Annotated in this window: 94 protein-coding genes, 2 tRNA genes and 4 pseudogenes (2 of these 100 cut by a window edge); 74 read left to right on the top strand and 26 right to left on the bottom strand. The window is 66.4% G+C overall.

All coding sequences use genetic code 11. The annotated features are described in order from the left end of the window. The 3 genes in view from B133_RS0102900 to B133_RS0102910 are tightly spaced (at most 29 nt apart) and all read left to right on the top strand, a layout consistent with a single transcriptional unit that may run on beyond the window. Window positions 1–1,348 carry the 3' portion of a sugar ABC transporter ATP-binding protein gene (locus B133_RS0102900; RefSeq protein WP_018599214.1) on the top strand. The gene continues 197 nt to the left of window position 1, outside the view, so the window shows 1,348 of its 1,545 coding nt (coding positions 198–1,545); its start codon lies off the left edge, out of view; it ends in the stop codon at window positions 1,346–1,348. Window positions 1,349–1,377: 29 nt separating this feature from the next. Further along, window positions 1,378–2,403, top strand: coding sequence for an ABC transporter permease (locus B133_RS0102905; RefSeq protein ID WP_018599215.1), 1,026 nt, complete (start codon window positions 1,378–1,380; stop codon window positions 2,401–2,403). A gap of 16 nt (window positions 2,404–2,419) precedes the next feature. Next, window positions 2,420–3,460: a sugar ABC transporter substrate-binding protein gene (locus tag B133_RS0102910; protein WP_018599216.1), complete on the top strand. Its 1,041-nt coding sequence runs from the start codon at window positions 2,420–2,422 to the stop codon at window positions 3,458–3,460. Between the two features lie 10 nt (window positions 3,461–3,470). Here the strand turns inward: B133_RS0102910 and B133_RS0102915 are convergent, their stop codons facing one another. Next, entirely contained in the window at window positions 3,471–3,752 is a 282-nt protein-coding gene (locus B133_RS0102915) for a hypothetical protein (protein WP_018599217.1), read from the bottom strand. On the opposite strand from B133_RS0102915, the gene B133_RS0102920 reads away from it, so the two are divergent. Further along, window positions 3,751–4,545, top strand: a complete 795-nt coding sequence (locus B133_RS0102920; RefSeq protein ID WP_018599218.1) for an Fpg/Nei family DNA glycosylase — start codon at window positions 3,751–3,753, stop codon at window positions 4,543–4,545. The two genes, B133_RS0102915 and B133_RS0102920, sit on opposite strands and share 2 nt — an antisense overlap. A gap of 37 nt (window positions 4,546–4,582) precedes the next feature. Then, window positions 4,583–6,274: a sodium:proton antiporter gene (locus B133_RS0102925; RefSeq protein WP_018599219.1), complete on the top strand. Its 1,692-nt coding sequence runs from the start codon at window positions 4,583–4,585 to the stop codon at window positions 6,272–6,274. A gap of 4 nt (window positions 6,275–6,278) precedes the next feature. Here the strand turns inward: B133_RS0102925 and B133_RS0102930 are convergent, their stop codons facing one another. Together B133_RS0102930 and B133_RS0102935 are read right to left on the bottom strand one after the other, a co-directional pair. Further along, window positions 6,279–7,127: a DUF1542 domain-containing protein gene (locus B133_RS0102930; RefSeq protein ID WP_018599220.1), complete on the bottom strand. Its 849-nt coding sequence runs from the start codon at window positions 7,125–7,127 to the stop codon at window positions 6,279–6,281. A gap of 51 nt (window positions 7,128–7,178) precedes the next feature. Continuing rightward, window positions 7,179–8,363 carry a serine hydrolase domain-containing protein gene (locus tag B133_RS0102935; protein ID WP_018599221.1) on the bottom strand — a complete coding sequence of 395 codons (1,185 nt, stop codon included), beginning with the start codon at window positions 8,361–8,363 and terminating at the stop codon, window positions 7,179–7,181. A 146-nt stretch (window positions 8,364–8,509) separates the two neighbouring features. Here B133_RS0102935 and B133_RS0102940 point away from each other — a divergent pair, with 146 nt between their 5' ends. Beyond that, window positions 8,510–12,352, top strand: coding sequence for a hypothetical protein (locus B133_RS0102940; RefSeq protein WP_018599222.1), 3,843 nt, complete (start codon window positions 8,510–8,512; stop codon window positions 12,350–12,352). Further along, a complete protein-coding gene (locus B133_RS0102945) occupies window positions 12,349–15,423 on the top strand; it encodes a pentapeptide repeat-containing protein (protein ID WP_081618166.1) in 3,075 nt (1,024 codons plus the stop codon). Before B133_RS0102940 ends, B133_RS0102945 begins: the two co-directional genes overlap by 4 nt. 133 nt (window positions 15,424–15,556) lie before the next feature. On the opposite strand, the gene B133_RS0102950 is transcribed toward B133_RS0102945, so the two are convergent. After that, window positions 15,557–15,630: transfer RNA gene (locus B133_RS0102950), tRNA-Gly, on the bottom strand. 119 nt (window positions 15,631–15,749) lie between these two features. Between B133_RS0102950 and B133_RS0102955 the strand changes: the two genes are divergently transcribed. The 5 genes from B133_RS0102955 (at window position 15,750) to clpX (ending at window position 20,117) form a co-directional block, all read left to right on the top strand. Continuing rightward, window positions 15,750–15,823, top strand: a tRNA-Pro gene (locus B133_RS0102955). Window positions 15,824–15,864: 41 nt separating this feature from the next. Continuing rightward, window positions 15,865–17,256 (top strand): trigger factor, encoded by a 1,392-nt coding sequence (gene tig, locus B133_RS0102960; protein ID WP_018599224.1) that lies wholly within the window; start codon window positions 15,865–15,867, stop codon window positions 17,254–17,256. Between the two features lie 106 nt (window positions 17,257–17,362). Beyond that, entirely contained in the window at window positions 17,363–17,965 is a 603-nt protein-coding gene (locus B133_RS0102965) for an ATP-dependent Clp protease proteolytic subunit (protein WP_018599225.1), read from the top strand. Then, the gene (gene clpP2, locus B133_RS0102970; protein WP_018599226.1) at window positions 17,962–18,609 is read left to right on the top strand and encodes an ATP-dependent CLP protease proteolytic subunit ClpP2; all 648 of its coding nucleotides are present in this window, start codon (window positions 17,962–17,964) and stop codon (window positions 18,607–18,609) included. Before B133_RS0102965 ends, clpP2 begins: the two co-directional genes overlap by 4 nt. 227 nt (window positions 18,610–18,836) lie before the next feature. Continuing rightward, complete coding sequence (gene clpX, locus B133_RS0102975) at window positions 18,837–20,117, top strand: ATP-dependent Clp protease ATP-binding subunit ClpX (RefSeq protein ID WP_018599227.1); 1,281 nt, start codon at window positions 18,837–18,839, stop codon at window positions 20,115–20,117. Between the two features lie 139 nt (window positions 20,118–20,256). On the opposite strand, the gene fdhD is transcribed toward clpX, so the two are convergent. Then, entirely contained in the window at window positions 20,257–21,081 is an 825-nt protein-coding gene (gene fdhD, locus B133_RS0102980; protein ID WP_018599228.1) for a formate dehydrogenase accessory sulfurtransferase FdhD, read from the bottom strand. A gap of 154 nt (window positions 21,082–21,235) precedes the next feature. Between fdhD and B133_RS0102985 the strand changes: the two genes are divergently transcribed. The 6 genes and pseudogenes from B133_RS0102985 to B133_RS0103010 all read left to right on the top strand — a co-directional run bounded on the left by B133_RS0102985 (window position 21,236) and on the right by B133_RS0103010 (window position 28,151). Next, window positions 21,236–22,078 carry a PfkB family carbohydrate kinase gene (locus tag B133_RS0102985; RefSeq protein ID WP_198290973.1) on the top strand — a complete coding sequence of 281 codons (843 nt, stop codon included), beginning with the start codon at window positions 21,236–21,238 and terminating at the stop codon, window positions 22,076–22,078. A gap of 308 nt (window positions 22,079–22,386) precedes the next feature. Beyond that, window positions 22,387–24,321: a 2-oxoacid:acceptor oxidoreductase subunit alpha gene (locus tag B133_RS0102990; RefSeq protein ID WP_018599230.1), complete on the top strand. Its 1,935-nt coding sequence runs from the start codon at window positions 22,387–22,389 to the stop codon at window positions 24,319–24,321. Next, the gene (locus B133_RS0102995) at window positions 24,318–25,436 is read left to right on the top strand and encodes a 2-oxoacid:ferredoxin oxidoreductase subunit beta (protein WP_018599231.1); all 1,119 of its coding nucleotides are present in this window, start codon (window positions 24,318–24,320) and stop codon (window positions 25,434–25,436) included. The genes B133_RS0102990 and B133_RS0102995 overlap by 4 nt, the downstream gene beginning before the upstream one ends. A 133-nt stretch (window positions 25,437–25,569) precedes the next feature. After that, the gene (mobA, locus tag B133_RS0103000; RefSeq protein ID WP_026255905.1) at window positions 25,570–26,142 is read left to right on the top strand and encodes a molybdenum cofactor guanylyltransferase; all 573 of its coding nucleotides are present in this window, start codon (window positions 25,570–25,572) and stop codon (window positions 26,140–26,142) included. Between the two features lie 1,053 nt (window positions 26,143–27,195). Continuing rightward, window positions 27,196–27,429, top strand: a pseudogene (locus B133_RS0103005) (transglycosylase family protein); the annotation flags it as partial. A 227-nt stretch (window positions 27,430–27,656) separates the two neighbouring features. Continuing rightward, the gene (locus tag B133_RS0103010) at window positions 27,657–28,151 is read left to right on the top strand and encodes a transglycosylase family protein (RefSeq protein ID WP_018599234.1); all 495 of its coding nucleotides are present in this window, start codon (window positions 27,657–27,659) and stop codon (window positions 28,149–28,151) included. A gap of 4 nt (window positions 28,152–28,155) precedes the next feature. Here the strand turns inward: B133_RS0103010 and B133_RS0103015 are convergent, their stop codons facing one another. Then, a complete protein-coding gene (locus B133_RS0103015) occupies window positions 28,156–29,304 on the bottom strand; it encodes an FAD-dependent monooxygenase (protein WP_018599235.1) in 1,149 nt (382 codons plus the stop codon). Between the two features lie 116 nt (window positions 29,305–29,420). On the opposite strand from B133_RS0103015, the gene B133_RS0103020 reads away from it, so the two are divergent. The 12 genes from B133_RS0103020 to proB all read left to right on the top strand — a co-directional run bounded on the left by B133_RS0103020 (window position 29,421) and on the right by proB (window position 44,969). Further along, a complete protein-coding gene (locus tag B133_RS0103020; protein WP_018599236.1) occupies window positions 29,421–31,397 on the top strand; it encodes a prolyl oligopeptidase family serine peptidase in 1,977 nt (658 codons plus the stop codon). A 320-nt stretch (window positions 31,398–31,717) separates the two neighbouring features. Continuing rightward, window positions 31,718–32,332 carry a DUF937 domain-containing protein gene (locus B133_RS0103025; RefSeq protein ID WP_018599237.1) on the top strand — a complete coding sequence of 205 codons (615 nt, stop codon included), beginning with the start codon at window positions 31,718–31,720 and terminating at the stop codon, window positions 32,330–32,332. Window positions 32,333–32,430: 98 nt separating this feature from the next. Beyond that, window positions 32,431–35,082 carry a valine--tRNA ligase gene (locus B133_RS0103030; protein ID WP_018599238.1) on the top strand — a complete coding sequence of 884 codons (2,652 nt, stop codon included), beginning with the start codon at window positions 32,431–32,433 and terminating at the stop codon, window positions 35,080–35,082. Beyond that, window positions 35,079–36,512, top strand: a complete 1,434-nt coding sequence (locus B133_RS0103035; RefSeq protein WP_018599239.1) for a folylpolyglutamate synthase/dihydrofolate synthase family protein — start codon at window positions 35,079–35,081, stop codon at window positions 36,510–36,512. The genes B133_RS0103030 and B133_RS0103035 overlap by 4 nt, the downstream gene beginning before the upstream one ends. 38 nt (window positions 36,513–36,550) lie before the next feature. Continuing rightward, window positions 36,551–36,895 carry a DUF4233 domain-containing protein gene (locus B133_RS22295; RefSeq protein ID WP_198291032.1) on the top strand — a complete coding sequence of 115 codons (345 nt, stop codon included), beginning with the start codon at window positions 36,551–36,553 and terminating at the stop codon, window positions 36,893–36,895. A 55-nt stretch (window positions 36,896–36,950) separates the two neighbouring features. Then, window positions 36,951–37,694 carry a carbonic anhydrase gene (locus tag B133_RS0103045; protein ID WP_018599241.1) on the top strand — a complete coding sequence of 248 codons (744 nt, stop codon included), beginning with the start codon at window positions 36,951–36,953 and terminating at the stop codon, window positions 37,692–37,694. A gap of 24 nt (window positions 37,695–37,718) precedes the next feature. Further along, window positions 37,719–38,141, top strand: a complete 423-nt coding sequence (gene ndk, locus B133_RS0103050; protein WP_018599242.1) for a nucleoside-diphosphate kinase — start codon at window positions 37,719–37,721, stop codon at window positions 38,139–38,141. A gap of 290 nt (window positions 38,142–38,431) precedes the next feature. Further along, entirely contained in the window at window positions 38,432–41,518 is a 3,087-nt protein-coding gene (locus B133_RS0103055) for an Rne/Rng family ribonuclease (RefSeq protein ID WP_018599243.1), read from the top strand. Between the two features lie 162 nt (window positions 41,519–41,680). Beyond that, on the top strand, window positions 41,681–41,992 hold the full coding sequence (rplU, locus tag B133_RS0103060; RefSeq protein ID WP_003879728.1) for a 50S ribosomal protein L21: 312 nt from the start codon (window positions 41,681–41,683) through the stop codon (window positions 41,990–41,992). Between the two features lie 14 nt (window positions 41,993–42,006). Continuing rightward, window positions 42,007–42,273 (top strand): 50S ribosomal protein L27, encoded by a 267-nt coding sequence (gene rpmA, locus B133_RS0103065; RefSeq protein WP_018599244.1) that lies wholly within the window; start codon window positions 42,007–42,009, stop codon window positions 42,271–42,273. Between the two features lie 90 nt (window positions 42,274–42,363). After that, on the top strand, window positions 42,364–43,839 hold the full coding sequence (gene obgE / locus B133_RS0103070) for a GTPase ObgE (protein ID WP_018599245.1): 1,476 nt from the start codon (window positions 42,364–42,366) through the stop codon (window positions 43,837–43,839). After that, window positions 43,836–44,969: a glutamate 5-kinase gene (gene proB, locus B133_RS0103075; RefSeq protein WP_018599246.1), complete on the top strand. Its 1,134-nt coding sequence runs from the start codon at window positions 43,836–43,838 to the stop codon at window positions 44,967–44,969. Before obgE ends, proB begins: the two co-directional genes overlap by 4 nt. A 28-nt stretch (window positions 44,970–44,997) precedes the next feature. Here proB and B133_RS0103080 read toward each other — a convergent pair whose 3' ends face one another. Further along, on the bottom strand, window positions 44,998–45,513 hold the full coding sequence (locus B133_RS0103080; protein ID WP_026255907.1) for a nitroreductase family protein: 516 nt from the start codon (window positions 45,511–45,513) through the stop codon (window positions 44,998–45,000). 117 nt (window positions 45,514–45,630) lie between these two features. Then, a complete protein-coding gene (locus B133_RS0103085) occupies window positions 45,631–46,473 on the bottom strand; it encodes an NAD-dependent protein deacetylase (RefSeq protein WP_026255908.1) in 843 nt (280 codons plus the stop codon). Between the two features lie 101 nt (window positions 46,474–46,574). Here B133_RS0103085 and B133_RS0103090 point away from each other — a divergent pair, with 101 nt between their 5' ends. Then, complete coding sequence (locus B133_RS0103090) at window positions 46,575–48,626, top strand: NAD(+) synthase (RefSeq protein WP_018599249.1); 2,052 nt, start codon at window positions 46,575–46,577, stop codon at window positions 48,624–48,626. 7 nt (window positions 48,627–48,633) lie between these two features. On the opposite strand, the gene B133_RS0103095 is transcribed toward B133_RS0103090, so the two are convergent. Beyond that, window positions 48,634–49,494 carry a PfkB family carbohydrate kinase gene (locus B133_RS0103095; protein WP_026255909.1) on the bottom strand — a complete coding sequence of 287 codons (861 nt, stop codon included), beginning with the start codon at window positions 49,492–49,494 and terminating at the stop codon, window positions 48,634–48,636. Between the two features lie 72 nt (window positions 49,495–49,566). Between B133_RS0103095 and B133_RS0103100 the strand changes: the two genes are divergently transcribed. From B133_RS0103100 to holA, 12 genes are all read left to right on the top strand, one after another. Beyond that, window positions 49,567–50,826, top strand: a complete 1,260-nt coding sequence (locus B133_RS0103100; RefSeq protein ID WP_018599251.1) for a glutamate-5-semialdehyde dehydrogenase — start codon at window positions 49,567–49,569, stop codon at window positions 50,824–50,826. A 20-nt stretch (window positions 50,827–50,846) separates the two neighbouring features. Then, window positions 50,847–51,731, top strand: a complete 885-nt coding sequence (locus B133_RS0103105; protein ID WP_018599252.1) for a MoxR family ATPase — start codon at window positions 50,847–50,849, stop codon at window positions 51,729–51,731. Beyond that, on the top strand, window positions 51,731–53,176 hold the full coding sequence (locus B133_RS0103110; RefSeq protein ID WP_018599253.1) for a VWA domain-containing protein: 1,446 nt from the start codon (window positions 51,731–51,733) through the stop codon (window positions 53,174–53,176). The genes B133_RS0103105 and B133_RS0103110 overlap by 1 nt, the downstream gene beginning before the upstream one ends. Window positions 53,177–53,258: 82 nt before the next feature. Beyond that, window positions 53,259–53,891, top strand: a complete 633-nt coding sequence (gene nadD / locus B133_RS0103115) for a nicotinate-nucleotide adenylyltransferase (protein ID WP_369751480.1) — start codon at window positions 53,259–53,261, stop codon at window positions 53,889–53,891. Further along, entirely contained in the window at window positions 53,888–54,265 is a 378-nt protein-coding gene (gene rsfS / locus B133_RS0103120; protein WP_018599255.1) for a ribosome silencing factor, read from the top strand. The genes nadD and rsfS overlap by 4 nt, the downstream gene beginning before the upstream one ends. Window positions 54,266–54,272: 7 nt before the next feature. Continuing rightward, window positions 54,273–54,941, top strand: coding sequence for a glucosyl-3-phosphoglycerate phosphatase (gene gpgP, locus B133_RS0103125; RefSeq protein ID WP_018599256.1), 669 nt, complete (start codon window positions 54,273–54,275; stop codon window positions 54,939–54,941). Next, on the top strand, window positions 54,931–55,692 hold the full coding sequence (gene octT / locus B133_RS0103130) for a diglucosylglycerate octanoyltransferase (protein WP_018599257.1): 762 nt from the start codon (window positions 54,931–54,933) through the stop codon (window positions 55,690–55,692). The genes gpgP and octT overlap by 11 nt, the downstream gene beginning before the upstream one ends. A gap of 2 nt (window positions 55,693–55,694) precedes the next feature. Further along, window positions 55,695–56,534 carry a DegV family protein gene (locus B133_RS0103135; protein ID WP_018599258.1) on the top strand — a complete coding sequence of 280 codons (840 nt, stop codon included), beginning with the start codon at window positions 55,695–55,697 and terminating at the stop codon, window positions 56,532–56,534. 107 nt (window positions 56,535–56,641) lie between these two features. Then, window positions 56,642–57,496, top strand: coding sequence for an SPFH domain-containing protein (locus B133_RS0103140; protein WP_018599259.1), 855 nt, complete (start codon window positions 56,642–56,644; stop codon window positions 57,494–57,496). 93 nt (window positions 57,497–57,589) lie between these two features. Then, window positions 57,590–58,396 carry a ComEA family DNA-binding protein gene (locus B133_RS0103145; protein WP_018599260.1) on the top strand — a complete coding sequence of 269 codons (807 nt, stop codon included), beginning with the start codon at window positions 57,590–57,592 and terminating at the stop codon, window positions 58,394–58,396. Continuing rightward, on the top strand, window positions 58,396–59,910 hold the full coding sequence (locus B133_RS0103150; RefSeq protein WP_018599261.1) for a ComEC/Rec2 family competence protein: 1,515 nt from the start codon (window positions 58,396–58,398) through the stop codon (window positions 59,908–59,910). The genes B133_RS0103145 and B133_RS0103150 overlap by 1 nt, the downstream gene beginning before the upstream one ends. A gap of 39 nt (window positions 59,911–59,949) precedes the next feature. Beyond that, window positions 59,950–60,912 carry a DNA polymerase III subunit delta gene (holA, locus tag B133_RS0103155; protein WP_026255911.1) on the top strand — a complete coding sequence of 321 codons (963 nt, stop codon included), beginning with the start codon at window positions 59,950–59,952 and terminating at the stop codon, window positions 60,910–60,912. Window positions 60,913–60,931: 19 nt separating this feature from the next. On the opposite strand, the gene rpsT is transcribed toward holA, so the two are convergent. After that, window positions 60,932–61,192: a 30S ribosomal protein S20 gene (gene rpsT, locus B133_RS0103160; RefSeq protein WP_018599263.1), complete on the bottom strand. Its 261-nt coding sequence runs from the start codon at window positions 61,190–61,192 to the stop codon at window positions 60,932–60,934. A gap of 183 nt (window positions 61,193–61,375) precedes the next feature. After that, window positions 61,376–61,894 (bottom strand): MarR family winged helix-turn-helix transcriptional regulator, encoded by a 519-nt coding sequence (locus B133_RS0103165; RefSeq protein WP_018599264.1) that lies wholly within the window; start codon window positions 61,892–61,894, stop codon window positions 61,376–61,378. A 144-nt stretch (window positions 61,895–62,038) separates the two neighbouring features. Here B133_RS0103165 and B133_RS22300 point away from each other — a divergent pair, with 144 nt between their 5' ends. Further along, a complete protein-coding gene (locus tag B133_RS22300; RefSeq protein WP_018599265.1) occupies window positions 62,039–62,476 on the top strand; it encodes a hypothetical protein in 438 nt (145 codons plus the stop codon). On the opposite strand, the gene B133_RS0103175 is transcribed toward B133_RS22300, so the two are convergent. Next, window positions 62,443–63,300, bottom strand: a complete 858-nt coding sequence (locus B133_RS0103175; RefSeq protein WP_018599266.1) for a ribonuclease Z — start codon at window positions 63,298–63,300, stop codon at window positions 62,443–62,445. The genes B133_RS22300 and B133_RS0103175 overlap by 34 nt on opposite strands. 101 nt (window positions 63,301–63,401) lie before the next feature. On the opposite strand from B133_RS0103175, the gene B133_RS0103180 reads away from it, so the two are divergent. Next, entirely contained in the window at window positions 63,402–63,833 is a 432-nt protein-coding gene (locus tag B133_RS0103180; RefSeq protein WP_018599267.1) for a CBS domain-containing protein, read from the top strand. 697 nt (window positions 63,834–64,530) lie between these two features. Here the strand turns inward: B133_RS0103180 and B133_RS0103190 are convergent. Further along, complete coding sequence (locus tag B133_RS0103190; protein WP_018599269.1) at window positions 64,531–64,983, bottom strand: STAS domain-containing protein; 453 nt, start codon at window positions 64,981–64,983, stop codon at window positions 64,531–64,533. Between the two features lie 226 nt (window positions 64,984–65,209). Here B133_RS0103190 and B133_RS0103195 point away from each other — a divergent pair, with 226 nt between their 5' ends. After that, entirely contained in the window at window positions 65,210–65,818 is a 609-nt protein-coding gene (locus B133_RS0103195) for a GNAT family N-acetyltransferase (RefSeq protein ID WP_026255912.1), read from the top strand. 8 nt (window positions 65,819–65,826) lie between these two features. Here the strand turns inward: B133_RS0103195 and B133_RS0103200 are convergent, their stop codons facing one another. Next, complete coding sequence (locus B133_RS0103200) at window positions 65,827–66,441, bottom strand: type II toxin-antitoxin system PemK/MazF family toxin (protein ID WP_018599271.1); 615 nt, start codon at window positions 66,439–66,441, stop codon at window positions 65,827–65,829. 39 nt (window positions 66,442–66,480) lie between these two features. On the opposite strand from B133_RS0103200, the gene lepA reads away from it, so the two are divergent. Together lepA and B133_RS0103210 are read left to right on the top strand one after the other, a co-directional pair. Continuing rightward, the gene (gene lepA, locus B133_RS0103205) at window positions 66,481–68,433 is read left to right on the top strand and encodes a translation elongation factor 4 (protein WP_198290974.1); all 1,953 of its coding nucleotides are present in this window, start codon (window positions 66,481–66,483) and stop codon (window positions 68,431–68,433) included. A gap of 63 nt (window positions 68,434–68,496) precedes the next feature. After that, a complete protein-coding gene (locus B133_RS0103210) occupies window positions 68,497–69,264 on the top strand; it encodes a sensor domain-containing protein (protein ID WP_026255913.1) in 768 nt (255 codons plus the stop codon). Between the two features lie 136 nt (window positions 69,265–69,400). Here B133_RS0103210 and B133_RS0103215 read toward each other — a convergent pair whose 3' ends face one another. Beyond that, window positions 69,401–70,318, bottom strand: coding sequence for a zinc-binding dehydrogenase (locus tag B133_RS0103215; protein ID WP_018599274.1), 918 nt, complete (start codon window positions 70,316–70,318; stop codon window positions 69,401–69,403). Window positions 70,319–70,384: 66 nt separating this feature from the next. On the opposite strand from B133_RS0103215, the gene B133_RS0103220 reads away from it, so the two are divergent. Beyond that, on the top strand, window positions 70,385–70,930 hold the full coding sequence (locus tag B133_RS0103220; protein WP_026255914.1) for a class I SAM-dependent methyltransferase: 546 nt from the start codon (window positions 70,385–70,387) through the stop codon (window positions 70,928–70,930). Window positions 70,931–71,039: 109 nt separating this feature from the next. Here B133_RS0103220 and B133_RS0103225 read toward each other — a convergent pair whose 3' ends face one another. Together B133_RS0103225 and B133_RS0103230 are read right to left on the bottom strand one after the other, a co-directional pair. Beyond that, window positions 71,040–72,857, bottom strand: a complete 1,818-nt coding sequence (locus B133_RS0103225; protein ID WP_018599276.1) for a family 2A encapsulin nanocompartment cargo protein cysteine desulfurase — start codon at window positions 72,855–72,857, stop codon at window positions 71,040–71,042. Then, window positions 72,844–73,767, bottom strand: coding sequence for a family 2A encapsulin nanocompartment shell protein (locus tag B133_RS0103230; RefSeq protein ID WP_018599277.1), 924 nt, complete (start codon window positions 73,765–73,767; stop codon window positions 72,844–72,846). The genes B133_RS0103225 and B133_RS0103230 overlap by 14 nt, the downstream gene beginning before the upstream one ends. A gap of 309 nt (window positions 73,768–74,076) precedes the next feature. Here B133_RS0103230 and B133_RS0103235 point away from each other — a divergent pair, with 309 nt between their 5' ends. After that, a complete protein-coding gene (locus B133_RS0103235) occupies window positions 74,077–75,324 on the top strand; it encodes a thioester domain-containing protein (protein WP_232423245.1) in 1,248 nt (415 codons plus the stop codon). Window positions 75,325–75,340: 16 nt separating this feature from the next. Here the strand turns inward: B133_RS0103235 and B133_RS0103240 are convergent, their stop codons facing one another. Beyond that, entirely contained in the window at window positions 75,341–76,282 is a 942-nt protein-coding gene (locus tag B133_RS0103240) for a LysR family transcriptional regulator (RefSeq protein ID WP_018599279.1), read from the bottom strand. A 72-nt stretch (window positions 76,283–76,354) separates the two neighbouring features. Here B133_RS0103240 and B133_RS0103245 point away from each other — a divergent pair, with 72 nt between their 5' ends. Further along, the gene (locus B133_RS0103245) at window positions 76,355–77,389 is read left to right on the top strand and encodes a YeiH family protein (protein WP_018599280.1); all 1,035 of its coding nucleotides are present in this window, start codon (window positions 76,355–76,357) and stop codon (window positions 77,387–77,389) included. A 44-nt stretch (window positions 77,390–77,433) separates the two neighbouring features. On the opposite strand, the gene B133_RS0103250 is transcribed toward B133_RS0103245, so the two are convergent. Beyond that, window positions 77,434–79,449 (bottom strand): glycoside hydrolase family 15 protein, encoded by a 2,016-nt coding sequence (locus B133_RS0103250; RefSeq protein WP_026255916.1) that lies wholly within the window; start codon window positions 79,447–79,449, stop codon window positions 77,434–77,436. A gap of 105 nt (window positions 79,450–79,554) precedes the next feature. Between B133_RS0103250 and B133_RS0103255 the strand changes: the two genes are divergently transcribed. The 6 genes from B133_RS0103255 to B133_RS0103280 all read left to right on the top strand — a co-directional run bounded on the left by B133_RS0103255 (window position 79,555) and on the right by B133_RS0103280 (window position 83,897). Beyond that, window positions 79,555–79,761: a hypothetical protein gene (locus B133_RS0103255; RefSeq protein ID WP_018599282.1), complete on the top strand. Its 207-nt coding sequence runs from the start codon at window positions 79,555–79,557 to the stop codon at window positions 79,759–79,761. Between the two features lie 133 nt (window positions 79,762–79,894). Then, on the top strand, window positions 79,895–79,987 hold the full coding sequence (locus B133_RS25240; RefSeq protein WP_369751436.1) for an Ms4533A family Cys-rich leader peptide: 93 nt from the start codon (window positions 79,895–79,897) through the stop codon (window positions 79,985–79,987). Between the two features lie 117 nt (window positions 79,988–80,104). After that, the gene (locus B133_RS0103265) at window positions 80,105–81,145 is read left to right on the top strand and encodes a sulfate ABC transporter substrate-binding protein (protein ID WP_018599284.1); all 1,041 of its coding nucleotides are present in this window, start codon (window positions 80,105–80,107) and stop codon (window positions 81,143–81,145) included. Continuing rightward, window positions 81,142–82,008: a sulfate ABC transporter permease subunit CysT gene (gene cysT / locus B133_RS0103270; protein ID WP_018599285.1), complete on the top strand. Its 867-nt coding sequence runs from the start codon at window positions 81,142–81,144 to the stop codon at window positions 82,006–82,008. The genes B133_RS0103265 and cysT overlap by 4 nt, the downstream gene beginning before the upstream one ends. Then, window positions 82,005–82,826 carry a sulfate ABC transporter permease subunit CysW gene (cysW, locus tag B133_RS0103275; protein ID WP_018599286.1) on the top strand — a complete coding sequence of 274 codons (822 nt, stop codon included), beginning with the start codon at window positions 82,005–82,007 and terminating at the stop codon, window positions 82,824–82,826. The genes cysT and cysW overlap by 4 nt, the downstream gene beginning before the upstream one ends. A 21-nt stretch (window positions 82,827–82,847) precedes the next feature. After that, window positions 82,848–83,897 (top strand): sulfate/molybdate ABC transporter ATP-binding protein, encoded by a 1,050-nt coding sequence (locus B133_RS0103280; RefSeq protein WP_018599287.1) that lies wholly within the window; start codon window positions 82,848–82,850, stop codon window positions 83,895–83,897. A gap of 6 nt (window positions 83,898–83,903) precedes the next feature. On the opposite strand, the gene B133_RS0103285 is transcribed toward B133_RS0103280, so the two are convergent. The 5 genes from B133_RS0103285 to B133_RS25245 all read right to left on the bottom strand — a co-directional run bounded on the left by B133_RS0103285 (window position 83,904) and on the right by B133_RS25245 (window position 87,765). Then, window positions 83,904–84,173 carry a metal-sensitive transcriptional regulator gene (locus tag B133_RS0103285; RefSeq protein WP_018599288.1) on the bottom strand — a complete coding sequence of 90 codons (270 nt, stop codon included), beginning with the start codon at window positions 84,171–84,173 and terminating at the stop codon, window positions 83,904–83,906. Window positions 84,174–84,270: 97 nt separating this feature from the next. Beyond that, window positions 84,271–85,005: a sirohydrochlorin chelatase gene (locus B133_RS0103290; RefSeq protein ID WP_018599289.1), complete on the bottom strand. Its 735-nt coding sequence runs from the start codon at window positions 85,003–85,005 to the stop codon at window positions 84,271–84,273. Beyond that, a complete protein-coding gene (locus B133_RS0103295) occupies window positions 84,984–85,691 on the bottom strand; it encodes a phosphoadenylyl-sulfate reductase (RefSeq protein WP_018599290.1) in 708 nt (235 codons plus the stop codon). Before B133_RS0103295 ends, B133_RS0103290 begins: the two co-directional genes overlap by 22 nt. Next, entirely contained in the window at window positions 85,688–87,367 is a 1,680-nt protein-coding gene (locus B133_RS0103300; protein ID WP_018599291.1) for a nitrite/sulfite reductase, read from the bottom strand. Before B133_RS0103300 ends, B133_RS0103295 begins: the two co-directional genes overlap by 4 nt. Before the next feature lie 122 nt (window positions 87,368–87,489). Beyond that, window positions 87,490–87,765 carry an Ms4527A family Cys-rich leader peptide gene (locus B133_RS25245; RefSeq protein WP_369751437.1) on the bottom strand — a complete coding sequence of 92 codons (276 nt, stop codon included), beginning with the start codon at window positions 87,763–87,765 and terminating at the stop codon, window positions 87,490–87,492. Between B133_RS25245 and hemW the strand changes: the two genes are divergently transcribed. Together hemW and B133_RS0103310 are read left to right on the top strand one after the other, a co-directional pair. Further along, window positions 87,688–88,860: a radical SAM family heme chaperone HemW gene (gene hemW / locus B133_RS0103305; RefSeq protein ID WP_018599292.1), complete on the top strand. Its 1,173-nt coding sequence runs from the start codon at window positions 87,688–87,690 to the stop codon at window positions 88,858–88,860. The genes B133_RS25245 and hemW overlap by 78 nt on opposite strands. 142 nt (window positions 88,861–89,002) lie before the next feature. Continuing rightward, window positions 89,003–90,298 carry a salicylate synthase gene (locus tag B133_RS0103310; protein ID WP_369751481.1) on the top strand — a complete coding sequence of 432 codons (1,296 nt, stop codon included), beginning with the start codon at window positions 89,003–89,005 and terminating at the stop codon, window positions 90,296–90,298. Window positions 90,299–90,423: 125 nt separating this feature from the next. Here B133_RS0103310 and B133_RS0103315 read toward each other — a convergent pair whose 3' ends face one another. After that, window positions 90,424–92,103: a (2,3-dihydroxybenzoyl)adenylate synthase gene (locus B133_RS0103315; protein ID WP_018599294.1), complete on the bottom strand. Its 1,680-nt coding sequence runs from the start codon at window positions 92,101–92,103 to the stop codon at window positions 90,424–90,426. A 103-nt stretch (window positions 92,104–92,206) separates the two neighbouring features. On the opposite strand from B133_RS0103315, the gene B133_RS0103320 reads away from it, so the two are divergent. From B133_RS0103320 to B133_RS0103345, 5 genes are all read left to right on the top strand, one after another. Beyond that, window positions 92,207–95,716, top strand: coding sequence for a non-ribosomal peptide synthetase (locus tag B133_RS0103320; protein ID WP_018599295.1), 3,510 nt, complete (start codon window positions 92,207–92,209; stop codon window positions 95,714–95,716). A 130-nt stretch (window positions 95,717–95,846) separates the two neighbouring features. Continuing rightward, window positions 95,847–101,267, top strand: a complete 5,421-nt coding sequence (locus B133_RS0103330; RefSeq protein WP_018599297.1) for a non-ribosomal peptide synthetase — start codon at window positions 95,847–95,849, stop codon at window positions 101,265–101,267. Continuing rightward, the gene (locus tag B133_RS0103335; protein ID WP_018599298.1) at window positions 101,264–105,652 is read left to right on the top strand and encodes a non-ribosomal peptide synthetase; all 4,389 of its coding nucleotides are present in this window, start codon (window positions 101,264–101,266) and stop codon (window positions 105,650–105,652) included. Before B133_RS0103330 ends, B133_RS0103335 begins: the two co-directional genes overlap by 4 nt. Beyond that, window positions 105,649–106,965 carry an NADPH-dependent L-lysine N(6)-monooxygenase MbtG gene (gene mbtG, locus B133_RS0103340; RefSeq protein ID WP_018599299.1) on the top strand — a complete coding sequence of 439 codons (1,317 nt, stop codon included), beginning with the start codon at window positions 105,649–105,651 and terminating at the stop codon, window positions 106,963–106,965. The genes B133_RS0103335 and mbtG overlap by 4 nt, the downstream gene beginning before the upstream one ends. Continuing rightward, window positions 106,943–107,155 (top strand): MbtH family protein, encoded by a 213-nt coding sequence (locus B133_RS0103345; protein ID WP_018599300.1) that lies wholly within the window; start codon window positions 106,943–106,945, stop codon window positions 107,153–107,155. Before mbtG ends, B133_RS0103345 begins: the two co-directional genes overlap by 23 nt. A gap of 13 nt (window positions 107,156–107,168) precedes the next feature. Here B133_RS0103345 and B133_RS0103350 read toward each other — a convergent pair whose 3' ends face one another. Next, window positions 107,169–107,477, bottom strand: a complete 309-nt coding sequence (locus B133_RS0103350) for a type II toxin-antitoxin system VapB family antitoxin (RefSeq protein ID WP_018599301.1) — start codon at window positions 107,475–107,477, stop codon at window positions 107,169–107,171. A 171-nt stretch (window positions 107,478–107,648) separates the two neighbouring features. On the opposite strand from B133_RS0103350, the gene hrcA reads away from it, so the two are divergent. From hrcA to B133_RS0103390, 10 genes and pseudogenes are all read left to right on the top strand, one after another. Then, window positions 107,649–108,680 (top strand): heat-inducible transcriptional repressor HrcA, encoded by a 1,032-nt coding sequence (gene hrcA / locus B133_RS0103355; protein WP_026255919.1) that lies wholly within the window; start codon window positions 107,649–107,651, stop codon window positions 108,678–108,680. 20 nt (window positions 108,681–108,700) lie between these two features. After that, window positions 108,701–109,849 (top strand): molecular chaperone DnaJ, encoded by a 1,149-nt coding sequence (gene dnaJ, locus B133_RS0103360; protein ID WP_018599303.1) that lies wholly within the window; start codon window positions 108,701–108,703, stop codon window positions 109,847–109,849. Between the two features lie 16 nt (window positions 109,850–109,865). Further along, entirely contained in the window at window positions 109,866–110,612 is a 747-nt protein-coding gene (locus B133_RS0103365) for a 16S rRNA (uracil(1498)-N(3))-methyltransferase (protein WP_018599304.1), read from the top strand. A gap of 135 nt (window positions 110,613–110,747) precedes the next feature. Then, a complete protein-coding gene (locus B133_RS24020) occupies window positions 110,748–110,915 on the top strand; it encodes a hypothetical protein (protein ID WP_018599305.1) in 168 nt (55 codons plus the stop codon). 159 nt (window positions 110,916–111,074) lie between these two features. After that, window positions 111,075–111,785, top strand: a pseudogene (locus tag B133_RS24785) (PhoH family protein); the annotation flags it as partial. Window positions 111,786–112,352: 567 nt separating this feature from the next. Then, a pseudogene (locus B133_RS24790) lies at window positions 112,353–112,604 on the top strand (LAGLIDADG family homing endonuclease); the annotation flags it as partial. A gap of 258 nt (window positions 112,605–112,862) precedes the next feature. Continuing rightward, window positions 112,863–113,198: pseudogene (locus tag B133_RS24795) on the top strand (PhoH family protein); the annotation flags it as partial. Further along, a complete protein-coding gene (gene ybeY / locus B133_RS0103380; RefSeq protein WP_018599307.1) occupies window positions 113,195–113,746 on the top strand; it encodes an rRNA maturation RNase YbeY in 552 nt (183 codons plus the stop codon). The pseudogene B133_RS24795 and the gene ybeY, both read left to right, overlap by 4 nt. After that, a complete protein-coding gene (locus B133_RS0103385) occupies window positions 113,743–115,041 on the top strand; it encodes a hemolysin family protein (protein ID WP_018599308.1) in 1,299 nt (432 codons plus the stop codon). The genes ybeY and B133_RS0103385 overlap by 4 nt, the downstream gene beginning before the upstream one ends. Further along, window positions 115,034–115,343: the 5' portion of a hypothetical protein gene (locus B133_RS0103390; protein ID WP_018599309.1), read on the top strand. It continues 8 nt past the right edge of the window; the window shows 310 of its 318 coding nt (coding positions 1–310); the start codon lies at window positions 115,034–115,036; its stop codon lies beyond the right edge, outside the window. The genes B133_RS0103385 and B133_RS0103390 overlap by 8 nt, the downstream gene beginning before the upstream one ends.

Here is a 115,343-nt window from a genome sequence, read left to right on the forward strand (position 1 = left end):
CGAGACTCCGACTGACGGGGAAATCACGGTCACCGGATACCCGCATCCGGTGCGCAACGCGGCCGAGGCCGAGCAGGCGGGGGTGCTCATGATGCACCAGGAACCGTTGATCATCGACGACTTCACCGTCGGCGAGAACGTCTGGCTGTATAAGCTGCGGGCCGGCAAGGACATCCGGCCGTGGGCGACCAAAGTAGACACCAACGACGAGCGCACCCGCGATGTGCTCCGCAGCGTCGGTCTCGGGCACTTGAGCACCCATGAATCGGCGAAAGACCTGGGACCCGGTCAGCGGCAGATGCTTTCGCTGTCGCGCGCCGAGGTGACCACACACAAGATCATGATCCTCGACGAGACCACCGCGTCGACCAGCGAGGAACACTTCAACAACATCCTCGAGTTGGTGGACCGGGAGAAGAAGGCGGGTACCTCGATCATCTTTGTGTCGCACCGGCTCAACGAGGTGTTTGCGATGTGCGATCGGATCGCGGTGCTGCGCAACGGAAAACTCGTCAAAGTTCTCGATGCCGCGGATACCAATCCGGACGAGATCACCACGCTGATGATCGGTCAAGCCCTCAAAGCCCTGGCTCGTCCCGTGCCAGTCACCGTCACGTCTGCGACGCAGCCGGTGCTGTCGGTGCGTGACCTGCACGGCGGTACGGCACACGGTGTGTCATTCGACGTCAATCCGGGTGAAATCGTTGGGCTCTACGGCCTGGTCGGCAGCGGGCGGTCGTCAGTGGCGCGCACCATCACCGGTCAGCGCAAAGTCGGCAGCGGCACTATCAAACTGCACGGCCAGCCCGTCTCTCTGCCTAGCCCCGGCGCGGCGGTTGCCAAGCGCGTCGCGTATCTGACCGAGGACAGGCGGTTGGAAGGATTCGTCAAGGACTTCGACAACGGCACCAACATGAGCCTGGTGGCACTTCCGAAAATGGCGAAGTTCGGGATCATCCGGTCGGCCGTGGAGCGCAAGCGGGTCCGTGAGCTGATCGATGAGTATCAGGTCAAGGGCGGGACGAAGACGTACACCCGAACCCTCAGCGGTGGCAACCAGCAGAAGGTGTGCGTCGCCAAATGGCTGGAAACAGCACCGGATTTTGTGGTCCTCGACGAACCGACCAAAGGTATCGACGTCGGCGCGCGAGCCAACATCTACGAAATCATCCACCGCCTCGCCGCCGGTGGGAAAGGCATCTTGGTGGTGTCCAGCGAAGCCGAGGAACTGCTGTCGCTGTGCCACCGCATTCTCGTGATGCGCAACGGAGTCATCGCCGGCGAATTCGATCCCGAGCAATCGGACACCGACGACCTCATCCGCACTGCCCTGTCCCACGCCGACTGAACCTCACCCTGCCTCAAAGGAGCGTCACCATGACCGAAACATCGACTCAACCAGCCGTACACCACTACGAAGAGAATTTTTCTCGCGGCCAGGCCTTCCTGGGCTGGCTCAAATCCCAGTACGCGCTGTACATCCTGATCGCACTGCTGGTCATCGCGACAATCACGCGGGGGTCGGTGTTCTGGGGTCCGACCAACCTGACCAACCTGCTGCTGCAGATGTCGATCATCGGGGTCGTCGTGCTGGCCCAGCTCATCGTCGTGCTGACCGGCGGCATCGATATCAGCGTCGGCTCAGCCCTGGGTCTGGCCGCGGTGATCGCCGCCGGACTATTCGGTGGCCCGTCCATTCTGCTCGGACTGCTGGTCGCACTCGGGGTCGGTGCGATAGTGGGTTCGGTTAACGGCTGGCTGGTCGCATTCCGCGGGCTGGAGCCGTTTATCGTCACTTTGGGCATGCTCGCACTGGCCCGCGGGCTGGTCTACGCCTACGGCAACGGCATCCCCATCGCCCCGGGTGCCGCGGCGACCTACGCCGACCTGGGACAGGCCACGATTCTGGGGATCCCGGTGCTCGCCATCATCTGGCTCGTCGCGGTCGCCGGCATCGCCTTTCTGCTCAACCGCACCGTGTGGGGGCGCCGGGTGTATGCGGTCGGCTCCAACAAAGAGGCCGCCCGCAGCTCCGGCATTCCGGTCAAGGCGACACTGTGGTCGGTGTACATCCTGGCCGGCCTGCTGGTCGGTCTTGGTGGCTGGATGTTCCTGTGCCGCTTCGCCAGTGGCACATCGACCGCTGGGAATCTGATGGAGCTGGAGGCGATCGCTGCCGTTGTGATCGGTGGTGCCCGCCTAGGCGGCGGCTACGGCAAGGTGTTCGGCGCCGTCGTCGGTACCATCATCTTTGCCGTCATCGCCAATCTACTTTCTCTGCTCAATGTTTCGACGTTCTTGCAGGACGCCTTCCGCGGTGCGCTGATCCTCATCGCGGTCACGCTGGCAACGGTGCAGTTCACGCGCCGCCGCAAGGCCAATTCCACCCCGTCGGCCAAGTGATCACGGGAAGCCGAACATGATGCGAAATATCAACCACCGCAGAGCATTCTGCGTGTTCGCCGCGACCACCGCAGTATTGACCTTGAGTGCGTGCGGGCAGATCTACCCGTCGAGGGAGCCTGCACAGGGGCCCGCCGGAGGCGTTCACAAGAATGCCGGTGATGTGGTGATCGGTTTCGCCCAGCAGCAATTGCAAGCCCCGTACTTCTCGGCGATGCAGGTGCAAGCCCAGGACATCGCCAAACAAGACGGCGTCAAGCTGTTGTTCCAGGCGGCCAACAAGGATCCCGTGATCCAGATGAGTCAGATGCAGGCCATGATGGCCCAAGGCGCCGACGTCCTGATCGTCAACGCCACCAGCCCCAAGGGTCAGGTCGAGATGATGACCCAGATCGCCTCGAAGATTCCCGTCATCTACATCGACACGAGCGTGCCGAAAACCGGGACCACCAGCGTGCAGTCGGACAACTACACCATAGGCAAGGAGTCCGGCAAGCTCACCGCCAAGCGGTTTCTGTCGATGGGCAAGCAACACATCAACATGGTTATCCTGACCGGCCCCGCCACCGACGAGGTGGTCGGCCCGAACCGTCGGCAAGGCTTCCTGGACGGTCTGAGCGCCGGCGGTGTGGAATACACGATCAAGAGCGAGCAGAACGGGGAGTACCAGCAAGACAAGGGGCAGGTCGCAGCGGAGAACATGCTCGCCGGCAACCCCGATACCGACCTGGTCCTCGGCCTCAACGACTCCATGGCACTGGGCGCCTACAACGCCGTCCGGGACAAGCCGCAGTACAAGAACGTCTACATCGCCGCGTCCGCCGATGGTCAACGGGAGGCCCTGGAACTCATTAAGGACGGCGGCTGCGCGGGTCGATACATTTCCACCGGGCTGAACTCGCCCGACCTGGCTACCAAGAAAGCGATGCAGATCGCCGTGGACATCGCGACGGGAGTCAAGAAACCGGCCGACTACCCACCGGAATCGTTCACCCTCGCAGTAGGGATCAACTGCGACAACATCGACAAGTTCTACAACCCCGACAGCATCTTCTGAGCGGCAATGCTCAGCTAATGCGGGCGCCGAGGACGTCTTGGGTCAGGTCAAAGATCCTGGTGACCAACAGTTTTCGGGCACCACGATGTTCGGCCTCCACGGAGTCACCGGCGCCACCGACAGCCCGTGGCCGATTCGGTGCTGCGCCTGCGCGCCGCTCGGGAATGCCCGACTCGTTAGGGTTACCGGCATGCGCGTCAACCTCGGTCCTGACCACGCCGGATGCGAATTCAAGCAACCCCTCATCGACCACCTGCTGAAGAACGGTCCCGAGCGTTCCCGCCTGAGCCATGCCTGAAGGGCACACCCTGCACCGGCTGGCCCGGCTGCATCAGCGCCGCTTCGGCCGGGCGCCCGTCCTCGTGTCCAGCCCACAGGGCCGGTTCGCCGATGGTGCTGCCGACGTCAGCGGACGGGTGCTACGCCGATCCGAGGCGTGGGGCAAGCACCTGTTCCACCATTACGACGGTGGTCGCGTCGTCCATATCCATCTGGGGTTGTACGGAACGTTCACCGAAACACCGGTGCCGTTGCCGCCGCCGGTCGGCCAGGTGCGGATGCGCATGATCGGTGCGGAATACGGCACCGACCTGCGCGGCCCGACGGTGTGTGAGGTGATCGGCGAACCCGAGACCGCTGACGTCGTCGCGAAGCTCGGCCCGGACCCGCTGCGCGCAGATGCCGATCCGGAACTCGCCTGGAAGCGGATCGCCAGGTCGCGCCGGCCAATTGGTGCGTTGTTGATGGATCAGTCGGTAATCGCCGGAGTAGGCAACGTGTACCGAAGTGAGCTGCTGTTCCGTCATCGCATCGACCCGTACCGGCTCGGCATTCACCTCGGGCAAGACGAATTCGCCGACATGTGGACCGACTTGGTGGCGCTGATGAAGGTTGGTGTGCGTCGCGGCAAGATCGTCGTGGTCCGGCCCGAGGACGACCACGGCGCCCCGGCATACGGACCCGGCCGGCCCCGCACCTACGTCTACCGGCGGGCGGGAGACGCATGCCGCGTGTGCGGAACGGCAGTACGCACCGCTGAATTGGAGGGCCGCAACCTCTTCTGGTGTCCCTTCTGTCAGAAGTAGCGCCGCGCCAACGCGTCCGCCACGGGACAATCGGCGGGTGGAATTGATCCTCGTCGTCGTCGGAGCCATTGTCGTCACAGCTATCGCCCACCGGCGCGGACTGGAACCCGCCCTGATCATCGTGGTCGTCGGCATCGCGGTGTCCTTCTTGCCGGATTTCGAGCCCCCTGAACTCGATTCACACATCCTGCTGACCGTGGTGCTTCCGCCGCTGCTGTACTCGGCGGCGCTCGGATTCTCGTTTCCGACATTCCTGCGCAACATTCGGCCGATCCTGGGTCTCGGAGTCGGTTTGGTGGTGGTGACAGCGTTCACCGTGGCTGCGGTGTCATCGTGGTTGGTGCTGGTGCCGCTGAGCTTCGGGCTGGCCCTGATCCTCGGGGCGATCGTGGCGCCCCCCGACGCGGTCACCGCGGTGGCGGTGGGCCGCAAGCTGGGTCTGCCGAAGCGGGTCATGGCGATCCTGACCGGCGAGAGCCTGATCAACGATGCCGCGGCATTGACGCTGTTCACCATCGCGGTGGCCCAGGTCGCGGGCACCCGCACCTTCATCGAGGACCCGTTCCTGCTGTTCGCTTTCAGCGCCGTGGTGGGCCCGCTGGTGGGCGCAGTGCTGGGCTACGTCACGTTGTGGATCCGCCGACGGCTGGCCAACCCGGGTCTGGAGACGGTCCAGGGCCTGGTGGTGCCGTTCGCGGCGTACATCGCGGCCGAGGAACTGCACGCCTCCGGTGTGCTCGCGGTCGTGGTGGCCGGATTCGTGGTCGGCCACGGTTCGCTCGGTGCCGGCTATCAGACCCGGCTGCAGGAACGCTATGTGTGGAATTCGGTGGACGTGCTGCTGGAGGCGTTCGTCTTCGCCTACATCGGTCTGCACCTGCGGTTCGTGCTGGTCCACCTCAACGAGGCGCACGAATCGCTCATGGAGGTGGTGGTCGCGTCGGCGATCGTGCTGCTGATCGTCCTGGTGATCCGGCCGCTGTCGGTGTTCGTCATGTTTGGCCGCAACAAGCTGTTCCGGCATGTCGAGAACCGACTGAGCGTGCCGGTTCCCGAACATAGCGGGCGCCGCGCACCGGGTGCGGGGTCGCGGCGCAGCCTGATGGGCAAATGGCGCTCGCGTGTCGACCGCAGGCCGCTGTCCTGGCGGGAGAGCGTCGTGGTGTCCTGGACCGGTATGCGCGGAGTGGTCACCTTGGCCGCGGCCGCGGCGATCCCCGCGACGACGGCCACCGGCGAACCGTTTCCGGAGCGGGCCACCATTCAGGCCATCGCGTTCGTCGTCAGTGTCGGCACGCTGTTGATCCAGGGTTGGTCGCTGCCTCTGCTGATTCGGCGGCTGCATCTGTCGCGGTTCAGCGACGACCTCGAGGTCGACCGGGAAGAGGAACTCAAAGCCGAGCTGGTGGTACACGCCGTCGCCGACGACGTGCTCGCGGACTTCCGCGAGAACCCTCCTGTGCGTATGGATCACCGCGTGCTGGATGAGATCGGCAATACCATCGCGCGCCATTCCCAGGACGCCGACGAGATGCCCGATCCGGAAGCCCACACCGAACAGGCCGAAGTGTTCGCCGCGCTCTACCGCAAACTGCTCGCAGCGCAGCGGAGCGCGCTGATCGCCGAGCGGGACGCCGGACGCATCGAGGACGAGGCGGTGCGGGCCATGCTGGAGCGGCTCGACCTGCAGGAGGCCGGGGTTTCAGCGCGGCTGGACAGCCGGTTCTGACAGCTCAGAAGTCGCCGCCGCCGAAATCGAATCCGCCGCTGTCCCAGCCGCCACCGTCGAACCCGCCGCTGTCCCAGCCGCCGGCGTCGGTGCCGCCCCAGCCGCCGGTGTCGGAGCCGCCGTCATACCCACCGCCGTCATACCCACCGGAGTCATACCCGCCGGTGTCCTGGCCCGCGGCGAATCCGTCGGAGTAGCCGTCCCCGTAGCCGTTCTCAAAGCCCTGCGCGCCGTAGTTCACCCCGTGCATGCCGCCGAACAACGAGTCGAACAGTAGGACCGACCCCACGCCCCAAGCGCCGGCCACCAGCGCGGTCTTCCACCACGGCTCGGAATACCACCCGGCAGGCACGGGCCGGCCGGCCACGCGGCCACCCGGGTAGTAGTTCGGGGTGCGCTGCGAAGGTGTGGGGGAGGCCTCCAGCCGGCGGCCCTCGAAGTTGATCGTGCGGTCCTCGGTGACTGCGCCCGCCGACCGCTGACCGGCCAGGGTCTCCAGTTCGGGGCCCGGATCGATGCCCATCGCCGTTCGTGCGGCGCGCACGTAGTAGAGGCCCTCGATCGCGCTCTCCTTGGCAAGCGCGGCCTGCTTGGCCGTGGTTGCCTGGTCGATCTGCGAGGACGCGGCGGTGTAGCGCTCTGACGCGTCGGCGAGCGCCTGCTTCGACGCGTCGTCGGTACCGGTCAGGTTCAGCACCTGACCGCCGAGGCGCTCAATGAGGCGACGCGCGTCGGCCTTGGCGTCGGCGAGGGATTCCTCGGTGCGCCGTCCTGCCGCTTTCGACGAGCTGAAGACGGTGAACGCTATCGCGGCGATGACCAGGACGATAAGTACCAGCAGGACGCTGTTCATGGCGTCCAGGGTACCGACAGGAAACGACGAATACGGGTGAGCGGAGGTCCGTCAGATTACGCCGAGAGCGGAGTACACCTCGTTGGACAGCGCCACCGTGCGGGGATCGGCGTTGCACTTGGTCGCGTCGAAGTGGTTCATCACGTACGCGTAGCCGATGCGGTGTTCGAGGTCGACGAACGCGTATGAGCCGCCGGATCCGCCGTGGCCGAATATCTGCCGATTGGGGCCGGCGACACCGCGCTGGTTGAGCATGTAACCCAGCCCCCAGCCGTGATCGGCGACGCGCGGCCCGAGCACCACATCGGTGTCGTAGCCACCCTGCGATACCCGGCACCGTTCCAGGTGTTCGCCACTGATCAGCTTCTCCTGGGCCAGCGCGTTGTAAAACGTCGCCATTCCGAGCGCGGACACGTGCGCGTTGGTGCTGGGGAATTCCGCTGACCGCCAGGCATCGAGGGCGTGAACGCCCAGCTCGTCGTCCGGCACGAAGTCCATCGACACCGCGAACGCGGCCCACGGATGGTCGTTCAGGTGCCGCGGTGGCCTGCCCACCCTGTTCTGGGCCAGCACACTGCGCACGGTCGGTTTGTTGAGCATGTCCGCGCAGCGGTGGTGCTCGGCGGCGGGCAGCCCGATGTGCACGTCGATGCCCAGAGGCTCGGCGATCTCGCTGCGCAGGTACTGGCCCAAGGTCCGGCCCGTCACTCGTCGGATCACCTCACCGAGGATGAAGCCGAAACTCACGGTGTGATAGCCCTGCGCGGTGCCGGGTTCCCACCACGGCTCGGCTGCGGCCAGCCGTGCGCAGACGCCGTCCCAGTCGGTCACGTCGCGCCAGTCCATGGGTTCGCGCGGGCCGATCACCCCGGACCGGTGCCCGAGCACCATGGCGATGGTGATGTCCTGTTTGCCGGCCTGGGCGAACTCCGGCCAGTACCGGGAGACCGGCGCGTAGAGGTCGATCTCACTGCGATCGGCCAGTAGATGCACGCAGGTGCTCAACAGTCCCTTGGATCCGGAGAAGACGCTGGCCAAGGTGTTCTCGCGCCACGGCCGAGTGCCTGCTGCGTCGGCCGACCCACCCCACAGGTTGACCACCAGCTCACCCTCGACCCAGACCGCGACCGCAGCGCCGACCTCGCCACGCTCGGCGAAGTTGCGTTCGAACGCGTCGTGCACCCGGGTGAATTGCGGCAGGCACGTGCCGGCTGTCGGGACAGCTGTGGTGATCATGCGGGCTCCTGCGTGTAGGACCGGAGCCGTTGGCCGGTAAGTCGGGGACGCCCACCAATGTACGGGCCGTAGCTGTTACCACCACAGGGACCGAAATCGATTGGAAGCTATTCGAGACCGGGCTGTGATCAGGCTCTCAGGTTCAGGTGGCCTTCACGATTGTCGTCCTCGGCGTCAATTCCCTGTGGCACAGTGTCCTATCGGCGTCGACGTCGCCGAATCCAGTGGCTTGGCCGATCGAGGGGATCGCGATGGCGCGCGAGATGGAAACGGTCACACTGCACTTCGACCTCAAGCACCTGGGGCACCTCGGACCTGATCAGGATTTCACCCTCAAGATGCCGGGCGCTCGAAGAGCGCTGATGCGTCACACCGCCCAGACCCGTAGCCGCCATGCCGAGTCGAATTCCGCTTTGGCACAACTGAACCACGACCAACAGAACCGCTTCACGCACTACGCCGAATCGGTGTCCTTGCCGGCGGATGCCGTGAGCTTCTGCTGGATCGGGTATCCATCTCGCCGCCCGGGTGCGGTGTCGGACGAAAGTGCCGTGATCTTTCAGCATGTTCCCCGCAGCGCGGCCCGTCGCGCGATCCGCACCTTGCGCCGCAACGGCGAGCTATTCCCGGGCCGGCTGCGCCCGTTCGGGATTGACGTGACTGGGGACGAAGGTGGCGTCGAGTCGCTGCACCTGGACGCGTCGCTGCTCGTCACGCCGGCGGAGACTGCGACCACCATGGTGATGCAGCATCCCGCCATCGGCACGCTGATCCCAGAAGATCACTGGTCCATCGCCGAAAAGCTTGTCCCCGAACAACCCTCGTTCACGGCGCTGTACACATACCTGTCTCTCCACCCGCCCGAGGGTGACGATGCGTGGTACGAGAACACCTATGTGACCGATGACGATGGCAAGCCCGTGGAGCCGACAGCCCAGCTCACCGACTCGGACGCGCCGCCCGCACCTTGGCCCACCACGGTGGTCGACGGTCGAAAAATTCCGGTCATTCCCCAACACCGACTCGTCAAGGATCTCGATGACGTGCTCAGGCCGGTGATCCAAGAGGTGGTCCGGGCGGTGGCGCAGACATCGAGCTTCAAGGGGCAGCAGTGGACCACCCAGCACGGCGTCACAAGCCAGGTGCGGACGAATACGTCTGTGCCTCAGGGGGAAATATCCACCGCGGCGGTGCCGGCGCAGACCCATTGGACCCTGGTCAACAAGACTTCCATGTACGGCCTAGACCTTTATCAGGATTCGATCGAATTCGACGAGTCGACCCAGACGCTGAGGTTCGACGTCAAGAACTGGCCCAACCGCGGGCTGGGCGTCTACGTCCAGTTTGTCGACGTCGAGGGCAAGCCGATGAACAACCCCGAAAGCTGGAAGGACCGGTTGTCGGACTGGCCATGGGGCCTGAGTGAGCAGCTTCAGCCCAATCCCAGCAAGAAGTACCTATGCCACATCGGTGCGGGCAACACGGTGTTCGGCATTCCGGTCTGGACGGACAGGGAATCGATCTCCTTTGTCGTTCCCCACGGGGCAGCCGGCGCGAACATCCTCGTCGGCGGCCTCGGCAGCGGGGACGCGGACATGGACGTCGACAAGGTCGGTCTGATCTATACCTGTGTGGCCAGCTACGGCATACCCGCTTTTCTCGCCGCACTCTCGATCGGCGTGAAAAGCACCAAGTGGTACCGGACCGTCCTCGAGGACAACGATGTCCTCAAGGGCTTGATCGCCGAGGGGATGATCCTGGTCAAGCTCGGAACCGTCGGTCCCCAGCAGACTCTGGTGTGGGCCTCCGACAAGGTCGCCGGCATCATCTTCTCGAAGTCGCTCGAGAAACTGGCCAAGGCGATCACCGGCTATGTGACCGTGTCGCAGATCGTCGACAACGCCCCCTTCGTCGGCTGGGCGCTGCGCATCGCCTCCGTCGCAGGCAGCATCGCCGACATGGCGGCCACGAGTGTGGCGGTCAGTCTCTCGCCGGCCACCTACAAGCTAGAGGCGAAACGTTCGATGACACTCGGTATCTCGGTGTCCCCGGACCCCGGACATCGCATCTGGCCGAACGGAGCCGACCATTTCGTCATCGACGTCTGCTACCCGGGCGGCACCACCCTGACCAAGACCGGACCAATGCCCGCCAGAGGAGACATGCCGATCAGGGTTACCTACTCGTCAGACACCGGCGACGCCGTTCCCGCCGCGCGAGGTCAAAAGTTTCGGATCGTCGCCGCCATCTACACGGCTTCGAACTGGTTGTGCGGCAAGTGGGTCAGCGGTGAGATCGACGCGGTACCCAACGACGGCTCCTCCCGGACCGAGACGGGTGCCATCACCGAGCAGTTGGTGCCGCTGGACGCGAACACCCGATACACGCATACGAAGAAACTCGACTTCGACGCGACAACCAAGGCCTACCTCTGGAGAGCGACCCCAAACGCACCGTCTCAGACCACCGCCAGCCTGGTTCAGCCGGGGCAGGATCTGGTTCAGCTGATCGGGGTGACGATGAACGACCCGGCGCACCGGCTCGGCTATTGCTACCAGGCCAAGAACCAGAACCTGCCGATGGACTATGACGCCGCGAGCCGCGCGAACCCGATGTTCGTCTTCCGGAGCATTTCCACACTGGTGAACCCGGCCGAAGGCATGCTGTCGCCCGCGCGGGGATTCTCACTGCAACCCCAGATCGCCTACGACCACCTCGGCAGTGAGACAGCTGACGGCTCCCTGATCGCGGGAGTCCAGAATTTCTATCTCGACACCCGCACTTACGGTTCTACCGGTCTGACCCATCTGCGTCGGGTCGATCTGGCGGGCAACGGCGACAGCACCTTTCGTTACGACTCCACCCAGAGCTGGGGGACATTCGGATTTCTGGACCTTAAGGCGATGGTCGTGCATCCGAACGGATACGTCGTTGCCGTGAGCTATGACGACCACAAGCTTGCGATCCTCAAACTGCCGAGCGCCGGGATGTCCGACGCGGATGCCCCGCAGGCCTTATCTCACTGCGGCAACGGTGTACGTGAGGGGCTGCTGAACGGTCCGGTGGGCCTGACCATCACCCTGGACGGCCGCATCCTGGTGCTGGAGCGCACCAGTGCTCGTATCCAGGCGTTCGACACCCAGGCCAACCCGGTGCGATGCTTTTCCGGGCCGCTCGAATTCAGCTTCGCCGACGGGGGCCTCGCAGCCGAATTGGACAGGGGCACAGCGACACCTGCTCTGCTGCAGGCACTTCAGCTCAACGTCCCCGCGGGCAAGACCTCGGCGAACGCCGGCCAGCCGCGTTATCTGTGTGCGCCGGTCCTGAGCCTGTCGGCAAGTGATGCGCCGGTTCTCGATGCGGGCCGGGTCACGCCGGACCTGGTCAAGCACTTCGACGATCACGGTCTGACCTTGAGCGGCGACGCCACCATTCTGCGCACCGCGCCGGGTAACTGGCTCGTGCTCGACACCGACGAGGGCCTCAGCTATGACGTGCGACTGGGCGGTGAGGGTGCCGGCGAAATCGACGTGTACCGCTGCTTCGCCCCGACGGTGGAGATCAGGTCACCGGGTGCCGAATGGCTGCTGCAGGACAAGACGCACACACTGAGTTTCGCGGTCACCGCGCGGGATGGTCGCTTGCGATTCCGGAACCTGACGGCGTGCCTGCCGCTCAAGAAGGAGTCGACGGCCAAGGTCACCTGTCTCGATATCGCAGTGGAGGCCAAGGGTTTCATCTACGTGCTGTCCTACGCGAACGACGGGGCCCGTCCCACCGACTACCGACTCGACATCTACAAACCCGACGGCACACCGCTGAGCGCGAACGCCCATCAGGGCCAGGTCAACGCTGCCCGGCTGGAGGTCGACCGGTGGCGGACCCTCTTCGCACTCAACTATGAGCAAATGCAGGGCCGCAACGGACGGGCCGAACCCACGGTGAGCCAATGGAATACGTTGCCGCAGAGTGAGGAGCACACCGCATGACGCCGGAAGCCGGACCCTTCAGCGGGCCGCCACCGTATGACCTCCGTGGCTGCGACTTGAGCCGAATGAATCTGGGCAGCAAGGACCTGACCAATGCCAAGCTGCAAAACGCGAAGCTGCTCGGGACGGTCTTCAACGGTGTGCTGAGCCTTGCGGGGGCAGACCTCTCCGGTGCGGTCATGGGCAACGGCACGGACTTCACGGGCTGCGACCTGTCCAAGGCGAACTTCGGATCCAACCCGCGCCTCGGCGGCAGCCCTTACGCCCTGACCAAATTCGTCGGCGCGACGGTCCCTCAACCTGTGTTGGGATTGAACTGGGCCTACCTGGATCTCACCGACGCTATCGTCGTGGACCTGCCGAACAAACTCAATGACCTGAAGGTCACCTATTCGAATCTGGCTGGATTCAATTTCGCCGGTCGCATGCTTTCGAACGCCCGCTTCGAGGGGGTGGCCCTGCCGGGTGCGAACTTCGCCAAGGCGACTCTGACCGGCGCGCGGTTCGATCCGGCACTGAGCATGCGGTGCGACCTCACCGGTGCCAACTTCACCGGCATCACCATGGCGTCCGGGAGCCTCGCCGACTGCATTCTGAGCCGCGCCGACTTCACCCGTGCCGACTTCTCCGAAGCCACCGCGGGAAAGCCGTCGTTCGCCCACAGTGCCATCGACGGAGCCCGTTTCGACGGAACCAATCTGGTGGGATGTGACCTGACCGACGCCACCCGATCGACGAGCGCAACCAATCTGACGTCGTTTCGCGGAGCGAAGTTGAAGCTGATGTCCATCGGAACGGCATGGTCGTATCTGGACCTCACGGACGCCACCTTGGTCGGGCTGGCCGATGCCATCAAAGAGGGCGCGTCGCTGTCGCTGCGGGCTCAGTACAGCGTGCTGTCGGGTCTCGACCTGTCCAATGCCAAATTGAGCAAGTCCGACTTGACGGGAACGACGCTCGCAGGCACGAAATTCACCGGCGCCATGCTGGACGGCGCCCAGATGTGCGGCGCGCACAGCACCTACGAAGCCTTTCGGGTCTCCGGGCGCAGTGAATACGACGAGTTCTTGTCGGCCCTGCAGCAGCGTACGGTCCCGACGGTAACGAAAGTCTTTGCCGTCCGTGGCTATACCGTTGCGCCTTCGGGGACGACGATCCGCGCTGACGGCGATCGCGGGTGGACCGTCACCGACCCGTCGACCAAGCATAGCTATGGGATCAGCGCTGTCACTGTCGACGGTGCCAACAGTCTGGTCGTCACGGACCCCAATCGGGTCGCCCGGTTCGACAACGCAACGCTCACCGACGCGAAGCTGGGCCCCGACAAAGGGGCCCGAACCGTATTGCGCGGTGCCATGTTCACGAATGCGGCACTGGGAGGTGCAGATCTGAGCAACGCAGATCTCGGCCCCGTCGATCCGCATGATCTGTCCACCGGTACCAACTTCGTGGGCGCGAAGATGAACGGAGTGGGCTTGAGCCAGGCGGCGCTGGCCGGAGCCAATCTCGCCCAAGCGTTCCTACACGGCGCCAACCTCGCCGGCGCCAATCTCAAGGGCGCTGACCTCAGCGGCGCGCAGCTCGGCTCGCTGGCTCCGCAATTCACCGTGCCGGAAACCTCGGACCACTACCAAAGTCTGCTCGCGGCATTGGATCGCGCCGACGGTGCCGAGGTGGTCAAAGTTTTCGAAGCATTCCGCCATCCGCTCGACGGCGCGATCGCCGCGGAGATCAAAGCGCATGTGCCACAAAGGTCATGGCGGCTGTCCCACCGCGCTTCAAAGTCCTCCTACACCGTGCTGCACTGGACTTCATCGCGTGGCTACAAGTCCTTGATCGTCTCGGTTGACACCAAAGCCGCCACCTTGACCGGGGCGTACATGCCGAACGCCCGATTGACCGACGCCAATCTGAACGGCGTGGCGGCCAGTGGATTACAGCTGTACGGGGATGTCCACCTGGAGGGAGCGATCCTGGATGAATCCATCCTCTCGAACGCCAATCTGGCCGGCAGCCACCTGGGGGTGAAGGCCCTACACCGGGTAAACCTGAGTTATGCCAACCTGATCAACTCGAAGTTCAGAGGGGTGGATCTCACGCACGGCGTGGTGCTGTCCTACGCCAGCCTGCAGGGCACCGATTTCACCGACTGCCACCTGGATGGTGTGAACCTCGAATATGCCGCCGTGTCGGTGAAGCTATCTGGAACGACCTCAGGTACATACCTTTTCGAGATCGCGGACGCTGGTGTGGTCAAGGAAATCGTGGGGGAGCTGACAGCAGTTGCCGACCCGATGTTCCCGGTGGAGCTTGCGCCTGGCCCCGACCGGACGCCGGTCGAACAGCTGGTTGATTACCTGAAGCAGGGCAACATCATGGACGCCGGCCCGATCCTCGTGAAGCGTGGCCTGACCCTTCCGGCGGGCGCGAAGATTCAAGCGACCACCGAGACCAACGCCTGGCAGGTCATCGATTCCAAAGGTGCGGGTTTCAACGTGTGGTTGGGGTACACCAGGGCAGGCGTCAAGGCCGTGTTCGCCCGGCCGGGTACGCCGAGACTCCGGGACATTTTCAAGACCCACAGCGGCAACGCCGGGACGTTGCGCTGGCAGTCGACCATCTCAGCTCGTTTCGGGGCCAACCATTGGGAGATCGACAACGACAGCGCCAACCCAGAGAACTTCCAGTTGGGTTACGTCAAGATCCTGGCGATTCGCGCCGACGACGGCCTGGTGTTCTACGGGACGATGCTGCGCATCGAACGCCTGGCCGACGACAACACCAGGCAGATCGTTCCCGTCACGCTGGTACCCACCGTGCTGGGCCCGACGGATGCCGCCGGTGAACAACAGTGCGGGCCGAACGGCGCGGGCAGCTATTTCGGGCCTGCCACCGTATGCCCCAACACGGTCACGCTGTCGGTGAACCAGAGCAGCAAGACCCCGGTGCGGTGGGAGGAGATGCTGCGCGCGCCCGAATCACCCGCGCCGCCCACCTGCGTCCCGAGCCCGAATCAATACTGTCCGCAGGTGAGCGCTTCGGCCTATGCCAGCGATATGCCCGATGCGTAGCTCGTCTTGTGTTACTCATGGGAAAGGCGGCGTGTCGCGGCTCGGTGGCCCCGTCCAGCGGCACGAAACCGCTGGTAGCAGGTACAGGAAAGGCCGTCGAATAAGGTTTCGACGGCCTTTGCGCTGCTAAGTGTGGAGCGGGCGACGGGAATCGAACCCGCGTAGCTAGTTTGGAAGACTAGGGCTCTACCATTGAGCTACGCCCGCTTGTGTACAGCACAGCAGACTGTACCGGTGCGCCCCTAACCAAATCCAATTGAAGGCTTCGTGTGGTGAGCCCGTAGTATCTCGCGTGGTCGGTTCGCGGCTTTTGCCTGCCGAACAGACGGGGTGTAGCGCAGCTTGGTAGCGCATCCGCTTTGGGAGCGGAAGGCCGCAGGTTCAAATCCTGTCACCCCGACTCACCCGCCAGTACGACAGAACTATCTAGGAGCAAGAAGAGTGAAGAGCACGGTCGAGCAGCTGAGCCCCACCCGGGTGCGCATCAATGTGGAGGTGCCCTTCACCGAGCTGGAGCCGGACTTCGACCGGGCGTTCAAAGAGCTGGCCAAGCAGGTCCGCCTGCCCGGCTTCCGTCCCGGCAAGGCCCCGCGCAAGCTGCTGGAGGCCCGCATCGGTCGCGGTGCCGTGCTGGAACAGGTTGTCAACGACGTGTTGCCGGGCCGCTACAGCGAGGCCGTGACGGCGTCTGACGTCAAGCCGCTGGGCCAGCCCGAGATCGAGGTCACCAAGCTGGAGGACGGTCAGGAGCTGGTGTTCACCGCCGAGGTGGATGTCCGCCCGGAGATCACGCTGCCCGACCTGGAGGCGCTGAAGATCACCGTTGACCCGATCGAGGTCACCGACGAAGAGGTCGACGCCGAGCTGCAGTCGCTGCGGGCGCGGTTCGGCACCCTGACCGGTGTTGATCGCGCTGCGCAGGAGGGCGACTTCGTCTCCATCGACCTGTCGGCCACCGTCGACGGCGAGGACGTGCCGGAGGCCAAGACCGAGGGGATGTCGCACGAGGTCGGCTCCGGCCAACTGATCGACGGTCTCGACGACGCCCTCACTGGCCTCAAGGCGGGCGAGTCGAAGGTGTTCACCACCACGCTGGTTGCCGGTGAGCACGCCGGCAAGGACGCCGAGGTGACCGTAACCGTGAAGTCGGTCAAAGAACGCGAGCTTCCCGAGCCCGACGACGAATTCGCTCAGCTGGCAAGCGAATTCGACACTTTCGAAGAACTCAAGAGCAGTCTCGTCGATCAGGTGAAGCGCGCCAAGGGCATGCAGCAGGCCGAGGAGATCCGCGACAGGGCGCTCGAGGAACTGCTGGAGCAGACCGAGGTGCCCCTGCCGGAGAAGATTGTGCAGGCCCATATCGACGACACCCTGCACGGCGCGATCCATGGCCTCGAACACGACGAGGACCGCTTCGCCGAGCAGTTGACCGAGCAGGGCAGCAGCCGTGAGGAATTCGACGCCCACAACCGCACCAACGCGGAGAAGGCTGTCAAGATCCAGCTGCTGATCGATGCGCTGGCCGACAAGCTCGGCATCCAGGTGAGCCAGGACGACCTCACCGAGCGTTTGGTGCTGACGTCGCGTCAGTACGGCATCGAGCCGCAGCAACTGGTCCAGATCCTGCAGCAGAACAACCAGCTGCCGGCGATGTTCGCCGATGTGCGTCGCGGGCTGACCATCGCCGCTGTGGTGCATGCCGCCACTGTCACCGACACCGACGGCACTGTTGTCGACACCACGGAGTACTTCGGACCGTCCGGTGGCGAGCAGGCCGAGGGCATCGAGGACAACGGTGACGAGGCCGAAAAGGACGCCGACAGCGCCGAGTGACGCTGTGAGCGAACGCGCCCCTGTCAGGGACTGCGTGGCCGCGCGGTTTGGTTAATGTCGTCAGTACCAAGACGTAAGAGAAAGCAGGTATCCAGTCGTGACTGACATGCGTTCGAACGGGAGCGGGTTCAGCCTCGTCGACTCCGTCTATGAGCGCTTGCTCGCCGAGCGGATCATCTTCCTGGGCTCCCAAGTTGACGACGACATTGCCAACAAGCTGTGTGCGCAGATTCTGCTGCTGTCGGCGGAGGATCCGACCAAGGACATCCATCTGTACATCAACTCGCCCGGCGGCTCGATCAGCGCCGGCATGGCGATCTACGACACCATGGTGCTGGCGCCGTGCGACATCGCGACCTACGCCATGGGCATGGCCGCGTCGATGGGTGAATTTCTGCTTGCCGCCGGCACCAAGGGCAAGCGTTACGCGTTGCCGCACGCCCGGATCCTGATGCACCAGCCGCTCGGCGGTGTCACGGGCAGCGCGGCCGACATCGCGATCCAGGCTGAGCAGTTCGCGGTCATCAAGAAGGAGATGTTCCGGCTCAACGCCGAGTTCACCGGGCAGACGATCGAGCGCATCGAGGCCGACTCCGACCGCGACCGCTGGTTCACCGCGCCGGAGGCCCTCGAGTACGGCTTTGTCGACCACATCATCACCAGCGCCAACGTCAACGGCACCGGACCGGGAGCAGGACTAGACAAATGATCGACCACACTGATCCCCGCCTTCAGCCGCAGGCCCGCTACATCCTGCCGTCATTCATCGAGCACTCCAGCTTCGGCGTCAAGGAGTCCAACCCCTACAACAAGCTGTTCGAGGAGCGCATCATCTTCCTCGGCGTGCAGGTCGACGACGCGTCGGCCAACGACATCATGGCGCAGCTGCTGGTCCTGGAGTCGCTGGATCCCGACCGCGACATCACCATGTACATCAACTCGCCGGGTGGTTCGTTCACATCACTGATGGCCATCTACGACACCATGCAGTACGTGCGGGCCGACATTCAGACCGTGTGCCTGGGTCAGGCCGCGTCGGCCGCCGCGGTGCTGCTCGCCGCCGGTACTCCCGGTAAGCGCCTCGCCCTGCCGAACGCCCGCGTGCTCATCCACCAGCCCTCGCTCGGTGGCGTCATCCAGGGCCAGTTCTCCGACCTGGAGATCCAGGCCGCCGAGATCGAGCGCATGCGTACGTTGATGGAGACCACGCTGGCGCGGCACACCGGCAAGGATCCCGAGATCATCCGCAAGGACACCGATCGCGACAAGATTCTCACCGCGGAGCAGGCCAAGGACTACGGCATCATCGACACGGTGCTGGAGTACCGGAAGTTGTCGGCGCAGAAGTCGTAACCCGACCGACGTCTCCGGCAGCGACACGCCCACGAAACAGTCAGCGCGCTGACGGGTGGTAGGCCGCCGGAGACGATATGTTCTCCTGCACAGGTAAATATCACCGACGCGATTCGGCTTTATCGGTCGCACCGCGGAGGAGCGAACGGGTAGCGTCGGGTTAACGCCCGGGGAAACCCTCGGAATGGCGAAACGACTGACCGTCAACAGGAAGTAGGACCCCCCGAATGGCGCGCATCGGAGACGGCGGTGATCTGCTGAAGTGCTCGTTCTGTGGAAAGAGTCAAAAGCAGGTCAAGAAGCTCATCGCGGGTCCCGGCGTCTATATCTGTGATGAGTGCATCGACCTGTGCAACGAGATCATCGAGGAGGAGCTCGCCGACGCTGACGACGTCAAGCTCGACGAGCTGCCCAAACCTGCGGAAATCCGCGAGTTCCTTGAGGGCTACGTAATCGGTCAGGACACCGCGAAGCGGACTCTGGCGGTGGCTGTCTACAACCACTACAAGCGCATTCAGGCGGGGGAGAAGTCCCGCGACTCGCGCTCCGAGCCGGTAGAGCTGACCAAGTCGAACATCCTGATGCTGGGGCCCACCGGCTGCGGCAAGACGTATCTGGCCCAGACGCTGGCCAAGATGCTCAATGTTCCGTTCGCCATTGCGGATGCGACGGCGCTGACCGAGGCCGGGTATGTCGGCGAGGACGTCGAGAACATTCTGCTCAAGCTGATCCAGGCCGCCGATTACGACGTCAAGCGCGCCGAGACCGGCATCATCTACATCGACGAGGTCGACAAGATCGCCCGCAAGAGCGAGAACCCGTCGATCACCCGTGATGTCTCCGGCGAGGGCGTCCAGCAGGCGTTGCTGAAGATCCTTGAGGGCACCCAGGCTTCGGTACCGCCGCAGGGCGGTCGCAAGCATCCGCATCAGGAATTCATCCAGATCGACACCACCAACGTGTTGTTCATCGTCGCGGGCGCGTTCGCTGGGTTGGAGAAGATCGTCTCTGACCGGGTTGGTAAGCGCGGCTTGGGCTTTGGCGCTGAGGTGCGGTCCAAGGCCGAGATCGACACCCAGGATCATTTCGCCGAGGTGATGCCCGAGGACCTGATCAAGTTCGGGCTCATCCCCGAGTTCATCGGCCGCTTGCCGGTCGTGGCCTCAGTGACCAATCTCGACAAGGAGTCGCTGGTCAAGATCCTCTCCGAGCCCAAGAACGCGCTGGTCAAGCAGTACGTTCGGCTGTTCGAGATGGACGGTGTCGAGTTGGAGTTCACCGACGAGGCGCTGGAAGCCATTGCCGATCAGGCCATCCACCGCGGCACCGGCGCCCGCGGCCTGCGCGCGATCATGGAAGAGGTGCTGCTGCCGGTTATGTACGACATCCCCAGTCGCGACGACGTCGCCAAGGTTGTCGTCACCAAGGAGACCGTGCAGGACAACGTGCTTCCGACGATCGTGCCGCGCAAGCCGTCCCGTGCGGAGCGCCGCGACAAGAGCGCCTGACCGACTACGCGAAAAAGCCCCGCCACGGCGGGGCTTTTTGCATGCGCGGGGGAGAAGCGCCCTGTCACGTCGCCCGGCGAGCAGACGCCGCGGTACGCGAAACGCGGCGTGGCGGGGACCTGCGTGTCTGCTGGCGAGGCTAAGAGAGCACCCGGTCAGAGCGGGTGTAGACATTCATCGACTCGCCCCGCAGGAACGCGACCAGGGTCAGGCCCGATTGACTGGCCAGGTCGACAGACAGCGAGGACGGTGCGGACACTGCGGCGAGGATGGGGATACCTGCCATCGCGGCCTTCTGCGTCAGTTCAAACGAGGCCCGGCCGCTGACCAGGAGCACGGTGCCCGTCAGCGGTATGCGGTTCTGTTCGAGCGCCCAGCCGATCACCTTGTCGACCGCGTTGTGCCGGCCGATGTCCTCGCGCACCACCAACATGGTGCCGTCGGTGGTGAAGAGGGCGGCCCCGTGCAGGCCGCCGGTGGTGGCGAAGATCTTCTGGGCTTTCCGCAGCCGGGGCGGCATGGCCGACAACGCGTCGGCGGAGACCGTGGACGGATCGTCGCCCGGGCAGTATCGGCTGATCAGCCGCACCGCCTCCAGTGATGCCTTGCCGCACACCCCGCATGAGGACGTGGTGTAAAAGTTGCGGGTGATGTCGACGGCAGGAGGCGGGACATGCGGCGCCAAGGTCACATCGAGCACGTTGTAGGTGTTGACGCCGTTCTCGGTGGCGCCCCGGCAGTACCGCACGGTCAGCACATCATCGCGATTCCCGATGACTCCCTCGGTGAGCAGAAAGCCTTGGGCCAGTTCGATATCCGAGCCGGGTGTCCGCATGGTGACGGTGATCGGTGTGCCGTTGACCCGGATCTCCAAGGGTTCTTCGACGACGAGCGTCTCGGCCCGCCGCTCCACCCCGGACGCGTTCAGATGGGCGGCGCGGCGGCGCGTGGTTACCCGGCCCACGGAGGCCTGCTCCCAGTCACGTTTCCAACCTAGCCCTATACGGGATGCACCACGGGTTCCGTCCGGACGCTGCACGGTCCCGCTACCATTTCGCCGCACAGCCATGTGCGTGCGCTCAGACCACACAGACCACCAGCACCGGGAGACTCGTTCGATGCCGAAACAGCTCGTCCCGGGCGTGACAGTGCTGGGGAATCTGGCGATCGACATCATCGACGGTTCGTCACCCAGCCCGGGCGGGTGTGCGTCGTTCGCCGGAGTGGCGCTGGAATCGGCTGCCGGGATGCGGCACATCGTGGCGATGGGGGCAGAGGCCGACCATGAGCTGTTCGACGGCGTGCTGGACCGCTTCGGGTCGATGGTGCGGTTCCTGCCGGCCGACCGCACGAGCGGTTTTCGGCTCGACTACGACGACACCGATCACCGGCGCATGTCGGTCGATGCGCTCGGGCCCGTGTGGACCCCGGCAGACGTCGACACCGTGGACCCGCAGACCACCTGGATCCACCTGGCGCCGCTGCTGCGCACCGATTTCCCCGCAGCCACCCTGGCGCATCTGGCTGCCCGTGGGCACCGCATCGCCTACGACGGCCAAGGGCTGGTGCGGGCCGACCGGCTGGGCCCACTGGTCCAGGACCGAAACTTCTCGCCCGATCTGCTGCGTCACCTCGACATGCTCAAACTGGCCGAGGACGAGGCGGTGATCGTCGCCGACGGTCCGTTCGATGCGGCGATGGCCGAGCGGCTCGGCGTACCGGAGATCGTGGTGACCTACGGCTCGGAGGGCTGTGACGTCTATGCCGACGGCGCTGTCGTGCGGGTGCCCGCGGCCTGGCGGGTGATGGGCGTGCAGGGCACAGGGGCCGGGGACATGTTCACCGCGTGTTACGTCGCGAACCGGGCTGTGGGGGCAGACCCCTGGCGCGCCGCCGAACTGGCCAGTGAGCTTGTCGCTCAGGAACTCGACAAGCGCGTGCGGATAGCACCAGAACTGTAGGCGCGGTGTCCTGGCCGAGCGCTAGCCCGGGGCCACTCATCGGTAGCCGTTCTTAGAAAATGACATTCTCTCGAAGGTGATGAAAACCACAATGCTGTCTCATCCGGGTCTGTTACACGTCACTGATCAGCACCTTTGGCGACTTATCGCCCGCGTGTCGGACAGGGCCGCGGTAAAGGACAACCTAAGAACAGTGCAATAATCGGTACTGCTAGTGACATCAAAATTTTGGTGGACGTCGAACCAGCGGCGCGTCTGAGAGGGCAGCGACACGGCGAGGCGGCCGAACAGTGTGAAAGGCGGGAGCCGTGGGAGACAACGGAAACGGCAACGGCGCCGCGCCGAGACAAAAACTGGAGAAGGTAGTCATCCGATTCGCCGGTGACTCTGGCGACGGCATGCAGCTGACCGGTGACCGCTTCACCTCGGAGGCGGCGCTCTTCGGCAATGACCTTGCCACCCAACCGAATTTCCCGGCAGAGATCCGCGCACCACAGGGCACGCTGCCCGGTGTGTCGTCGTTCCAGATCCAGATCGCCGATTACGACATCCTCACCGCCGGTGATCGTCCCGATGTGCTGGTCGCGATGAACCCGGCCGCACTCAAAGCCAACGTTTCCGATCTTCCGCGCGGCGGCCTGATCATCGCCAACTCTGATGAGTTCACCAAGCGCAACCTGGCCAAGGTCGGCTACGACACCAACCCGCTGGAGACCGATGAGCTCTCCGACTACGTCGTGCAGTCGGTCGCGATGACCACCCTGACGCTGGGAGCGGTCGAGGCGATCGGCGCCACGAAGAAGGACGGCCAGCGCGCCAAGAACATGTTCGCGCTCGGGCTGCTGTCGTGGATGTACGGCCGCGAGCTGGAGCACAGCGAGAACTTCATCCGGGAGAAGTTCTCCGGCAAGCCTGAAATCGCCGAGGCCAATGTGCTGGCCTTGAAGGCCGGCTGGAACTACGGCGAGACGACCGAGGCATTCGCGACCACCTACGAGGTGTCGCCGGCCAAGCTCGACGCCGGTGAGTACCGCCAGATCTCGGGCAACACGGCGCTTGCATACGGCATCGTCACGGCCGGCCAGCTTGCCGATATCCAGGTGGTGCTCGGCACCTACCCGATCACGCCGGCGTCGGACATCCTCCACGAGCTGTCCAAGCACAAGAACTTCAATGTGCTGACTTTCCAGGCCGAGGACGAAATCGCCGGCATCGGTGCGGCCATCGGAGCCTCATATGGCGGCGCACTGGGTGTCACCAGCACCTCGGGCCCGGGGATCTCGCTGAAGTCCGAGGCCATAGGCCTTGCGGTGATGACCGAACTGCCGCTGATCGTCATCGACGTGCAGCGCGGTGGCCCCTCGACAGGCCTGCCCACCAAGACTGAACAGGCCGATCTGCTGCAGGCGATGTTCGGCCGCAACGGTGAGTCGCCGGTTGCGGTGCTGGCACCCCGGTCCCCGTCTGACTGCTTCGATATCGCGGTCGAGGCCGCGCGCATCGCGGTGCACTACCACACCCCGGTGATCGTCCTCTCCGACGGCGCGGTCGCCAACGGCTCGGAACCGTGGCGTATCCCTGACGTCACCACCTACCCGCCGATCGAGCACACCTTCGCTGAGGAAGGCAAGCCGTTCCAGCCCTACGCCCGTGACCCGGAGACCTTGGCGCGGCAGTTCGCCGTGCCGGGCACTCCCGGCCTTGAGCACCGCATCGGTGGGCTTGAGGCGGCCAATGGGTCGGGCAACATCTCTTACGAACCGAAGAACCACGACCTGATGGTCCGGTTGCGTCAGGAGAAGGTCGCCGGTATCGCGGTGCCCGATCTCGAGGTCGACGATCCCAGCGGCGACGCGGAACTGCTGATGCTGGGCTGGGGCAGCAGCTACGGACCGATCGGTGAGGCCTGCCGCCGCGCCCGGCGCAAGGGCATCAAGGTCGCTCAGGCGCATCTGCGCTACCTCAACCCGTTGCCGGCCAACCTCGGCGAGGTGCTGAAGCGCTACCCGAATGTGGTGCTGCCGGAGATGAACCTCGGTCAGCTTGCGCTGCTGCTGCGAGGCAAATACCTGGTCGACATTCAGTCGGTGACGAAGGTGGAGGGTATGGCCTTCCTCGGTGATGAGGTCGAGGGCATCATCGACGCCGCCCTGGACGGGTCATTGGGTGAAAAGGAAAGTGACAAGGCCAAGTTCGCAAGGTTGGCGGCGGCCACTGTCGAGTCTGTGGGAGCGAGCGCATGACAACAGCGAGAAGCGAAGCGGATCGCGCATCGGCCCAGTTCATCGGTGCGGACCACAAGGATCTCGGCCTGACGGCCCTGACCAAGACGGCCCTGGTGCCTACCACCGACACGCCTCAGAAAGGCAAGGACTTCACCAGCGACCAGGAGGTCCGCTGGTGCCCCGGATGCGGTGACTACGTCATCCTCAACACCATCCGCAACTTCCTGCCCGAGCTGGGCCTGCGCCGCGAGAACATCGCGTTCATCAGCGGCATCGGCTGCTCCAGCCGGTTCCCGTACTACCTGGAGACCTACGGCTTCCACTCGATCCACGGCCGTGCCCCGACCATCGCGACCGGACTGGCGCTGGCCCGACCAGACCTGTCGGTGTGGGTCGTCACCGGTGACGGTGACGCGCTGTCGATCGGCGGCAACCACCTGATCCACGCGCTGCGCCGCAACATGAACATCACGATCCTGCTGTTCAACAACCGGATCTACGGCCTCACCAAGGGTCAGTACTCGCCGACGTCGGAGACCGGCAAAGTCACCAAGTCGACGCCGATGGGCTCGCTGGACTACCCGTTCAACCCGGTGTCGCTGGCCCTCGGCGCCGAGGCGACGTTCGTCGGCCGCGCACTGGATTCCGACCGTAAGAGCCTGTCCGAGGTGCTGCGTGCCGCTGCGGCCCACCGCGGTGCGGCGCTGGTCGAGATCATGCAGGACTGCCCGATCTTCAACGACGGCTCGTTCGACGCGCTCCGCAAGGAGGGCGCCGAGGACCGGTTGATCAACCTGCGGCACGGCGAGCCGATCACCTTCGGTACCGACGGCGAGTACTGCGTGGTCCAGTCTGGCTACGGCTTCGAAGTGGCCAAGACCGCCGACGTGACCACCGAACAGATCGTGGTGCACGACGCTCACGTCGAGGACCCGGCCTACGCGTTCGCGTTGTCGCGGTTGAGTGAGCAGAACCTCGAGCACATGGTGATGGGCATCTTCCGGATGGTCAGCAAGCCGACCTATGACGACGCTGCCCGTCAGCAGATCAGCTCGGCACGCGACGCCAGGCCGCACGACGCGGCCGCCTTGCAAGAGCTGCTGCGCGGCAAAGACACGTGGACCGTCGACTGACCAGGGCACGCTGACTTCTGCTCCTCGCGTGCCGGTCTGACTTCTGCTCCTCACGTGCGCTCACTTGACTTCTGCTCCTCGCGTGCGCGCCGTCTTCCTGCTCCTCACGTGCGCGTGCGCTAACGTCACAGGCGTGACATCACCCGTGCCGTTGGCTGCCGTCGTCCTCGCGGGTGGAGCCTCCCGCCGTATGGGGCGCGATAAGGCCACACTCCCGTTCGAGGGTTCGACGCTCGTAGAGCGAGTGGTCGCCGCGGTAAGCGTGCGGTGTTCGCCGGTGTTCGTCATCGCGGCACCTGGCCAACCCCTACCCGTGCTGTCCGCGCAGATTCTGCGCGACGAGATCCGCGGCGTGGGCCCGTTGGTCGCTACCGGTCGTGGCTTGCGCGCGGCGGCCGATGCCGGTCGGGAACTGGCCTTTGTTTGCGCGGTGGACATGCCGTACATGTCTGCTGACCTCATCGATGAGCTGGTCGGGCCGGCTGTGCGGCTGCACGCCGACATCGTGTTGCCCTGGGACGGCCGTGACCACTACCTCGCCGGTATCTACCGCAGCGCGCTGACCACACGCATCGCCGAACTGGTGGCCGCGGGCGAGCGGAGTATGCGGGCCCTGGCCGAATCGGTCGACACCCAGCGGGTGGTCCTGGCCGAACAACGCGCGCTGGCCAACGTCAACACGCTTGCAGATCTATCAGCAAATTAGAAATTTGCAGCGCCATCGGGCTGAATTTATCGTTCCGATATTATTCCGAAATTATTCGTCCATATATGACGCGCGGGTATTTCAGATGATCGCTGAGGCGGAGACCGACACTCGTCATCGCTTCGAGCGAAAGATGCTGTGGCCATTGAACTTTCACTGGACGACGTGATCAGAGCCGTTTCACGGCGATCGGATGTGTCGGTAGGCGGGTGGTGAAAAAGTGGTATTGACCACGATGTCTATGCGAATCCGAGAAACGGACATGCCCGTCGGCACTTGCCTATCATCGGCATGATCGACGAAAGTAGTTGTGTAATAAGGTATTAGCGCATCATCGCGGGACTTGATCAACTGGGGACGATCGGCATATGTCATGGAATCTGCTGTGCAACAACATTATTCGTAGCTACGATGATGGCGGCGCTGCCCTGTCGCCAGCGAACAAAATTCCGTCGCCAAACGCGGGTAGCACTCGTCTATGGCGATGACCAGTCGTTTTGTGCCCGCCGGCGGGCAATCTGGTCGATATCCATGGGTTTTACGGGTGGTTCAGGTCACAGAATCGCGGTGATATGCCTCACTTTGTCCTGGTAGGACGGTTGGCCATAGATCGACGATAAATGCAGAGTTGACCTGCATAAACGATTCTCTCATCGTCTCGTAATATGACCGTTATCTTTCTGCGATCGGTTATAGATCGATATGACTTCTCTTCGAGACCTTTGTACGGTCCCTATCGGCTCCACAACGGAGCAAACAATTCCAAAACCAAGAACCTGCGTGTGAGCGGGGCCGCGTCGGCGAGAACGCCCTTGCGGAGGCCGGATGAGATGCCGGCCGGGCGTTTCGGCCCCCCCTTTCGTGCCTGACCGAGACGGTACGAACCAACCCTTCCGGCCTGTAACAGGCTGCCGCGCCCGCATGAGCGGGTGCGGGTGGCGCGCGCTTGGCGAAAGGATCGAAGTGAAGAACATCCGCAAGACGTTCGGCATGGCCGCTATCGCTGGAGCCCTCGCTGTGGCCCCGATGGCGTTGACCACCGGCACCGCCAATGCGGACAGTGTCAACTGGGATGCCGTTGCGGCCTGCGAGTCGGGTGGCAACTGGTCGACCAACACCGGCAACGGTTATTACGGCGGCCTGCAGTTCACGATGAGCACCTGGCGTGCCAACGGTGGCGCCGGGTCGCCGCACCAGGCCTCACGGTCGGAGCAGATCCGTGTCGCCGAGAATGTGCTGCACTCTCAGGGCATCCGCGCCTGGCCGGTGTGCGGCCGTCGCGGCTGATCGAGCACGAACCAGACGCGTTGACAGAAGTGGTGCCGGGCGACCGCCCGGCACCACTTCTTTCTTTTTGCTCACCAAGCTCTCGGGTTGCTCCAGTCTCAAAAAAATCTTCAGCCTCCCCTGTAACGCGTGACGTTGATCACACGATGCAAACAGTGACCGCACAGATGCGAGAACGTGACCTTGTTGGTGTGCGGCCTGGATTCGACGGTCGGGGAAGGGCCACGATGAGCACCATTCGCAGCGCATTGACCAGGGGTTTCTGGCTTTTTGCAGGAACCGCGGCGTTGGTCCTCGCTCCACTGACGTCGTCGTTCGGTCTATCTACTCCCACCGCGGCCGCCGACACCGTCAACTGGGACGCCATTGCCGCGTGTGAATCTGGCGGCAACTGGTCCACGGACACGGGTAACGGCGCCTACGGGGGTCTGCAGTTCAAACCGGCCACCTGGGCCGCGCACGGCGGCGTGGGTTCCCCGGCCACCGCGTCTCGGGAGGAACAGATCCGGGTCGCCGAAAACGTCCTGGCCACGCAGGGGCTGGGAGCCTGGCCCAAGTGCGGCGCACAGGGCGGCGCTCCCGTCGGCTGGAGTGCGCCTGCGCCGGTGGCCACGACGGGCTGCGCGGCTGTTCGTCCCGGCGCGGTGCTGGGGATCTTCGACTTACGTAGGCTCTGCTCGACCCTGCTGAACCCGCTGGCCTCCCTCGGCGCGCCGCGCTGAGACGTCAGGGCGCGGCAGTGAACGCTGAGTGCGCCGCGATGGTCGCCAGATGTCGGGTGAGCACGGGTTCGGGCACCAGCACACTGGCTCGCGTGGCGGCCGCGCTGAGGACGGCGGGACGTAGATTCACGACGCGGCCGATCAGCCGCGATTCACGCACGATCATCTGTACGCGGCGGCGTCGCAGCGTCGTGAACCGCGCGAAGGCAGTCGCCAGATCGGGCGCCCGGGCCGCCAGCCCGCCCAGGATCGCCGCGTCCTCGAGGCCTTGACAGCCGCCCTGACCCAGATGCGGGCGCATCGGATGCGCGGCATCTCCGGCCACCACCACAGGCCCGCGGGCCCAGCGCCGGGCCGAGTCGCGATCGTAGAGGTCGTTGCGCAGCACGTCGGCGGGATCCGTCGCGGCCAGCAGGGTCGGGATCGGTTCGGCCCACGACGCGAACGTGCGCTGCAGATATGCCAGCTCCCCGACGGAACTCGTGGCGCCTTCGGGTGCCCGCTCGGTCGCGAACCAGTAGGTGTGCTCGGCGCCCATCGGCACATGACCTACCTCCACCCCGGCGGCCAGTGTCTCGCCGGCCATGTCGGGGTCGATCCGATGTCTGGCCACACCACGCCACGCGGTATAGCCGACGTAGCGTCGGGCGAGCGGTCCGTTCAGATGGCGTGTCACCACCGAATCGACACCATCGGCGCCGACCACGGCTGCGGCATTCCGCGCGGATCCGTCTGAGAGGGTGACGCGCACACCGTCCTCGGTGACCGCGAGCCCGCGCACACCGACGCCGTATTCGACGGTTCCCGGACACAACGGTGCACTCAGGATGTCGGTCAGCTCGGCCCGCCGGATGACGACCAGCGGTTCACCGAGCGCGCGGATGAACCGTTCGAGCTCAGGGCGTCGCAGCCACGTGCCGTCGTGCCAGCGCGCCGCTCCGGCCGTCACCCGTCCGCCCGCGGCCCGGACCGCGTCGCCGAGGCCGAGCTCGTCGAGCGCCGCCAAGGCGTTGGGCCAGATGCTGATGCCCGTACCCGCCGACGTGTCGGCGCGGACTTCGAGCACCCTCACCTGGAATCCCCGACGTTGCAACGCGACTGCGGTGGCCAGGCCGGTGATACCGGCACCGACGACGAGGACGGACTGTGCCATGGCTCGAATCTAGCCAAACGGGCGTTGAGGGGGACTGCAGCGGTCAGCAGCTTCGTGCCGAAGTCGCCGGCCGGTTACCCGGGCGGTCGGCCGTCACACGGCTACGGTGGGTGAGCATGACCCCGTTTCACGATCTCGACGATTACCTTGCGCTGCCCCGAGTGTCGGGCCTTGCCGTGTCGCCGGACGGTTCGCGCCTGGTTACCACGGTCAGTACGCTGAATGACAAGCGCACCGAATTCGTCACTGCGGTTTGGGAATTGGATGTCAATGGGCAACAGCCCGCACGGCGGCTGACCCACGGTGCGAAAGGAGAGTCCGCGCCGACCTTCACCGGTGCGGGTGATCTGTTGTTCCTGGCGGCACGTCCGACGCAGGCGAGCACCGAGGACGACACGGCGCCTGCGGCATTGTGGCGCTTGCCTGCTGCGGGTGGTGAGGCAGTCGAGATGTTCAGCATGCCCGGTGGGGTCAGCGGTATGGCCAGCGCGCGGTCCGCGGAGGTCACCGTCGCCACCGCCGTGCTGCTGGCCTCGGCCGGAAGCGTCGCCGAGGACAAGGCGTTGCGGGAGCGGCGCAAGGACACCGCGGTATCGGCCGTGCTGCACACCGGATATCCGGTCCGGTACTGGGACCACGATCTCGGTCCCGACCAGCCGCACCTGCTGGATACCGACGGGCCAACCGATCTCACGACCCATCCGGGGGAGGCGTTGCGCGAGACCACCTTCGACCTCAGCTCCGACGGTGACTTCCTCGTCACCTCCTGGCACGTGCCCGGGCCCGGGGTAGCCAACCGGTCCGCGCTGGTCCGCATCGACCGAGGCGGCGGGACGCCCACCACGATCGCCGAGGAACCCGACGCCGAACTGGAACACCCTGCCATCGCACCCGACGGCAGTGCGGTGGCATTCACCAGGGAAACCCATTCGACACCTACCGAAGCGCCGCGGATCACGTTGTGCTGCATGCGCTTCGGTGAAGAACCCGTGGAGCTCACCACAAACTGGGATCGTTGGCCGGCCACGGTCGCCTGGACAGCGGACTCGGCGGCGTTGATCGTCACCGCCGACGAGCAAGGGCGCCGGCCGATCTTCACCGTGGACCCGAACAGCGGGGCGGTTGCCAAGCTCACCGACGACGATTACTCCTACACCGACGTGTGCCCGGCGCCGGGCGGGGTCATCTACGCACTGCGCAGCTCCTATGCGGTGCCGCCGCACCCGGTACGGCTCGACCCGGATGGCGCGGTCACCGAGTTGCCGTGCGTGGAGATTCCCGAACTCCCCGGCACACTCACCGAACTGGTCGCTACTGCCGACGACGGGACACCGGTCCGCTCATGGTTGACGCTGCCGGAGGGTGACGAGCCGGCCGAATTGGTGCTGTGGATCCACGGAGGTCCGTTGGGCAGCTGGAACACCTGGCATTGGCGCTGGAATCCGTGGCTGCTCACCGCGCACGGCTATGCAGTGTTGATGCCCGATCCGGGGCTGTCCACGGGCTACGGTCAGCAGTTCGTCCAACGGGGTTGGGGCGCATGGGGCGCCGAGCCGTACACCGACCTGATGGTTGCCGTCGACGCGGCGTGCGAGCATCCGCGGATCGACGATTCCCGGACCGCGGCGATGGGCGGTTCGTTCGGCGGCTACATGGCCAACTGGATCGCGGGGCAGACCGACCGGTTCGACGCGATCGTCACCCACGCCAGCCTATGGGCGCTCGACCAGTTCGGGCCGACCACCGACAGCGCGTTCTGGTGGGCTCGCGAGATGACACCCGAAATGACACAGCGCAATTCGCCGCACCGCTACGTCGGACAGATCCACACGCCGATGCTCGTGATCCACGGGGACAAGGACTATCGCGTGCCCATCGGCGAAGCCCTGCGGCTCTGGTATGAGCTGCTGTCCGCCTCTGGGCTGCCCGCCGACGAGAACGGCCAGAGCCCGCATCGCTTCCTCTACTACCCGACGGAGAACCACTGGGTGTTGGCGCCGCAACACGCCAAGATCTGGTATCAGGTGGTCACTGCGTTCCTCGGTCAGCATCTGCGCGGCGAAGACGTTCAACTGCCTGATCTGCTCGGGTAACGGCGGGGTGGCGAGATTGCCCCGGTGGCAGCCGCGGCGATCACCGGATCAAACCCGGTACCGGTCCCAGCGAACAAGCCCGCACGCACGGGCACTGCCGCGTCGAGACCTACACCAGGACCACTCGGGTGCGCGCTACGTGGCGACGATGGGCGACGCGCTCCTGGCCCGATTCCCGGCTGCCGACGTGCAATTGGAGACCACCGCACTGGCCTGAGCCGAATCGGCCGGGTCGAGCAGAACACCTGTGTAACAAGATCAATTCGACTAGTGTCGTCGGAGAGCACTTCATCAATGCCAGCAACGAAGGTGGAAACAATATGGCCGATCTCGACGACCTCTTCGCACAGATTCCTGTAGCGGACATTGCGAGCAAGCTGGGCGCCGACGAAGGTGAGGTGAACAACGCCATCCAGACGCTGGTTCCCACGCTCCTCGGCGGTGTGCAGCAGAATGTGCAGTCCGACAACATCGACTCGAGCAACCTGGAGTCTGCGGTCACCGCGCAGGCCGCGAGCGGTCTGCTCGACGGCGGTGTGAAGGTCGACGATGTGAACCAGAAAGAGGGCGACCAGATGGTCGCTCACATCTTCGGTGGCAACGACAGCGGGCAGGTGGCCTCGGCGCTGGCCGGTACCGGCGCCGGCGGTGGAGACCTCATCAAGAAGCTGCTGCCGATCTTGGCCCCGATCGTGCTGGCCTACGTCGGCAAGCAGTTCGCGCAGAAGAACGCGCCGGCCGAATCTGCTGGCCAGGCATCCGGCGGCGGGCTCGGGGACATCCTCGGCAGCATCCTGGGCGGGGCGAGCGCGGGCGGTGGCGGCGCTGCGAACAATCCGCTGGGCAGCATCCTCGGTAGCGTCCTCGGCGGTGGCGGCGGCCAGGGCAACGCCATCGGCGAGATCCTCGGCGGTCTGCTGGGCGGCAAGAAGTAGCCCCGGAGATCGTTTCCCGCGCAAGCCCCCGTCGCCAGCGAATGCACCGGCGTCGGGGGCTTTAGCGTATCCGGGCCACTCCTTCCTAGAATGGCGCGGTGACTTCCACCCCTGACGATCGCGCCGACGCCCTCCCCAAGTCCTGGGAGCCGGGTGCGGTAGAAGCTGAGCTGTACCAGGGCTGGGTGGACGCCGGTTACTTCACTGCCGATGCCACGAGTGATAAGCCCGCCTACTCGATCGTGCTGCCGCCCCCGAACGTGACCGGCAGCCTGCACATGGGCCACGCCCTGGACCACACTTTGATGGACGTCCTCACTCGGCGTAAGCGAATGCAGGGCTACGAAGTGCTGTGGCTGCCCGGCATGGACCACGCCGGCATCGCCACCCAGACTTTGGTCGAGAAGCAGCTCGCCACCGACGGCAAGACCAAGGAAGACTTCGGCCGCGAACTGTTCGTCGAGAAGGTATGGGACTGGAAGCGTGAGTCCGGCGGAACCATCGGCGCGCAAATGCGCCGCATCGGCGACGGAGTGGACTGGAGTCGCGACCGGTTCACCATGGACGACGGTCTGTCCCGCGCGGTCCGCACGATCTTCAAGCGCCTGTTCGACGCCGGGCTGATCTATCAAGCCGAGCGGCTTGTCAACTGGTCGCCCGTGCTCGAGACTGCGATCAGCGATCTCGAGGTCAAGTATGACGACGTCGAGGGCGAACTCGTGTCGTTCCGCTACGGCTCGATGAGCGACGACGAGCCCCATATCGTGGTGGCGACCACCCGCGTCGAAACCATGTTGGGCGACACCGCGATTGCCGTGCACCCCGACGACGAGCGCTACCGCCACCTGGTCGGCAAGACGTTGCCGCACCCGTTTTTGGATGACCGCATCATTATTGTGGCCGACAGCCACGTCGATCCCGAATTCGGCACGGGCGCAGTCAAAGTCACTCCGGCGCACGACCCGAACGACTTCGAGATCGGGTTGCGTCACCAGCTGCCGATGCCGACGATCATGGACACCAAGGGCCGAATCGCCGACACCGGAACGCAATTCGACGGGATGGACCGGTTCGAGGCGCGCGTCAAGGTGCGCGAGGCCTTGGCCGAGCAGGGCCGGATCGTCGCCGAGAAACGGCCCTACCTGCACAGCGTCGGGCATTCGGAGCGCAGCGGCGAGCCCATCGAACCGCGGCTGTCGCTGCAGTGGTGGGTCAAGGTCGAGAGCCTGGCCAAGGCCGCCGGAGACGCCGTGCGGGGCGGCGACACCGTGATTCACCCGCCGAGCCTAGAGCCGCGGTGGTTCTCCTGGGTCGACGACATGCACGATTGGTGCATCTCCCGGCAGCTGTGGTGGGGCCACCGCATCCCGATCTGGCACGGCCCCAATGGCGAGACGGTGTGCGTCGGACCCGACGAGACCCCGCCGGAGGGCTGGGAACAGGACCCCGACGTGCTGGACACCTGGTTCTCGTCGGCACTGTGGCCGTTCTCCACCATGGGATGGCCCGACCGCACTCCCGAACTGACCAAGTTCTACCCGACCAGTGTGCTGGTCACCGGCTACGACATCCTGTTCTTCTGGGTGGCCCGGATGATGATGTTCGGCACGTTCGTCGGCAACGACCCGGCGATCACGCTCGACGGGGTGCGCGGCAGGCAGGTGCCGTTCCAGAATGTCTTCCTACACGGCCTGATTCGCGATGAGTTCGGCCGCAAGATGAGCAAGTCGCGGGGCAACGGCATCGACCCGCTGGACTGGGTGGAGAAGTTCGGCGCCGACGCCTTGCGATTCACCCTGGCCCGGGGCGCGAGTCCCGGCGGCGATCTGTCCATCGGCGAGGACCACGCCCGGGCCTCGCGCAACTTCGCGACCAAGCTGTTCAACGCCACCCGGTTCGCGTTGATGAACGGCACCTCTCCCGCCCCACTGCCGCCGGCGGATGAGCTGACCGACGCCGACCGCTGGATTTTGGGCCGGTTGGAGGAGGTTCGCGCCGAGGTCGACGATGCGCTCGACTCGTATCAGTTCAGCCGGGCCTGCGAAGCGCTCTACCACTTCGCATGGGACGAATTCTGCGACTGGTACGTGGAGCTGGCCAAGGTACAGCTGTTCGGCGGTTTGCCTCACACCACGGCGGTGCTCGCAGCGGTCCTCGACACGCTGCTCAAGCTGCTGCATCCGGTGATGCCCTTCGTCACCGAGACGCTGTGGAAGACCCTCACCGGTGGCGAGTCGGCGGTGATCGCGGCGTGGCCGGAGCCATCCGGATTTGCTCCGGATTCTGTTGCTGCCCAACGTATTACCGATATGCAGAAGCTCATCACCGAGGTGCGGCGGTTCCGCAGCGATCAGGGGTTGGCCGATCGACAGAAGGTTCCGGCCCGGCTGTCCGACATCGCCGCCGCGGGCCTTTCCGGGCAGCTTCCCGCCATCACTGCTCTGGCCTGGCTGACCGAGGCCGGTGACGGATTCACCCCGTCGGCCGCCGTCGAGGTGCGGTTGTCGCAGACCACCGTCGTGGTCGAGGTGGACACATCCGGCACCGTCGACGTCGCCGCCGAACGCCGGCGGCTGGAAAAGGATCTGGCCGCCGCTCAGAAGGAGATGACCACCACTACCGCAAAACTCGGCAATGACGCGTTCCTCGCCAAAGCGCCCGCCGACGTGGTCGACAAGATCCGTGGTCGCCAGCAGGTGGCCACCGAGGAGGTCGAACGCATCACCGCGCGCTTGGCCGGTCTGGCATGAGCGAGCCGGTGACTGACCCGATTCCTTCGCCGGACGAGATCGCCGCCTTGCTTCAGGTCGAGCACCTGCTCGACCAGCGCTGGCCGGAGACCAAACTGGAACCCAGCACCACCCGGATCGTCGCGCTGCTGGAGCTGCTGGGTTCGCCGCAGCGGGCGTACCCGTCCATCCACGTTGCGGGCACCAACGGCAAAACCTCGGTGTGCCGGATCATCGACGCCCTGCTGATCGCGCTGCACCGCCGCACCGGGCGCACCACCAGCCCGCACCTACAGTCCGCGGTGGAGCGGATTTCCATTGACGGCAAACCGATTTCACCGGCCCGGTATGTCGAGACCTACCGCGAGATCGAGCCGCTGGTCGAGCTCGTCGATCGGCAGTCCGAAGCGACCGGCGGACCGAAGATGAGTAAGTTCGAAGTGTTGACGGCGATGGCATTCGTGGCGTTCGCCGACGCCCCCATCGACGTCGCGGTTGTCGAGACCGGCATGGGCGGGCGGTGGGATGCCACCAACGTCGTCAATGCGCCGGTTGCGGTGATCACCCCGATCGGGATCGACCACACCGACTACCTCGGTGACACGATCGTCGCAATCGCGGGGGAGAAAGCCGGGATCATCACCCGCCAGCCCGACGACCTGGTTCCATTGGAAATGGACATGTCCACCGTGGCGGTCATTGCCCAGCAACCACCCGAGGCGATGGAGGTGCTGCTGGCCGAGACCGTGCGCGCCGACGCCGCAGTGGCCCGGGAGAACTCCGAGTTCGCGGTGCTGGGGCGCCAGGTCGCGATCGGCGGGCAGATGCTGGAATTGCAGGGGCTCGGCGGGGTGTACTCGGACATCTTCTTGCCGCTGCACGGTGAACACCAGGCGCATAACGCCGCGGTCGCGCTGGCAGCGGTGGAGGCGTTCTTCGGTGCCGGTGCAGACCGCCAACTTGACCTCGACGCGGTGCGGGCTGGTTTCGCGGCGGTGCGCAGCCCGGGCCGGCTGGAGCGGATGCGCAGTGCGCCAACTGTTTTCATCGACGCCGCACACAACCCCGCCGGAGCGGCAGCCCTGGCGGAAACTTTGCGGGAAGAGTTCGACTTCCGCTACCTGGTGGGTGTGGTGTCAGTGCTGGCCGACAAGGACGTCGACGGCATCCTGACTGCTCTGGAACCGGCGTTCGATCAGATTGTGGTGACCCACAACGGCTCGCCCCGCGCTCTCGACGTCGAGTCGCTGACTCAGTTGGCCGAGGAACGCTTCGGCCCGGACCGCGTCATCACCGCGTCCACGCTGCCCGACGCCATCGAAACCGCCACCGCCCTGGTTGAGGACGCCGGCGCCGAGGGCGAGGGATTGTCCGGGGCAGGCATGGTGATCACTGGTTCGGTGGTAACCGCCGGCGCTGCACGCAGCTTGTTCGGGAAGGACCCACAGTGAGCACGCCACCTGATCCGTGGAAGAGCTTCCGCGGTGTCATGGCCGGAACCCTGATCCTCGAAGCCATCGTGGTCCTGTTGGCCCTTCCTGTCGTCGCGAACAGTGGCAACGGGCTGACCGTGTGGTCGGGCGGCTACCTGGTGGGCCTGGCAGTGGTTCTCATCCTGATGTCGGGCCTGCAGGGCAGGCCGTGGGCGATCTGGATGAACCTGGCACTGCAGTTCGTGCTGATCGCCGGGGTGGTGATCCATCCCGGAATCGGCTTCATGGGCATCGTGTTCCTGCTGGTCTGGCTGTTGATCCTGTATCTGCGTGGCGAGGTCAAACGGCGACAGGACAGGGGCCTGCTGCCCGGTCAGCAGGATTCGCCGGAAGAAAGATGACGACACCGGCCGCCGAGGACTGTCAATTATTTACCTCAGCGACCAGAGTGGTGCGGTGGACCTTACATTTTCGCGGCGCCGCTGGCTCGGGCTCGTAGGCGTCGGTGCGGCGACAGCGCTGGCAGCCTGTGGCAAGCCCGCGTCGGAGGAGAGCACCGGCACGGTGACCGTTCCGCCCGGGGAGGTGTTCGTCACCGAGACCCCGCGGCCGGTGATCACCAACCCCGACGTCGCGCTGCAGCAATTGCGCGACGGCAACCGCAGGTTCGTCGACGCCCAGATGCGGAACCCGAACCAGGATCCGGCCAGTCGGCTCTCGTTGTCGAAGTCTCAGCAGCCGTTTGCGGTGGTGCTGAGCTGCTCGGACTCCCGGCTGCCGCCGGAGGTGATCTTCGACCAGGGCCTGGGTGACCTGTTCGTCGCGCGCGTCGCCGGTAACGTCGTCGACGCCTCGCTGTTGGACAGCGTCGAGTACGGCGTGGCGCATCTGGGCGCGCCTCTGGTGGTTGTCATGGGCCATCAGGACTGTGGTGCGGTGTCGGCCACGCTCAAGACGGTTCAGGACCACAAGGCGCCGGAAGAAGACATGAACGCGTTGGTCGCGGCGATCACGCCGGCCATCACCGTCGCTGAGCAGCGGCAGGGCGACCTTCTGGACAACACCGTGCGGGCGAACGCCGAGCTGTCCAAGGACGCGATCGTGGCGACGTCGGTGATACGTGACCGGCTGAATTCCGGCGCGGTGAAGGTCGTCACCGCCTACTACAGCCTTGATACGGGAGTGGCGACGATCGCGTAGTCGGCGGACGGTACGCTATGCGCCGTGACTGAGCGGACCCTCGTGTTGATCAAGCCCGACGGCGTAGAGCGCCACCTGGTCGGGGAGATCATCGGCCGGATAGAACGCAAGGGCCTGACCCTGGCGGCCCTGGAGCTGAAGAACGTCAGCGATGAGCTGGCGCGGCAGCACTACGCCGAGCATGCGGACAAGCCGTTCTTCGGTTCGCTGCTCGAATTCATCACGTCCGGCCCCGTGGTCGCCGCGATCGTCGAGGGCCCCCGCGCGGTGGCCGCATTCCGGCAGCTCGCCGGCGGCACCGATCCGGTGGAGAAGGCCGTGCCGGGCACGATCCGTGGCGACCTGGCCCTGGTGACCCAGGACAACCTGGTGCACGGCTCGGATTCGCTGGAGTCGGCGGCCCGCGAGATCGCCCTCTGGTTCCCCGGAGAATCTGCCGGGGAGTAACTCCGCACGCGGTCTTGGTCGGTACGGCCGCGGTGATGTGGGATACTGGTCGCGGGTGTTCAGCCTCAACCGAGGCTGAACACCCGAATGAAGACTTCGACGAGCGCGACCACCGTAATTCGGTGCGGCGCCGACCGTCCAGCCATCATTCAGCCAGGCACCGGGTGGGTTCGCCATTGAGCCGCCCGGAGCGAGACCACAACAAGTCCGGGTGAAGTATCCCGGGCCAATAGCGGAAGCCCTCGCGTGGCCGCGTCGTTACGACGCGCCCGGGGGCTTGAGGAGAATACGTGGCCGAAGATGCCCATACCGAAGACCTATCCACCCAGACTCCGCAGCAGGACGGACTCCCAGAACGCCTGAGGGTCCATTCGCTCGCCCGAGTGCTCGGCACCACCAGCCGGCGGGTGCTCGATGCGCTCGCCGAGTTCGACGGACGCCACCGCAGTGCGCACTCGACCGTCAACAAAGCTGACGCCGAGCGGGTCCGTGCGGCCTTGGCCCCGACTGAATCCGCCGTCCAACCTAGCGTGGTCGATGCTGTTGTAGTCGAGTCCGTGCAACCGGTGGCGGCGATTGAGTCCGTCGCGGTGTTCGAGACGTCCCCGACGGCTGTTGTGTCGGAACCCGAACTGCCCGCCGAGGCTCAGCCCGTGGCGTTCGAACCGGAACCCGAGCCATCGGAACCTGAGCTGGAGCCCGCGGCCGCGGAGCCTGAACCTGAATCGGAGCCTGAACCCGCACTGGTCGAGTCTGTCGTGGTGGGTGACGAACCCGAGTCCCGGCTGATCCTGGAGACCGCGAACATCCCCCCGGCTCGTGAGGCGCACACCGAACGTGCGGACTATCTGCCGCTGTTCGTCGCACCCCAGCCGATCGTTTTCGAGCCCGTCGATACCGACGACGATGACGACGACTTCGATACGTCCTCCGACAGTGATGCGGATGGTGATTCCGACGAGGACCAGGCTGACCGGCCTACCGCGCGCCGGCGTCGCCGCGGACGTCGGGGCCGGGGTCGCGGCCGTGGCGAACAGAACGACGACAACGGCCCGGACACTGACGCCGACACCGATGACGATCAAGCCGAGAGTGAGCAGGATTCGGGCGAGGAGTCCGATGACTCGGACGAGGACGGCGACGAGGACAGCACCGGCACCGACGGCGGCACCCGGCGCCGGCGCCGGCGCAGGCGCCGCAAGACCGGCTCGGGAGACTCCGACGACGCCGGATCGCCTGACGATCCACCGAACACCGTCGTGCACGAGCGCACGCCGCGATCCGATCGGTCGGACAAGACTGCCGGGGACGACTCGGAGATCCAGGGCATATCCGGATCGACCCGCTTGGAGGCCAAGCGTCAGCGCCGTCGCGATGGCCGCGACGCGGGGCGCCGCCGCCCGCCGATCCTCAGCGAGGCCGAGTTCCTGGCCCGTCGCGAAGCCGTCGAACGCACCATGATCGTGCGTGACAAAGTGCGCAGCGAGCCGCCGCACGAGGGCGCCCGATACACCCAGATCGCGGTGCTCGAAGACGGTGTCGTGGTCGAGCACTTTGTGACGTCTGCCGCATCAGCCTCGTTGGTGGGCAACATCTACCTGGGCATCGTGCAAAACGTGCTGCCTTCGATGGAGGCGGCATTCGTCGATATCGGCCGTGGCCGCAATGGCGTGCTCTACGCCGGTGAGGTGAACTGGGAGGCCGCCGGGCTCGGTGGCGCCAACCGCAAGATCGAGCAGGCCCTCAAGCCCGGCGACTACGTCGTCGTCCAGGTCAGCAAGGATCCGGTCGGGCACAAGGGCGCGAGGCTCACCACGCAGGTGTCGTTGGCCGGCCGGTATCTGGTGTACGTCCCCGGGGCGTCGTCGACCGGCATCAGCCGCAAGCTGCCCGACACCGAGCGGCAGCGTCTCAAAGAGATCCTGCGCGAGGTGGTCCCTGCCAATGCCGGCGTGATCATCCGCACCGCGTCGGAAGGCGTCAAGGAAGACGACATCCGCTCCGATGTGAACCGACTGCAGGAGCGCTGGACGGGCATCGAGGCCAAGGCCGCCGAGATCACCGACAAGAAGGCCGGCGCGGCCGTCGCCCTCTACGAGGAGCCCGACGTGCTGGTGAAGGTCATCCGTGACCTGTTCAACGAGGACTTCTCCGGGCTCATCGTGTCCGGCGACGACGCCTGGAACACCATCAACTCTTACGTGAACACCGTGGCTCCCGACCTCGTGAGCAGGTTGACGAAGTATGAGCCGGCAGGTTCTGACGGAGCGGTCGGCCCGGACGTGTTCGCCGTGCACCGCATCGACGAGCAGTTGGCCAAGGCGATGGACCGCAAGGTCTGGCTGCCCTCGGGCGGCACTTTGGTTATCGACCGCACCGAGGCGATGACCGTCGTCGATGTCAACACCGGCAAGTTCACCGGCTCCGGCGGGAATCTGGAGCAGACGGTCACCCGAAACAATCTGGAAGCCGCGGAAGAGATCGTCCGACAGCTGCGGCTGCGCGACATCGGCGGCATCGTCGTCATCGACTTCATCGACATGGTGCTGGAATCCAATCGCGATCTGGTGCTGCGCCGATTGACTGAGGCGCTGGCCCGGGACCGCACGCGTCACCAGGTCTCCGAGGTGACGTCGCTGGGCTTGGTACAGCTGACCCGAAAGCGATTGGGCACCGGTCTGATCGAAGCGTTCTCCACGTCGTGCACGCACTGTGGTGGCCGCGGGATCGTGCTGCACGGTGATCCCGTCGACTCCGCGTCGGCGGGCGGTGGGCGCCAATCTGAGCCCAGCAGTGGTGGTGGACGGCGCAGCAAGCGCGGCAAGAAGGGTGGCAAACCTGAGGACATGCCCGTCGTCAAGGTGCCCGACCACCCGGCCGGAGAACACCCGATGTTCAAGGCCATGGCCGCGGCCAACGGTCGCCTTCACGACGACGAGGAACAAGACGAGCACTCCAAGGAGTACGAAGAGTTCGACGACCTCGAGAGCACCGAGGACGACAGTGTCGTTGCCGAGCGCGGCGACGACACCGCCGAGCAAGTGGCCCGCGAGACCGCCGAGGAAGATCTCGACGACGACGAGAATGACGACGACGACGAGAACTCGGACGAGGATGATGACGACGACTCGGACGAGGATGACGACGAAGAGTCGGATGAGGACGAGATCGACCTGGACTCTGATGATGAGGATGTCGACGACGACATCGACGTCATCGACAACGACTCGACCGACGAGGATTCGGCAGACGACGACTCGGACGATGACGACGGGGACGATGACGACGAGGTCGAACTTCCGCAGGTGATCACCGTCGCCCGGCGGCAGCGTCGTCGGGCAGCTGCCCGGCCAGCCGGCCCGCCCACCCACGAGTAGCAGGGGGTACGGGCGGTTTGACCCTCTACCCGCTGGTCACGTACCCTTGACCAGTTGTCGCCAGTGTCTGCAGTCGCAGGCCGGTGACGGCGGGGTACCCCCGCCACCCAAGACCCGCGCACGCACCGACCGGTAGCGCGCGCCCGCACAGCAGAGGACACGATGGCGACATACGCAATCGTCAAGACCGGTGGCAAGCAGTACAAGGTTGCGGCCGGTGACGTGGTGAAGGTTGAGAAGCTCGATGCCGAGCCGGGCGCATCCGTGTCGCTGCCGGTCGCCCTGGTGGTCGATGGCGCCAACGTCACGAGCAAGGCCGACGACCTGGCCAAGGTCGCTGTGACCGGCGAGGTCTTGGAGCACACCAAGGGCCCGAAGATCCGTATCCACAAGTTCAAGAACAAGACCGGCTACCACAAGCGCCAGGGGCACCGTCAGCAGCTGACCGTGCTCAAGGTCACCGGTATTAAGTAGCGAGGGGCATCTAGATGGCACATAAGAAGGGCGCTTCCAGCTCACGTAACGGTCGCGACTCCGCGGCACAGCGGCTCGGCGTCAAGCGGTTCGGCGGCCAGGTCGTCAAGGCTGGCGAGATCCTCGTTCGCCAGCGGGGTACTCATTTCCACCCCGGCGTCAACGTCGGCCGCGGAGGCGACGACACGCTGTTCGCGCTGGCCCCCGGCGCCGTGGAGTTCGGGTCCAAGCGTGGCCGCAAGAACGTGAACATCGTTCCCGTTCCGCGCCCGGAGGCCTGAGACATCGAGGATTCTCCGCGAATGTGAAGCAGCTGCGAGTTCTCGACTGAGATTTCGCGATAGCTTCACATTCGACGGAGAGGATGTCCGATGTCCCGGTTTGTCGACCGCGTCGTCATCCACGCGCGGGCCGGTAACGGCGGCAATGGGTGTGCCTCGGTGCACCGCGAAAAGTTCAAACCCCTTGGTGGCCCTGACGGCGGCAACGGTGGTCGCGGCGGCAGCGTCGTCCTCGTTGTAGACTCGCAGGTGCACACCCTGCTGGACTTCCACTTTCATCCGCATGTCGCGGCGCCCTCCGGTAAGCAGGGTGCCGGCAGCAACCGGGACGGCGCATCAGGTACCGATCTCGAAGTCCGCGTACCCGACGGCACCGTCGTGCTCGACGAGGACGGGCGGATGCTCGCCGATCTCGTCGGAGCGGGCAGCCGTTTCGAAGCCGCCGTGGGCGGACGCGGCGGCCTGGGCAATGCCGCGCTGGCGTCCCGGGCGCGCAAAGCCCCCGGCTTCGCGCTGCTCGGTGAGAAGGGCCAGGCCCGCGATCTCACCCTAGAGCTCAAGACCGTTGCCGATGTCGGTCTGATCGGTTTTCCCTCAGCAGGCAAATCTTCACTGGTGTCGGCGATCTCGGCGGCCAAACCGAAGATCGCCGACTATCCGTTCACCACACTGGCGCCCAATCTGGGTGTGGTGTCGGCCGGCGACAACACCTATACCGTGGCCGACGTCCCCGGTCTCATCCCCGGCGCCTCCGAAGGGCGCGGACTTGGCCTGGAGTTCCTGCGGCATCTCGAACGCTGCGCGGTACTTGTGCACGTTGTGGACTGCGCCACAATGGAACCAGGCCGCGACCCGATATCCGACATCGAGGCACTCGAGGCCGAACTGGCCGCGTATACCCCTACTCTGCAAGGCGATTCGGCTCTGGGTGACCTGGCCTCGCGGCCGCGGGCGGTGGTGCTCAACAAGATCGACGTTCCGGACGCGCACGAGCTCGCCGACTTCGTCCGCGACGAGGTGGCCCGGCGGTTCGGCTGGCCGGTGTTCGAGGTGTCGACCGTGAGCCGTGCAGGCCTGCGCCCCTTGACCTTTGCGTTGTGGGACATGGTGAAGGCCTACCGCGACGCCCAACCTGAGATCGCAGCGCGACGCCCGGTGATCCGACCCATCGCCATCGATGAGAGCGGGTTCACCGTGGAGTCCGACGGGCAGGGTGGCTTCATCGTTCGCGGGGTGCGCCCCGAACGCTGGATTGCGCAGACGAATTTCGACAACGACGAGGCTGTCGGCTATCTCGGTGACCGCCTGGCCCGGCTGGGTGTCGAGGATGAACTGTTCAAGCGTGGTGCGCGGCCGGGGTGTGCCGTGACCATCGGCGATATGACCTTCGACTGGGAACCGCAGACCCCCGCCGGTGTCGACGTGCCGCTGACCGGTCGCGGCACCGACATCCGGCTGGAGCAGACAGACCGCGTCGGAGCGGCCGAGCGCAAGGCCGCCCGCCGCGAGCGGCGCAGTCCGGGCGCGCACGCGAGGAACATCAACGAACGAAGCGAAGACGAGTGACGGGCGCACACTCGGCATCCTCTGCTCACCGGGAGGCGATCCGCACCGCGCGCAGCGTCGTCGTCAAGATCGGAACCACCGCGCTCACCACCCCCACCGGGGTGTTCGACGCGGCCCGGTTGGCGTACCTCGTCGAGGCCATCGAGGGCCGGATGAAAGCCGGCTCGGATGTGGTGATCGTGTCCTCGGGTGCCATCGCCGCCGGGATCGAACCGTTGCGGCTGACCAAGCGGCCCACGGACCTGGCCACCAAACAGGCCGCGGCCAGCGTCGGCCAGGTGGCACTGATCAACGCGTGGAACACCGCTTTCGCCGCCTACAACCGGACTGTCGGTCAGGTGTTGCTGACCGCGCATGACGTCTCGATGCGGGTGCAGCACAACAACGCCCAACGGACCCTGGACCGGCTGCGGGCGCTGCATGCGGTCGCGATCGTCAACGAGAACGACACCGTCGCCACCAACGAGATCCGGTTCGGTGACAACGACCGGCTCTCAGCTCTCGTGGCGCAACTGGTCGGCGCCGACGCCCTGGTGCTGTTGTCCGACATCGATGGCCTCTACGACTCGGATCCCCGAAAAGGCAACGCGCGCTTCATACCTGAGGTCGCTGCGCAGGGTGATCTGGACGGCGTCGTCGCCGGCCGGGGCAGCCACCTGGGAACCGGCGGCATGGCGTCCAAGCTGTCGTCAGCCTTGTTGGCCGCCGATGCCGGCGTGCCCGTGCTGTTGGCGGCGGCCGCCGATGCCGCTGCGGCACTGCGAGATGCATCGGTTGGCACGGTGTTCGCGCCCCGTTCCGAACGGATGTCGGCGCGGCGATTCTGGGTGCGGTATGCCGCCGAGTCTGCAGGGGCGCTCACCCTCGACGACGGCGCGGTGCGGGCCGTGATCCACCAGCGGCGATCGCTGCTACCGGCGGGGATCACCCAGGTGGCAGGTCGGTTCCACGGCGGGGATGTGGTCGATCTACGTGCGCCCGACGGGGAGACGGTGGCCCGCGGTGTCGTCGCCTACGAAGCGTCGGAATTGGCGACCGTGATGGGCCGGTCCACTCGGGATCTGCCGGTCGAGATGCGCCGGCCCGCGGTACACGCCGACGATCTGGTCGCCCTCAAGAGAACTCGGTGAGCACGCGTCGCGAAGCCAGTGGTGGCGGTCACCAGTGGCCCCAGTGCACGACCTCGTCGAACGGACGGCGATTAGGTTTCACAATGGGCCGGAACGGGCGGTCCGCCGGGTACCCGACACCGAGCAGAAACGACACCAAGTGGTCGTCGGGCACGCCGAGAATGGCACGCGCTTTGGGTTGATCACCTACCGACGAATGGCCGGTTCCGATACCGAGATCGGTCGCGGCGATGGTCATCGCCAGCGTCGCCTGGCCCAGGTCGTATTGGTCGATGAGTTTGGTGTGCTCATCCGCAGCCTCCGGGACGACCAGCGCGATCGCGGCCGGCGCCGACGCGATGTGGCCGGCGCCGCGCCATACCGTCGAGAGTTCTTGCAGCTGGTCCCGGTCGGTGACGATCACGAAATCCCAGTGCTGCCGGTTCGCCGCGGACGGCGCGCGCCAGCCGGCTTCGGCTATACGATTCAGGTCGCGCTCCGAGACCGGATCGGGTAGATAACTCCGCACGTTTCGGCGCGCGCGGATCGCATCCCAGGTTTCCAACTCGAACTCCTTTGCATCGAATGTCAGACAGAACCCACTGCCTGACAGAACCACACTGCGGCACCGAGTATTTCGTGCGCCGTCACCGCTGTCACGCCGCGTGCTGTTCCAGCCGGTCTATCCGGGCGATGCCGTACACGTCCCGGCCAGTTCACCGCCCAGCAGGGTCAGCAGCTCCGAGCAGCCGGCGTCGACCTTCACGGTGGCCAGATCGTCGCCCCGGGTACGTCCCCGGTTGATGATCGCCACCGGTATCCCGTGTGCGGCGGCGTGGCGGACGAATCGGTAACCCGAGTACACCGTCAGCGAGGAACCCGCCACCAGCAGTGCATCGCCGGAATCGACAAGTGAATAGGCTTGCTCCACACGGCTTTTGGGGACGTTCTCACCGAAATAGACGATGTCGGGTTTGAGCATGCCACCACAGATCGGGCAGTCGACGATGGTGAATGACGCCGTGTCGGCCACCACCGCGTCGGCGTCGGGAGCCACCGCGATCCCACCGACTGCCTCGGCTCGCTCGAGAAATCCCGGATTGGCGGCCTCCAGCAGCTCGGCCAGCGCGGCACGCGACATGGTGCGACCGCACTCGAGGCACACCACGCGGGCGTAGCTGCCGTGCAGGTCGACCACCGTGCGACTGCCCGCCTTGGTGTGCAGGAGATCCACGTTCTGCGTGACCAAACCGACGACCACGCCGGCGGACTCCAGCGCGGTCAATGCCCGATGCCCGGCGTTGGGCATCGTCTCGTCCATGTGCCGCCAGCCGATGTGATTGCGGGCCCAGTACCGCTGCCGGAACACCGGATCGGACCTGAACTGCCCGATAGTCATCGGGTTGCTCGGCGGCGAGTCCGGACCGCGGTAGTCGGGGATACCGGAATCGGTGGACATACCCGCGCCGGTCAGCACGGCGACGCGACGGCCCTCCAGCACGGCGACGAGTTCGGGGGCATCCACCCCCACGAGAATAGGCGCTGGCCCATTCCGGGGATGGTTCGCAGCCGCCCGATCGGGCCCGCCGCCCCGCCATGGGCGCCTCGCAGGTGACAATGAAGGCAATGGACTTCTACTCCGCCTACCGACATGGCTTTGCCCGGGTTGCTGCGTGCACGCTTCACACGGCGTTGGCGGATCCACCCGCCAACGCCGAATCGGTGCTGAGACTGGCGCAGGCCTGCCACGACGACGGCGTGGCCGTCGCGGTGTTTCCCGAGCTGACGCTGTCCGGCTATTCGATCGAGGACATCCTGCTGCAGGACACGCTGCTGGAATCGGTCGAGGAGGCGCTCGTGGAGATCGTCGCCGCGTCGGCGGTCCTGGCACCCGTGCTCGTGGTCGGAGCCCCGCTGCGGCACCGGCACCGGATCTACAACACCGCGGTCGTCATCCATCGTGGCGCCGTGCTCGGGGTAGCCCCCAAGTCGTATCTGCCCACCTACCGCGAGTTTTATGAGCGGCGGCAGGTCGCCGCGGGCGACGAGGTGCATGGCACCGTCCACGTCGCCGGGGCCGACGTGCCGTTCGGGGCCGATCTGCTATTCGTGGCATCGGACCTGCCGGGATTGGTGCTGCACGTCGAGATCTGCGAAGACATGTTCGTCCCCGTCCCGCCGAGTGCCGAGGCCGCGCTGGCCGGTGCGACGGTGCTGGCCAACCTCTCCGGCAGCCCGATCACCGTCGGCCGAGCCGCGGATCGCTGCCTGCTGGCTCGGTCGGCATCGGCACGCTGCCTGGCCGCCTACGTCTACGCCGCCGCGGGCGAGGGCGAGTCCACCACCGATCTGGCCTGGGACGGCCAGACCATGATCTGGGAGAACGGACGCCTGCTCGCCGAGAGCGAGCGGTTCCCGCGCGGCGAGCGCCGCTCGGTGGCCGACGTGGATCTGGAGTTGCTGCGCGCCGAACGGCGGCGCATGGGCACCTTCGACGACAACGCTCGCCACCACGGGGTGGTCGTCGATGCCTTCCGGCGTATCGAGTTTCAGCTGGACCCACCGACGGGCGACATCGGGTTGTTGCGCGAGGTCGAGCGGTTCCCGTTCGTACCCTCGGATCCGGAACGGCTGCAACAGGATTGCTACGAGGCCTACAACATCCAGGTGTCCGGTCTGGAGCAGCGGCTCCGCGCGCTGAACTATCCCAAAGTCGTCATCGGCGTGTCCGGCGGGCTGGACTCGACGCATGCCCTGATCGTCGCGGCGCGGGCGATGGATCGGGAAAACCGGCCGCGCAGCGACATTCTCGCATTCACGCTGCCGGGTTTCGCCACCGGCGACCGGACCAAGAACAACGCCATCCGGTTGAGCCGTGCGTTGGGCGTGACATTGGAAGAGATCGACATCAAGCCAACCGCCCAGTTGATGCTCGCCGAGATGGACCATCCGTTCGGGCGTGGCGAGAAGGTCTACGACGTCACGTTCGAGAACGTGCAGGCCGGCCTGCGCACCGATTACCTGTTCCGGCTGGCCAATCAGCGTGGCGGGATCGTGCTGGGCACCGGCGACCTGTCCGAGTTGGCGCTCGGCTGGTCGACTTACGGTGTCGGCGACCAGATGTCGCATTACAACGTCAACGGCGGGGTGCCGAAAACGCTGATCCAGCACTTGATCCGGTGGGTGATCTCGTCACGGCAATTCGGAGCCGAGGACTCAGACGTCAACGAGATCCTGCAGTCGGTGCTGGACACCGAGATCACCCCGGAGCTGGTCCCGACCGGCGAGGACGAGGAAATCCAGAGCAGCGAGGCCAAGGTCGGACCTTATGTGCTGCAGGATTTTTCGCTGTTCCAGGTGCTGCGCTACGGGTTCCGGCCGTCGAAGGTCGCGTTCCTGGCTTGGCATGCCTGGCACGACGCCGACCTGGGGGACTGGCCGGCCGGCTTCCCCGAGGACAAGCGACCGGTCTACTCGCTCAAGGAGATCCGGCACTGGCTGCAAGTGTTCGCACAGCGGTTTTATTCGTTCTCCCAGTTCAAACGATCGGCACTGCCCAACGGGCCCAAGGTGTCGGCCGGCGGTGCACTGTCGCCGCGCGGAGACTGGCGGGCGCCGTCGGACATGTCGGCACGGATCTGGCTCGACGAGATCGAGCGCGACATTCCCGAGGCTTGACGACCCCTCAGCGGGCAAGCATCGCGTCGATGTCGGCCACGGTGGGTGCGCAGTCACCCGCACCGTGCACCAGCGTCGCGAGCGCACCGGCCGCGCACGCCCGGCGCAGCGCCTCATCGAACCCCGAGCGCCAATCGGCGGCCAGCACGCCGGCGAACACGTCGCCGGCTCCGGCGGTGTCCACCGCCTTGACGGACGGCGACCGCACGTCGAACCGCTCCTCGGCACCCACGTAGCTCGCGCCCCGCGAACCCCGCGTGATGACGAGATGGGTCACCGGCCAATGCCATTCAGCGGCTTCGGTCTCGTTGACCACCACCACGTCGACCAGTTCGGACAGTGCCAAAAGCTGATGAGCGTGGGTGCCGGGTGGTGACGCGTTGAGCATGACGACCGCGCCGGCCGTTCGCGCGAGGCGGGCCGCCGCGATCGCGGTCGCTGGCGGGATCTCCAGTTGCATCAACACCACATCGGCGGAGGTGATCGCGGTGCGCGCGGCGGCGGATTCCACCTCGAGGTGCGCGTTGGCGCCGGGCGCCACCACGATGCTGTTCTCCCCGTTGGCGTCGACGACGATGGCTGCCGATCCACTGGGACCGGGCACGGTCGCGACCGCGGCGAGTTCGACACCGTTGGCGCCGAGGTGGGTGCGAAGCGAGTGTGCGGCAGCGTCGTCGCCGAGTGCGGCTACGAGGCACACCGAGGCCCCGGCCCGCGCCGCAGCGACCGCCTGATTACCCCCCTTGCCGCCCGACGCCGACGACAGCGACGATGCCAGCACCGTCTGCCCGGGTTTGGGCAGTGTCTGCACGGCGAACGTGAGATCGGCGTTGACGCTTCCGACCACGCACACTCGTGAGGACGCCATAGTCGACAACGCTAAACCAGCGGTGTGCTGACGCGCGTCGAGCCGGGTGAACACCTCCGATACCCTGGGACGATGAGTGTGCAGACACCGCCCGTGAGCGCGCCGACGCAGGATTTGCGGGAACAGGTGCACGAGTCCGCCCGCCGCGCCCGAATCGCGGCGCGCACGTTGGCCACCCTCAACACGGCCACCAAGAACCGTGCCCTTCATGCTGCCGCCGACAGTGTGCTGGCCTGCGTCGACGCGGTGCTGGCGGCCAACGCCGGCGACCTCGACGCGGCTCGTGACGCCGGCACGCCGGAGGCCATGCTGGACCGGCTGGCGCTCAACCCGCAGCGGATCGACGGCATCGCCGCGGGCCTGCGCCAGGTCGCCGGGCTGCCCGATCCGATCGGTGAGGTGCTGCGGGGGCGCACCCTGCCCAACGGCCTGCAGCTGCGGCAGCAGCGTGTGCCCCTCGGCGTGGTGGGCATGGTCTACGAGGGTCGGCCCAACGTCACGGTCGACGCGTTCGGACTGACACTCAAATCCGGCAATGCGGCATTGCTACGCGGCAGTTCCTCCGCGGTCCGCTCCAACGAGGCACTGGTGGCGGCCTTGCGGGCTGCGCTGCTCGCCGAGGGCCTGCCCGCCGATGCCGTGCAGCTGCTGCCCAGTCACGACCGCGCCAGTGTGACGCACCTGATCCAGGCCCGCGGTCTGGTCGACGTCGTGATCCCGCGCGGTGGGGCCGGCCTGATCGACGCCGTGGTGCGCGATGCCCAGGTGCCGACGATCGAGACCGGCGTCGGCAATTGCCATGTCTACGTTCATGAGTCGGCCGACCTCGACCTGGCCGAGAAGATCCTGCTGAACTCCAAGACCCGGCGGCCCAGCGTGTGCAATTCGGCCGAGTCGCTGCTGGTCGATGCGTCCATCGCCGACGTCGCGGTACCGCGGCTCGTCGCCGCGCTGCAGGACGCCGGTGTCACCGTGCACGCCGACCCCTCCGAGGACGAGCTGCGCGCGGAGTTCCTGTCGATGGACATTGCGCTGGCCGTAGTAGATGGAGTGGATGCCGCCATCGCCCACGTCAACGAGTACGGCACCGGGCACACCGAAGCCATCGTGACAACCGATCTGGCTGCGGCACAGCGGTTCACCGAGCGGGTGGATGCCGCCGCGGTGATGGTCAACGCGTCCACCGCCTTCACCGACGGTGAGCAGTTCGGCTTCGGCGCCGAGATCGGCATATCCACCCAGAAGCTGCATGCCCGCGGCCCGATGGGACTGTCCGAGCTGACCTCGACGAAATGGATTGTGTGGGGCGAGGGCCAGACCCGCCAGGCCTAGACGACAAAAGGGAGAAACACGTGTGCGTGCCCGCGCGCCCGGCACCGCTGTTCGCCGATATCGACGATGTGGCACGACGACTGGCCGAAACCGGATACCTGCCCGATACCGCCACTGCCACCGCGGTTTTCCTCGCAGACCGGCTCGGCAAGCCGTTGCTGGTGGAGGGGCCCGCGGGCGTGGGCAAGACCGAACTGGCCCGCGCGGTCGCCCAGAGCACCGGCAGCGAACTCGTGCGGCTGCAGTGCTACGAAGGCGTCGATGAAGCCCGCGCGCTCTACGAATGGAATCACGCCAAGCAGATCCTGCGGATCCAGGCGGGTCAAGGTGAGGGAGCGGACTGGGACCGCACGAAGGACGACGTGTTCAGCGAGGAGTTCCTGCTGAGCCGCCCGCTGCTGACTGCGATCCGACGCACCGACCCGACCGTGTTGCTGATCGACGAGACCGACAAGGCCGACATCGAGATCGAGGGCCTGCTGTTGGAGGTGCTGTCCGACTTCGCGGTCACGGTGCCGGAACTGGGCACCATCACCGCCGAGCGGCCACCGTTCGTGCTGCTGACGTCCAACGCCACCCGCGAGTTGTCAGAGGCGCTCAAGCGGCGTTGCCTCTTCCTGCACATCGACTTTCCCGATGCCGAGCGGGAGCGACGCATCCTTTTGTCCCGGGTGCCGGAACTGCCCGAGCACATCGCGGCCGAACTCGTCCGGATCATCGGGGTGCTGCGGGGCATGCAGCTCAAGAAGCTGCCGTCGGTCGCCGAGACGATCGACTGGGGCCGCACCGTGCTGGCCCTCGGCCTGGACACCATCGACGATGCCATGATCGCCGCCACGCTCGGGGTTGTGCTCAAACACCAGTCCGACCAGCAGCGAGCCGCCGGGGAGCTGAAGCTCAACTGATGGCCTCCCGTCGAACCCGACCGCCCCAACCGCTGGCCCCGCACGGCCTGCCCGGGCATCTCGTCGAGTTCGTCGCAGCCCTTCGCAAGCAAGGCATCTCGGTGGGCCCGTCAGAGACGGTCGATGCCGGTCGGGTGATGACAGTGTTGGGGCTGGGGGACCGTGAGGCGCTGCGTGAGGGCATCGCGTGCGCGGTGCTGCGCCGCGCCGACCACCGCGACACCTATGACGCGATGTTCGACCTGTTCTTCCCGCCGGCGCTGGGCGCGCGCACGGCACTGTCCGACGACGAGGCGCCCGGCGACCGAGCACAGCAGCTGCCTTCGGCGGATGTCGATGCCATGCGGGCCGCGTTGGAGCAGATGCTCTCCGACAACGAAGATCCGGCCGGCCTCGACGACCGGTTAGCGGCGATGATCGCCCAGATCGTCGGGACCTACGGCCTATACAACTCGAGCCGCGGGCCGGCGTACTCGGCGTATCAGGCGCTCAAGGCGATGAGCCTGGACGATCTGGAGGGTCGGCTGCTCGCGGGGCTGCTGGCTCCGTACGGCGACAAGCCCACGCCCACCCAGGAGGCGATCGCCAAAGCGATGGCTGCGCAGCGTATCTCACAGTTGCGCAAGATGGTGGAGGCCGAGACCAAACGTCGCACCGCCGAGCAGTTGGGCCGCGAGCATGTGCAGGTTTACGGTGTGCCACAACTGGCCGAGAACGTGGAATTCCTGCGCGCCTCAGGCGAACAGCTGCGCCAGATGCGCAAGACCGTTGCGCCGTTGGCCCGCACCCTGGCGACCCGGCTGGCCGTGCGTCGTCGTCGCTCCCGCGCCGGGGAGATCGACCTGCGCAAGACACTGCGCAAGTCCATGTCGACCGGTGGGGTGCCGATCGACGTGGTGCTCCGCAAGCCGCACCCGGCCCGGCCCGAGCTGGTCGTGCTGTGCGACGTGTCCGGCTCGGTGGCCGGTTTCAGCCACTTCACGCTGATGCTGGTGGCAGCGCTGCGTCAGCAGTTCTCGCGGGTCCGCATTTTCGCCTTCATCGACACCACCGACGAGGTCACCGAGCTGTTCGGCCCCGAATCCGATCTTGCGGTCGCGGTACAGCGCATCACTCGAGAGGCGGGTGTCTACACCCGCGACGGACACTCCGACTACGGGCATGCCTTCGTATCGTTCCTGGACCGCTACCCGAGTGTGCTCTCACCGCGCAGTTCGCTGCTAGTGCTCGGCGACGGACGCAACAACTATCGCAACCCGCAGGCCGACCTGCTGGCGCACCTCGTGTCGGCGAGCCGGCACGCGCACTGGCTCAACCCCGAACCGAGGCACCTGTGGGGCAGCGGGGACTCCGCGGCGCCGAAATACGGCGAGGTGATCACCATGCACGAGTGCCGCTCGGCCAAGCAGCTCGCCTCTGTGATCGACGGGCTGTTGCCGGTCTGAACGGGTCGCAGTCGGTTACGCGCCGGGTCGGCCGCCCGTCGACGCTGCCGTAAGCTGGCTGTTCGTGGTAACGCGGCGCAGGCTGGGTGTGATGGGTGGGACGTTCGATCCCATCCACAATGGGCACCTCGTCGCCGCCAGCGAGGTGGCCGACCTGTTCGAGTTGGACGAAGTGGTGTTCGTGCCGACCGGCGAGCCCTGGCAGAAGCACGACCGGCCGGTCAGCACTGCCGAGGACCGGTACCTCATGACGGTCATCGCCACGGCGTCCAACCCGCGGTTCTCGGTGAGCCGCGTCGACATCGACCGGGGTGGTCCCACCTACACCACCGACACGTTGCGTGACCTGCGCAAACTCAACGTGGACAGCGATCTGTTCTTCATCACCGGCGCCGATGCCCTGGCGTCGATCCTGTCCTGGCAGAACTGGGAGGAATTGTTTTCGATGGCAAAGTTCGTTGGTGTGAGCCGACCGGGCTACGAGCTCGACGGTAAGCACATCCTGGCGGTGCGCCAGGAGCTGCCGTCCGACGCGTTACAACTGGTCGAGGTGCCTGCGCTGGCGATCTCGTCGAGCGATTGCCGGCAGCGTGCAGAGGCGTTGCGGCCCATCTGGTACCTGGTGCCCGACGGGGTGGTGCAGTACGTAGCGAAGCGCGGCCTCTATACCGCGGACGTGAAGAGTGGCCACAACGGTGGGAAGGGTGTCTCATGACCGCCACGGCTGAAGCCGTCGCAATGGCCGAGGTGGCCGCCCGCGCGGCGGCCGGCAAGCTCGCCGACGACGTCGTGGTGATCGACGTGTCCGGGCAGCTGATCATCACCGACTGCTTCGTGATCGCCTCGGCATCCAACGAACGGCAGGTCAACGCCATCGTCGACGAGGTCGAGGACAAGATGCGCCTGGCGGGCTACAAACCGGCCCGTCGTGAGGGTGCCCGGGAAGGGCGCTGGACGCTGCTGGACTACGTCGACATCGTGGTGCATATCCAGCACCAGGACGAGCGCAACTTCTACGCACTGGACCGCTTGTGGCGGGACTGCCCGCAGATCTCCGTAGAGCTGGATCACGACGGCTCCGGGGAATGAGGACGCGATGAAAGTCCGGCGGCTGGTGCTACTCCGGCACGGCCAGACCGAGTACAACGCCGGTAGCCGGATGCAGGGCCAGCTCGACACCGACTTGTCCGATCTGGGTCGGGATCAGGCCGCAGCGGCCGCCGAGGTGCTGGCGAAACGACAACCGCTGCTGATCATCTCGTCGGATCTCAAACGCGCACTGGACACCGCCATGACGCTCGGGGACCGTGCCGGACTGCCGGTGCAGGTCGACAAGCGGCTCCGCGAGACGCATCTGGGAGACTGGCAGGGCCTGACACACCTGGAGGTCGACGCCCTGGCACCCGGGGCAAGGGCGATTTGGCGCGAAGACGCCCGGTGGGCGCCGCACGGCGGTGAGAGCCGTGTCGACGTTGCCGAACGCAGTATTCCCCTGGTGGCTGAAATCGTTGCCGGGCAACATGAGTGGGGGCTCGACGCACCTGAGCGGCCGGTGGTGTTGGTGGCCCACGGTGGTTTGATCGCAGCACTTACGGCGGGGTTGTTGGCCCTGCCGGTCGACAACTGGCCGGCGCTCGGCGGCATGGGCAATGCCAGCTGGGTACAGCTGACAGGCCATTCCGACGACGATGCGCCCTTCGGCGACATCCGGTGGCGGCTGGACGTGTGGAACGCCTCGGCGCAGGTGGCCAACGATGTCCTCTGACCCCACGGTCGAGTCGTACCGCGGGGGCTCGGCGACGCTGTTGGTGTTCGCCGACTCGCTGTCCTACTTCGGCCCGACCGGCGGCCTGCCGTCTGACGATCCCCGGATCTGGCCCAATATCGTTGCTGAACAACTGGGTTGGGACCTGGAGCTCATCGGGCGCATCGGCTGGACCTGTCGGGATGTGTGGTGGGCGGCTACTCAGGACCCGCGGGCTTGGGCGGCATTGCCGCGGGCGGGCGCGGTCATCTTCGCGACCGGTGGCATGGATTCGCTGCCGTCACCGCTACCGACGGCGCTGCGGGAACTGATCCGCTATGTGCGGCCACAGTGGTTACGGCGATGGGCGCGCGATGGCTACGGGTGGGCACAGCCGCGGTTGTCGTCGATCGCCCGCTCGGCGCTGCCGCCGCACGTCACCGTTGAATATCTCGAAATGACCCGGAGCGCCATTGATTTCAACCGCCCGGGTATTCCGGTGGTGGCATCCCTGCCTTCGGTCCACATCGCCAAGACCTACGGCAAGGCCCACCACGGTCGGGAGCCGACGGTGCAGGCCATCACGGCCTGGGCCGAGCAGCACGATGTTCCGCTGGTAGACCTGAAAGCGGCCGTCGCTGACGAAGTGCTCAGCGGGCGGGGCAATCCCGACGGTATCCATTGGAGCTTCGAGGCGCACCGGGCGGTGGCCGAGTTGATGATCAAGGCCTTGGTGGCAGCAGGCGTCCCGCAACAGAATTCCGCCGACTGACGATGGCTGTCGTAGTGGTGACAGACTCGTCGTCGAGGCTGGGGGCCGAACAGCGTGATGGCTGGGCGATCCGGCAGGTGCCGCTGCACATACTCGTCGACGGCACCGATGTGCGTGACGGCGTCGACCCGCTCCCGTTCGACATTCACGATCGGGCCCGGGTGACCACAGCCGGTGCCTCCCCGAGTGAGCTCGCGGCGACCTACCGGCAGGCGCTGGCCGACAGTGACGGTGACGGCGTTGTCGCCGTGCATATTTCGGCGGCACTGTCGAGCACCTACAGTTCGGCCGCACTGGCGGCGCGGGAATTCGGCCAGGCGGTGCGGGTGGTCAACTCGCGATCGGCTGCGATGGGAGTGGGGTTCGTGGCGCTCGCCGCCGCGCGCTCGGCCCGCACCGGGGCGGGCCTCGACGAGGTCGAGGCGGCAGCCCGCGCGGCGGTGCCGCGCGGGCACGCGTTCATCGTGGTGCACCGGCTGGACAATCTGCGCCGCAGCGGCCGCATCGGTACCGCGGCGTCCTGGCTGGGCACCGCGCTGTCGCTCAATCCGTTGCTGAGCCTGGACGTCGACGGCCGGCTGGTGCTCTCGCAGCGAATCCGTACCGTGTCGAAAGCCCGTGCGGCACTTGTCGATCAAGTTGTCGGAGTGATCGGTGAACGGTCAGTCCGCGTCGCGGTGCACCACGTCGACAACCTTGCCGGCGCCGATGCGATCGGCGCCGCGCTCACCGCCCGACTGCCGCAGTTGCAAACGCTGACGGTGACCGAGATGGGGCCTATGCTCGGCGTGCACGTCGGTGCGGGCGCGATCGGGGTGTGCGTATCGCTCAACAGCGGATGACGGTGCCCAGCCCGCGAACCGCCCGGTGATCTGCCTGCGCTGGCGGGCGCAGCGCCCACGTCGCACAATCAGACTATGGATCCACAATGACGGATCGAGGTCTGACCATGGACATGCTCTATTCACTCGGGACGACTGCCCTCGGCGCGCTGATTCTGCTCTGGATCGGCGTCAGCAACATCCGCGTGGTCAAACAGTACGAGCGGGGCGTGGTGTTCCGGTTCGGCCGCGTGCAGGACCAGGTCCGTGCACCGGGGTTGACCATGCTGATCCCGATCGCCGACCGACTGCAGAAGGTCAACACCCAGATCATCACCATGCCGGTCCCCGCACAGGACGGCATCACCCGCGACAACGTGACGGTGCGGGTCGATGCAGTGATCTACTTCAACGTGGTCGACCCCGTGCGGGCGGTGGTCGATGTGCAGGACTACATGTCGGCGATCGGTCAGGTCGCGCAGACTTCACTGCGCTCGATCATCGGCAAGAGCAACCTGGATGATCTGTTGTCCAACCGCGAACGGCTCAATCAAGGATTGGAGCTGCTCATCGACAATCCCGCGCTGGGCTGGGGTATCCACATCGACCGCGTCGAGATCAAGGATGTGGTGTTGCCGGACACGATGAAGCGCTCGATCGCCCGTCAGGCCGAGGCCGAGCGCGAGCGGCGGGCCCGCGTGATCACGGCCGACGGAGAACTCCAGGCCTCCGAGAAGCTCGCCGCAGCGGCCGATGTGATGGCTGCCGAGCCTGCGGCTCTGCAACTGCGACTGCTGGAGACCGTCGTCGAAGTGGCCGCGGAGAAGAATTCCACCCTGGTCCTGCCATTCCCGGTCGAACTCCTGCGGTTCCTGGAGCGAGCCACGCCGGAGCGGGTGCGGCCCAGCGTTCCTGACGACGCCCGCGCGATCGCGCTCGACGAGCCGCTGCCCAGCCACACCGACCGGATGACCGCTCCATAGGTAGTTGTCCACAAAGCCGAGTTCATCCACAGCTGCCCGTCGATCGGGCGCTTAGCGGGCCGGCGCGTCTGTGCGGGTACCTACCGTCGTGGCATGTCCACCGAACTGCCCGAGCAGCGGTTGCGCCGTCGGCTGGCGCCCGCCGACACGGTCCCCGATGATCTTGAGTCCGAACGTGAGCCTGGTGCTCCGCCGGACAGTGCGCTGACGCGCTGGCTGCCCGATACCGCATCCGACGGCCCATCGGGCTGGCTCGCGGCCGCGCGCGCCGACCCGGGACGGGCCGGGGTGGTGGCACTGGCCGTCGTCGGCGTGCTGGCCGTCCTGGTCACGGTGTTCACCCTGATCCGCGACAAGCCGCCGCCGGTGACAGCCGCCAATCTTCCTCCGGTGCAGATGGTTTCGTCGGCAAGTGCCACACCGAGCGCCACCGCCGGGCCCGTGGTGGTCAGCGTCGTGGGCTTGGTTCACAAACCCGGCCTGGCCACTCTGGATGCCGGAGCCCGCATCGCCGATGCACTCGCCGCAGCCGGCGGCCCGCTGGACGGAGCCGATCTCATCGGGCTGAACATGGCACGGCGCGTCACCGACGGCGAACAGATCGTCGTCGGAATCGCTGCGCCGCCGGGAAAACCGGCCACCATGGGCAGTTCGGTGACGGGCGGGAGCACTACGACATCGTCCGGGCCGGCGGCGCCAGGGGCGCCGGGACCAGTGGATCTCAACACCGCGACTGTGGAGCAACTCGACGCGTTGCCCGGGGTCGGTCCGGTGACCGCGGCCGCGATCGTGGCCTGGCGCGACACCCATGGCCGGTTCGGCAGCGTGGATCAGCTCGGCGAGGTCGACGGAATCGGCCAGGCGCGCCTGGAGAAACTGCGGCCGTTGGTCCGGGTGTGATGGCAGGCGAGCCCGAGGCCGAAATCGACCGGTTGGATCTACGACTGGTGCCCGCGGCCTTGACAGCATGGGTCGTGACGGCCACGGGAATCGTGTGGGGTATCGAGGGTTCGGCGCTCGCGGTTGTGGCCGCTGTCGGGTTGATCGCAGGGCTGGCCCGGTTCAGCGGGCTCCGGTTCGGCGTTGCCGCGGTCCTGGCGGTGGCGGCCGCCGGTGCGGGGTTCTCCGTGGCTATCGGCTTGCGCGTGCACCAACAGCAACACCACCCGATCACGGTTCGCTACGGCGGCGGCGCCACGGTGGTTGTCACTCCGACCGAGACGCCGCGGACCATCACGGGCGGCCGACTGATGTTCCGCGGTTCCCTGAGCGAACTGGACGGCAGCGCGGTGGCGGGACGGGTCCTGGTGTTCGCACCGGCCGGCGGCTACACCGAGATGACCGCCGGACGTCCCGCGCGATTCCGGGCCGCGGTCGGCCGACCCACTCGTCGCGATCTCACAGTGGCTGTTCTCACGGCGAGTGGGCAGCCGTCGCTCGGGCAGGCCACGGTGCTACAGCGGGCGGCCCAGCGGATCCGCGCTGGGTTCGCCGAGTCGGCGCGGGCCGCCTTGCCGGCGGACCAGGCGGCTATGTTGCCGGCGCTGGCGCTGGGGGACACCTCGACTGTCGACGGGCAGACCACCGCCCGGTTCCGTACGGCCGGATTGACCCATCTGACCGCGGTGTCCGGCGCCAACGTCACCATCGTCTGCGGTGCACTGCTGCTGACCGCGGGACTTGTCGGGCCGCGGGTCGCGGTCGGTTTCGCGGCGCTCGGGCTGATCGGGTTCGTCATCGTCGTGCAGCCGTCGGCCAGCGTGCTGCGCGCCGCAGTAATGGGCGCGGTGACCCTTTTCGCGGTGCTGATCCATCGTCGACGGCGGGCCATCCCCGCCCTGGCGGCCAGCGTCATCGTGCTTATGGTCGCCGCGCCCGAACTTGCCGTCGATGCCGGGTTCGCCCTATCGGTCGCGGCGACGGCCGGCATCGTCGTGCTCGCGCCGGTGTGGACACGCCGGCTCGTGGCTCGTGGTTGGCCCCGACCGTTGGCGGCGGCCGTCAGCGTCGCCGCGGTCGCTCAGCTGGTCACCGCGCCACTGGTGGCCGGGATGTCAGGCACCTTCAGCGTGGTCGCGGTGGCCGCGAATCTTGCGGTCGCCGCGGTGATTCCTCCCATCACGGTGCTGGGAACCTCGGCCGCGGTGATCGCCACGGTGTGGCCCGCGGCGGCGCAACTGCTGATCCGGTTCACTGGTCCCGAGCTGTGGTGGTTGTTGTCGGTGGCGAACTGGGCGTCGGCGGTACCGGGCGCAGCGGTACCGACGCCGTCAGGGTGGGCCGGCGTGGCGCTGGTGACTGTCGGCGCAGTGGCCCTTGTGAGCGCCTGGCGGTGGCGGTGGATACGTCGGATCACGGCTGGGCTGGCCGTGTGTCTGTCGGCCTGGATGCTCGCGGATGTACTCCAAACCTGAATGTCGGCATTGTCGTGCCGGCGTGACACCATCATCGGCGTGAGTCAACAGGCCGAAGGGCTACACCTGGTGCTGGGTGATGAGGAACTGCTGGTCGAGCGGGCTGTCGCGACCGTGTTGCATGCCGTCCGCGCGGAGGCGGGAGCCGATGACGTGCCGGTGGACCGGATGCGCGCCGGTGAGGTGAGCACGAGCGAACTGGCCGAGTTGCTCAGTCCATCCCTGTTCGCCGAACAGCGCCTGGTGGTGCTCGATTCCGCTGCCGAGGCCGGCAAGGACGCAGTCTCGCTCATTGCCGGAGTGGCTGCCGATTTACCACCGGGCACCTCACTGGTGGTCATTCACTCCGGTGGCGGCCGGGCCAAGGCATTGGCCGATCAGTTGAAAAAGCTTGGCGCGCAAGTATATCCATGCGCACGGATCGCCAAGCCAGCTGAGCGAGCCGATTTCGTGCGGCGCGAGTTCCGGGCATTGCGGGCCAAGGTGTCCGACGACACCGTCAACGCGGTGCTCGACGCTGTCGGGTCGAACATCCGCGAGTTGGCAGCGGTGTGCTCACAGCTGGTGGCCGACACCGACGGGCAGGTCGACGCAGCCGCGGTCCGTCGGTATCACAGCGGTAAGGCCGAGGTGAAGGGCTTCGACATCGCCGACAAGGCCGTCGTCGGCGACGTGTCCGGCGCCGCGGAAGCGCTCCGTTGGGCGATGCTGGCCGGTGAGCCGCAGGTGGTGTTGGCTGATGCGCTGGCCGAGGCAGTGCACACCATTGCACGGGTGGGTCCGCTCTCGGGAGACCCGTACAAACTGGCCGGTGAGCTCGGTATGCCGCCGTGGCGGATACAGAAGGCGCAGAAGCAGGCGCGGCGATGGTCGCGGGATTCCGTCGCCGAGGCGATGCGAGTGGTAGCCACGCTCAATGCAGACGTAAAGGGCGCAGCGGCGGATGCCGACTACGCCCTTGAGGCGGCGGTGCGCCGAGTGGCGCAGCTCGCCGCCGGGTAGAAGCTTGGAAAGTGCGAGCTCAGAGCTTGTTCAGAGCCAGGGCCAGTGCCGACTTCTTGTTCGCGGCCTGGTTGGCGTGGATCACGCCCTTGCTGGCAGCCTTGTCGAGCTTGCGGCTGGTCGACGCCAGCAACTCAGAGGCCTTGTCCTTGTCACCGGCCTCGATGGCCTCGCGGAAGCCGCGGACGGCCGTGCGCAGCGACGACTTCACCGACTGGTTGCGCAGCCGCCGGCGCTCGTTGGTGAGGATGCGCTTTTCCTGCGACTTGATGTTGGCCACGTAGCAGTTCCTTCGTAATTCTCTAGCTGGGGTTACCTAAGTCTGGTGCGGTGCCCGCACAGCGGGCAGCGACTGCTCAGGGTACCAGCGCGGTACCCCAACTCCCAAAGCGGCGGCCGCCGAGCCCCGACCTGTTGTCACTCTTTTACCACGTCAACCTGCTCTTTGTCCTGCCGAAACGGGCTACGTCGTTGGAAGGTGAAGCCTGGCCGGCTGTGCCCCACGCTGCGCACCCGCGCGGCCCAGGTTGCGGAAGCCCGGGTGCACGTGCGGTGTCAGCTCATGTTGGTCGGCGAGCGTCTGCAACAGTGAACGTAGGTTCTCTCGTTGTGCTGCATCGAGACCCATGGTCATCCGCTCATCGTGTCGGTGTGCCAGCTCCCCGATGCGACGCAGTGTCTTCTTGCCCGCGGTGCTCAGGAACAGCGCATGGAGCCTGCGGTCGTCGGGGTTGCGGCGTCGCTCGACGTAGCCTCGGTCCTCCAGATCGTCGACGTAGTTCACCACCCGGCTCGGTAACAGGCTCAGCTGGGTGCTCAGGGACTGCTGGCTGAGTCCGGGCTGCGACCCGATGGCGCGCAGGATGCCGGCGTGCGGCGGGGTGAGTTCGAGCGTCGCCATCTGCTCGGCGAACAGCGTCGCCGCCCGGTGTCCGAGTTGTGCCAGCAGAAACGCCACGGTGTCTGACGTGCCAGTCTCCACGTTGGAAACGTATCACTGCCAAATGGTTCACATCTGAAAACATTCAGGTGATTGCGATCGAATGCAGGACGGGAATATCGTTCATATTGTGAACGATTCAATAGCTGATCGAATGCGTTCCATGCGGGACGGCAGGCAAGTGCAGTGGGCACGTTTGCGGCATCGGTGCCGCTCGCGGTCTACGTCGCGACCGTGAGCACCCGCGTGCGGCAACTCGGCGTCACGGCGCCCGGTGCGACGATCGCGCTGACCGGTGGGATTCTCGCGGTTGGGTCACTCGCGTTGGCCGGCCTGATCTGCTGGACCATGTCGAGGCCCGAGGTGGTCGTCGACGACGGTCTGATCCGCGCGCTGTACTACCTGGTGCTCCTCACCGGCGGGGTCGGGCACATGGTGGCATTGGGCCTGCTGCTCGCCGAACTCGCGACGCTGGTACTCATCTGGCCCGAAGCGGCGGTGGTGTTGCCGATCGCCCGGTTCACCGGATTCATCTGGCTTATCGTGGTCGGCGCATTTCTGCCGAAGCGCCGGATCGATCGGCGGCGCTATCAGCTGCGCGACCGGGCACACACTCCCGGATGAACTTCAACGCGGTGTAGGTCGTTGCCCAGCTCGATCTGCCGGTCGAATTCCGTTGCGGCCCTGGCGCGCCACTCGTCTTCCTGGCCCGCGGCAATGGCCGGTACGTAGTGGGTGAGGATGAGAATGCCGACCCCGGCACGCGCGGCGGTGGCCGCGGCCTCCTCGACGGAGGAGTGGTAGTCGCAGATGTCTCGGATGCGCTGCATGGGTAGCTTCTCCACCAGGTCCTTGCGGATCACGGTGTGCACCAAGGCGCCCGCACCGTCGGCCAGTGCGTCGAGGCTCGCGCACGGTACCGTGTCACCGGCGATCACGACCGAGGCGCCGTGGTGTTCGAACCGGAACCCGATGGTCGGCGTCACGGGCCGGTGGTCGGTGGGGCCCACCAGGATTCGCACGCCGTCGCGACCCCACACCACCCCCTCGGTGTATTCGTGCACCTCCACCGGAGGCGGTGTGGTCAGATCGGCGTGATGAGCGATGCGGTATCCGATGTCGGGCCCGAACGCCTCGAGCGTCGCCTTGACCACCCGTGCCGTGCCGGGTGGTCCGATGATCTGCAGCGGGGTCTGCTCGGTGAAGGTGGTCACCCACCGGGTGATGATGACGTCGCCCAAGTCGGCGATGTGATCGCTGTGCAGGTGGGTGAGCAGCAGCGCGCTCAATGTACTGGCTCCGGAACCGGCTGCGGCCAACCGTTGTTGCACGCCGCGACCGCAGTCGACCAGAAACGTCTGGCCACCGGCGCGGATCAGGGTGGCTGGCCCCGCCCGGTCCGGGTCGGGGATGGGGCTGCCGGTGCCGAGCAGGGTGACCTCGATCATGCGCCCAGATATACACGTTCGTGTGTCTTGAACGAGCCTCTTTCGCACGGACCGTTGCGGACCTAGCCTGGTGTGAGGTGGATCACGATCGGAGGCGGGCGATGCGGATCGCGGACGTGCTGCGCAACAAGGGTGCCGCCGTGGCGACGATATCTCCGGAAGCCACGGTTTCCCAGCTGCTGGCCGGGCTGCACGAGATGAACATCGGAGCGATGGTGGTGATGGGGTCCGAGGGGCTGGCAGGCATCGTCTCCGAACGGGACGTGGTGCGTAAGTTGCATGAACTGGGCAGCAGCCTGTTGGCCCAGCCGGTGTCGGAGATCATGACGACGGTTGTGGCCACCTGCACCCCGCGCGACACGGTCGATCATCTCAGCGTTGTGATGACCGAGAACCGGGTGCGTCACGTGCCCGTGCTCGACGCCGGCCGGCTGGCCGGAATCGTCAGCATCGGCGACGTGGTGAAGACGCGCATGGAGGAACTCGAGGCTGAGCAGCAACAACTGCAGGCCTACATCACGCAGGAGCGCTGACGTCGTTTCGGCGAAGGCGCCTCGACAGGCCGCGGCCGGCTGGCTTGTCGGGCGCCGTCCCAGCAGCTTGTGGCGCAGGTTATTACGTGAGTTCGATGTCGCTGTCGTCCAAACAGTTTGGAGCCGAACGCATTCGATCAGGGTGCGGTGGTGGGGACTACCGCGCCCCAGCGCCGACTTGATCAGCGACAGCGCAACCCCGAGCGGCTATGTGACCCCGCGGCGGTCGAGAAGTCGGTCGACGAACAACATCCATCGAATCATCGCGGCATAATCAGACTCGGCCCGCGCTTTCTTAACCTGCTGATAGGCACTGAAGATCTGGCTATCGAGCATGGAAACCAAATTAATCATTTGCGTGGCCTTCCGATCAACGTGACCGCAAGGACGGCGCAAACTGCGGACAGCTCTCCGCATGGACAGCGATCCCAGTCATGATCGATAGCTCCTCACGCCATCCTCGCCAAACACCTTCGTATTCCCCGAATCACCGCTGTTTAATCTCACTGTCAACAGCGACAGAGGGTTGGTTTTCACGTCCTCGATGGCGGTCTTTTGAACGTCGCTGATCATGTTCACCGCGGTCGCGGTCGCCCAGCGTCGCCCGACGTTTTGATCGGTTATTCGACGTAATGTGCTCTTATTCACTGTGATTCGGGATCGAGCAGGGGGCGAGCCTCCCCGGTCGTCACGCTTCTCAGCCACCCGCCAACAACTTGGCTTCCACGGTCGTAATCGACCGAAGCCGCCACTCTGTCTTCGGGATTTCCGAGAGCCGCAGCAACGCCTCGTCCAACGACTCCACGACCGGCAACCGGTAGCCGGAAGCGACCGGCAAGAGTAGCTTCACGGCATCGCTCGCCACCAATACCCAGTCTCGCCCGGCCTGACGGCACTCCGTTGCAAAACGAAGTACCGCCTTGAAACCGGCGAAATTGAGGAAGTTGACGGCGCTGAAATCGAGGACCAACGGGCGACCAACGTGCACGAACCTGGTCAAGTAGCGGCTGACACCACGGGCGCTGCGAGCGTCGATCTCACCGCCGACTTCAATAACCAACGCCGGAGGGCGCGGGTAACTGCACAGCCGCACACCGAGCGCAGCAGGAGCAGTTGAGATGCCGGTGAGTTTAGGACCGGTGTAGGTCATAGCAACCCCTAGTGATCGGTGGGCATCGTCGCGTGCTGGGTTTTGGTGTTCACCCAAACAACCGACGAAGATGACTTAGATATACCCGTTCACCACGCCGTCTACTCCTTGCTGTCCCATCAGGTGACCCACGAAATCGGCTATCGGCCCCGCTATTTCGGCTACCCCCCAGGCCCAGGAGTTTCGCCAGTCGGTGTCGGCTGATCGAATGTGCGATCGTGGTCAGGTGGCCGCCGTCGATGTCCGCCCCGTGCATAAGCCCGACGTCGGGCAGCTCGCTGCCGTGCTGGCGGATGCCTTCTTCGACGATCCGGTGATGAAGTGGATGTTGCCCGACGACGCGCGTCGTCGGCGCGGGTTGGCGCCGATGTTCGCGGCGATGACGCGCCACCACTTCCTGGCGAACGGTGGTAGTGAGGTGGCGAGCCGAGAGGGGCAAATCGGGGCTGCAGCGCTGTGGGATCCGCCGGGGCGGTGGCGGCATACGCGGCTGCAGCAGCTGTTGATGATGCCGGCGTTTTTCCAAGCGTTTGGGCGGAGCGGCACTCGTGGTCAGCAGATCGAGGCGCTGATGAGGGAGCACCATCCCGAGGAACCGCATTGGTACCTCGCGATGATCGGTAGTGACCCCGCGGTCCGCGGCGGCGGTTTCGGCCATGCGTTGATGCAGTCGCGGCTGGACTTCGTCGACGCCGAGCATGCGCCCGCCTATCTGGAATCGAGTAATCCGGACAACGTTCCGTACTACCTGCGGTTCGGGTTCGAGGTGACCGGGGAGATCCGGTTGCCGGACGGCGGCCCATCGCTGACGCCGATGTGGCGACAGCCCCGGTAGAGCTTGGGTCAGCTCCAGGAGTACTCGGCGCGCAAGCGGGCGGCGACCGCCTCGAACCGGTCACGGTCCAGGATGGCGCCCTCGCGACGGATACCTTCTTCGGGCACGTCGAGCACGCGATCCAGCCGCACCCAACTGGCCCGGCCGTCGTAATCCCAGCTGCCCGTTCCGATGGCGATCCACTGGGGATCGTTGCGGCGGTGCTCCTGGCTGGACAGCATCAGCCCGAGCAGCGTCCGCTGATCGCGGCCCACAACCAGGACCGGGCGGTCTTTGCCCTTGGTCGGGTCGTCTTCGTAGACCACCCAGGTCCAGACGATCTCACCTGGGTCGGCGCGGCCGTCGAGATCGGGGGCGTAGACGAGCCGCCGGGCCCGGTGCGCGGTCGGAACGCTGTGTTGCGAGATCGGCCGACCGGCGGTGATGGCCGGGGTGCGTTCGACCTGGCCGCCCGCGAGCACCTCGAGACCCAGCTTGATGCCTTGCTGAATTCCCTGCTGGACGGTGCGTGGCACGGTCTCGGGATTCTGTAACTGCTGGATGAGTTTCGGCGCCTCCTTGAACACGAGGTTTTCCGCAAAGCGTTGGAACGCCTTCCACTGCGACGCCATGGTTTCGAGCATAGGGCAGGACTCGTAGGGCAGGAGCGCAGCGACCGCGCGATGAAACAGCGCCGCGATTGTGTCGCGGGGGTGGGTGCTCGATACCCTGGATGGGCACACCACGTGCTCGACACCCACGCTCACCAGGAGATTCCCATCAGCAGTTTCGCCGACAAGACGTTCACTGCGCCGGCGCAGATTCGGAACTTCTGCATCATCGCCCATATCGACCACGGCAAGTCCACGCTGGCCGACCGGATGCTGCAGCTCACCGGTGTCGTCGACGACCGATCGATGCGTGCGCAGTACCTCGACCGGATGGATATCGAGCGCGAACGAGGCATCACCATCAAGGCCCAGAACGTGCGGCTGCCCTGGCAGTTCACCGGAGACGACGGGGCCGAAGACAACTACGTCCTGCATCTGATCGATACGCCGGGCCACGTCGACTTCACCTACGAGGTATCCCGCGCCTTGGAGGCGTGCGAGGGTGCGGTGTTGCTGGTCGATGCGGCGCAGGGCATCGAGGCGCAGACGTTGGCCAATCTGTATTTGGCCCTGGACCGGGACCTGACGGTCATCCCGGTGCTCAACAAGATCGACCTGCCCGCCGCGGACCCGGAGCGTTACGCCGGTGAGCTGGCACACATCATCGGCTGCGAGCCGTCCGACGTGCTGAGGGTGTCCGGCAAGACTGGCGAGGGTGTGGCCGAACTGCTCGACGAGGTGGTACGCCAGGTGCCTGCCCCGACCGGTGACGCCGACGCTCCCACCCGCGCGATGATCTTCGACTCGGTCTACGACATCTACCGCGGCGTGGTCACCTATGTCCGCGTCGTCGACGGCCGGATCACGCCGCGCGAGAAGATCGCGATGATGTCCACCGGCGCCACCCACGAACTGCTCGAGGTCGGCATCGTCTCACCGGAACCGAAGCCCAGCGCGGGCCTCGGGGTGGGGGAGGTCGGCTATCTCATCACCGGCGTGAAGGACGTCCGTCAGTCCAAGGTCGGTGACACAGTGACGACGGCCCGGGGCGGTGCCAAGGAGGCGCTGACCGGATACCGCGAACCCAAGCCGATGGTCTATTCGGGCCTGTACCCGGTCGACGGCTCGGACTATCCCGATCTACGCGACGCGCTGGACAAACTGCAGCTCAACGATGCCGCCCTGACCTACGAGCCGGAGACCTCGGTGGCGCTCGGCTTCGGGTTCCGCTGCGGGTTCCTGGGCCTGCTGCACATGGAGATCACCCGCGAGCGCCTGGAACGCGAGTTCGACCTCGACCTGATCTCCACATCGCCCAACGTCGTCTACCGCGTCGTGAAAGACGACGGCAGCGAGATCGTGGTGACCAACCCGTCGGACTGGCCCGAAGGCAAGGTCCGCGAGGTCTACGAGCCGGTGGTCAAGACGACGGTGATTGCGCCCAGCGAGTTCATCGGCACCATCATGGAGCTGTGCCAGTCGCGCCGCGGTGAACTCGGCGGCATGGACTACCTCTCACCCGAACGCGTCGAGCTGCGCTACACGATGCCTTTGGGCGAGATCATTTTCGACTTCTTCGACTCGCTGAAGTCGCGCACTCGTGGTTACGCCAGCCTGGACTACGAGGAGGCCGGTGAGCAGCAAGCCGATCTGGTCAAGGTCGACATCCTGCTGCAGGGCGAGGCGGTCGACGCGTTCAGTGCCATCGTGCACAAGGATTCGGCGGCGGCCTACGGCAACAAGATGACCACCAAGCTCAAGGAGCTCATCCCGCGCCAGCAGTTCGAGGTTCCGGTGCAAGCCGCGATTGGTTCGAGAATCATTGCTCGCGAGAACATTCGGGCCATCCGCAAGGACGTGCTCTCCAAGTGCTACGGCGGTGACATCACCCGTAAGCGCAAACTGCTCGAGAAGCAGAAAGAGGGCAAGAAGCGCATGAAGACGATTGGGCGCGTGGAGGTTCCGCAGGAAGCATTTGTCGCTGCGCTCTCGACGGACGCGGCGGGGGACAAGCCCAAAAAGTAGCTCGCCGCGCTTGCTCCGCTGCCGTAGTAGGCTCTGGGGGATTGCTGTCGGCGGGAGTAGGCGATGAGAACGGTTGGCGCGCTTGGGTTGCTGGTGTCCGCCGTCATGCTGACGTCGGGGTGCACCAAGATCGTCGACGGGAATGTCGCGGCTGCCGACGGTCTGGCACCTCGTCCGCTGAGCGGTCAATCCGTCGAGAAGGCCCTGCCCGACATCGGGCAAGTGGAGAAGATTGTCGGTGAATCCCTCACAGAGGACACGTATGTGCCGTCGATCTCGGGTGGGCTCGACGACCTGCCCGACGGTTTGGCTACCGAACAGGATGCGACACCGCACGAATGTGTCGGCGTGTCGAGTCCTATGCAACGCAGCACCTACGAATCCGCTGATGTCACCGGGGCCGCCAGCACGCAGTGGAAGGGCGACGAATCCGATGGCGCGGTGCTTGCCGTCGACGTCGGTGTGGTCGCCCTCGGCAGCGTGGCCGACGCCAACGCCCTGTTCGCCGAGTTCGCCAAGCAGTGGAAGGACTGTCAGGGCCAGACAGTGACGCTTGTGCGGGAATCGGTTCGCGGTGGCTTCTACACCGACGCGATCACCGACGTGCGGTCGACCGGTTCGGTGGTTGCCGCCACCGTCGAATTCGGCCACACCACCGACAAGTCGACCAGCCCGGTGGCCCGTGCCGTCGGCGTGAAGGCCAACTGCCTGGTCGAGGCCGAGATCGCGTACTACAGCGACGCGGTGACATCGGGCAAGCCATCCGATGTCGATACCGTTGCCATCGATATCGCGCGGGCGATGATGGAGCGGGTCGAGGAACTCACCTGAGAAGTCGTGATCCCGCGGCTGCCGAGGTCCCGTTTCTCTCGCGAACAGACACGCAGGCACCCGACACGCCCGTTTTCGCGGACCTGCGTGTCTGTTCGCGCAAGAAACGTGAGTTGGCTTCTGGCTGAGCGCAACCCTAGCGCTGCACCCGTAACACCGCTTTACCGGCGACCTTACGGCCCAGCAGCGCCTGCGCGGCCGCCGAGATGTTGTCCCACGAATCGCGCAGGCCGATCTGTGGGTCGAGCTCGCCGTCGGCTAGCAGCGTCAGTAGGTACTGCAGGTCGGCCTGAAACGGCGCGCGAACAGTGAACGGCTCCAAGCGTTTCCGATTGCCGAGCCGGCGTTCGTGCTCGAAGTCGATGGTGGTGGGCTCGTTGGACGCCATGCCGATGGACTGCACCGAACCACCGTCGTCGACCAGGCTGAACGCTTGAGCGAGCAACGTTCCTCCGACGTTGTCGAGCACTCCGAACACTGGCTCGGTCATCGAGTCCAAGCCGACAACCACCTCGTCGGCACCCAGCTCGGTGAGGCCGTCACCGCGAGCCGGGCTGCCCACAGCAGCGATCACGTGGGCACCCGCCCGCGCTGCCAACTGCACCGCGAAGCGGCCGACACCGCCCGAAGCTCCGGTGATGAGTACCCGCCGGCCCACCACAGGGCCGAGGGCGCGCAGCGCCTGCAGCGCGGTCACCCCGGCCACGGGCAGTGCCGCCGCCTCGTCGAACTCGACGAACTCCGGAAGCTCTGCGAGATTGTCCGTCGTTACGGCTCGGCGTTCGGCCCAACCGGCCTCACCGCTGAACCCGACCACGCGGGTGCCTTGCGGGGGACCTGATCCGTCGGCGGCAGCCCGGGTCACCACACCCGCAGTGTCCCAGCCGGGTACCTCACCCGGTCGGCGCATCTGTTCGATGAAGTGCAGTTCCCCGAAATTCAACGCGATGGCATGCACGTCGATCAGCGCCTGCGAGTCGGCCACCGCCGGCTCGGTCACGTCGTCGAATCGAAGCTTGGCCGGAGCTTGCGGATCGTAAACGATGGCTCGCATGAGAAGGCAAACCTCCGCGGGTGGCGTCACTATTCCCGGCCGGGACCACTTTGTAAGGTATCGCCGGTGAGTGAGCGGGATCGCGTGCGCTGGGACGCCATCCACACGGACCGGTCGTCGGACGATACCGAGCCAGGGCCGCCGAGTGTCTTCGCCTCCTATGTCACCGTGTTCCCGGTGACGGGCACGGCGCTCGACATCGCGTGCGGGCAGGGGACCGCGTCGATCTGGCTGGCGCAACGCGGGTTTGAGGTTCTCGGCGTCGACGTGTCACCCGTGGCCGTCGAGACGGCGCGGGCGCAGGCGCGGCGGTTCGGGGTGGCCGACCGGTGCCGGTTCGGGGTGGCAGACCTCGACGATGGCCTGCCCGCAGGCCCGCCCGCCGACGTCATCCTCTGCCACCGGTTCCGCGACCGGAGGCTGTACCCGTCGCTCATCGACCGGTTGGCTCCCGGTGGTTTACTGGCCATCTGCGTGCTGAGTGAGATCGGCGGTGCACCGCACCCTTTCCGTGCCACACCCGGTGAACTGCATGCAGCGTTCGCCGGACTTGAGGTGATCGCAGCGGGGGAGGGCGACGGCCAAGCCTGGCTGCTGGGGCGCCGCGGTTAGACCGGTGACGGATGTGACAGCTGTGACGACGCGCCAAAGCCCCGATCGCACAGGGAAATCGGGGCTTTCGCCGGGGTACCGCCTGGTTGCGGCGAACTGCTCGCGGGGATTACGGCGAGCCCTCGGCAATGCGGCGGACCGCGTTGATGAACACGTCGATCTCTTCGAAGGTGTTGTAGAAGGCAAACGATGGCCGCACGGTGGCCTCGAGTCCGAGCCGGCGCAGGATCGGCTGCGCGCAGTGATGGCCAGCCCGCACCGCGATGCCTTCAGCGTTGAGTGCCTTGCCGACCTCCAGCGGCTCGTGCCCGGCCAGCACGAAGGACAACACGCTGGCCTTCTCGTCAGCCGTGCCCACCAGGCGCACCCCTGGGATCGCGGCCAGGCGCGGGGTGGCGTACTCCAGCAGTGCATGCTCGTAGGCGGCGATGCGCTCGATGCCGACCCGTTCGACGTAGCGCAGCGCCTCGCCGAGCCCGACTGCGTCGGCAATGGTGCCGGTGCCTGCCTCGAACTTGTTCGGCGGCCCCTGGTACAGCGACCGCTCTAGCGTGACGTCGGCGATCATGTTGCCACCGCCCTGCCACGGCGGGGTTTCAGCCAGTGCGTCCTCGCGTCCGTAGAGCGCTCCGACACCCGTCGGCCCGTAGATCTTGTGCCCGGAGAAGGCAAAGAAATCGGCCCCGGTCTCGGCTACGTCGATAGGGATGTGCGGAATCGACTGCGCGCCGTCGATGAGGACTCGGGCGCCGTAGCGATGGCCGAGTTCGACAATGGTCTTGACCGGGGTCACCGTGCCCAGTGCGTTGGAAACCTGGGTGGCGGCAACCAGTTTCGTCCGTGGACCGAGTAAGTCTTCGAATTCGCTGAGCAGCAGGTTGCCCGCATCGTCGACCGGGGCGACCTTGAGGACTGCGCCGGTCTGCTGCGAAACCAACTGCCACGGAACGATATTCGCGTGATGCTCCAGGTGGGTGATGACGATCTCGTCACCCGGGCCCAGATGCTTACCGCCCCACGCGTACGCGACCAGGTTGATGGCCTCGGTGGTGCCGCGGACGAAGATGATCTCCTCGACCTTCGACGCGCCGATGAACCGTCGCACCGCCTCGCGGGCATCCTCGTAGGCGTCGGTGGCCCGAGCCGCCAACTCGTGCGCCGCACGGTGGATGTTCGAGTTCTCGTGAGTGTAGAAGTAGGTCAGCCGGTCGATCACCGACTGCGGCTTCTGGGTGGTTGCGGCGTTGTCGAACCAGATCAGCGGCTTGCCGTTGACGGTTTCCCGCAGGATCGGGAAGTCCGCCCGGATCGCGTTGACGTCGAAGATCTCATGCTCGTCAGGCATGGCCGGCGTCGGTTCGACGGGTGCCGTCGGGTCCTGCAGGAAGTAGTAGCCCGCCGCATCGTCGGACCGCGCGGGCGAACCCGGCCAACCCAGATCCGGCACCGTCGGGACAGTGCCGGGCCACGTGGGCGCCGAACCACGGGGCGCTACCGGTGTGGTGGGCGCGCCGCCCGCCAGCACACCTGGCACAGTCGGAACCAGACCCCGGGGTACCGCGAAGGACTCCAGGCCGCCGACGGGCGCGACTAGGCCCGGAGCGGAACCCCGGGGAGCGACCGGGACGACTCCTGGAACACCTTGCGGCTCAGGCGATGTCGGGGGAGGTAGATAGACGTCGGGCACCGAGGCGAATGCCGGGGGAGTGCCCGGGTGCGCCAGACCTGCCGCGGTGGTACCTGCCGACGACGCTGCCGTGGCATCGGGGGCCGCCCCGCGCGGCGCCACCTGGGTGGTCGTCGGCGGGCTGTCCGGACCCGGCCGGATGCTGGTGGCGTAGAGCTGCGTGGCCAGCGTGGCCAACTCTGCCGCGCTGATCGGCAGGTCTCCCTCGGCGTCTATCGATTTGTACTCACTTGTACTCATGGAAATGGTCCACTCCGACGTCCTCGAGGACCGCCAGTGCATCGTCGGTGAGCACCGCCAGTGACGAGTACAGCGTGACCAGGTAGGACGCGATCGCCGACCGATTGATCCCGGTGAAGCGCACCGACAGGCCCGGAGCCTGCTCGCCGACCAGTCCCGGTTGGAACAGCCCGACGACACCTTGGCGTTCTTCACCGGTACGCACCAGGATGAACTTGGTCTTCCCGTCTTCGACCGCCACCTTGTCCGACGGCACGATCGGGATGCCGCGCCACGTGATGAACTGGGCGCCGAACAGGCTCACCACTGGTGGCGGCACACCGCGGCGGGTGGCCTCCCGACCGAAGGCGGCCACGCCAAGCGGGTTGGTCAGGAAGAACGCCGGGGTCTTCCACACCTTGGTGATCAGGGAGTCCAGGTCGTCGGGCGTCGGGGTGCCACGCAGGGTTTGGATGGTCTGCTCGGGAGTCACCTGTGACAGCAACCCGTACTCGGGATTGTTGATCAGCTCGTACTCCTGGCGTTCCTTGATGGTCTCGATCGTCAGCCGCAGCTGCTGGGCCACCTGATCGTGGGGGCTGGAGTACAGGTCCGAGACCCGGGTGTGCACGTCGAGCAACGTCGAGATCGAGCGCAGTGTGTACTCGCGGGGGCTGGTCTCGTAATCGACGTAGGTCTCGGGCAGTGGTTCCTCGGTGCCGGTGCCTTCCTCTGCATGGATCGCCACCTGCTCGGGATTGACCACTCGGTTCACCCGGTAAACACCGGCCTCCACCGGCACCCAACTAAGGAGATGCAGCAGGAATCGCGGTGTGATTGTCGATAGCTGCGGAACTGTCTTGGTGGCGTTGGCTAGCTGCCGTGCGGCTAGATCGCCGAGAGCCTGGGATTCGTTCTGTGTCGACGTCATGTGGCCCCTCCGACTGGTCTGAAGTGCGGGTGCGGCGGCAACGATACGGCTTGTCACCGCATCTGACAGGGTTAGCGCGCAAACCGATTCAAACCTGTCACGACGATGTGAACTGGGCATTAAGCCGCGTGTGCCGTATGGTGTGAGCATGGCTCACGACGGATCGCTGCGCTCTGGTATGGCGCGCTGCCTCGTCGTGCATTGTTGTTGTTGTTGATTTTCTGACGCCGGCCCCCGCGTTTCAGGCCCGCCCCTATTCGGCGGTGCGCCGTTTCGCGCTCTTCTCAGCCACCAGAAAGCCAACCCGCAATGCCTGTTCTGCCTGCACTCGCTCCCATCTCGACCCCGGTTGCCGTGCGCCGCCGGGTGCGTGCCCGCGACGTCGAGATCGCCCGGATGACGCGCTACCGCGGTGGCACCTACTCGCCGACGGTCGACACCGTGGTGTTCGCGGACGGGTCCACCGCCCGCACGGACCTGATCAGGCTCAACCCCAACATCGACGCCTACTCGGTGGACTTCACCGGGGTGGCGCCCAGAACTCCGTCACGGTACCGGCCGGCGAGCTGGTCGGCGGTGCCCAGTCTGGCGACGCGGGCCCACGAGGCCGAGGTCGATTGGATCATCCGAAACTCGTTTCCGACTCTGGGCACGGCCGAGTTGAGTCGCCGACTGCGTGCGGCCGGGCAGCGACTCGGTGCGCATCTGGCTGAACACGAGGCGATCGCTGCCACTCAGGCCGCCATCTGGCACTTCACCAACGGCCTGGATCTGGACACCCGGCCGTTGAACGTGCCTGTGGCGCAGTGGCGGGAATCCGGTGCGATCGTGTTCGAGTTTGACGGTGATCCCCAATTGGGTGGATACACCGTCGAATTGGCGGCCGATTCAGCCGTGTCGCTGTTCCTGCAGAAGTCGGCCGACGGGGTCGAGTGGCGCGACGTCGCCGCCTCGGGGCTCAATATCGTTGCCGGGCAAGGCAGTTACCGCAGGGCCCTGGGTGTCGGCAGCACCACGGCGGCGACCCGCCCGGGCCGGCGTCACCAGGGTTACCGCTTCTACCGTCTGCACATCGTCACCGACCCCGCCGCGACCATCGAGATCGGGTCAGTCACGTTCTGGCTCAACGGTTCTGGACGTTACCGGAACGCCGAACGCGTGGTGGCCCTGTACGAGTACCTGCTTGAGGGCGCCGCCGCCGCGCGCCGATCGACCGTGGTGCCCGCTTTGAATTCCGAGCGCGCAGTCTTCGAAGCCGGGGTGCTCGGGCCGTTCCGTCTGGATGCGACCGACGCTGCGGCACTATCTGTCTCGGCTGGAAGCGTCGTCGACGCCGACGGTGTCGCGATTGACGGGCCTATCACCCCCGGCACCGACTTCTACCTGCGTCCGGGCCACGCTGCGGGGCGCATCACCCTGACTGCGAGCGTGCCGGCCGTCACCGACGGATTCGGCGGCAGGGTGATCACCGGTGTCGCCCACGACGACAGCCGGTTCACCCCCGTGGTGCTGGCGGTTCCGACGCCGACCGTCATCGAGTTCGAGATCACCTTCTGATCCACGCCTGCGTGGATCAGCGCCGCCGCGGCCCGGCGGATCGGCCACTGGCCACGGCTAGCAATGTCGACAGCGCTGCACGTGGTTTGGTGGCGGGACGCCACACCGCGCGCAGCAGCCGGTGCAGGTCGATCCCACTGACCTCGACCTCCACCAGCCGTCCATCCCGGAGCTCGGCTGCCACCGCAAGCTCACTGAGCACCGCGGCGTGCGCGCCCGCGGCGACCATCACCTTCACCGCCGCGTTGCTGCCCAGGCTCACCGCCTCGGTGTGCGGGGCCAGTCCGATTCCGGCGAGGGCGTGTTCGACGGTGTCGCGCGTGCCGGCCCCCGGCTCCCGGATGACCAACTCGAGATCGGCCAGTTCGGCCGGCTGCAGTGGTCGCCGGCGACGCGTCAGCGGGTGACCCGGCGCCACCACCAGAGCGAGCCGATCAGATCGCAGCACCCGTACAGCCAGCCCCGCAGGCACGGTCGGGCCCTCCACGAAGCCCAGTTCTGCGTCGTGTCCCAGCACCGCCGAGATCACCGCGGCCGAGTTGCTCACCGTCAGGTGGATTGGCTCGTCGGCGTACTCGCGGGCCCGGGCCAGCCAGGTTGGCATCAGGAACTCGGCGATGGTCTGACTGCAGGCGACCTTCGCGGTGCGGTCGGCATGTAGTGCTGCCGCGCCGGTGAGCAGTGAGTCCATCGCGGTCACCACCGAACGAGCCCACTCGGTCACCGCAGCACCCGCCGCGGTGAGTTCGGCCCCGCGGGTGCGTCGGTCCAGCAACTCCAGTCCGAGTCGGTGCTCGAGATTGCGCAGTCGGGCCGACGCGCTGGGCTGGCTGATGCCTTGGCCCCTGGCAGCGGCTGAGATGGAACCGGTGTTGGCCACCGCGATCAGTAGCCGCAGCGCATCCACCGCCGGTGCGGTAGCCGCCGCCGAGACCACCGCAGAATCGGTACTGTCCATAGACCAAGGCTATGGGTAGATAGCCAATCTGTGGGTACCGGCCGGCCGCGTCGGGCAGCACCGTATACAGACGTGATTCCCAGCCTCACCCAACGCCGCCGGAAAAATACCGCCCTGCCCGGCGCCTGCCTGGCCCTCGCCGTCGCCGTCGCCGCCACCGTCATCGGAAAAGCCCTGCCGGTCTTGGGCGGTCCGGTGGCGGCGGTTCTGATCGGAGTGGTGCTGGCCACCTGGCTGAGGCCCGCAAAACGGTGGCCGAGGGTCTCACACGGCCTGCGGCTCACCGGCGGTCTGGCGCTGCAAACCGCGGTGGTTGTGCTCGGTACCCAGATCTCGCTGTCGCAGGCCTGGCAGGTCGGCGGGTCGGCGCTTCCGGTGATGGCCGCCACGCTGGCCGCGGCCTTCATCTGCGCCTGGTTGTTCGGCCGCTGGTTGGGGATCGACCACGACCTGCGGACCCTGATCGGAGTGGGCACGGCGATCTGCGGCGCGTCGGCGATCGCCGCCGTCACCCCGGTGCTACGGCCGAAGCCCAGCGCCGTGGCGTACGCGCTGAGCACCATCTTCCTGTTCAACATCGCAGCCGTGTTGACCTTCCCGATGGTCGGACACCTGCTGGGACTCGGACAGCAAGCCTTCGGCGTGTTCGCCGGTACCGCGGTCAACGACACCTCGTCGGTGGTCGCCGCCGCCACGGTCTACGGCGCTTCGGCCGCGCATACCGCCGTGGTGGTCAAACTGACCCGCTCGCTGGTGATCATTCCGGTGGTCATCGTGATCGGTGCGCTGGTTGCCCGGCGCGACGGTGACTCCTCAGGACACCGTCCCAAGGTGCGGCAGCTGGTGCCATGGTTCCTCATCGGCTTCGTGGCCCTGGCCGCGGTGAACTCCATCTGGCCGCTGCCGGCGGCGATCCGCGTTCCGGGTGCCGAGGTGGCCGGTCTGCTGATCACCTGGGCACTGGCCGCGATCGGGCTGTCGACTGACCTGGGTGCGCTGCGGCGTACTGGACCCAAGCCGTTGCTGCTGGGTGGGACGCTGTGGCTCGTCGTCGCCGCGACCAGCCTTGCGGTCCAGGCGCTCACCACCCCAAGCCTTCTCTCGTGACGCAAGGCGTGCTTAGAAAAGGCAGCTCTTGGGGGGTACCGGCCTCACATCGGCGCGTTGGCGGGTTGGAAGACCCCGGAGCTGTCGGACTCCTCTTCGGCGCGGATGACGTGCACCACCGCGTTGATGAGCGCCAGGTGGGTGAACGCTTGCGGGAAGTTGCCCAGGTGGCGCCCGGTGCGTGGCTCGATCTCCTCGGCATAGAGATGCAACGGGCTGGCGAACGACAGCAACCGCTCGCACAGATGCTTGGCCCGGCTGACCTCTCCGATTTCCACCAGCGCCGACACCAGCCAGAACGAGCAGATGGTGAACGTGCCCTCCTCGCCGGACAGTCCGTCGTCGGTCTCGTCGGTGCGGTAGCGCAGGACCAGCCCGTCCTCGGTGAGTTCGTCGGCGATGGCCAGCACAGTCGCCCGAACCCGGGGATCGTCGGACGGCAGGAACCGCGTCAACACCGCCAGCAGCAGCGACGCATCCAGCGCGTCGTCACCGTAGCGCTGGGTCAGCACCCCGCGCGAATCCACGCCGTGGGTCAACACGTCGGCCTTGATCTCCTCGGCGATCGCCCGCCACTGCTGGGCGTAGGACTTCTCGCCCTGTAGCTCGGCCAGTTTCGAACCGCGGTCAAGCGCCACCCAACACATGATCTTGCTGGAGGTGAAGTGCTGCGGTTCGCCGCGCACCTCCCAGATACCGCGGTCGGGTTCGCGCCAGTGTTTGATGGCTTCCTCGACCTGGTTCTTCAGCACCGGCCACAGCGCCTCGGGAATCTGCTCGCGCGACTTGGCGTGCAGATACACCGAATCCAGCATGGTGCCCCAGATGTCGTGCTGACGCTGGTTGTAGGCGCCGTTGCCGATACGCACCGGCCGGGCGCTGTCGTAACCGGACAGGTGATGCAGTTCTTCCTCGACCAGGCTGCGTTCCCCGCCGACGGCATACATCACCTGCAGGGGATGGTGTTCGCCGTTGTTGGCTCCGGATACGTCGGCGATGAACGAGAAGAAGTCGTCGGCCTCGCGGTCCAGTCCGAGTGTGTACAGGCCCCATAGCGCGAACGTCGAATCGCGGATCCAGGAGTAGCGGTAGTCCCAGTTGCGTTCGCCCTGGGGGGTTTCCGGCAGTGATGTGGTGGGCGCGGCCAACAGCGCGCCGGTGGGCGAGTAGGTCAGGCCCTTGAGGGTCAGCGCGCTGCGCTGCAAATAGGAGCGCCACGGATGGTCGGGGAAGTCGCCGACATTGATCCACTGGCGCCACGACTCGCTGGTCTTCCACATCTTGTCGGCGGCCTCGTCGTAGGTCTGCGGAGCCGGATGCTTGGACCAGGACAGCGCGACGAACACGTTGTCACCCTCGGTGAGCCGAGTGCGGGCGCGGGCCTCCCGGCCCTCCAGACCGATGCGTAGGTTCGTGGTGAGGCGCAGCGTGGGATGGGAATCGGGGCTACGACTGGCTCGTGAGATTGCCTCGCCGTAACCGGGGCCCGAGTACTCCCAGGCCGCACTGACACGGTGGTAGTCGAAGGACGGCTCGCAGCTCAACACCATCTCGACCGTGCCGCTTACGCAGCGCACGGTGCGCAGCAGAATGTGTTCGGCGTCCCAGTCCATCGGGGTGCGCCGGTGGGTCCGCGACCGGGTGTCGATGTCGTGCCACGGGCCCATCACCAGCGCGTCGCGGACGATCACCCAGCCGGTATGGGTTTGCCAGGTGGTCTCAAGGATCAAGCTGCCGGGCAGGTAGCGCCGTGCCGCGGGTACGGTCACGCCGTACGGGCCGAGCCGGAAATGGCCGGCCGCGCGGTCGAGGATCGCGCCGAACACGCTGGGGGAATCGGGGCGCGGCACACACAGCCACTCAACCGAACCGGCCGACGAGATCAGGCAGGTGTTCTCGCAGTCCGACAGGAATGCGTAATCGGCGATCGGCGGGAACGGGTTCCGCAGCGCACTGCTCCCGGTGTACGGAACCGGTGCCGTGACGGTGAGCGGGGAGTCGGATTCCCGGGCATCCCGGGATGACACGCCGTCGGTGGACTCGGTCTGTTGCAGAACCATCCGCACATCATTGACCGCCAGTACCTGCAACGTCTACCAGTTGGCGCATGTCGAACGTAACTGGTCGAGTCGGGTGAATTTGGGACCATCTCGTAGTGTGGCCGCATGGGCGCACTCCTGAGTTGGTGGGACGGCGTCGAGCTGTGGTTGACCGGGTTGGGATTCGTGGCTCAGACGGCCGTGGTGATGCCCGTCGTGCTGGCTCTGGCGTACGGAATCGCGGTGTTGCTGGACAGTGCGCTGGGGCGGGGGATCAGCGGCTTACACCGCCTGCGCCGTGCCAAAGAGGACGATGAATTGGACACTCTATGAACGGTATGCCCCGATCGCGGGTGACGTTGGTGCTGGTTCTGCTCGTCGTGCTCGTCATCGTCACCTGGTTGCTGACCCACTGACCTCGGTGCACTCGGCGAGCGCGTCCAGCGGATTCTGTTATTCTTCGCCTATGCACACAGCGAACGGTGCGACAGAGGGCCATGTCTTGGCGCTCATCGCCGTGGGTTCTTGCGCTGTTGCTGATATCTGCTGTTGTCGCTGACTCCAACCTGTCCACGGTTTGGTGTCGGTAATGGCTGTCTTTGCCCGGATACTGATCCTTCGCCTTGCCGCTGTGACGGACCCGTTCTGCCCGCCGTCTGCAAGGGAAAGGCCCTCAGTGCTAGGTAACCGGCTCAACATCAAGAACGTCTGGCGCAGTGCTGCCGTACTGGCAACCACCGGAGCGCTGATCGTGGGCTGCGGTGGGGGCGCCAGCGATGTCGTGGGCGGTGACAAGACCGCCGGTGGCAAAAGCACGCTGACACTGGTCGCCTATGCCGTGCCGGAACCGGGCTGGAGCAAGATCATCCCCGCGTTCGCCGCGACCGATGAAGGCAAGGGCGTCGGGGTGACGCCGTCCTACGGCGCGTCGGGGGACCAGTCGCGGGCCGTGGTCGACGGCAAGCCGGCTGACATCGTCAATTTCTCCGTCGAACCGGACGTCACCCGGCTGGTCAAAGCGGGCAAGGTGGCCGACGACTGGAATACCGGCAACACCAAAGGCATCCCGTTCGGCTCGGTGGTGTCGCTGGTCGTCCGCAAGGGCAATCCGAAGGGCATCAAGGACTGGGACGATTTGCTGCAGCCGGGTCTTGAAGTGGTCACCCCGAGCCCGCTGAGCTCCGGCTCGGCCAAGTGGAACCTGCTGGCGCCGTATGCGGCCAAGAGCAACGGCGGCAAGGACGCCGCAGCCGGTATCGACTTCGTCAACAAGCTGGTCACCGAACACGTCAAGACCCGGCCCGGCTCGGGTCGTGAGGCCAGTGACGTCTTCTTGCAGGGCACCGGTGACGTGCTGATCAGCTACGAGAACGAGGCCATCAACATCGAACGGCAGGGCAAAGATGTTGAGCACGTCAACCCGCCGCAGACCTTCAAGATTGAAAACCCCGTCGCGGTGGTCAAGACCAGCGCCCACGCCGAGCAGGCCAACGCGCTGAAGAACTTCCTCTACACCCCAGAGGGCCAGAAGCTGTGGGCCGAGGCCGGCTTCCGTCCGGTGGACCCGGCGGTGGCCGCAGAGTTCGCGAAGGACTTCCCGACGCCGGAGAAACTCTGGACCATCGACGACCTAGGCGGCTGGGGCACGATCGACCCGGCCCTGTTCGACAAGGACAACGGATCGATCACCAAGATCTACAAGCAGGCGACCGGATGACCGCTTCCGCCGAGACCGCTTCGGCGCCCGCGGCCACGCCGGGAGATCCCGCTCCCGGCATCCTCCGCGACCGCTACGGTACGACTTCGCTACGGGTCGGTGCGGCATCGATCTGGCTGAGCGTCATCGTGCTGCTGCCGCTGGCCGCCATTGTGTGGCAGTCCGTCGGTGGCGGGTGGACGGCGTTCTGGCAGGCCGTAACCTCCAACGCGGCGCTGGAATCGTTCCGGGTCACGTTGTCCATCTCCGTCGTCGTCACGGTGATCAACCTCGTGTTCGGCTTGATAGTGGCCTGGGTGCTCACGCGCGATGAGTTTCCGGGCAAGCGCATCGTCGACTCGGTGATCGACCTGCCCTTCGCGTTGCCCACCATCGTCGCCAGCCTGGTGATGTTGGCCCTGTACGGGCCGGCCAGCCCGGTTGGATTGCACCTGCAGCACACCAAATGGGGTGTAGGGGTGGCGCTGCTGTTCGTCACCCTGCCGTTCGTGGTCCGGTCGGTGCAGCCGGTGCTGCTCGAACTCGATCGCGAGACCGAGGAGGCCGCGGCGTCGCTGGGCGCAGGCAACCGGGTCATCTTCACCACCGTGATCCTGCCGTCGCTGTTGCCGTCGCTGCTGTCCGGCGCCGGGCTGGCGTTCTCGCGGGCGATCGGTGAGTTCGGGTCGGTGGTGCTCATCGGTGGCGCCGTCCCGGGCGAGACCGAGGTGTCGTCGCAGTGGATCCGGACCCTCATCGAGAACGACGACCGTACCGGTGCCGCCGCGATTTCCATCGTGCTGCTGGTCATCTCCTTCCTCATCCTGTTGGTGCTGCGGACGGTGGGATCGCGCGCGGCCCGGCGGGAGGAGCTGTCGGCATGACGTTGTCACCGTGGATGCGCTATCTGGTGCGGTATCTGGCCCTGGCCTATGTCGGCGTGCTGGTGATCGTGCCGGTCGGGCTCATCCTGTGGCGCACGTTCTCCCCCGGGGTCGGAGCGTTCTTCGCTTCGGTCGGCACCCCGGCCGCCATCTCGGCACTGCAACTGTCGTTGCTGGTGGTGGCGATCGTCGTGCCGCTCAACGTGTTGTTCGGTGTCCCGACCGCACTGGTTTTGGCGCGCAACAGATTCCGTGGCAGGAGCGCACTGCAGGCCGTCATCGATCTGCCATTCGCGGTGTCCCCGGTGGTGGTCGGCGTGGCGCTGATCCTGCTGTGGGGTTCGGCCGGACTGTTCGGATTCGTCGAGCGCGACCTCGGCGTCAAGATCATCTTCGGCTTCACGGGCATCGTGCTGGCGAGCATCTTCGTCACCGTTCCGTTCGTCATCCGCGAAGTCGAACCCGTGCTGCATGAGATCGGCACCGACCAGGAGGAGGCGGCCGCCACGCTGGGATCCAGTTGGTGGCAGACGTTCTGGCGCGTCACCCTGCCGTCCATCCGGTGGGGACTGACCTACGGCATCGTGCTCACCGTGGCCCGCACTCTCGGCGAGTTCGGCGCGGTGATCATGGTGTCGTCCAACCTGCCGGGCACATCGCAGACGCTGACCCTGCTGGTCGCCGACCGCTACAACCGAGGCACCGCCGAATCGGTGTACGGCGCGTATGCCATCTCGACTTTGTTGATGGCCGTCGCCGTGATCGTCCTGGTGGCCCAGGTGATCCTCGACCGGCGGCGAACCCGGACCGAGCAGTAGGGCCGAGAAGGAGCTAGAGCAATGACCGACGCGATTGTCGTCCGGGGCGCCAACAAGCACTACGGTGAGTTCGCGGCACTGGACAATATCGATTTCGAGGTGCCATCCGGCTCGCTGACCGCCCTGCTGGGGCCCAGCGGCTCAGGCAAATCCACGCTGTTGCGTGCGATCGCCGGCCTCGATCAACCCGATACCGGCACTATCACCATCAACGGCCAAGATGTGACGGGTGTGCCGCCACAGCGGCGCGGTATCGGTTTCGTCTTCCAGCACTACGCCGCGTTCAAGCACCTGACAGTCCGCGACAACGTGGCGTTCGGCCTCAAGATTCGCAAGCGCCCCAAGGCAGAGATCAAGGAGAAGGTCGACAATCTGCTGGAAGTGGTGGGGCTGAGCGGTTTTCAGACCCGCTACCCCAATCAGCTTTCGGGCGGCCAGCGTCAGCGCATGGCACTGGCCCGGGCGCTGGCGGTGGACCCGCAGGTGCTGCTGCTCGACGAGCCGTTCGGTGCGCTGGACGCCAAGGTGCGCGACGACCTGCGCACCTGGCTGCGTCGCCTGCACGACGAAGTCCATGTGACAACCGTGCTGGTCACCCATGATCAGGCCGAGGCGCTCGATGTGGCCGACCGGATCGCGGTGCTCAACAAGGGCCGCATCGAGCAGGTCGGATCACCCACCCAGGTCTATGACGAGCCGGCCAACGCGTTCGTGATGTCGTTCCTCGGGGCGGTGTCGGAACTCAACGGAATCCTGGTGCGCCCGCACGATATCCGGGTCGGGCGCAACCCCGAGTTGGCGATCGCGGCTGGGGACGGAACGGCCGAGGCCACCGGCGTGCTGCGGGCCACCATCGACCGCATCGTGATGCTCGGCTTTGAGGTCCGCGTCGAACTCACCGCCGCCGCAAACAACATGCCGTTCACTGCGCAGATCACCCGGGGCGACGCCGAAGCGCTAGGCCTGCGCGATGGCGACACGGTCTACGTTCGAGCCACCCGGGTGCCGCAGATCTCCGGCGACATGCAGACCGCGGCGGTCGAGGAGATCGAGGCACTCACCACCAGCTGAGCCGGCTCAGGCCAGGGCCAGGAACAGCCTTTCGAGTTCAGCGACGTCCAACGTCTCCGAGCCGTCGGGATGCTCGGTGGTGACACACTCACGGAGACCGGTGGCGACGATCTTGAATCCGGCACGGTCCAGGGCCCGGGACACCGCGGCGAGCTGGGTGACGACGTCCTTGCACTCACGGCCTTGCTCGATCATCGATATCACCCCCGCGAGCTGGCCCTGGGCCCGTCGCAGCCGGTTGAGGATAGCGGTGATGGCCTCTTGATCACCGACCATGGTGTGCCCCTTTCGAAGTCGATGCCGTCGTTGATTTCATGGTACCCGTAGGGGTATCGGGTGCGAGGGTCTTACGACCTTGCGCGGCGGAATCAGGTCAGGCGGCGAAGCCGGCGTTGCGTGCGGCCATTGCTTCTTCGTAACGGTCCAGTACGGTGGCGGCCACCAGTCGGTGTGCCCCCAGCGGCTCAGCCATCGGAATACCTGCGGCACAGGCGAATTCGGCCACTCGATCGGTGATCCTGCCATGTGCGAGGAACCATGGGGCGATCACCAGGCGTTGCGCGCCGCGGGCGCGCAACGCCTCGACGGCATCGGCCGGCGTCGGAGTTTGGCCGGTCGCGAAAGCCACCTGCACACCGGCCCAGCGGGTGCCCTCGAAGAGGGTTTGTGCCAGGGCGGCGGTACGCGCGTTGGCCGCCGGGTGCGACGAACCCACACTGGTCAGCACCACGCCGAGTTCGCTGTCGAACCGGGACACCCCCAGTGTGCTCAACCGCTCCCGCATCACTTGCAACAGGCGGGGATCGTCACCGAGGACATCGGCCTGGATGACTTCGGCCCCGGACTCGGCGATCAGCGCGGGAATGTCGGTACGAGCGTGATAGGCACTGGCCAGCAGCAGTGGCACCACGACCGAACCGGCCGCGGTGTCGGCCAGCACATCGATCAGATTCGGGGTGTTCTGTTCGCAGAAAGCCACCTGGACCGCGGTATCCGGCAACAGGCGCCGCAGATGTCCCGCGATCGCATGGGCATTGGCCGACGATCGCGGATCCGCGCTGCCGTGTGCGGTCAGCACCAGCGAAGTCACGAGGCGTGCAGCCCGCATTCCGTCTTGGTCTGTCCCGCCCAGCGGCCGCTACGTGGATCGGCTCCTGCGACGGGCTTGCTGGTGCACGGGGCGCACCCGATGGACGGATAGCCCTCGTAGACAAGGGGATTGACCAGGATGTCGTTGGCCTCGATGTAGGCCTGCATCTCCTCGTCGCTCCACGCCGCGATCGGATTGATCTTCACCAGACCAAATGCGTTGTCCCAGCTGATCAGCGGGGCGTTCGCCCGCGTCGGGGCCTCCACCCGGCGGATACCGGTGACCCACGCCGAATACCCCGCCAGCGCCTTGCTCAGCGGCTCGACCTTGCGCAACCGGCAGCACTCGCCGGCGTTGCGGGTGAACAGATCCTTGCCGAGGAGTTCGTCCTGCTCGGCGACGGTGTGCTCGGGATGCACGTTGACCACATTCACGCCGTACACCTGCTCGACGGCGTCGCGGGTACCGATGGTCTCAGCGAAGTGGTAGCCGGTGTCGAGGAACAACACGTCGACACCGGGGCGGACCTTGGCCGCCATCTCGACCAGCACAGCATCCTGCATGTTGGACGCCACCACATAGTTGCCGCCGAAGTGCTTGTCCGTCCAGCGCAGCAGCTCTTCGGCACTGGCGTCGGCCAGCTCGGCTGCACCACGCTCCGCCAACTCCCGCAGCGCCGCCTCCGTGGTCGCCAACCCCGTCACCTCAAATCCGCTTCGTCGGCCCGCACGGCCCACTGGGCGAAGCGTTCGCCCTCGTTGCGGAGCTTGATGAAGTTGCGGGTGACCCGCTCGATGTAGTCGCCGAGATCGGTGGCCAGCACCTTGTGCTGGCGCAGTTTGCGCCCGAAACCGCTGTCGAGGCCCAGGCTGCCGCCCAAGTGCACCTGGAAGCCCTCCTCGGGTCCGTTGCCGTCGTCGACCATCTGGCCCTTGAAGCCGATGTCGGCGACCTGGATGCGCGCGCACGAGTTGGGGCAACCGTTGATGTTGACCGTGATCGGCACGTCCAGTTCCGCATTGAGGTCGCCAAGCCGGGCCTCCAGTTCCGGAACCAGGTGTTGAGCGCGACCACGGGTGTCGGCGAAGCTCAGCTTGCAGTACTCGATGCCGGTGCACGCCATCAGGTTCTGGCGCCAGTGCGATGGCTGTGACTGCAAACCGAGCTCTTCCAGGCCGGCGCGCAGGGAGTCGACCTTGTCGTCGGGAACGTCGAGGATGATCAGCTTCTGGTATGCGGTCAGGCGGGCGCGGTCCGCGCCGGCCGCCTCCATGAGATCGGCGACCTTGGTCAGGATGGTGCCCGAGACGCGCCCGGCGATCGCCGAGACACCCACCGCGTTGAGGCCGTTCTTGATCTTCTGCACGCCGACGTGGTCGACGGTGTGCGGCACCTGCTCAGGCGCAGGCCCGTCGATGAGGGGACGCTTCAGGTATTCCTTTTCGAGAACTTCTCGGAATTTTTCTACGCCCCAGTCCTTGACCAGGAACTTCAGCCGCGCCTTCGAGCGCAGTCGGCGGTACCCGTAGTCGCGGAAGATCCCGACCACGCCCGCCCATACCTCGGCGACCTCCTCGAGCGGCACCCATACGCCGAGGCGCTGTGCCAGCATCGGGTTGGTCGACAGCCCGCCGCCGACCCACAGGTCCAGGCCGGGCCCGTGCTCGGGGTGGTTGACGCCGATGAACGACACGTCGTTGATCTCGTGCGCAACGTCCTGCAGACCGGAGACGGCGGTCTTGAACTTGCGGGGCAGGTTGGAGAACTCCGGGTTGCCGATGTAGCGCTGCTCGATCGCCCGCAAAGCCGGGGTCGGGTCCAGCACCTCGACCAGTGAATCGCCGGCCAGCGGCGAGCCGAGCATGCCGCGCGGGCAGTCACCGCAGGCTTCCGTGGTCTGCAGGCCGACCTCGTCCAGGCGCCGCCAGACCTCCGGGACGTCCTCGATCTGCAGCCAGTGGTATTGCAGGTTCTCGCGGTCGGTGATGTCGGCGCTGTCCCGGGCGAAATCGACCGAGATCTGCCCGAGGGTCCGCACGGCCTGCGCTGAGAGCGCTTTGCCGTCGGTGCGCACGCGCATCATGAAGTACTTGGCTTCCAGAAGGTCGGCGTTGTCGTCGCCGGTCCAGGTACCGTCGTAGCCCTCGGTGCGCTGGGTGTAGAGGCCCATCCAGCGGAACCGGCCACGCAGGTCGTCCTTGGCGATGGAGTCGAACCCCTGCTTGGAGTAGGCATCGATGATGCGGGCCCGCACGTTGAGCGCGTCGTCCTCCTGCTTGAACGCCTCGTTGGGGTTCAGGGGGTCGCGGCTGCCCAGCGCCCACTGGCCTTCGTCGCGCGGCTTCTTGGTGGGGCGGGGCTTGTCTTGTACTTCGGTCATGGAGGCTCCTCGGGTGGGAGCCGGCCTGTGGATCGCGCTATCACCGGCTGGGCTGTCCGGCGGCGCAGATCCGGTGGCCAGCTGAATGTATGGGGCGGGCAGGGGCCGAAATCAACGCGGAGTCAAGACAGACAACAACAGCTACAAACGCGCTTGAAGTCGACATGCCGCCGAGCCACCAGCGGAACGCTGATGCTGCTGTTACGGGCGACGGTCACGCCCGCTATTCTGCCACGATTGTCGCCACCTGCCCTAACCGGGGCAGATTTGCGCTCACGGTGAGCAAAAGTCGGCGCTGGACAGGCTGGGAAAATCAATACATGCCCACGCGGACCCTGCCTATTGGCAAGCCCGATCTGGCCGCCGTGCCGGGCCGGCCGTTCGGCATCTACATTCACGTCCCGTTCTGCGCCACGCGGTGCGGATACTGCGACTTCAACACCTACACGGCCGCCGAGTTGGGTGGCGCCAGCCCGGACGGCTGGCTGGCCGCGCTGCGCATCGAGCTGGCGCTGGCGGCGGCGCAGGTCGGGGCCGTGCCGGTGCAGACGGTGTTCGTCGGCGGTGGCACCCCGTCGATGCTCGGGAGCAGCGGGCTCGTCGCAGTGCTCGACGCCGTGCGGAACAACTTCACGCTGGCCCCGGAAGCCGAGGTGACCACCGAGGCCAACCCGGAATCGACCGCACCGGAGTTTTTCGGGACGCTGCGGCAGGCCGGCTATACGCGAGTGTCGCTGGGGATGCAGTCGGTGGTCCCGCATGTGCTGGCGGTGCTCGACCGCACTCACTCGCCGGGCCGGGCGCTGGCCGCCGCGGCCGAGGCGCGCAGCGCCGGGTTCGACCATGTCAATCTCGACTTGATCTACGGCACACCGGGGGAGTCCGACGACGATCTGCGCCGCTCTGTCGACGCCGCGGTGCACGTCGGCGTCGACCATGTCTCTGCGTACGCGCTGGTGGTCGAGGACGGCACGGCGCTGGCCCGCCGGGTGCGCAAGGGACAGATCGCCGCGCCCGACGACGACGTGCTGGCGCAGCGTTACGAGCTGCTCGACGCGCACCTCGCTGCCGCCGGCTTCCAGTGGTACGAGGTGTCGAACTGGAGTCGCCCCGGGGGCGAGTGCCGGCACAACCTCGGTTATTGGCGGGGCGGCGAATGGTGGGGCGCGGGCCCCGGGGCGCACGGGTTCCTGGGTGCGACCCGGTGGTGGAACATCAAGCACCCCAACGCGTATGCCGAGGCCCTGGCCGGCGGCGAGCTGCCGATCGCCGATTTCGAGGACCTCGATGCCTATGCCCGCCACACCGAGGACGTGATGTTGCGGTTGCGACTACGGGACGGTCTGGAGCTCGCGCTGCTGGATGCCGATGAGCGATCGCGGGTGCCCGGCCTGATCGACGATGGACTGATCACGAACTCCGGCGAGCGGCTGGTGCTGACCGATCAGGGTCGGCTACTAGCTGACGGCGTGGTACGCACATTGCTGGCATAACACGGCGTTCGATGGTCGCGGCGGTGTAGCCCACCCGCTAAAGAAAGGTTAGGCTACATTTACTTTCGTGTCGAAGGCCAGTGTCGAAGTGAGCTCCACAAATGCCGAGACTCCGGCAGGCGCCGACGCGACCGCGCTCTCGATGCCACCTGATGTGAATCCCATCGACCTGGTCGCCGAGCTGGCCCGCGTGCTTCCCGAACACGACGGCGAGGACTACGTCGGATACGAGCGCGACGGCGAGTGGACGTTGGCGGCCGGGGTGCACGCCGTCATCGAACTCGACTCCGACGAGTTGCGGGTGATCCAGGATGGGGTGGTGCGCCGGCAGGCGTGGGCCGGCCGGCCCGGCGCCGCCCTGGGTGAGGCGGTCGACCGGATGCTGCTCGAAACCGACCGGCTGTTCGGCTGGGTGGCCTTCGAGTTCGGCACCTACCGGTTCGGGCTGCAACAGCAGCTGCTGCCCGGTACTCCGCTGGCCCGGATTCTTTGGCCGCGTACGCAATTCGTGATCACCGCTGACGAGGTTCGGCTGATCGGCGCTGACCAACGGCACATCGAAGCGCTGCGCCGGGTGCTCCGCGAAGGATTAGGGGAGCTTCCGGCGGCGACTGCCGTCGATGTCAGCAGGGACACTGCCGGGTATCGCGGCCGCGTCGCCGCCGCCATCGACGAGATCGTCGGCGGCCGCTACCAGAAGGTCATCCTGTCGCGCCAGCTCGACGTGCCGTTCGTCGTCGACTTCCCGGCCACCTATCGCGTGGGGCGGCATCACAACACCCCCGTCCGGTCGTTCCTGCTGCGTCTCGGCGGGATTCGGGCTCTCGGTTACAGCCCGGAACTGGTGGCGGTGGTGCGCGCCGACGGCACCGTGCTGACCGAACCGCTGGCCGGTACGCGTGCCTTCGGTCTCGGTGCCGACCAAGACCGTGCAGCCCGCGACGATCTGGAGTCCGACCCGAAAGAGATCGTCGAGCATGCCATTTCGGTGCGCACCTCGGTGCAGGAGATCACCGAGGTGGCCGAACCGGGCACCGCGGTGGTGCTGGACTTCATGACCGTGCGCGAGCGCGGAAGCGTGCAGCATCTCGGGTCGACTGTCGGGGGCCGGTTGCACCGCTCGATGGACCGGATGGACGCCCTGGAAGCACTGTTTCCCGCGGTCACCGCGTCGGGCATCCCCAAGGCCGAAAGCGTCGACGCGATCCTGCGTCTCGATGAGGGGCCGCGCGGACTGTACTCCGGCGCGGTGGTCACCTTCTCGGCCGACGGGGCCATGGACGCGGCTCTGACGCTGCGATCTGCCTACGAATCCGAAGGACGCACCTGGCTGCGGGCCGGTGCGGGCATCATCGCCGACTCCAGCCCCGACCGGGAGTTCGAGGAGACCTGCGAGAAGCTGACCACCCTGGCGCCGTACCTGGTACCGCGCACCTGAGTCTCGTCCACCTTCTGGGCTGACTGTTCCGGCCCGAGTGTCACGCTGTTTCGGTCCGAGTGTCACGCTGGAGTGGCGCTCGGTCTCGGTAGCCACTCCAGCGTGACACTCGGCGCGATCGGAGCTCAGCCCGCGGCCAGCTGTGCCACGATCGCCTTCTTGTCGATCTTGCCGACGGCGGTGGTGGGCAGAGCCGACATCGGCACCAGCACGTCGGGCCGGGCGTGCGATGCCACGCCGCGCTCCTCGAGGTGGCTGTGCAACTCGGCAAGCGTCACCGGGGCTCCGCTGAAAACCACTGCGGCGCAGATCTTCTCGCCCAGGTAGTCGTCGGGCAGCGGGACTGCGGCGGCTGACCAGACGGCGGGATGGGTGAGCAGGTGCTCCTCCAGGTCCAGGGCCGAGACGTTCTCACCGCCGCGCACGATGACATCTTTGACGCGCCCGGTCACCGTCAAGTAGCCCGCGAGTGGGCCGTCGCCGAACCGTCGCACTCGGTCGCCGCTGCGGTAGAAACCGTCCGGCGTGAACGAGCGCTCGTTGGCGACGTCGGCGTTGAAGTACCCGTTGATCGTGTAGGGCCCGCGCACCAGCAGCTCGCCCTCTTCTCCGGGCGCCACGTCGTGCCCGTCCTCGTCGACGACGCGCACCTCGTCGGCGGGGCACAGCGGCCTGCCCTGGGTGGCCTCCAGGATCTCGACCGAATCTCCGATGCGGGTGTAGTTCAGCAAACCCTCGGCCATTCCGAACACCTGCTGAAGCCCGGGTGTCAGGGCTGATCGGACCAGTCGGGCATCCGCGGCGCCCAGCTTGGCGCCGCCGACCTGCAGCAGGCGCAACGACTTCGGCGCCAGCGGTTCCCAATCGCAGGCCTGTGCCCAGAGCTTCGCCAGGGCGGGCACCAGGGCGGTGACGGTGACGCCGTGGGCGTCGATTGCGGCGAACGCGGCCTCCGGGCTCGGATCCGCGGTGAACACCGTCGTGGCGCCCACGCTGAGCGCGCCGAGCAGGCCTGGACAGGCCAGCGGGAAGTTGTGCGCGGCGGGCAAGGCCACCAGGTAGACGTCGTCGGGGCCCAGCCCGCACAGGTGGGCGCTGGCGGTGCAGCTGTACACATAGTCCTGGTGTGTGCGCGGGATGAGCTTCGGAGCCCCTGTTGTCCCGCCGGACACCAACAGCAGCGCCGGGCCGGCCAGGTCGGGGTCGATCTGCGGGACGGGTCCGGTCGTTTCGCGCGCCACCGTCGTCCAGGACAGGAAGCCGTCTCTGTCCTCCGGCAGGTCTCCGTGGACCAGCACGTGTCGCACGGTCGGGTGCGTGGCCAGCAGCTCGGTGGCCATCGTGCGGTAGTCGAATCCGTTTGCCGTGTCGGCGATGAGCAGCGCGACCGCACCGCTCACCTCGGCGAAGTGCGTGAGCTCGGCCAACCGGTGCCCGGGCAGGCACATCACCGGTATCGCACCGGCGCGCAACAGCCCGAACAGCGCGATCGCGAACTCGCTCGAATTGGGGAGCTGGAACAGGACCCGGTCACCCGGGCGAATACCGACGCCGGCGATCCCGGTCGCAGCGCGGTCGGCGAGTGCGTCGAGTTCGGCGAATGTGTGCGTTTCGACGGAATCGGCGATCGCGACCCGGTTCGGCCACTGCTCGGCGGCCCGCCGGAGAACTGAATCCAGGCTCCGATCAGCCCAATAGCCGGCCGCTCGGTACGCCTGGGCACGGTCGGCTGGAAATGGCGCAAAACCCTGTCGCAATGTCGACTGACCTGCGGATTCGGACGGCTTGGCAGTGGTCGGACTCACGTCGAGGCACCTCGGGGTAGGCGTGTTCGGTCACTCGAATATAGGGTAGCCTCCACAAAGTTAGGGCAGCCTGCACTAAATTTTCGGGACTCAGTCGGAGGTCATGATGAGCAATCTCGCCGTCGCGGACCCGCAGCATATTCGGGAGACGGTTGCCGATCTTCTCGGTGTCGGCAGCGATGCCGTCGATCCGCATGCCGACCTGATCGGGCAGGGGCTTGACTCCATCCGAATGATGTCTCTGGCCGGCCGCTGGCGCCGGGCCGGCATCGATGTCGACTTTGCCGCCCTCGCGGCCATACCGACCGTAGCGGCGTGGGCCGAGCTGGTGTCCCGACACAACCCGAATGCCACCGTCGGGCAGCATGATTCGCCGTCCCCGCCGCAGGACGTGCATGAACCTTTTCCGCTGGCGCCGATGCAGCACGCCATGTGGGTGGGACGTGAGGGCGATCAGCAACTCGGTGGTGTGGCCGGGCATCTTTACGTCGAATTCGACGGCGAGGGAATCGATCCCGACCGGTTGCAGAGCGCCGCCACAGCGCTGGCCGAACGGCATCCGATGCTACGGGTGCAGTTCCTGCCCGACGGTACGCAGTGCATCGCCGAGCCCGCACGGCAGTATCCGGTCACCATCGAAGATCTGCGCGCGGCCGCACCCGAGCAGGTGGGGGAGCGCTTGGCGACCATCCGCCGGACCAAATCCCATCAGCAGCTCAACGACGAGGTCTTCGAACTGACTCTGACGTTGTTGCCCGGTGACGCAACGCGATTGCACGTCGATCTCGACATGCAGGCGGCCGACGCCATGAGTTACCGCACCCTGATGGCCGACCTGGCAGTGCTCTATCGCGGTGAGCACCTGCCGGCCTTGGGCTACACCTACCGCGAATATCGTTTGGCGGCACCAGAAACCGCCAATGAGGCCGACCGGCAGTGGTGGGCAGAGCGGATCGCCGAGCTGCCCGATCCCCCTCGTCTGCCGTTGGTGCCACCGACCGAGCAGGCTGACCCGCACCACACCACGCGCCGCCATCATTGGCTGGACCCCGCCACCCGCGATGCGCTCTACGCCGGGGCCCGCCGCCGCGGCATCACCCCGGCGATGGCGCTGGCCGCCTCGTTCGCCGATGCCCTGGCCGGCTGGTCGGCCGAGTCCCGGTTCCTGCTCAACGTGCCGCTCTTCGGCCGCGAGCAGCGTCATGCCGACGTGGACAAGCTCGTGGGCGACTTCACGTCGTCGCTCCTACTGGGCATCGACCTCGACGGCACCGCGACGGCCACCGACCGCGCCAGGACGGTGCAGGACACCTTCCATGCCGCGGCCGGACACGCGGGCTACCCCGGGTTGTCGGTGCTGCGCGATCTCGGCCGCCACCGCGGCACCCAGGTGCTAGCTCCGGTGGTCTACACCAGTGCGCTCGGACTCGGTGAGCTCTTCGCCGGCGAGGTGACCGAGGCCTTCGGCAAACCGGTGTGGATCAATTCGCAGGGACCACAGGTGCTTCTCGACGCGCAGGTCACCGAGTTCGACGGTGGTGTCCTGGTGAACTGGGATGTACGGGAGCACGCTTTCCGCCCCGGTGTCATCGACGCCATGTTCGAACGCCACATCGATGAATTGCACAGGCTGGCGACCGACGACACCGCCTGGGAGGCGCCGTCACCGCCGCTGTTGCCGGAATCGCAACGCGCGGTGCGCGATGCGATCAACGCGAAGACAGCTGCCCCGAGTGGCCATGTGCTACACCAGGGTTTCTTCGCCCAGGCCGCTGTGCGCCCCGACGCGGTCGCGGTCGTCGGATCCAACGGCCGGGTCACCTATGCGCAACTGCGGGAGCAGGTGCTCACCGTCGCCGCGGCACTGCGGGTCGCGGGCATCCGAACCGGTGAGAGTGTTGCGGTGATGGGTCCCAAGGGCCCCGATCAGATCACCGCGTTGTTGGCGATCCTGGCCGCCGGTGCCGTCTACGTGCCTGTCGGCGTCGACCAGCCCGCCGAGCGCGCCGAGCGGATGTTGAAGGCAGGCGATGTCCGCATGGCCCTGTTCTGCGGCGACGGACCGCCGACCTGGCTGCCAGCGCTGACTATCGCGGAGGCTCTTCGTGTCGGTTCGCGTGCCGACCAGATCCAGCCTGCCGCAACAGATCCCAATGAATTAGCCTACGTTCTGTTCACCTCGGGATCCACCGGTGAGCCCAAGGGCGTCGAGGTCAGCCACGACGCCGCGATGAACACCGTCGAGACGCTCAACGGGCACTTCGGCGTCGGACCGGATGACAGTGTCCTGGCGCTCACGCATCTGGAATCCGACCTGTCGGTGCTCGATGTGTTCGGCACGCTCGCCGTGGGTGCCACGATCGTGGTGGTCGACGAGGCCGACCGGCGCAATCCGGATCACTGGGTCGAGCAGATCAACACCCACGGCGTCACGGTGCTCAACTTCCTGCCCGGGGCGTTGGAGATGCTGGTCGAGACCGCCACGTCCACCGACACGACGCTGCCGTCGGTGCGTGCGGTACCGACCGGGGGTGACTGGGTACGCACCACGATGGTGCGCAAGTTGCAGGCCCTGGCGCCGGGAGTGCGGCTGACTGGTCTGGGCGGGGCCACCGAAACCGCGATCCACGCCACGCTTTTCGAGGCAGGTGAACTGCCGGACGAGTGGGCCGCGGTGCCGTACGGAAAGCCGTTCGCGAACAACGCCTGCCGCGTTGTCAACGCCGCAGGGGCGGACTGTCCCGACTGGGTGCCCGGCGAGTTGTGGTTCACCGGTCGCGGTATCGCGCGCGGTTACCGGGGGAGGCCAGACCTGACGTCCGAGCGGTTTGTTCCCTACCTCGGTCGCATCTGGTACCGCAGCGGTGACCTCGCCCGCTACTGGCCCGACGGCACACTGGAATTCGTCGGTCGGGCCGACCACCGCGTCAAGATCAGTGGTTACCGCATCGAACTCGGCGACGTCGAGGCAGCGCTGCAGCGGTTGCCCGGCGTGCATGCCGCCGTGGCCGCGGTCATGCCCGTCGCGGGCGGTGAGATGCTGGCCGCAGTCGTCGGACTCGACGGTGAGGCGGCGGGGGCGAGCGCGGCGACGGGGAATGTCACCGTTGCCGCGCTTCGCGCGGGCCTCGCGGAATTCCTTCCCGCACATATGGTTCCGCGGCATTTCGAGCTCGTCGAGCAGATCCCGTTCACCACGGGCGGAAAGACCGACCGACGCGCGGTGATTGAACTGCTCAGCGAGGCGATCGGCGGCGGAGACCGCACTCAGGTGCAGCACGCCTCGACCGCGGTGGAGAAGGCACTGGCCCGCATCATGGCCGAACTGCTGGGCGCCGGTGAGCTGGGCGTGGACGAGGACTTCTTCGAGCTGGGAGGTGATTCGGTGCTGGCCACCGCGGCCGTCGCCCGTATCCGGGATTGGTTGGACACCCCGACGGTGATGGTGCCCGACATCTTCGCCACCAGAACGGTGGAGGCGCTGGCGGTCCGGCTGGCCGCGCGGGAAGCCGATAGCGGCCGGCTCGAGCAGGTGGCAGAGCTGTACCTGGAAGTTGCCGAGATGGACGACGCCGACGTGTTGTCCGCGCTCGGCACCGCCTCGGCGTCGTGACCTGCACCGCGCCGGATGCACAACTGGGCATCACAGGTTTGGCGCGTTCCGCTGGAGCACCGCATCGGTGACCTCAGCGCCACCGAGCTGATCGAGCACCTCGACAGATCTGAAAAGGAAACACTTTCGCGTGACTGACATCGCAGACGCACCTCGAACCTCCGACGCGCGGCTGGAACTGATGCGGCGCAAGCTTGCCGAACGCGGTCTGACTGCCGGGGCCGACCGCGCCGCCGTCGATCCCGGTGCACTGACCGACGGGCAACGCCGGATGTGGTTCGTACAGGGCTTCGACCCCAGCGGGGTGTTGCTCAATGTCTGCCTGTCCTACCGGCTCAGCGGAGAGATCGATGCCGAGGCACTGCACGACGCGGTGTATGCAGTAGCCCGGCGACACCCGATCCTGCGGACCACCTTCGCCGCCGATGAGAACGGCGAACCACGGGCCACGGTGCACGACGACCTGGCCCCGGCGTGGATGACGCACGACCTGTCCGAAAAGTCCGAGCGGGCGCGGCAATTGCGGCTCGAGGTGCTCGCACAGCGGGAGTTCGGTACCCCGTTCGATCTGGGCTCGGACTCGCCGCTACGCGTCACGCTGATCAAGACCGGCGCGGCCGAACACGTCATGCTGCTCGTCGCGCACCACATCGCCTGGGACGACGGGTCGTGGCGGGTGTTCTTCACAGATCTGACGCGCGCTTATGCCGGAGCCGAACTGCCCGAAACCCCCCGGGTGTACGGCAATCCGGTGCTTCGAGCGGCAGAGGCCGACGAGGACATCGCCTACTGGCGCCGGGTCCTGGCTGATCCGCCGGAGCCGTTGGAGCTGCCCGGCCCCGCGGGGTCGGCCATACCGACCAGCTTCCGCTCCCAACGCACCACGTTGACACTGGCGCCCGACACCGTCCAGAAGGTATCGGCGCTCGCGCGTGACACCGGGGCTACCCCTTTCATGGTGCTGCTGGCCGCTTTCGGCGCCCTGATCAAGCGCTACACCCACACCGACGACTTCCTGGTCGCCACACCGGTGCTCAACCGCGAATCCGACGAGACCATCGGCTATTACGGCAACACCGTGGCGATGCGGATGCGGGTCAGCCCGGTTGCCGGGTTTCAAGACCTGGTCACCGCGACCCGCGACACCGCGCTGGGGGCCTTCGCCCATCAGTGGGTGAACCTCGACCGCGTGGTGCGTGAACTGAACCCCGACCGACGCCACGGCGTCGAACGGATGACGAGGCTGAGCTTCGGTTTTCGCGAACCCGACGGTGGCGGGTTCCATCCCGATGGGGTGACGTGCCGGCGCGGTGAGCTACGGGGCCAGCACACCCAGCTGCCGCTGGGCTTCATGGTCGAATGGGATTCCACCGGTACCGGCGGTGTCGTCGTCGAGGCCGAACATCTCACCGAGGTCGTCGACGCCCCGCTGGCAGCTCAGATGCTGCGTCATTTCGCCGTGTTGCTCGAGCACGCACTCGACGATCCGCGCAAGCCGCTGTCTCGGCTGGAGCTCTTGACTCCCGAGGACGCCGAATGGATCCGCAACGTCAGCACGGGCGAGCAATTCCACACTCCAGCAAGCACATTGACGGACCTGGTGGCCGATCAGGCCGCGCGCACACCCGACGTGACCGCGGTGGTGTACGAAGGCAGGCACTACAGCTACCGTGAGCTCAACGAGTCGGCGAACCGGTTAGCGCACTGGCTCATCGGACAGGGCATCGGCACCGAGGACCGGGTGGCGGTCCTGCTGGATAAATCTCCCGAACTCGTCATCACGGCACTCGGCATCGTCAAAGCCGGCGCGGTGTACCTACCGGTGGATCCGACCTATCCCGAGGACAGGATCAACTACATCCTTGCCGACTCCGACCCGAAAATTGTGCTGCGCGAACCGGTCACCGGGCTGGAGAACCACCCGTGCACCGAGCCGACCGACACCGACCGACTGCGCCCATTGTCCCCCGACAACACCGCGTACCTGATCTACACGTCCGGGTCCACGGGCCTGCCCAAAGGCGTTCCGGTACCACACCGCCCCGTCGCCGAGTACTTCGTGTGGTTCGGCGGCGACTACGGCGTGTCACAGGACGACCGTCTGCTGCAGGTCGCCTCGCAGAGCTTCGACGTGTCGATCGGCGAGATCTTCGGCATGCTCGCCGCCGGTGCCCGGCTCGTCATCCCCAAGCCGGGCGGGCTCACCGACATCGGTTATCTCACCGACCTGCTGCGCGACGAGGGCATCACCTCGATGCACTTCGTGCCGTCGCTGCTCGGCCTGTTCCTGTCGCTGCCCGGAGTGAACGAATGGCGCACGCTGCAGCGCGTTCCGATCGGTGGAGAGGCCCTGCCGGGCGAGATCGCCGATAAGTTCCACGCCACGTTCGACGCGCTGCTGCACAACTTCTACGGGCCGACCGAAACCGTGCTCAACTGCACCCGCTACAAGGTGGAAGGAAAGCAGGGTGCTCGTGTCGTGCCGATCGGCACCCCGAAGATCAACACCACCATTCACCTGCTCGACGAGGCGCTGCAGCCCGTCGCACCCGGTGTGATCGGTGAAATCTACATCGGCGGAACACATATCGCGCACGGATACCACCACCGACCGGGCCTGACCGCCGAGCGCTTCGTCGCCGACCCGTTCAACGCCGGTGGCCGCATGTACCGTTCGGGTGACCTGGCGCGGCGCAACGCCGACGGCGACATCGAGTTCGTCGGCCGCGCCGACGAGCAGGTCAAGATCCGCGGGTTCCGCATCGAACTCGGTGAAGTGTCCGCGGCCATCTCCGTAGACCCGTCGGTCGGCCAGGCCGTCGTGGTGGTCAGCGACCTGCCCACGCTGGGCAAGAGTCTGGTCGCCTATGTGACTGCGGCACCCGGTGCCGACACGGTCGAGATCGACCGCATCCGGGCCAGGGTGAGTGCGGCGCTGCCCGAGTTCATGATCCCGGCGGCCTATGTCGAGCTCGCCGATATCCCGATCACCGCGCACGGCAAGATCGACCGCAGGGCTCTTCCCGAGCCGGAGATCATGTCCGCCAACGAATTCCGGGAACCCTCGACAGACACCGAACGCGAGGTGGCGGCACTATTCGCCGAGCTGCTCGATCGCGACCGGGTGGGCGCCGACGACTCGTTCTTCGACCTCGGCGGTCACTCGCTGCTGGCCACCAAGTTGGTCGCCGCGGTGCGCGCCCGCTGCGGCGTCGACGTCGGTGTTCAGGATGTCTTCGAGTACACCACCGTGTCGGGGCTGGCCGCTCGCATCGAGGCGCTGCGGGCCTGCGGCACGAGTGCTGACAGGCCTGTGATCGTCGCGGTGCCGCACGACGGGCCACTGCAGATGTCCGCCGCGCAGTTACGCCAATGGTTCCAGTTTCGCATCGACGGCCCCAACCCCGTGAACAACGTGCCGTTCGCGGCGCGACTGAGCGGGCCGTGCGATGTCGAGTTGTTGATCGCCGCGGTCAACGACGTCGTCGAGCGGCATGAGATCCTGCGGACCACGTACCGCGAAATCAACGGTGCGCCATACCAAATCGTGCACCCGCCGGCCCCGCTGATCGTGCGCCGGGCCCGCGGTGAGGATGAGGACTGGCTGCAGCGCGAACTCGATGCCGAGCGCAAGCACTGCTTCGATCTGGAAGCTGAACTGCCCATCCGGGCCGCGATCCTGTCCACCGGCGAGCAGCATGTGCTGTCCCTGGTGGTGCATCACATTGCCGCCGACCATTGGTCGGCCGCCGTGTTGTTCACCGATCTGCTCGCGGCGTACCACGCGCGGCGATCCGGACAACCGGTGGAGCTGCCACCATTGCCTGTGCAGTACGCGGACTTTGCGGCCTGGCAGGCCGAGTTGCTCGCCACGGTCGACGCGCAGCGGGACTATTGGACACGGCAGCTGGCCGGGCTGGCCGAGAACAACGTCGAGACCGGGCTGCAGCCGGACTTCCCGCGCCCGCCCGTGCCGACGGGCGAGGGGCGGGCGTTCGACTTCCACATCGATGCGCCGACCCGCGAGAAGCTCGTCGAGTTGACTCGCGAGCTCGGGGTCACCGAGTTCATGCTGCTGCAGACCGTTGTCGCGATCGCATTGCACAAGGCAGGCCAAGGCACCGACATACCGCTGGGCACTCCCGTGGCCGGGCGGACCGTACCCGAACTCGACGGGCTGATCGGGTTTTTCATCAACATCCTGGTGCTCCGTAACGACCTGTCGGGCAACCCATCCCTGCGTGAGGTGCTGCGCCGATCCCGCGATATGGCGCTGGCTGCCTACCAACATCAGGACCTGCCGTTCGACCGCGTCGTCGACGCCGTGAGCCCGGTGCGGTCGCTGTCGCGCAACCCGCTGTTCGGTGTCGTCGTGCACGTGCGGGACGACCTGCCGTCCGAGCAGATCATCGATTCGGGCCCCGACGGGGAAACACGTTTCACCGCACTGGAACCCACGTTCGACGTGGCCCACGCCGATCTGTCGCTGAACTTCTTCGCTCAGCCCGGTGCCGGGTACAAGGGCACCGTCATCTACCGCACCGAGCTGTACGAACCCGCGACCGCGCAACGGTTCGTCAAGTGGCTGCACCGCATCGTCGAAGCCTTCGTCACCGACGCCGACCAGACGCTGCGTGACATCAGCGTCATCGAACCGGACGAGCGACGGCGTCTCGTCGAGGACTGGAGCCGCCGGGCGGTACCACCGGAGGGGCTCCCGCAGACCGAGGGAGCGACGCATGTCTATGTCCTCGACAGATGGCGGGAGCCTGTAGCCGTCGGCGACATCGGCGACGTCTATCTCGCGGGCGGCGCAGTCGACGAGGCCGCTCGCACCGCGACAGCCGCGGCGGCACAACGGTTTGTGCCCAACCCCTTCGGTGCGGGGCAGCTGTATCGCACCGGCGACCGGGCGCGCTGGACCGCCGACGGCCGGCTGCAACCGGTCATCACAGGCGAGCCCCGCCTGCAGGCCGCGCTGGAGGCGCTCGACGGCGTCGCCGCAGCGGCCACCAGAAACTGGGACGAGAGCAACGGAGCACTGCTGGCCGGGTACATCGTCGCGCGGCAGGGCGGTGATGCGCAGGCCCTGCTGGAGGCTGTACATGCCGCGCTGCCAGACGAATTCGCCGGCATACCCATCAACATCGTCGACAACCTCGACATATTGGTGCGACCGACGGCGACGGTGCGCGCGGGATCGTCTGCGCCGCCTGCCACCGAGACCGAACGGGCCCTTGCCGCACTGCTGGCCGAGTTGCTCGACATCGACACGGTCGGGCGTTACGACGATTTCTTCGCCCTCGGCGGCGACAGCATCCTCGCCGTGCAGTTGGCGGCACGGGCACGCGACGCGGGGTTGTCGATGACGGCGCGGACGGTGTTCGAACATTCCGAGTTGGCCGAGTTGGCCGAGGCCGTCGACACCGGCGCCGCGAGTGCGGCATCCGGCGACACCCACCACGCTCCCATGGCCGCGTCGGGCCTGTCGGTCGATGAGCTGGCGACGCTGACCGCGGGCTGGAGAAAGGGCACGGACGGGACATCATGACCGCCACCGGAACTCCGTCGGGTGTCGACGACGTCTTGGCGCTGAGCCCGCTGCAGCAGGGGCTGTACTCACTGGCCGGACTGTCCGACGGCGCCGAAGGCGTCGATCCGTACGTCATCGCGATGGCTGCCGACATCGACGGCCAGCTCGACGCCGAGCTGCTGCGCGGTTGCGCCGAGGCGATGCTGATTCGCTATCCCAACCTGCGGGCCAGCTTCTTTCAGGGCAACCTGAGCCGCCCGGTGGCTGTCGTCCCCTCGGTGATCGAGCTGCCGTGGCGGCACGTCACCGTCACCGAGGCCGAGGCGGTCACGGTCGAATCCGACGAGCGAGCCAGGCCGTTTGACCTGGGGCGCGGACCGCTGATCCGGTTTCTGCTCATCGAGAAGCCTGAACGGCGGTGGCGGCTTGTCGTTGTGGCCCACCACATCACGATCGACGGTTGGTCGTTGCCGGTGTTCGTCGGCGAATTCCTCTCGCTGTACGCCGCCAAGGGGAGCAGCGCGGCACTGCCCGCATCGCCGCGGCCGTACCGCGACTACATCGGCTGGCTGGCCGGACGTGACCAGGACACCAGCCGGACCCGCTGGCGTTCGCACCTCGCAGGCCTGGACGGCCCGACCATGTTGTCCCCGGCACTATCCGGCCGAGAGACTCTGCCGGGGCTGCCCCAGCGCACCGAGGTCACCCTCGACGAGCAGCCGACGGCGGATATCGTGGCGGCCGCGCGCTCGCGCGGCGTCACCGTCAACACGTTGTTCCAAATGGCATGGGCGGCAATCCTGTCCGTGTTCACCGACCGTACCGACGTGGTGTACGGCGTCACGGTGTCGGGCCGTCCCGACGAGTTGTCCGGTGTCGAGTCCATGGTCGGGCTCTTCATCAACACAGTGCCGCTGCGCGTTCGGCTGGACCCGGCGCGGCCGGTGGGGGAGCAGTGCCTGGCGCTACAACGCGAAGCCGCCGATCTGCGAGACCACAGCTATCTCAGCCACACCGAACTGCGGTCGCTCGGTGAGGTCGGCGAGCTCTACGACACCCTGCTGGTGTACGAGAACTTCCCACCCGGCGGACTGGTCGGAAGCGGGGATTTTCCGCTCGACGGCGCTGTGCTGAAACCCGCTGCACTGGAGAGCCTCTCGCATTTCCCGGTCACCATCGCCGCCCACCCCACCCACGGCAGGCTCACGGTGCTGGTCGAAATACTCGACGGCGCACTGGGCCTGCTCGATCCGCAAGCGCTCGGGCAGCGGGTGCTCACGGTCGTTCAGCGCCTCCTACAGTTGTGGGACCGTCCCCTCCGTGAGGTGACCGTCACCCGGGATGACGAGCTGCGGCCCGCCGCCGTGGCCGACAGCGCCGATCGACCGGGCGGGTTCCACACCACGTTCACGACGGTCGCCGAGGCACGTCTTGGCTCCATCGCATTGAGTTGGGACGGCGGCGAACTCAGCTACCGTCAACTCGACGAGGCCGCCGACCTGCTGGCCGCCGGGTTGCACCGCCGCGGTGTACGCACCGAAACCGCCGTACCGATCCGGTTGCGGCGCGGACCCGACTACGTCGTGGCCATGTTGGCGGTGCTCAAGGCCGGCGGGCTCATCGTGCCGCTGGATCCCTCGATACCCGACGAACGCGTCGCGGAGATCCTGCGCCAGACCGGGGCGACGCTCGTCGTCGACGAGGCCCTGCTGGCGGAGGTCCGCGCCGAGCCGGCCACCGAACACACTGCGGCACAGGTGCATCCCGGCCAGGGGGCCTACATCGTCTTCACTTCCGGTACCACGGGAAAACCCAAGGGTGTCATCGGAACCCACCGGGCCTTGTTGGCCTACGGCGCCGACCATGCCCGCCGCGTGTTGCGCCCGGCGGCGAAGCGGCTCGGCCACCCGCTGCGCATTGCCCACGCGTGGTCGTTCACCTTCGACGCGGCCTGGCAACCGCTGGTCGCCCTGCTCGACGGGCACACCGTGCACATCGTCGGCGACGACGTGCAGCGCGACGCCGAGGCTCTCGTCGACACCATCGGCCGCTACGCGATCGACATGATCGACACCACGCCGTCGATGTTCAGCCAGCTGCGGGCCGCGGGGCTGCTCTCACGGGTTCCGCTGGCCGTGCTGGCCCTGGGTGGCGAAGCCATCGATCCCGCGGCGTGGCAGGCAATCCGCTCCGAGTGCGACCGCACCTGGATGTCGGCGCACAACTGCTACGGGCCAACCGAGACCACAGTCGAGGCGGTCGTCGCCACCATCACCGAGCACACCCTGCCATGCATCGGCGACCCCACCGACTCGACTGTCGCCTACATCCTCGACCACTGGCTGCGGCCGGTTCCCGACGGGGTGACCGGTGAGTTGTACCTGGCCGGTGGACAACTCACCCGCGGTTATGTCGGCAGGCCCGGCGAGACGGCGACCCGGTTCGTCGCGGATCCGGTCAATCCCGGGGCCCGCATGTACCGGACCGGCGACGTGGTGCGCCGCCGTCCGGGATCGCGCGCCATCGAGTTTCTGGGCCGCGGCGACGATCAGGTCAAGATCCGCGGGTTCCGGGTCGAGCCGGGCGAGGTCGCCGCGGTGCTCAGCCGGCTGCCCGACGTCCACCACGCCCATGTCGCGGTGCGCCGGCACCGCAGCGGACCGCGCCTGACGGCCTACGTGGCGGGCGACGCGCCCACCGCCGAGCTGCGCCGCGCACTGTCTGCTACGTTGCCGAGATACCTGGTGCCACACCACATCATCGCCGTCAATGAGATTCCGCTGACCGGCAACGGCAAGGTCGACGCCGCCGCGCTGGCCGCCCTTGATCCGGATGGCCTGGTCGACGGGTCCGAGGCTCCGGCGACCGACACCGAGAAGGTGCTGGCGGAGGTGCTCGCCGGCATACTCGACACCGGTCACATCGACGTCACCGCGGACTTCCTGGAATTGGGGCTGGACAGCATCGTGGCGCTGTCGGTGGTGCAGGCGGTGCGCCGCCGCGGCATCGCGATGCGCGCGCGGCTGATGCTGGACTGTTCGACGGTCCGCGACCTCGCGTCGGCGATCGACGACGACGAGGTCCGTGTCGACGATGTCGATGAGGACTCGAGTCCGATTCCGTTGCTACCCAACGGTCGTTGGCTCTATCAGCACGGTGACCCACGTCGGCTGGCGCAGACTGAGGCGTTCCGCCTGCCTCAGGGCACCACCAGGAGCCACCTCGACACGCTGTTGCGCACCGTGATCGAGGGGCACGAGGTGCTGCGCACGCGGCTGGACCCCAACACCATGACGCTCGTCGCACACCCGACGGCGGACGTGCTCTGCGAGGCGACGGCGTCGGGCGACCTGGCCGCCGCGGTGGCCGAGCAGACCAGGCTGTCGGTGGAACGGATCGACCCGCAACAGGGTTCGATGTTCGACGCGGTATGGCTGCACCATCCCGACGCCGGTGCGGGTGTGCTGATCCTCACCGGCCACGTGTTGGCGCTGGACCCGGCGTCGTGGCGGATCATGGTCGGCGAACTCGAGACGGCCTGGCATGCGCTGGCGGCTGGGCGCACACCCACGCCGGTCCGCGAGCACACGTCGCTGCGGCAGTGGTCACGCCTGCTGTCCGACCGCGCCCTCAAACTCGACACGTGCGAGTTCTGGGGGCGGCAGTTTGAAGGCGACGATCCTGACCTCGGCGCCCGGCGCGTCGATCCGGCCACCGACCGGATGAGCGACGTCGTGGTCGAGATGTCCTTCGCCGAACCGGATCTCACCGCGCGTCTGCTCAACGCACCCGTACCGGTGACCGAGGTGCTGGCCGCGACAACGGCCCGCGCGCTGACCGAGTGGCGCCGCCGGCGCGGCCAGCCGACCCCGGCGCCGTTGCTCGCGCTGGAAACCTACGGGCGGTCGGACGCCGTGCTCTCGGCAGGTCTCGGTGGCGAAGACCGCGACGTCGACACCGGGGATACCGCCGGCTTGCTCAGCATGATCTATCCGCTGCGTCTGACCGCCGACGATGCTCGCGGCGTCGCGGCCGAGGTCGCCGCCATCCCCGGCGATCCGATCGACTTCGGTCTGCTCCGCCACTTGCGGGAAGACACCGCCGAGCGGCTTGGTGTTCACCGGGATCCGCAGATCCTGCTGAATTACCTGGGCCGCATCGCACTCGACTCGGCGGACAATGCTCTGCAGCAGGATCGGTCCCTGACGGCGAAAGTGTCGCCGGTACCCGAACCCAATGTCGCGATCCGCCACGAACTGACCATCTTGGCCGCGGTGATCGACCGCGGCGGGGCCGCCGTACTCGGCACCCAGTGGCGTACCCTGCCCGACATCCTGTCCGGCGCCGATATCGCTGCGCTGCAGGCGATCTGGCTGGATGCCCTGCGAGAGGTGACCGCGTGAGCACTCCGAGGCGCACACTGGCCGTGATCGGTGCGGGCCCCAAGGCGATCGCGGTGGCGGCCAAAGCCGCCGAGCTGCGGGCCATGGGCCTGAGCGCTCCCGACGTCGTCGTCGTCGAACGCGCCGGCGTCGCGGCCAACTGGCAGGCCATCGGCGGCTGGACCGACGGGCAGCACCGGCTGGGCACCAGCCCGGAAAAAGACGTCGGCTTCCCGTACCGGTCCTCGTTGGTACCTCGTCGCAATGCCGAACTCGACGAACGTATGGTGCGGCACAGCTGGCAGTCGTACCTGATCGGCATCGGCCACTTCGCCGAGTGGATCGATCGGGGTCGCCCGGCACCCACCCATCGCCGCTGGAGCCAATACCTGAACTGGGTGGCCGACAACATCGGTATGACCGTGGTGTCCGGTGAGGTAACCGAGATCGGCGTCGACGACAGCCAGACCGCTTGGGTGTTGCGCACCCATGACGACACCGTGCGGGTCGACGCGGTCATGGTCACCGGCCCGGGACAGGCGGAAAAGGCCATCCTGCCGGGCAATCCGAGAGTGCTGTCCATCGCCCAGTTCTGGCATCGCGCCGCGGCGCAGGAACTCATCTCCGCCGAACGGGTGGCGGTGATCGGCGGCGGCGAGACCGCGGCGACCATGCTCAACGAGCTGTTCCGCCACCGGGTTTCGACCATCACCGTGATCTCGCCGCAGATCACGCTGTTCACCCGCGGCGAGGGATTCTTCGAGAACACGCTGTATTCGGACCCCACCCATTGGTCCGGCCTGACCCTGTCGGAACGCCGCGATGCCATCAACCGCACCGATCGGGGGGTGTTCTCGGCACGGGTCCAGGAGGCGCTCCTGGCCGACGACCGCATCCGCCATCTGCGCGGCCGCGTCGCACATGCCGTCGGCCGCGACGACCGCATCCGGTTGACGCTGCTCAGCGACAAGGGTGCTGAACGGCTGGAGACCGTGCACGGATTCGACCTCGTGATCGACGGATCGGGCGCTGACGCACTGTGGTTCGTCCCGCTGCTGGCCCAGGACGCCCTCGACATGCTGGAGCTCGGTCTGGGGTGCCCGCTGACGTCGGAGAGCCTGCAGGATTCGATCGGCAACGATCTCGCGGTCTCCGGGGTGAACCCGAAGTTGTTCCTGCCGGGACTGGCGGGCCTGAACCAGGGTCCCGGTTTCCCCAACCTGAGCTGCCTCGGGCTGCTGTCCGACCGCGTGCTGGCGGCCGACCTGGGCGCCCACTCAGCCACCACAGAAAGATCGACGAGGAGCACCGATGAGCACCAATCCGTTCGATGACGACAACGGCACGTTTTTCGTTCTGGTGAACGACGAGGACCAGTACAGCCTCTGGCCGGCGTTCGCCGATGTGCCCGCCGGATGGTGGGTGGTCTTCGGGGAGAGCGACCGGGTGGACTGCCTGGCCTATGTCGAGCGGACCTGGACGGATCTGCGACCGAGAACCCTACGCGCGGCCATGGCGGAGTAGCGGGCCACGCTAGTCACGCGCGGTGCAGCGAGTCCATGTCGAACAGCCGGGCATGCAGGATGGTGCGGTTCCGCAGCGCGGCACGCACCGCGCGGTGCAGGCCATCCTCCAGATAGATGTCGCCGTGCCACCTGACCGCGTGCGGGAACAGATCGCCGTAGAACGTCGAGTCCTCCGACAACAGCCGATCCAGGGCGAGCACCGTGGTGGTGGTCACCAACTCGTCGAGCCGCAGTTGCCGGGGCGGGATACGGGACCAGTCGCGATAGCTCAATCCGTGCTCGGGATAGGGCTTGCCCTCGATGACACGTTTGAAGATCATCGCCGACCTGCTTGCGGGCCACCTGTACACGGTCTTGCCAACGGCATGGTTGCAGGCTAGTCCTCGCCCTGCTCCGCACGCATTGTCGATGGGGTCGGTGAAGGTCTCGCCAGTCAGTAAAATGGATCAGGCGATATGAGCCCCTGGTAACTCGGAAGGGCAGGTGAACACGTGGGTAGTGCCGACGATCGTCGTTTTGAAGTGTTGCGCGCCATCGTCGCCGACTTCGTTGCCACCAAGGAGCCGATCGGTTCGAAAACCCTCGTCGAACGCCACAACCTGGGTGTGTCCAGCGCGACCGTGCGCAATGACATGGCAGTGCTGGAGGCCGAGGGCTACATCACTCAACCGCACACCAGCTCGGGTCGGGTGCCCACGGAGAAGGGCTACCGCGAGTTCGTCGACCGCATCGACAACGTCAAACCGCTGTCGTCGTCCGAGCGTCGCGCCATCCTCAACTTCCTCGAATCCGGCGTCGACCTCGACGACGTGCTGCGCCGGGCTGTGCGCCTGCTCGCCCAGCTGACCCGGCAGGTGGCCATCGTGCAGTACCCGACGCTGTCCACCTCGACCGTGCGCCACCTCGAGGTGGTGGCTTTGACCCCGGCGCGGCTGCTGCTGGTGGTCATCACCGATACCGGCCGGGTGGACCAGCGCATCGTCGAACTCGGCGACGCCATCGACGAGCACGAACTGTCCAAGCTGCGGGAAATGCTGGGCCAGGCCCTAGAGGGCAAGCGATTGACCGCCGCATCGATTGCGGTGTCGGATCTGGCCAGCCACCTCAACGGCAGCGGCGGTCTGGCCGACGCGGTCGGGCGTTCGGCCACCGTGCTGGTCGAGACGCTGGTCGAGCACGTCGAGGAGCGGCTGCTGCTCGGCGGCACTGCCAACCTGACCCGCAACACCGCCGACTTCGGCGGCTCGCTGCGGTCGGTGCTGGAAGCGCTGGAAGAACAGGTCGTGGTGTTGCGGCTGTTGGCGGCGCAGCAGGAGGCCGGCAAGGTCACCGTGCGTATCGGCCACGAAACCGAGGCCGAGCAAATGGCGGGGACGTCGGTGGTCAGTACCGCCTACGGCAGTTTGGGCAAGGTGTACGGCGGCATGGGTGTGGTGGGGCCCACTCGAATGGACTATCCGGGAACTATCGCTAATGTCGCTGCGGTTGCTCTCTACATTGGTGAAGTCTTAGGCAGCCGCTGAGCGGCAGTGAAAGGTCTGGCGTGGCACGCGATTATTACGGCTTGCTCGGAGTGAGCAATGGTGCGAGTGATTCGGAGATCAAGCGCGCCTATCGGCGGCTGGCCCGCGAACTGCACCCCGATGTCAATCCCGACGAGCAGGCCCAGGCCCGGTTCACCGAGATCCAGGTGGCCTACGAGGTGCTGAGCGATCCCGAGAAGCGCCGCATCGTCGACATGGGTGGCGATCCCATGGAGACCGTCGGTGCCGCCAACGGAGGATTCAGTGGCTTCGGCGGTCTCGGTGACGTCTTCGAGGCATTTTTCGGTGGCGGTACCGCGTCGCGCGGTCCCATCGGTCGGGTCCGGCCCGGTGCCGATTCCCTGCTGCGGATGCGCCTGGATCTGGAGGAATGCGCCACCGGGGTGACCAAACAGGTCACGGTGGACACCGCGGTGCTGTGCGACCTGTGCCAGGGCAAGGGCACCAACGGCAAGTCCACCCCGGTGACCTGCGACACCTGTGGCGGGCGCGGCGAGATCCAGACTGTGCAGCGATCGCTGCTGGGTCAGGTGATGACGGCGCGTCCGTGCCCTGTGTGTGGGGGTGTCGGTGAGGTGATCCCGGATCCGTGCACGCGCTGTGGCGGCGACGGCCGGGTGCGCTCCCGGCGCGAGATCAGCGTCAAGATTCCGGCCGGCGTCGGCGACGGGATGCGGGTGCGGCTGGCGGCCCAGGGCGAGGTCGGCCCCGGCGGTGGCCCGGCAGGCGACCTGTACGTAGAGGTGCACGAAAAGCAGCACCCCACCTTCGTTCGCGACGGTGACGACCTGCACTGCACGGTGTCCGTCCCGATGGCCGACGCCGCGTTGGGTACCTCCGTCAGCGTCGCAGACATCCTCGACGGCGACACCGAGATCGCCATCGCCGCGGGCACCCAGCCCGGTGCGGTCACCACGCTGCGCGGCCACGGTATGCCGCATCTGCGCTCGGGCGTGCGCGGCGACCTGCACGCCCATATCGACGTCGTGGTGCCGTCACGGCTCGATCACACCGACATAGAACTGCTGCGCAAGCTCAAGGAGAACCGGCCCCGCGACACCGCCGAGGTGCGTTCGACGCAGGCGTCGGCGGCGGCCGGGAACGGTGGGCTGTTCAGCAGGCTGCGCGAGACGTTCTCCGGCCGCTGACGGCCGTGGCACCGATGTGACCAGGGCGCTGTTCTACCTCGATGCGCTGCCTGCGCCCGGCGAGCTCGCCCTCCTGGACGGCGACGAGGGTTTCCACGCGGCCAATGTCCGGCGCATTCGGGCCGGCGAAGAGATCGACCTCGGGGACGGCGCCGGGACGCTCGCGCACTGCGTCGTCGAGGACACCGCCAAGGGCCGGTTGTCGGCGCGGGTGCTGGAGCGACGCGTCGTCGCAACTTCGCGCCCGTACGTGACCATCGTGCAAGCCCTGCCCAAGTCGGACCGGTCCGAGCTGGCCGTGGAGCTGGCCACCGAGGCCGGTGCCGATGCGTTCATCGCCTGGCAGTCGGCCCGGTGCGTGGCGCGCTGGGACGGACTCAAGGCGGACAAGGGGCTGCGTCGGTGGGAGGCGGTGGCTCGCTCGGCATCCCGGCAGGCCCGCCGGGCCCACATCCCGGCGGTTGACGGCGTGGTGTCGACGGCCGAATTGACCCGACGTGTCGCCGCCGCGGCGGCGGACGGCGCGCTCGTACTGGCGCTGCATGAGTCGGCGACCGAGCCCATCACCGAATCGGCTCTCGCCCAAGCTGATTCGCTGATACTGATTGTCGGACCGGAGGGCGGTATCGCCGACGAGGAGCTCGTGGCACTGAACACAGCCGGCGCCCGGGCGGTGCGGCTGGGACCCACAGTGCTGCGTACGTCGACGGCTGCGGCGGTCGCGTTGGGCGCGATCGGTGCACTGACATCGCGCTGGGTCTGAGGGATTTTCTGCCAGCCGACGATCAATTTCTGCCAACGGAATTATCTGGTTGACCTGGGTGTTCTAGCCAGCAGACCGGCGACGAAGAGGACACCACCGGCCGCTACCGCAGTAGACGAAGGAAGCGGGATCATCATGAAAAAGTTCGGGTTTGCCACCATCATCGCCAGTGGCATGGCTGCCGCAGTCCTGGGTCTGGCCGGGCCCGCGCAGGCCGACGTCGGCCACCACGACTGGCTGGATCAGATCGGCCCGCACGTGACGGTGCCGCAGGTCGACACCACTGTCCACCAGAGCCCCTAACGGCCACACTCTCTGCGAAGGGCGCCCCTGCTGGGGCGCCCTTCGCCGTCTGCGCTGCTTATCCATTGGGAGGTGTCACAGACCGGCGGTAAACTGGTCTGAGCAAACCACCCTGGAAGTGCCACGACTCGTATACCGAAGGCAGGAACCAAACCCCACGTGACGCCCCGCGAGACAACAGCTGATTCCTCGGCTTCCTCACTGGAATCGGTCCGCAGCAGCATCAGTGTTCAACCCGACATCATCGTGGGTCTGCTGGGTTCGGCTGACGGGAACCTGAGGGCGCTCGAACGCCTGCTCGCCGCCGACATCCACGTGCGCGGCAACGAGATCACCTTCGCCGGCGAACCGGCCGACGTGGCACTGGCCGAACGCGTCATCGCCGAACTGGTCGCCGTCGCATCCAGCGGGCAGGCGGTGACGCCGGATGCGGTGCGGCACAGCGTCGCGATCCTGACCGGCACCGAGGACGAATCGCCAGCCGAGGTGCTGACGCTGGACATTCTGTCCCGGCGCGGCAAGACCATCCGGCCCAAGACGCTCAACCAGAAGCGCTACGTCGACGCCATCGATGCCCACACCATCGTCTTCGGGATCGGCCCCGCCGGTACCGGCAAGACGTACCTGGCCATGGCGAAAGCGGTCAGCGCTCTGCAGACCAAGCAGGTCAGCCGGATCATCCTGACCCGCCCCGCGGTGGAAGCCGGTGAGCGCCTTGGTTTCCTGCCCGGCACGCTCAGCGAGAAGATCGATCCGTACCTGCGGCCGCTCTATGATGCCCTGCACGACATGATGGATCCCGAGCTGATCCCAAAGCTGATGAGCGCCGGGGTGATTGAGGTCGCGCCGCTGGCATACATGAGGGGCCGGGCGCAACCGTTGTTCACCAACGTGCTCACACCCGGCGGGTTCCGTCCGATCGGCGAGATCAAGGTCGGTGATTTCGTGATCGGCTCGGATGGATCACCGACGGAAGTGACTGGCGTATACCCGCAGGGCTTCAAGGAGATCTATCGGGTCTGCATGCAGGACGGTGCGTCGACGCTCGCGTCCGGTGACCATCTGTGGGCGGTGTACACGGCTTCGGACCGACGGCGAAACAAGCCGGCTCGGGTGCTGGAGACCAAGGAGATGATCGGGAATCTCCGAGCCGCCCACGCCCACCGCTACGAGCTGCCGCTGCTGAGTGCTCCGGTGATGTTCGAGTCTCGGCCGGTGCCGATGGATCCGTATGCCTTGGGGTTGCTGTTGGGCGACGGATGTTTCTCCTCCCACGCGACCCCGACCTTCGCGACGAAGGATCCGGAGCTGGCGGAGGCGCTCGAGACCCTTGTTCCCGGCATCGTGGTTCGCCGCAAGACCGAGATCGATTACGTGCTGAATCGTGTCGCCAGCCCAGGCGAAGTGATCACGATCGAGAACCCGGTCACCGGAGTCATGCGCCGCCTGGGTTTGGCCGGTAAGAAATCTGACACGAAGTTCGTTCCGGCCGACTACCTGTTCAATTCGCCGGACGTGCGGTTGGCCGTGCTGCAGGGTCTCCTTGACACCGACGGAGGCCCTGTCACGCAGGACGGCCGGACCTGCCGGGTCCAGTACACGACCGCATCTGATCGGCTGCGGGATGATGTGGTCTTCCTCGTCGAGTCGCTGGGCGGTGTCGTCTATGTGCGCACGCGGAAAGCCGAGGGGCGTAAGCCCGGACTGGCCCGGGGGCGCGAAGTTCATCACCGTCTTGACGCCCACATTCTTGACATCCGCCTACCTGCAGGCGTCGTACCGTTCCGGCTGGTGCGTAAGGCGGCGAAGTACGACGAGACGGGCGGCGGCCGGCCGATGCGGTTCATCGACCGTATCGAACCGGCGGGCACCACGGAGGCCGTGTGCATCAGCGTGGCGGCCGAAGACTCGCTCTACGTCACCGAGGATTTCCTGCTCACCCACAACACCCTCAACGACGCGTTCATCATTCTCGACGAGGCGCAGAACACCACCGCCGAGCAGATGAAGATGTTCCTGACCCGGCTCGGGTTCGGGTCCAAGGTCGTCGTCACCGGTGACATCACCCAGATGGATCTACCCGGCGGTGCCACCTCCGGGTTGCGCGCCGCCATGACCATTCTCGACGGTATCGAAGACATCCACTTCGCCGAACTGACCAGTGCTGACGTGGTTCGCCACCGGTTGGTATCGGAAATCGTCGACGCCTACGCACGACATGAGGAGCCGGCATTGTTGAACCGGGCCCAGCGCCGATCATCGACCGGGCGGTCACGGCAATGAGCATCGAGGTATCCAACGAGTCGGGCATCGACGTTTCGGAGTCGGAACTCATCAGCGTCGCGCGGTTCGTCATCGAGAAGATGGATGTGCATCCGGCAGCCGAGCTTTCGATGGTGTTGGTGGACAGCGCCGCGATGGCCGACCTTCACATGCGGTGGATGGACCTGCCGGGCCCCACCGATGTCATGAGTTTCCCGATGGACGAGCTGGAGCCCGGCGGCCGGCCGGACTCATCCGAGCCGGGGCCGGCGATGCTCGGCGACATCGTGCTCTGCCCGGAGTTCGCCGAGCAACAGGCGGTCAAGGCGGGGCATTCGCTCGGCCAGGAGCTGGCATTGCTGACGGTGCACGGGGTGCTGCATCTGCTGGGCTACGATCACGCCGAGCCCGATGAAGAAAAAGAGATGTTCGCCCTGCAGCGCCAACTCCTCGAGGAGTGGGTGGCCAATCAGGTGCAGGCCTACCACGACGACCAGCAGACCCAGAAGGACCAGCGCCTGCTGGACGAGTCCCGATACTTTGACGAATTCAACGGCGACGAACGGTGAGCGGACTCGCCCCACTGCTCGGCGCCATCGCGCTGGTCGGGTTCGGCGGGCTGTTCGCTGCGATCGACGCGGCACTGTCGACGGTGTCCATTGCCCGCATCGAAGAACTGGTCCGTGACGAGCGGCCCGGCGCGGCCCGGCTGTCGCGGGTGGTCGCGGAGCGGCCCCGCTACATCAATCTCGTAGTCCTGCTGCGTATCACGTGCGAAGTCTGTGCGACGGTGCTGTTGGTCGCCTATCTCGACGGTCACCTCGGGGTGAGTTGGGGCCTGGTGGCCGCGGCGGCGATCATGGTGGTCACCAGTTTTGTGGCCATCGGCGTCGGCCCCCGCACCGTCGGCCGACAGAACGCCTACTCGATCGCGCTGGCGTCCGCGATACCGCTGCAGGCGATTTCGATGCTGTTGACACCTATCAGCCGCCTGCTGGTGCTGATCGGCAACGCACTCACGCCTGGCCGCGGTTTCCGCAACGGCCCGTTCGCCTCCGAGATCGAGCTGCGTGAAGTGGTCGATCTGGCTCAGCAGCGCGGCGTGGTGGCCGATGAGGAACGCCGAATGATCCAGTCGGTGTTCGAGCTCGGCGACACTCCTGCGCGCGAGGTGATGGTGCCGCGCACCGAGATGGTGTGGATCGAGAGCGACAAGTCTGCGGGGCAAGCCACCTCGTTGGCGGTGCTCAGCGGACATTCCCGCATCCCCGTGATCGGGGAGAACGTCGACGACGTCGTCGGCGTGGTCTATCTCAAAGACCTTGTCCAGCAGACCTACTACTCCACCAATGGTGGCCAGGACACCACGGTGGCGCAGGTGATGCGGTCGGCGGTGTTCGTCCCGGACTCCAAACCGCTCGACGAATTGCTCAACGACATGCAGCTTGCCCGTAACCACATGGCGCTGCTGGTCGATGAGTATGGCGCGATCGCCGGGCTGGTCACCATCGAGGACGTGCTGGAGGAGATCGTCGGCGAGATCGCCGACGAGTACGACACCGATGAGGTGGCGCCCGTGGAAGACTTGGGCGACAAGCAGTTCCGGGTTTCCGCGCGGTTGCCGATCGAGGATCTCTGCGAACTGTATGACCTGGAGCCTGACGAGGATCTCGACGTCGACACCGTCGGCGGCCTGCTTGCATTGGAACTGGGCCGCGTCCCGCTGCCCGGTGCACAGGTGGACTGGGGTCGGCTGCGGTTGCGCGCCGAAGGTGGCCCCGCTCGTCGGGGCCGGGTGCGGGTCGGCACCGTGCTCGTGAGCCCGATCGAGACCGATGAACAGGAGCTAACCGTCGATGACTGAACTTGACGCCGAGGACGCCAAACTCGTGGTGCTCGCCCGTGGGGCGATGGGCCGGGCCGAGACATCGGCCGGTGCTGCCGTCCGCGATCTCGATGGGCGTACCTACGCCGGCGCACCGGTGGAGCTGGCGGCGCTGCGGCTGACCGCACTGCAGGCGGCAGTGGCGGCCGCTGTCTCCAGCGGTGCCACAGGTCTGGAGGCGGCGGTCCTGGTCGGCGGCTCCGAACAGGACGCCGGAGTGGCTGCGGTGCGGGAGCTTTCCGCCGATGCCGCGGTGGTCGTCACCGACCGGGCAGGAAATC

Source organism: Mycobacterium sp. 155 (assembly GCF_000373905.1).
Taxonomy (GTDB): domain Bacteria; phylum Actinomycetota; class Actinomycetes; order Mycobacteriales; family Mycobacteriaceae; genus Mycobacterium.

What these genes read in the sequence shown, in the direction of transcription:
- B133_RS0102905 (WP_018599215.1), top strand. Translation starts at nt 1,378, where the DNA reads ATGACCGAAACATCGACTCAACCAGCCGTACACCACTACGAAGAGAAT.
- B133_RS0102910 (WP_018599216.1), top strand. Translation starts at nt 2,420, where the DNA reads ATGATGCGAAATATCAACCACCGCAGAGCATTCTGCGTGTTCGCCGCG.
- B133_RS0102920 (WP_018599218.1), top strand. Translation starts at nt 3,751, where the DNA reads ATGCCTGAAGGGCACACCCTGCACCGGCTGGCCCGGCTGCATCAGCGC.
- B133_RS0102915 (WP_018599217.1), bottom strand. Translation starts at nt 3,752, where the DNA reads ATGGCTCAGGCGGGAACGCTCGGGACCGTTCTTCAGCAGGTGGTCGAT.
- B133_RS0102930 (WP_018599220.1), bottom strand. Translation starts at nt 7,127, where the DNA reads ATGAACAGCGTCCTGCTGGTACTTATCGTCCTGGTCATCGCCGCGATA.
- B133_RS0102935 (WP_018599221.1), bottom strand. Translation starts at nt 8,363, where the DNA reads ATGATCACCACAGCTGTCCCGACAGCCGGCACGTGCCTGCCGCAATTC.
- B133_RS0102945 (WP_081618166.1), top strand. Translation starts at nt 12,349, where the DNA reads ATGACGCCGGAAGCCGGACCCTTCAGCGGGCCGCCACCGTATGACCTC.
- B133_RS0102965 (WP_018599225.1), top strand. Translation starts at nt 17,363, where the DNA reads ATGCGTTCGAACGGGAGCGGGTTCAGCCTCGTCGACTCCGTCTATGAG.
- clpP2 (WP_018599226.1), top strand. Translation starts at nt 17,962, where the DNA reads ATGATCGACCACACTGATCCCCGCCTTCAGCCGCAGGCCCGCTACATC.
- clpX (WP_018599227.1), top strand. Translation starts at nt 18,837, where the DNA reads ATGGCGCGCATCGGAGACGGCGGTGATCTGCTGAAGTGCTCGTTCTGT.
- B133_RS0102985 (WP_198290973.1), top strand. Translation starts at nt 21,236, where the DNA reads ATGCCGAAACAGCTCGTCCCGGGCGTGACAGTGCTGGGGAATCTGGCG.
- B133_RS0102995 (WP_018599231.1), top strand. Translation starts at nt 24,318, where the DNA reads ATGACAACAGCGAGAAGCGAAGCGGATCGCGCATCGGCCCAGTTCATC.
- B133_RS0103010 (WP_018599234.1), top strand. Translation starts at nt 27,657, where the DNA reads ATGAGCACCATTCGCAGCGCATTGACCAGGGGTTTCTGGCTTTTTGCA.
- B133_RS0103015 (WP_018599235.1), bottom strand. Translation starts at nt 29,304, where the DNA reads ATGGCACAGTCCGTCCTCGTCGTCGGTGCCGGTATCACCGGCCTGGCC.
- B133_RS0103020 (WP_018599236.1), top strand. Translation starts at nt 29,421, where the DNA reads ATGACCCCGTTTCACGATCTCGACGATTACCTTGCGCTGCCCCGAGTG.
- B133_RS0103025 (WP_018599237.1), top strand. Translation starts at nt 31,718, where the DNA reads ATGGCCGATCTCGACGACCTCTTCGCACAGATTCCTGTAGCGGACATT.
- B133_RS0103035 (WP_018599239.1), top strand. Translation starts at nt 35,079, where the DNA reads ATGAGCGAGCCGGTGACTGACCCGATTCCTTCGCCGGACGAGATCGCC.
- B133_RS22295 (WP_198291032.1), top strand. Translation starts at nt 36,551, where the DNA reads ATGGCCGGAACCCTGATCCTCGAAGCCATCGTGGTCCTGTTGGCCCTT.
- rplU (WP_003879728.1), top strand. Translation starts at nt 41,681, where the DNA reads ATGGCGACATACGCAATCGTCAAGACCGGTGGCAAGCAGTACAAGGTT.
- rpmA (WP_018599244.1), top strand. Translation starts at nt 42,007, where the DNA reads ATGGCACATAAGAAGGGCGCTTCCAGCTCACGTAACGGTCGCGACTCC.
- obgE (WP_018599245.1), top strand. Translation starts at nt 42,364, where the DNA reads ATGTCCCGGTTTGTCGACCGCGTCGTCATCCACGCGCGGGCCGGTAAC.
- B133_RS0103090 (WP_018599249.1), top strand. Translation starts at nt 46,575, where the DNA reads ATGGACTTCTACTCCGCCTACCGACATGGCTTTGCCCGGGTTGCTGCG.
- B133_RS0103095 (WP_026255909.1), bottom strand. Translation starts at nt 49,494, where the DNA reads ATGGCGTCCTCACGAGTGTGCGTGGTCGGAAGCGTCAACGCCGATCTC.
- B133_RS0103100 (WP_018599251.1), top strand. Translation starts at nt 49,567, where the DNA reads ATGAGTGTGCAGACACCGCCCGTGAGCGCGCCGACGCAGGATTTGCGG.
- B133_RS0103110 (WP_018599253.1), top strand. Translation starts at nt 51,731, where the DNA reads ATGGCCTCCCGTCGAACCCGACCGCCCCAACCGCTGGCCCCGCACGGC.
- rsfS (WP_018599255.1), top strand. Translation starts at nt 53,888, where the DNA reads ATGACCGCCACGGCTGAAGCCGTCGCAATGGCCGAGGTGGCCGCCCGC.
- gpgP (WP_018599256.1), top strand. Translation starts at nt 54,273, where the DNA reads ATGAAAGTCCGGCGGCTGGTGCTACTCCGGCACGGCCAGACCGAGTAC.
- octT (WP_018599257.1), top strand. Translation starts at nt 54,931, where the DNA reads ATGTCCTCTGACCCCACGGTCGAGTCGTACCGCGGGGGCTCGGCGACG.
- B133_RS0103135 (WP_018599258.1), top strand. Translation starts at nt 55,695, where the DNA reads ATGGCTGTCGTAGTGGTGACAGACTCGTCGTCGAGGCTGGGGGCCGAA.
- B133_RS0103140 (WP_018599259.1), top strand. Translation starts at nt 56,642, where the DNA reads ATGGACATGCTCTATTCACTCGGGACGACTGCCCTCGGCGCGCTGATT.
- B133_RS0103145 (WP_018599260.1), top strand. Translation starts at nt 57,590, where the DNA reads ATGTCCACCGAACTGCCCGAGCAGCGGTTGCGCCGTCGGCTGGCGCCC.
- B133_RS0103150 (WP_018599261.1), top strand. Translation starts at nt 58,396, where the DNA reads ATGGCAGGCGAGCCCGAGGCCGAAATCGACCGGTTGGATCTACGACTG.
- B133_RS0103175 (WP_018599266.1), bottom strand. Translation starts at nt 63,300, where the DNA reads ATGATCGAGGTCACCCTGCTCGGCACCGGCAGCCCCATCCCCGACCCG.
- B133_RS0103180 (WP_018599267.1), top strand. Translation starts at nt 63,402, where the DNA reads ATGCGGATCGCGGACGTGCTGCGCAACAAGGGTGCCGCCGTGGCGACG.
- B133_RS0103190 (WP_018599269.1), bottom strand. Translation starts at nt 64,983, where the DNA reads ATGACCTACACCGGTCCTAAACTCACCGGCATCTCAACTGCTCCTGCT.
- B133_RS0103200 (WP_018599271.1), bottom strand. Translation starts at nt 66,441, where the DNA reads ATGCTCGAAACCATGGCGTCGCAGTGGAAGGCGTTCCAACGCTTTGCG.
- lepA (WP_198290974.1), top strand. Translation starts at nt 66,481, where the DNA reads ATGAAACAGCGCCGCGATTGTGTCGCGGGGGTGGGTGCTCGATACCCT.
- B133_RS0103210 (WP_026255913.1), top strand. Translation starts at nt 68,497, where the DNA reads ATGAGAACGGTTGGCGCGCTTGGGTTGCTGGTGTCCGCCGTCATGCTG.
- B133_RS0103215 (WP_018599274.1), bottom strand. Translation starts at nt 70,318, where the DNA reads ATGCGAGCCATCGTTTACGATCCGCAAGCTCCGGCCAAGCTTCGATTC.
- B133_RS0103225 (WP_018599276.1), bottom strand. Translation starts at nt 72,857, where the DNA reads ATGAGTACAAGTGAGTACAAATCGATAGACGCCGAGGGAGACCTGCCG.
- B133_RS0103230 (WP_018599277.1), bottom strand. Translation starts at nt 73,767, where the DNA reads ATGACGTCGACACAGAACGAATCCCAGGCTCTCGGCGATCTAGCCGCA.
- B133_RS0103235 (WP_232423245.1), top strand. Translation starts at nt 74,077, where the DNA reads ATGCCTGTTCTGCCTGCACTCGCTCCCATCTCGACCCCGGTTGCCGTG.
- B133_RS0103240 (WP_018599279.1), bottom strand. Translation starts at nt 76,282, where the DNA reads ATGGACAGTACCGATTCTGCGGTGGTCTCGGCGGCGGCTACCGCACCG.
- B133_RS0103250 (WP_026255916.1), bottom strand. Translation starts at nt 79,449, where the DNA reads ATGGTTCTGCAACAGACCGAGTCCACCGACGGCGTGTCATCCCGGGAT.
- B133_RS0103255 (WP_018599282.1), top strand. Translation starts at nt 79,555, where the DNA reads ATGGGCGCACTCCTGAGTTGGTGGGACGGCGTCGAGCTGTGGTTGACC.
- B133_RS25240 (WP_369751436.1), top strand. Translation starts at nt 79,895, where the DNA reads ATGCACACAGCGAACGGTGCGACAGAGGGCCATGTCTTGGCGCTCATC.
- cysT (WP_018599285.1), top strand. Translation starts at nt 81,142, where the DNA reads ATGACCGCTTCCGCCGAGACCGCTTCGGCGCCCGCGGCCACGCCGGGA.
- cysW (WP_018599286.1), top strand. Translation starts at nt 82,005, where the DNA reads ATGACGTTGTCACCGTGGATGCGCTATCTGGTGCGGTATCTGGCCCTG.
- B133_RS0103280 (WP_018599287.1), top strand. Translation starts at nt 82,848, where the DNA reads ATGACCGACGCGATTGTCGTCCGGGGCGCCAACAAGCACTACGGTGAG.
- B133_RS0103285 (WP_018599288.1), bottom strand. Translation starts at nt 84,173, where the DNA reads ATGGTCGGTGATCAAGAGGCCATCACCGCTATCCTCAACCGGCTGCGA.
- B133_RS0103290 (WP_018599289.1), bottom strand. Translation starts at nt 85,005, where the DNA reads ATGCGGGCTGCACGCCTCGTGACTTCGCTGGTGCTGACCGCACACGGC.
- B133_RS0103300 (WP_018599291.1), bottom strand. Translation starts at nt 87,367, where the DNA reads ATGACCGAAGTACAAGACAAGCCCCGCCCCACCAAGAAGCCGCGCGAC.
- hemW (WP_018599292.1), top strand. Translation starts at nt 87,688, where the DNA reads ATGCCCACGCGGACCCTGCCTATTGGCAAGCCCGATCTGGCCGCCGTG.
- B133_RS0103310 (WP_369751481.1), top strand. Translation starts at nt 89,003, where the DNA reads ATGCCACCTGATGTGAATCCCATCGACCTGGTCGCCGAGCTGGCCCGC.
- B133_RS0103320 (WP_018599295.1), top strand. Translation starts at nt 92,207, where the DNA reads ATGATGAGCAATCTCGCCGTCGCGGACCCGCAGCATATTCGGGAGACG.
- B133_RS0103335 (WP_018599298.1), top strand. Translation starts at nt 101,264, where the DNA reads ATGACCGCCACCGGAACTCCGTCGGGTGTCGACGACGTCTTGGCGCTG.
- B133_RS0103345 (WP_018599300.1), top strand. Translation starts at nt 106,943, where the DNA reads ATGAGCACCAATCCGTTCGATGACGACAACGGCACGTTTTTCGTTCTG.
- B133_RS0103350 (WP_018599301.1), bottom strand. Translation starts at nt 107,477, where the DNA reads ATGATCTTCAAACGTGTCATCGAGGGCAAGCCCTATCCCGAGCACGGA.
- B133_RS24020 (WP_018599305.1), top strand. Translation starts at nt 110,748, where the DNA reads ATGAAAAAGTTCGGGTTTGCCACCATCATCGCCAGTGGCATGGCTGCC.
- ybeY (WP_018599307.1), top strand. Translation starts at nt 113,195, where the DNA reads ATGAGCATCGAGGTATCCAACGAGTCGGGCATCGACGTTTCGGAGTCG.